The sequence below is a fragment of the Mycobacteroides sp. LB1 genome, from assembly GCF_013449725.1.
In the GTDB taxonomy this organism is placed as follows: domain Bacteria; phylum Actinomycetota; class Actinomycetes; order Mycobacteriales; family Mycobacteriaceae; genus Mycobacterium.
The window spans coordinates 227,206-338,432 of sequence record NZ_JACCFF010000001.1 but is presented as its reverse complement, the minus strand read 5'-3'; the positions used below and the strand labels follow the sequence as shown (position 1 = coordinate 338,432).

125 protein-coding genes (2 of these 125 only partly in view) are annotated in these 111,227 nt (G+C 63.6%); 79 read left to right on the top strand and 46 right to left on the bottom strand.

Annotation, left to right across the window (positions count from 1 at the left end; genetic code table 11):
• Window positions 1-169, top strand: the final stretch of a protein-coding gene (locus tag MLB1_RS01755) for a TspO/MBR family protein (protein ID WP_180748026.1). The gene continues 326 nt to the left of window position 1, outside the view; only the last 169 of its 495 coding nucleotides appear in the window; its start codon lies beyond the left edge, outside the window; the stop codon is at window positions 167-169.
• A 15-nt stretch (window positions 170-184) separates the two neighbouring features.
• Here the strand turns inward: MLB1_RS01755 and MLB1_RS01750 are convergent, their stop codons facing one another.
• The 6 genes from MLB1_RS01750 to MLB1_RS01725 are packed head-to-tail and all read right to left on the bottom strand — an operon-like array spanning window position 185 to window position 5,570.
• On the bottom strand, window positions 185-892 hold the full coding sequence (locus tag MLB1_RS01750; RefSeq protein WP_180748025.1) for an anti-sigma factor: 708 nt from the start codon (window positions 890-892) through the stop codon (window positions 185-187).
• Complete coding sequence (locus tag MLB1_RS01745) at window positions 889-1,470, bottom strand: sigma-70 family RNA polymerase sigma factor (RefSeq protein WP_180748024.1); 582 nt, start codon at window positions 1,468-1,470, stop codon at window positions 889-891. The genes MLB1_RS01750 and MLB1_RS01745 overlap by 4 nt, the downstream gene beginning before the upstream one ends.
• A 2-nt stretch (window positions 1,471-1,472) precedes the next feature.
• On the bottom strand, window positions 1,473-2,252 hold the full coding sequence (locus MLB1_RS01740) for a DUF1295 domain-containing protein (protein ID WP_180748023.1): 780 nt from the start codon (window positions 2,250-2,252) through the stop codon (window positions 1,473-1,475).
• On the bottom strand, window positions 2,249-3,523 hold the full coding sequence (locus tag MLB1_RS01735; protein WP_180748022.1) for a class I SAM-dependent methyltransferase: 1,275 nt from the start codon (window positions 3,521-3,523) through the stop codon (window positions 2,249-2,251). The genes MLB1_RS01740 and MLB1_RS01735 overlap by 4 nt, the downstream gene beginning before the upstream one ends.
• A complete protein-coding gene (locus tag MLB1_RS01730) occupies window positions 3,520-4,257 on the bottom strand; it encodes a DUF1365 family protein (RefSeq protein ID WP_255485564.1) in 738 nt (245 codons plus the stop codon). The genes MLB1_RS01735 and MLB1_RS01730 overlap by 4 nt, the downstream gene beginning before the upstream one ends.
• The gene (locus tag MLB1_RS01725) at window positions 4,257-5,570 is read right to left on the bottom strand and encodes an FAD-dependent oxidoreductase (protein WP_180748021.1); all 1,314 of its coding nucleotides are present in this window, start codon (window positions 5,568-5,570) and stop codon (window positions 4,257-4,259) included. Before MLB1_RS01725 ends, MLB1_RS01730 begins: the two co-directional genes overlap by 1 nt.
• Window positions 5,571-5,758: 188 nt before the next feature.
• On the opposite strand from MLB1_RS01725, the gene MLB1_RS01720 reads away from it, so the two are divergent.
• Complete coding sequence (locus tag MLB1_RS01720; RefSeq protein ID WP_180748020.1) at window positions 5,759-6,652, top strand: cyclopropane mycolic acid synthase family methyltransferase; 894 nt, start codon at window positions 5,759-5,761, stop codon at window positions 6,650-6,652.
• Between the two features lie 22 nt (window positions 6,653-6,674).
• Window positions 6,675-7,307 (top strand): heme-binding protein, encoded by a 633-nt coding sequence (locus tag MLB1_RS01715; RefSeq protein WP_180748019.1) that lies wholly within the window; start codon window positions 6,675-6,677, stop codon window positions 7,305-7,307.
• Window positions 7,308-7,400: 93 nt separating this feature from the next.
• Here MLB1_RS01715 and MLB1_RS01710 read toward each other — a convergent pair whose 3' ends face one another.
• Both MLB1_RS01710 and MLB1_RS01705 read right to left on the bottom strand, forming a co-directional pair.
• On the bottom strand, window positions 7,401-8,177 hold the full coding sequence (locus tag MLB1_RS01710) for an energy-coupling factor transporter transmembrane protein EcfT (protein ID WP_180748018.1): 777 nt from the start codon (window positions 8,175-8,177) through the stop codon (window positions 7,401-7,403).
• Window positions 8,174-10,138: an ATP-binding cassette domain-containing protein gene (locus MLB1_RS01705; protein WP_180748017.1), complete on the bottom strand. Its 1,965-nt coding sequence runs from the start codon at window positions 10,136-10,138 to the stop codon at window positions 8,174-8,176. The genes MLB1_RS01710 and MLB1_RS01705 overlap by 4 nt, the downstream gene beginning before the upstream one ends.
• 74 nt (window positions 10,139-10,212) lie before the next feature.
• Between MLB1_RS01705 and cobA the strand changes: the two genes are divergently transcribed.
• On the top strand, window positions 10,213-11,415 hold the full coding sequence (cobA, locus tag MLB1_RS01700) for a uroporphyrinogen-III C-methyltransferase (protein ID WP_180748016.1): 1,203 nt from the start codon (window positions 10,213-10,215) through the stop codon (window positions 11,413-11,415).
• Between the two features lie 37 nt (window positions 11,416-11,452).
• Window positions 11,453-12,970, top strand: coding sequence for an MFS transporter (locus tag MLB1_RS01695; protein WP_180748015.1), 1,518 nt, complete (start codon window positions 11,453-11,455; stop codon window positions 12,968-12,970).
• On the opposite strand, the gene MLB1_RS01690 is transcribed toward MLB1_RS01695, so the two are convergent.
• On the bottom strand, window positions 12,967-13,326 hold the full coding sequence (locus MLB1_RS01690) for a hypothetical protein (RefSeq protein ID WP_180748014.1): 360 nt from the start codon (window positions 13,324-13,326) through the stop codon (window positions 12,967-12,969). The two genes, MLB1_RS01695 and MLB1_RS01690, sit on opposite strands and share 4 nt — an antisense overlap.
• A gap of 52 nt (window positions 13,327-13,378) precedes the next feature.
• Here MLB1_RS01690 and MLB1_RS01685 point away from each other — a divergent pair, with 52 nt between their 5' ends.
• The gene (locus MLB1_RS01685; protein ID WP_180748013.1) at window positions 13,379-15,121 is read left to right on the top strand and encodes a proline--tRNA ligase; all 1,743 of its coding nucleotides are present in this window, start codon (window positions 13,379-13,381) and stop codon (window positions 15,119-15,121) included.
• Between the two features lie 12 nt (window positions 15,122-15,133).
• On the top strand, window positions 15,134-15,622 hold the full coding sequence (locus MLB1_RS01680) for an SRPBCC family protein (protein WP_180749627.1): 489 nt from the start codon (window positions 15,134-15,136) through the stop codon (window positions 15,620-15,622).
• Here MLB1_RS01680 and MLB1_RS01675 read toward each other — a convergent pair.
• Window positions 15,619-16,089 carry a ferritin-like domain-containing protein gene (locus MLB1_RS01675; protein WP_180748012.1) on the bottom strand — a complete coding sequence of 157 codons (471 nt, stop codon included), beginning with the start codon at window positions 16,087-16,089 and terminating at the stop codon, window positions 15,619-15,621. The genes MLB1_RS01680 and MLB1_RS01675 overlap by 4 nt on opposite strands.
• Window positions 16,086-16,556: a hypothetical protein gene (locus MLB1_RS01670; RefSeq protein ID WP_180748011.1), complete on the bottom strand. Its 471-nt coding sequence runs from the start codon at window positions 16,554-16,556 to the stop codon at window positions 16,086-16,088. The genes MLB1_RS01675 and MLB1_RS01670 overlap by 4 nt, the downstream gene beginning before the upstream one ends.
• A 140-nt stretch (window positions 16,557-16,696) precedes the next feature.
• Here MLB1_RS01670 and rimP point away from each other — a divergent pair, with 140 nt between their 5' ends.
• The 10 genes from rimP (at window position 16,697) to MLB1_RS01620 (ending at window position 26,369) form a co-directional block, all read left to right on the top strand.
• Entirely contained in the window at window positions 16,697-17,224 is a 528-nt protein-coding gene (rimP, locus tag MLB1_RS01665; protein ID WP_180748010.1) for a ribosome maturation factor RimP, read from the top strand.
• A complete protein-coding gene (gene nusA, locus MLB1_RS01660) occupies window positions 17,221-18,216 on the top strand; it encodes a transcription termination factor NusA (RefSeq protein WP_180748009.1) in 996 nt (331 codons plus the stop codon). Before rimP ends, nusA begins: the two co-directional genes overlap by 4 nt.
• An 80-nt stretch (window positions 18,217-18,296) precedes the next feature.
• Entirely contained in the window at window positions 18,297-18,725 is a 429-nt protein-coding gene (locus MLB1_RS01655) for an Rrf2 family transcriptional regulator (protein WP_180748008.1), read from the top strand.
• Window positions 18,726-19,916, top strand: a complete 1,191-nt coding sequence (locus MLB1_RS01650) for a globin domain-containing protein (protein ID WP_180748007.1) — start codon at window positions 18,726-18,728, stop codon at window positions 19,914-19,916.
• 44 nt (window positions 19,917-19,960) lie between these two features.
• Window positions 19,961-20,341: a hypothetical protein gene (locus MLB1_RS01645; RefSeq protein ID WP_180749626.1), complete on the top strand. Its 381-nt coding sequence runs from the start codon at window positions 19,961-19,963 to the stop codon at window positions 20,339-20,341.
• Between the two features lie 77 nt (window positions 20,342-20,418).
• A complete protein-coding gene (locus tag MLB1_RS24205) occupies window positions 20,419-20,745 on the top strand; it encodes a YlxR family protein (RefSeq protein ID WP_371750538.1) in 327 nt (108 codons plus the stop codon).
• 88 nt (window positions 20,746-20,833) lie between these two features.
• Entirely contained in the window at window positions 20,834-23,587 is a 2,754-nt protein-coding gene (infB, locus tag MLB1_RS01635) for a translation initiation factor IF-2 (RefSeq protein ID WP_180748006.1), read from the top strand.
• Between the two features lie 2 nt (window positions 23,588-23,589).
• Window positions 23,590-24,066 (top strand): 30S ribosome-binding factor RbfA, encoded by a 477-nt coding sequence (gene rbfA / locus MLB1_RS01630; RefSeq protein ID WP_180748005.1) that lies wholly within the window; start codon window positions 23,590-23,592, stop codon window positions 24,064-24,066.
• The gene (locus MLB1_RS01625) at window positions 24,047-25,042 is read left to right on the top strand and encodes a bifunctional oligoribonuclease/PAP phosphatase NrnA (RefSeq protein WP_180748004.1); all 996 of its coding nucleotides are present in this window, start codon (window positions 24,047-24,049) and stop codon (window positions 25,040-25,042) included. The genes rbfA and MLB1_RS01625 overlap by 20 nt, the downstream gene beginning before the upstream one ends.
• Window positions 25,035-26,369: an MATE family efflux transporter gene (locus tag MLB1_RS01620; RefSeq protein ID WP_180748003.1), complete on the top strand. Its 1,335-nt coding sequence runs from the start codon at window positions 25,035-25,037 to the stop codon at window positions 26,367-26,369. The genes MLB1_RS01625 and MLB1_RS01620 overlap by 8 nt, the downstream gene beginning before the upstream one ends.
• Here the strand turns inward: MLB1_RS01620 and MLB1_RS01615 are convergent, their stop codons facing one another.
• On the bottom strand, window positions 26,370-26,747 hold the full coding sequence (locus MLB1_RS01615; RefSeq protein ID WP_255485563.1) for a hypothetical protein: 378 nt from the start codon (window positions 26,745-26,747) through the stop codon (window positions 26,370-26,372).
• Between the two features lie 121 nt (window positions 26,748-26,868).
• Here MLB1_RS01615 and MLB1_RS01610 point away from each other — a divergent pair, with 121 nt between their 5' ends.
• Both MLB1_RS01610 and MLB1_RS01605 read left to right on the top strand, forming a co-directional pair.
• The gene (locus MLB1_RS01610; RefSeq protein ID WP_180748002.1) at window positions 26,869-27,090 is read left to right on the top strand and encodes a hypothetical protein; all 222 of its coding nucleotides are present in this window, start codon (window positions 26,869-26,871) and stop codon (window positions 27,088-27,090) included.
• Window positions 27,091-27,174: 84 nt separating this feature from the next.
• The gene (locus MLB1_RS01605) at window positions 27,175-27,783 is read left to right on the top strand and encodes a GNAT family N-acetyltransferase (RefSeq protein WP_180748001.1); all 609 of its coding nucleotides are present in this window, start codon (window positions 27,175-27,177) and stop codon (window positions 27,781-27,783) included.
• A gap of 12 nt (window positions 27,784-27,795) precedes the next feature.
• On the opposite strand, the gene MLB1_RS01600 is transcribed toward MLB1_RS01605, so the two are convergent.
• Genes MLB1_RS01600 through MLB1_RS01590 form a run of 3 tightly spaced genes read right to left on the bottom strand, consistent with a single transcriptional unit; the run spans window position 27,796 to window position 30,901 of the window.
• The gene (locus MLB1_RS01600) at window positions 27,796-28,554 is read right to left on the bottom strand and encodes an enoyl-CoA hydratase (protein WP_180748000.1); all 759 of its coding nucleotides are present in this window, start codon (window positions 28,552-28,554) and stop codon (window positions 27,796-27,798) included.
• Window positions 28,551-29,663, bottom strand: coding sequence for an acyl-CoA dehydrogenase family protein (locus MLB1_RS01595; protein WP_180747999.1), 1,113 nt, complete (start codon window positions 29,661-29,663; stop codon window positions 28,551-28,553). The genes MLB1_RS01600 and MLB1_RS01595 overlap by 4 nt, the downstream gene beginning before the upstream one ends.
• On the bottom strand, window positions 29,660-30,901 hold the full coding sequence (locus MLB1_RS01590) for an acyl-CoA dehydrogenase family protein (RefSeq protein ID WP_180747998.1): 1,242 nt from the start codon (window positions 30,899-30,901) through the stop codon (window positions 29,660-29,662). Before MLB1_RS01590 ends, MLB1_RS01595 begins: the two co-directional genes overlap by 4 nt.
• Before the next feature lie 81 nt (window positions 30,902-30,982).
• Between MLB1_RS01590 and MLB1_RS01585 the strand changes: the two genes are divergently transcribed.
• Window positions 30,983-31,258 carry a DUF2277 domain-containing protein gene (locus MLB1_RS01585; RefSeq protein WP_180747997.1) on the top strand — a complete coding sequence of 92 codons (276 nt, stop codon included), beginning with the start codon at window positions 30,983-30,985 and terminating at the stop codon, window positions 31,256-31,258.
• Here MLB1_RS01585 and MLB1_RS01580 read toward each other — a convergent pair.
• Entirely contained in the window at window positions 31,255-31,863 is a 609-nt protein-coding gene (locus tag MLB1_RS01580) for a DUF3558 family protein (RefSeq protein ID WP_180747996.1), read from the bottom strand. The two genes, MLB1_RS01585 and MLB1_RS01580, sit on opposite strands and share 4 nt — an antisense overlap.
• A 119-nt stretch (window positions 31,864-31,982) precedes the next feature.
• Between MLB1_RS01580 and MLB1_RS01575 the strand changes: the two genes are divergently transcribed.
• From MLB1_RS01575 to truB, 4 genes are read left to right on the top strand one after another with little or no spacing between them, the layout of a single operon-like run.
• Window positions 31,983-32,459 carry a carboxymuconolactone decarboxylase family protein gene (locus MLB1_RS01575; RefSeq protein ID WP_180747995.1) on the top strand — a complete coding sequence of 159 codons (477 nt, stop codon included), beginning with the start codon at window positions 31,983-31,985 and terminating at the stop codon, window positions 32,457-32,459.
• A gap of 13 nt (window positions 32,460-32,472) precedes the next feature.
• On the top strand, window positions 32,473-33,426 hold the full coding sequence (locus MLB1_RS01570; protein WP_180747994.1) for a metallophosphoesterase: 954 nt from the start codon (window positions 32,473-32,475) through the stop codon (window positions 33,424-33,426).
• Between the two features lie 37 nt (window positions 33,427-33,463).
• The gene (locus MLB1_RS01565; RefSeq protein ID WP_180749624.1) at window positions 33,464-34,105 is read left to right on the top strand and encodes a 4'-phosphopantetheinyl transferase; all 642 of its coding nucleotides are present in this window, start codon (window positions 33,464-33,466) and stop codon (window positions 34,103-34,105) included.
• Window positions 34,102-34,998: a tRNA pseudouridine(55) synthase TruB gene (gene truB, locus MLB1_RS01560; protein WP_180747993.1), complete on the top strand. Its 897-nt coding sequence runs from the start codon at window positions 34,102-34,104 to the stop codon at window positions 34,996-34,998. Before MLB1_RS01565 ends, truB begins: the two co-directional genes overlap by 4 nt.
• Before the next feature lie 2 nt (window positions 34,999-35,000).
• Here the strand turns inward: truB and MLB1_RS01555 are convergent, their stop codons facing one another.
• The 6 genes from MLB1_RS01555 to mntR form a co-directional block, all read right to left on the bottom strand.
• Window positions 35,001-35,720 carry a hypothetical protein gene (locus MLB1_RS01555; RefSeq protein WP_255485562.1) on the bottom strand — a complete coding sequence of 240 codons (720 nt, stop codon included), beginning with the start codon at window positions 35,718-35,720 and terminating at the stop codon, window positions 35,001-35,003.
• The gene (locus MLB1_RS01550; RefSeq protein WP_180747992.1) at window positions 35,717-37,027 is read right to left on the bottom strand and encodes a polymorphic toxin type 37 domain-containing protein; all 1,311 of its coding nucleotides are present in this window, start codon (window positions 37,025-37,027) and stop codon (window positions 35,717-35,719) included. The genes MLB1_RS01555 and MLB1_RS01550 overlap by 4 nt, the downstream gene beginning before the upstream one ends.
• 1 nt (window position 37,028) lies before the next feature.
• On the bottom strand, window positions 37,029-37,340 hold the full coding sequence (locus MLB1_RS01545) for a WXG100 family type VII secretion target (RefSeq protein WP_180747991.1): 312 nt from the start codon (window positions 37,338-37,340) through the stop codon (window positions 37,029-37,031).
• 3 nt (window positions 37,341-37,343) lie between these two features.
• Window positions 37,344-37,661: a WXG100 family type VII secretion target gene (locus tag MLB1_RS01540; protein ID WP_180747990.1), complete on the bottom strand. Its 318-nt coding sequence runs from the start codon at window positions 37,659-37,661 to the stop codon at window positions 37,344-37,346.
• 109 nt (window positions 37,662-37,770) lie between these two features.
• On the bottom strand, window positions 37,771-38,337 hold the full coding sequence (locus MLB1_RS01535; RefSeq protein ID WP_180747989.1) for a DUF4262 domain-containing protein: 567 nt from the start codon (window positions 38,335-38,337) through the stop codon (window positions 37,771-37,773).
• 1 nt (window position 38,338) lies between these two features.
• A complete protein-coding gene (mntR, locus tag MLB1_RS01530) occupies window positions 38,339-39,061 on the bottom strand; it encodes a manganese-binding transcriptional regulator MntR (RefSeq protein ID WP_180747988.1) in 723 nt (240 codons plus the stop codon).
• Between the two features lie 93 nt (window positions 39,062-39,154).
• Between mntR and MLB1_RS01525 the strand changes: the two genes are divergently transcribed.
• The 9 genes from MLB1_RS01525 (at window position 39,155) to MLB1_RS01485 (ending at window position 49,192) form a co-directional block, all read left to right on the top strand.
• A complete protein-coding gene (locus MLB1_RS01525) occupies window positions 39,155-40,117 on the top strand; it encodes a bifunctional riboflavin kinase/FAD synthetase (RefSeq protein WP_180747987.1) in 963 nt (320 codons plus the stop codon).
• 93 nt (window positions 40,118-40,210) lie between these two features.
• Window positions 40,211-40,480, top strand: coding sequence for a 30S ribosomal protein S15 (gene rpsO, locus MLB1_RS01520; protein ID WP_078287840.1), 270 nt, complete (start codon window positions 40,211-40,213; stop codon window positions 40,478-40,480).
• 68 nt (window positions 40,481-40,548) lie between these two features.
• Window positions 40,549-41,007, top strand: a complete 459-nt coding sequence (locus MLB1_RS01515) for a hypothetical protein (protein WP_180747986.1) — start codon at window positions 40,549-40,551, stop codon at window positions 41,005-41,007.
• Between the two features lie 296 nt (window positions 41,008-41,303).
• Window positions 41,304-43,571 carry a polyribonucleotide nucleotidyltransferase gene (locus MLB1_RS01510; protein WP_180747985.1) on the top strand — a complete coding sequence of 756 codons (2,268 nt, stop codon included), beginning with the start codon at window positions 41,304-41,306 and terminating at the stop codon, window positions 43,569-43,571.
• Entirely contained in the window at window positions 43,555-44,868 is a 1,314-nt protein-coding gene (locus MLB1_RS01505; protein WP_180747984.1) for a pitrilysin family protein, read from the top strand. Before MLB1_RS01510 ends, MLB1_RS01505 begins: the two co-directional genes overlap by 17 nt.
• A gap of 31 nt (window positions 44,869-44,899) precedes the next feature.
• On the top strand, window positions 44,900-45,685 hold the full coding sequence (locus MLB1_RS01500; protein ID WP_180747983.1) for a DUF2182 domain-containing protein: 786 nt from the start codon (window positions 44,900-44,902) through the stop codon (window positions 45,683-45,685).
• 21 nt (window positions 45,686-45,706) lie between these two features.
• On the top strand, window positions 45,707-46,519 hold the full coding sequence (locus MLB1_RS01495) for an SDR family oxidoreductase (RefSeq protein WP_180747982.1): 813 nt from the start codon (window positions 45,707-45,709) through the stop codon (window positions 46,517-46,519).
• Window positions 46,520-46,649: 130 nt separating this feature from the next.
• Entirely contained in the window at window positions 46,650-48,170 is a 1,521-nt protein-coding gene (locus tag MLB1_RS01490; protein WP_180747981.1) for an NAD(P)/FAD-dependent oxidoreductase, read from the top strand.
• Complete coding sequence (locus MLB1_RS01485) at window positions 48,167-49,192, top strand: hypothetical protein (protein WP_180747980.1); 1,026 nt, start codon at window positions 48,167-48,169, stop codon at window positions 49,190-49,192. The genes MLB1_RS01490 and MLB1_RS01485 overlap by 4 nt, the downstream gene beginning before the upstream one ends.
• Window positions 49,193-49,211: 19 nt before the next feature.
• On the opposite strand, the gene ald is transcribed toward MLB1_RS01485, so the two are convergent.
• Complete coding sequence (gene ald, locus MLB1_RS01480; RefSeq protein ID WP_180747979.1) at window positions 49,212-50,327, bottom strand: alanine dehydrogenase; 1,116 nt, start codon at window positions 50,325-50,327, stop codon at window positions 49,212-49,214.
• Between the two features lie 103 nt (window positions 50,328-50,430).
• Between ald and MLB1_RS01475 the strand changes: the two genes are divergently transcribed.
• Entirely contained in the window at window positions 50,431-50,946 is a 516-nt protein-coding gene (locus tag MLB1_RS01475) for an Lrp/AsnC family transcriptional regulator (RefSeq protein ID WP_180747978.1), read from the top strand.
• A gap of 10 nt (window positions 50,947-50,956) precedes the next feature.
• Here the strand turns inward: MLB1_RS01475 and MLB1_RS01470 are convergent, their stop codons facing one another.
• Complete coding sequence (locus MLB1_RS01470) at window positions 50,957-53,206, bottom strand: bifunctional SulP family inorganic anion transporter/carbonic anhydrase (RefSeq protein ID WP_180747977.1); 2,250 nt, start codon at window positions 53,204-53,206, stop codon at window positions 50,957-50,959.
• 122 nt (window positions 53,207-53,328) lie between these two features.
• On the bottom strand, window positions 53,329-53,610 hold the full coding sequence (locus MLB1_RS01465) for a hypothetical protein (protein ID WP_180749622.1): 282 nt from the start codon (window positions 53,608-53,610) through the stop codon (window positions 53,329-53,331).
• A 488-nt stretch (window positions 53,611-54,098) separates the two neighbouring features.
• Here MLB1_RS01465 and dapB point away from each other — a divergent pair, with 488 nt between their 5' ends.
• The 9 genes from dapB (at window position 54,099) to MLB1_RS01420 (ending at window position 61,061) form a co-directional block, all read left to right on the top strand.
• Window positions 54,099-54,827, top strand: coding sequence for a 4-hydroxy-tetrahydrodipicolinate reductase (dapB, locus tag MLB1_RS01460; protein ID WP_180749621.1), 729 nt, complete (start codon window positions 54,099-54,101; stop codon window positions 54,825-54,827).
• On the top strand, window positions 54,827-55,291 hold the full coding sequence (locus tag MLB1_RS01455) for a hypothetical protein (RefSeq protein WP_180747976.1): 465 nt from the start codon (window positions 54,827-54,829) through the stop codon (window positions 55,289-55,291). Before dapB ends, MLB1_RS01455 begins: the two co-directional genes overlap by 1 nt.
• Entirely contained in the window at window positions 55,288-55,740 is a 453-nt protein-coding gene (locus MLB1_RS01450) for a flavodoxin family protein (protein WP_180747975.1), read from the top strand. The genes MLB1_RS01455 and MLB1_RS01450 overlap by 4 nt, the downstream gene beginning before the upstream one ends.
• Window positions 55,741-55,750: 10 nt before the next feature.
• Window positions 55,751-56,212: a hypothetical protein gene (locus MLB1_RS01445; RefSeq protein ID WP_180747974.1), complete on the top strand. Its 462-nt coding sequence runs from the start codon at window positions 55,751-55,753 to the stop codon at window positions 56,210-56,212.
• A gap of 233 nt (window positions 56,213-56,445) precedes the next feature.
• Window positions 56,446-57,741: an acyltransferase gene (locus MLB1_RS01440; protein WP_255485561.1), complete on the top strand. Its 1,296-nt coding sequence runs from the start codon at window positions 56,446-56,448 to the stop codon at window positions 57,739-57,741.
• A 113-nt stretch (window positions 57,742-57,854) separates the two neighbouring features.
• Entirely contained in the window at window positions 57,855-58,655 is an 801-nt protein-coding gene (locus tag MLB1_RS01435) for a thymidylate synthase (RefSeq protein ID WP_180747973.1), read from the top strand.
• Window positions 58,652-59,143 carry a dihydrofolate reductase gene (locus tag MLB1_RS01430; protein WP_180747972.1) on the top strand — a complete coding sequence of 164 codons (492 nt, stop codon included), beginning with the start codon at window positions 58,652-58,654 and terminating at the stop codon, window positions 59,141-59,143. The genes MLB1_RS01435 and MLB1_RS01430 overlap by 4 nt, the downstream gene beginning before the upstream one ends.
• Before the next feature lie 53 nt (window positions 59,144-59,196).
• Window positions 59,197-59,841 (top strand): DsbA family protein, encoded by a 645-nt coding sequence (locus tag MLB1_RS01425; protein WP_180749619.1) that lies wholly within the window; start codon window positions 59,197-59,199, stop codon window positions 59,839-59,841.
• Window positions 59,838-61,061: a DNA glycosylase AlkZ-like family protein gene (locus MLB1_RS01420; RefSeq protein ID WP_358147206.1), complete on the top strand. Its 1,224-nt coding sequence runs from the start codon at window positions 59,838-59,840 to the stop codon at window positions 61,059-61,061. The genes MLB1_RS01425 and MLB1_RS01420 overlap by 4 nt, the downstream gene beginning before the upstream one ends.
• Here MLB1_RS01420 and MLB1_RS01415 read toward each other — a convergent pair.
• Complete coding sequence (locus MLB1_RS01415; protein ID WP_180747971.1) at window positions 61,024-61,566, bottom strand: YceI family protein; 543 nt, start codon at window positions 61,564-61,566, stop codon at window positions 61,024-61,026. The two genes, MLB1_RS01420 and MLB1_RS01415, sit on opposite strands and share 38 nt — an antisense overlap.
• A gap of 123 nt (window positions 61,567-61,689) precedes the next feature.
• Between MLB1_RS01415 and thyX the strand changes: the two genes are divergently transcribed.
• From thyX to MLB1_RS01400, 3 genes are all read left to right on the top strand, one after another.
• Window positions 61,690-62,442 carry an FAD-dependent thymidylate synthase gene (gene thyX, locus MLB1_RS01410; RefSeq protein ID WP_180747970.1) on the top strand — a complete coding sequence of 251 codons (753 nt, stop codon included), beginning with the start codon at window positions 61,690-61,692 and terminating at the stop codon, window positions 62,440-62,442.
• Window positions 62,443-62,511: 69 nt separating this feature from the next.
• Window positions 62,512-63,387, top strand: a complete 876-nt coding sequence (gene dapA / locus MLB1_RS01405; RefSeq protein WP_180749617.1) for a 4-hydroxy-tetrahydrodipicolinate synthase — start codon at window positions 62,512-62,514, stop codon at window positions 63,385-63,387.
• A complete protein-coding gene (locus tag MLB1_RS01400; protein WP_180747969.1) occupies window positions 63,388-65,079 on the top strand; it encodes a ribonuclease J in 1,692 nt (563 codons plus the stop codon). It abuts the gene before it with no gap.
• 10 nt (window positions 65,080-65,089) lie between these two features.
• On the opposite strand, the gene MLB1_RS01395 is transcribed toward MLB1_RS01400, so the two are convergent.
• From MLB1_RS01395 to MLB1_RS01385, 3 genes are read right to left on the bottom strand one after another with little or no spacing between them, the layout of a single operon-like run.
• Window positions 65,090-65,965, bottom strand: coding sequence for an SAM-dependent methyltransferase (locus tag MLB1_RS01395; RefSeq protein ID WP_180747968.1), 876 nt, complete (start codon window positions 65,963-65,965; stop codon window positions 65,090-65,092).
• A gap of 2 nt (window positions 65,966-65,967) precedes the next feature.
• A complete protein-coding gene (locus MLB1_RS01390; RefSeq protein ID WP_180747967.1) occupies window positions 65,968-66,786 on the bottom strand; it encodes a mycofactocin-coupled SDR family oxidoreductase in 819 nt (272 codons plus the stop codon).
• 1 nt (window position 66,787) lies between these two features.
• The gene (locus MLB1_RS01385; RefSeq protein WP_180747966.1) at window positions 66,788-67,099 is read right to left on the bottom strand and encodes a putative quinol monooxygenase; all 312 of its coding nucleotides are present in this window, start codon (window positions 67,097-67,099) and stop codon (window positions 66,788-66,790) included.
• A 115-nt stretch (window positions 67,100-67,214) separates the two neighbouring features.
• On the opposite strand from MLB1_RS01385, the gene MLB1_RS01380 reads away from it, so the two are divergent.
• A complete protein-coding gene (locus tag MLB1_RS01380; protein ID WP_180747965.1) occupies window positions 67,215-67,796 on the top strand; it encodes a hypothetical protein in 582 nt (193 codons plus the stop codon).
• Here MLB1_RS01380 and MLB1_RS01375 read toward each other — a convergent pair.
• Both MLB1_RS01375 and MLB1_RS01370 read right to left on the bottom strand, forming a co-directional pair.
• Window positions 67,756-68,322: a TetR/AcrR family transcriptional regulator gene (locus MLB1_RS01375; protein WP_180747964.1), complete on the bottom strand. Its 567-nt coding sequence runs from the start codon at window positions 68,320-68,322 to the stop codon at window positions 67,756-67,758. The two genes, MLB1_RS01380 and MLB1_RS01375, sit on opposite strands and share 41 nt — an antisense overlap.
• Window positions 68,323-68,374: 52 nt before the next feature.
• On the bottom strand, window positions 68,375-69,748 hold the full coding sequence (locus tag MLB1_RS01370; RefSeq protein WP_180747963.1) for an oxygenase MpaB family protein: 1,374 nt from the start codon (window positions 69,746-69,748) through the stop codon (window positions 68,375-68,377).
• A 147-nt stretch (window positions 69,749-69,895) separates the two neighbouring features.
• Between MLB1_RS01370 and MLB1_RS01365 the strand changes: the two genes are divergently transcribed.
• The 8 genes from MLB1_RS01365 (at window position 69,896) to folE (ending at window position 79,929) form a co-directional block, all read left to right on the top strand.
• Window positions 69,896-70,438 (top strand): hypothetical protein, encoded by a 543-nt coding sequence (locus tag MLB1_RS01365; RefSeq protein WP_180747962.1) that lies wholly within the window; start codon window positions 69,896-69,898, stop codon window positions 70,436-70,438.
• 128 nt (window positions 70,439-70,566) lie between these two features.
• The gene (locus MLB1_RS01360; RefSeq protein WP_180747961.1) at window positions 70,567-73,068 is read left to right on the top strand and encodes a DNA translocase FtsK; all 2,502 of its coding nucleotides are present in this window, start codon (window positions 70,567-70,569) and stop codon (window positions 73,066-73,068) included.
• A gap of 573 nt (window positions 73,069-73,641) precedes the next feature.
• Complete coding sequence (locus MLB1_RS01355; protein ID WP_180747960.1) at window positions 73,642-75,081, top strand: cytochrome P450; 1,440 nt, start codon at window positions 73,642-73,644, stop codon at window positions 75,079-75,081.
• Window positions 75,071-76,081, top strand: a complete 1,011-nt coding sequence (locus tag MLB1_RS01350) for a polyprenyl synthetase family protein (protein ID WP_371750537.1) — start codon at window positions 75,071-75,073, stop codon at window positions 76,079-76,081. The genes MLB1_RS01355 and MLB1_RS01350 overlap by 11 nt, the downstream gene beginning before the upstream one ends.
• A gap of 37 nt (window positions 76,082-76,118) precedes the next feature.
• A complete protein-coding gene (locus MLB1_RS01345; RefSeq protein WP_180747959.1) occupies window positions 76,119-77,072 on the top strand; it encodes a UbiA family prenyltransferase in 954 nt (317 codons plus the stop codon).
• A 17-nt stretch (window positions 77,073-77,089) separates the two neighbouring features.
• A complete protein-coding gene (locus MLB1_RS01340) occupies window positions 77,090-78,304 on the top strand; it encodes a cytochrome P450 (RefSeq protein ID WP_180747958.1) in 1,215 nt (404 codons plus the stop codon).
• A complete protein-coding gene (idi, locus tag MLB1_RS23920; RefSeq protein ID WP_219602518.1) occupies window positions 78,297-79,334 on the top strand; it encodes an isopentenyl-diphosphate Delta-isomerase in 1,038 nt (345 codons plus the stop codon). Before MLB1_RS01340 ends, idi begins: the two co-directional genes overlap by 8 nt.
• A 22-nt stretch (window positions 79,335-79,356) precedes the next feature.
• On the top strand, window positions 79,357-79,929 hold the full coding sequence (gene folE, locus MLB1_RS01330) for a GTP cyclohydrolase I (RefSeq protein ID WP_180747957.1): 573 nt from the start codon (window positions 79,357-79,359) through the stop codon (window positions 79,927-79,929).
• 4 nt (window positions 79,930-79,933) lie between these two features.
• Here the strand turns inward: folE and MLB1_RS01325 are convergent, their stop codons facing one another.
• Together MLB1_RS01325 and MLB1_RS01320 are read right to left on the bottom strand one after the other, a co-directional pair.
• Window positions 79,934-80,584, bottom strand: coding sequence for a carboxymuconolactone decarboxylase family protein (locus MLB1_RS01325; RefSeq protein ID WP_180747956.1), 651 nt, complete (start codon window positions 80,582-80,584; stop codon window positions 79,934-79,936).
• A 40-nt stretch (window positions 80,585-80,624) separates the two neighbouring features.
• On the bottom strand, window positions 80,625-81,170 hold the full coding sequence (locus tag MLB1_RS01320) for an amino-acid N-acetyltransferase (protein WP_219602517.1): 546 nt from the start codon (window positions 81,168-81,170) through the stop codon (window positions 80,625-80,627).
• 42 nt (window positions 81,171-81,212) lie between these two features.
• Here MLB1_RS01320 and pgsA point away from each other — a divergent pair, with 42 nt between their 5' ends.
• A complete protein-coding gene (gene pgsA, locus MLB1_RS01315; RefSeq protein WP_180747955.1) occupies window positions 81,213-81,812 on the top strand; it encodes a CDP-diacylglycerol--glycerol-3-phosphate 3-phosphatidyltransferase in 600 nt (199 codons plus the stop codon).
• Between the two features lie 2 nt (window positions 81,813-81,814).
• On the opposite strand, the gene MLB1_RS01310 is transcribed toward pgsA, so the two are convergent.
• A complete protein-coding gene (locus MLB1_RS01310; protein WP_219602516.1) occupies window positions 81,815-83,086 on the bottom strand; it encodes an FAD-dependent monooxygenase in 1,272 nt (423 codons plus the stop codon).
• A 314-nt stretch (window positions 83,087-83,400) separates the two neighbouring features.
• On the opposite strand from MLB1_RS01310, the gene pabB reads away from it, so the two are divergent.
• Genes pabB through MLB1_RS01295 form a run of 3 tightly spaced genes read left to right on the top strand, consistent with a single transcriptional unit; the run spans window position 83,401 to window position 86,744 of the window.
• Window positions 83,401-85,467, top strand: coding sequence for an aminodeoxychorismate synthase component I (gene pabB / locus MLB1_RS01305; protein ID WP_180747954.1), 2,067 nt, complete (start codon window positions 83,401-83,403; stop codon window positions 85,465-85,467).
• On the top strand, window positions 85,461-86,387 hold the full coding sequence (locus MLB1_RS01300) for a prephenate dehydrogenase dimerization domain-containing protein (protein ID WP_180747953.1): 927 nt from the start codon (window positions 85,461-85,463) through the stop codon (window positions 86,385-86,387). Before pabB ends, MLB1_RS01300 begins: the two co-directional genes overlap by 7 nt.
• A gap of 27 nt (window positions 86,388-86,414) precedes the next feature.
• Window positions 86,415-86,744 carry a chorismate mutase family protein gene (locus MLB1_RS01295; protein WP_180747952.1) on the top strand — a complete coding sequence of 110 codons (330 nt, stop codon included), beginning with the start codon at window positions 86,415-86,417 and terminating at the stop codon, window positions 86,742-86,744.
• A gap of 17 nt (window positions 86,745-86,761) precedes the next feature.
• Here MLB1_RS01295 and MLB1_RS01290 read toward each other — a convergent pair whose 3' ends face one another.
• Window positions 86,762-87,250: a nitroreductase family deazaflavin-dependent oxidoreductase gene (locus tag MLB1_RS01290; protein ID WP_180747951.1), complete on the bottom strand. Its 489-nt coding sequence runs from the start codon at window positions 87,248-87,250 to the stop codon at window positions 86,762-86,764.
• A 289-nt stretch (window positions 87,251-87,539) separates the two neighbouring features.
• On the opposite strand from MLB1_RS01290, the gene MLB1_RS01285 reads away from it, so the two are divergent.
• The 4 genes from MLB1_RS01285 to MLB1_RS01270 all read left to right on the top strand — a co-directional run bounded on the left by MLB1_RS01285 (window position 87,540) and on the right by MLB1_RS01270 (window position 90,026).
• Window positions 87,540-87,890: a helix-turn-helix transcriptional regulator gene (locus tag MLB1_RS01285; RefSeq protein WP_180747950.1), complete on the top strand. Its 351-nt coding sequence runs from the start codon at window positions 87,540-87,542 to the stop codon at window positions 87,888-87,890.
• A 123-nt stretch (window positions 87,891-88,013) separates the two neighbouring features.
• A complete protein-coding gene (pspA, locus tag MLB1_RS01280; RefSeq protein WP_180747949.1) occupies window positions 88,014-88,820 on the top strand; it encodes a phage shock protein PspA in 807 nt (268 codons plus the stop codon).
• Between the two features lie 108 nt (window positions 88,821-88,928).
• The gene (locus MLB1_RS01275; RefSeq protein ID WP_180747948.1) at window positions 88,929-89,756 is read left to right on the top strand and encodes a hypothetical protein; all 828 of its coding nucleotides are present in this window, start codon (window positions 88,929-88,931) and stop codon (window positions 89,754-89,756) included.
• A gap of 102 nt (window positions 89,757-89,858) precedes the next feature.
• Complete coding sequence (locus tag MLB1_RS01270; protein ID WP_180747718.1) at window positions 89,859-90,026, top strand: hypothetical protein; 168 nt, start codon at window positions 89,859-89,861, stop codon at window positions 90,024-90,026.
• A gap of 3 nt (window positions 90,027-90,029) precedes the next feature.
• On the opposite strand, the gene MLB1_RS01265 is transcribed toward MLB1_RS01270, so the two are convergent.
• Both MLB1_RS01265 and MLB1_RS01260 read right to left on the bottom strand, forming a co-directional pair.
• Window positions 90,030-90,464, bottom strand: coding sequence for a limonene-1,2-epoxide hydrolase family protein (locus MLB1_RS01265; protein WP_180747947.1), 435 nt, complete (start codon window positions 90,462-90,464; stop codon window positions 90,030-90,032).
• A gap of 1 nt (window position 90,465) precedes the next feature.
• Window positions 90,466-90,909 carry a limonene-1,2-epoxide hydrolase family protein gene (locus tag MLB1_RS01260; protein WP_180747946.1) on the bottom strand — a complete coding sequence of 148 codons (444 nt, stop codon included), beginning with the start codon at window positions 90,907-90,909 and terminating at the stop codon, window positions 90,466-90,468.
• A gap of 41 nt (window positions 90,910-90,950) precedes the next feature.
• Between MLB1_RS01260 and MLB1_RS01255 the strand changes: the two genes are divergently transcribed.
• Both MLB1_RS01255 and MLB1_RS01250 read left to right on the top strand, forming a co-directional pair.
• Window positions 90,951-92,108, top strand: a complete 1,158-nt coding sequence (locus tag MLB1_RS01255) for a nucleotide disphospho-sugar-binding domain-containing protein (RefSeq protein WP_180747945.1) — start codon at window positions 90,951-90,953, stop codon at window positions 92,106-92,108.
• A 4-nt stretch (window positions 92,109-92,112) separates the two neighbouring features.
• A complete protein-coding gene (locus MLB1_RS01250; protein ID WP_180747944.1) occupies window positions 92,113-92,307 on the top strand; it encodes a DUF3046 domain-containing protein in 195 nt (64 codons plus the stop codon).
• A 2-nt stretch (window positions 92,308-92,309) separates the two neighbouring features.
• On the opposite strand, the gene MLB1_RS01245 is transcribed toward MLB1_RS01250, so the two are convergent.
• Window positions 92,310-92,708 carry a hypothetical protein gene (locus MLB1_RS01245; RefSeq protein ID WP_180747943.1) on the bottom strand — a complete coding sequence of 133 codons (399 nt, stop codon included), beginning with the start codon at window positions 92,706-92,708 and terminating at the stop codon, window positions 92,310-92,312.
• A 316-nt stretch (window positions 92,709-93,024) separates the two neighbouring features.
• Here MLB1_RS01245 and recA point away from each other — a divergent pair, with 316 nt between their 5' ends.
• Window positions 93,025-94,065, top strand: coding sequence for a recombinase RecA (gene recA, locus MLB1_RS01240; protein ID WP_180747942.1), 1,041 nt, complete (start codon window positions 93,025-93,027; stop codon window positions 94,063-94,065).
• Window positions 94,031-94,645: a recombination regulator RecX gene (gene recX, locus MLB1_RS01235; protein WP_180747941.1), complete on the top strand. Its 615-nt coding sequence runs from the start codon at window positions 94,031-94,033 to the stop codon at window positions 94,643-94,645. The genes recA and recX overlap by 35 nt, the downstream gene beginning before the upstream one ends.
• A gap of 12 nt (window positions 94,646-94,657) precedes the next feature.
• On the opposite strand, the gene MLB1_RS01230 is transcribed toward recX, so the two are convergent.
• Both MLB1_RS01230 and MLB1_RS01225 read right to left on the bottom strand, forming a co-directional pair.
• A complete protein-coding gene (locus tag MLB1_RS01230) occupies window positions 94,658-95,041 on the bottom strand; it encodes a hypothetical protein (RefSeq protein WP_180747940.1) in 384 nt (127 codons plus the stop codon).
• 94 nt (window positions 95,042-95,135) lie between these two features.
• Entirely contained in the window at window positions 95,136-95,654 is a 519-nt protein-coding gene (locus MLB1_RS01225) for a CGNR zinc finger domain-containing protein (RefSeq protein ID WP_180747939.1), read from the bottom strand.
• 145 nt (window positions 95,655-95,799) lie between these two features.
• Here MLB1_RS01225 and MLB1_RS01220 point away from each other — a divergent pair, with 145 nt between their 5' ends.
• Genes MLB1_RS01220 through MLB1_RS01210 form a run of 3 tightly spaced genes read left to right on the top strand, consistent with a single transcriptional unit; the run spans window position 95,800 to window position 97,630 of the window.
• Window positions 95,800-96,261 carry a VOC family protein gene (locus MLB1_RS01220; protein ID WP_180747938.1) on the top strand — a complete coding sequence of 154 codons (462 nt, stop codon included), beginning with the start codon at window positions 95,800-95,802 and terminating at the stop codon, window positions 96,259-96,261.
• Window positions 96,262-96,265: 4 nt separating this feature from the next.
• Window positions 96,266-97,153, top strand: a complete 888-nt coding sequence (locus MLB1_RS01215) for a pyridoxamine 5'-phosphate oxidase family protein (RefSeq protein WP_180749613.1) — start codon at window positions 96,266-96,268, stop codon at window positions 97,151-97,153.
• Window positions 97,154-97,180: 27 nt separating this feature from the next.
• Window positions 97,181-97,630 carry a nuclear transport factor 2 family protein gene (locus tag MLB1_RS01210; RefSeq protein ID WP_180747937.1) on the top strand — a complete coding sequence of 150 codons (450 nt, stop codon included), beginning with the start codon at window positions 97,181-97,183 and terminating at the stop codon, window positions 97,628-97,630.
• Here the strand turns inward: MLB1_RS01210 and MLB1_RS01205 are convergent, their stop codons facing one another.
• From MLB1_RS01205 to MLB1_RS01190, 4 genes are read right to left on the bottom strand one after another with little or no spacing between them, the layout of a single operon-like run.
• Window positions 97,631-98,572 carry an amino acid ABC transporter permease gene (locus tag MLB1_RS01205; protein WP_255485558.1) on the bottom strand — a complete coding sequence of 314 codons (942 nt, stop codon included), beginning with the start codon at window positions 98,570-98,572 and terminating at the stop codon, window positions 97,631-97,633.
• The gene (locus MLB1_RS01200) at window positions 98,569-99,252 is read right to left on the bottom strand and encodes an amino acid ABC transporter permease (RefSeq protein ID WP_180747936.1); all 684 of its coding nucleotides are present in this window, start codon (window positions 99,250-99,252) and stop codon (window positions 98,569-98,571) included. The genes MLB1_RS01205 and MLB1_RS01200 overlap by 4 nt, the downstream gene beginning before the upstream one ends.
• A complete protein-coding gene (locus MLB1_RS01195) occupies window positions 99,249-100,235 on the bottom strand; it encodes a glutamate ABC transporter substrate-binding protein (RefSeq protein ID WP_180747935.1) in 987 nt (328 codons plus the stop codon). The genes MLB1_RS01200 and MLB1_RS01195 overlap by 4 nt, the downstream gene beginning before the upstream one ends.
• Window positions 100,235-100,963 (bottom strand): amino acid ABC transporter ATP-binding protein, encoded by a 729-nt coding sequence (locus MLB1_RS01190; RefSeq protein WP_180747934.1) that lies wholly within the window; start codon window positions 100,961-100,963, stop codon window positions 100,235-100,237. The genes MLB1_RS01195 and MLB1_RS01190 overlap by 1 nt, the downstream gene beginning before the upstream one ends.
• Window positions 100,964-101,145: 182 nt before the next feature.
• Between MLB1_RS01190 and MLB1_RS01185 the strand changes: the two genes are divergently transcribed.
• The 4 genes from MLB1_RS01185 to MLB1_RS01170 are packed head-to-tail and all read left to right on the top strand — an operon-like array spanning window position 101,146 to window position 104,181.
• Window positions 101,146-101,613 carry a hypothetical protein gene (locus tag MLB1_RS01185; protein ID WP_180747933.1) on the top strand — a complete coding sequence of 156 codons (468 nt, stop codon included), beginning with the start codon at window positions 101,146-101,148 and terminating at the stop codon, window positions 101,611-101,613.
• A complete protein-coding gene (locus MLB1_RS01180; RefSeq protein WP_180747932.1) occupies window positions 101,610-102,023 on the top strand; it encodes a hypothetical protein in 414 nt (137 codons plus the stop codon). The genes MLB1_RS01185 and MLB1_RS01180 overlap by 4 nt, the downstream gene beginning before the upstream one ends.
• A gap of 23 nt (window positions 102,024-102,046) precedes the next feature.
• A complete protein-coding gene (miaB, locus tag MLB1_RS01175; RefSeq protein WP_180747931.1) occupies window positions 102,047-103,573 on the top strand; it encodes a tRNA (N6-isopentenyl adenosine(37)-C2)-methylthiotransferase MiaB in 1,527 nt (508 codons plus the stop codon).
• Window positions 103,570-104,181: a hypothetical protein gene (locus tag MLB1_RS01170; protein ID WP_371750536.1), complete on the top strand. Its 612-nt coding sequence runs from the start codon at window positions 103,570-103,572 to the stop codon at window positions 104,179-104,181. The genes miaB and MLB1_RS01170 overlap by 4 nt, the downstream gene beginning before the upstream one ends.
• Here the strand turns inward: MLB1_RS01170 and MLB1_RS01165 are convergent.
• A complete protein-coding gene (locus MLB1_RS01165) occupies window positions 104,178-105,440 on the bottom strand; it encodes a DUF349 domain-containing protein (protein ID WP_180747929.1) in 1,263 nt (420 codons plus the stop codon). The genes MLB1_RS01170 and MLB1_RS01165 overlap by 4 nt on opposite strands.
• Before the next feature lie 242 nt (window positions 105,441-105,682).
• Here MLB1_RS01165 and MLB1_RS01160 point away from each other — a divergent pair, with 242 nt between their 5' ends.
• Genes MLB1_RS01160 through hflX form a run of 5 tightly spaced genes read left to right on the top strand, consistent with a single transcriptional unit; the run spans window position 105,683 to window position 109,792 of the window.
• Window positions 105,683-105,820, top strand: a complete 138-nt coding sequence (locus MLB1_RS01160; RefSeq protein ID WP_180747928.1) for a hypothetical protein — start codon at window positions 105,683-105,685, stop codon at window positions 105,818-105,820.
• A 4-nt stretch (window positions 105,821-105,824) separates the two neighbouring features.
• Window positions 105,825-106,511 carry a hypothetical protein gene (locus MLB1_RS23970; RefSeq protein WP_180747927.1) on the top strand — a complete coding sequence of 229 codons (687 nt, stop codon included), beginning with the start codon at window positions 105,825-105,827 and terminating at the stop codon, window positions 106,509-106,511.
• Window positions 106,508-107,440, top strand: coding sequence for a tRNA (adenosine(37)-N6)-dimethylallyltransferase MiaA (gene miaA, locus MLB1_RS01150; RefSeq protein WP_180747926.1), 933 nt, complete (start codon window positions 106,508-106,510; stop codon window positions 107,438-107,440). The genes MLB1_RS23970 and miaA overlap by 4 nt, the downstream gene beginning before the upstream one ends.
• Entirely contained in the window at window positions 107,437-108,333 is an 897-nt protein-coding gene (dapF, locus tag MLB1_RS01145) for a diaminopimelate epimerase (protein ID WP_180747925.1), read from the top strand. Before miaA ends, dapF begins: the two co-directional genes overlap by 4 nt.
• A gap of 46 nt (window positions 108,334-108,379) precedes the next feature.
• The gene (gene hflX / locus MLB1_RS01140; protein WP_180747924.1) at window positions 108,380-109,792 is read left to right on the top strand and encodes a GTPase HflX; all 1,413 of its coding nucleotides are present in this window, start codon (window positions 108,380-108,382) and stop codon (window positions 109,790-109,792) included.
• Here hflX and MLB1_RS01135 read toward each other — a convergent pair.
• On the bottom strand, window positions 109,789-111,227 hold the 3' portion of the coding sequence (locus MLB1_RS01135; protein WP_180747923.1) for a molybdopterin guanine dinucleotide-containing S/N-oxide reductase. The gene runs 919 nt beyond the window's last position; only the last 1,439 of its 2,358 coding nucleotides appear in the window; the start codon falls outside the window, past its right edge; it ends in the stop codon at window positions 109,789-109,791. The two genes, hflX and MLB1_RS01135, sit on opposite strands and share 4 nt — an antisense overlap.

The following is a 111,227-nucleotide window of genomic DNA, read 5'->3' as shown; positions in this document are numbered from 1 at the left end:
GCGGGGTCTGGCATTCATTGAGATCCTCGTGCTCTGGGGCTTCATCGCTGCGACTGTTCTGTTGTTTTGGCAGCGAAACCGTTGGGCCGCAGCCCTGCTGCTCCCATACGTGGCCTGGACCACATTCGCGGCAGTCCTGAACTTCTCGGTGTGGCAGCTGAACAACTAGCCGCGCAACGGTTCGCTATTGGATCAGCGGTAGTTGTGCGATGACGGGGCCAGTGGGTGCGGTTGAGCCCGTGCCCTTTTCGAGGGTGAATGCGAGCGCAGTGGAGTCATTGAGGTGAGGTATCACAGCGGTGGTCGACGGTGCGACGGCATGAGTGTCCATTGTTCCGGCTGACTGCGGGCCGCGGTCACTGATCAGCCACATTTGGTAGACGGTCCCCGGTTCCGGGGGCGCGACGTTATTCATAACCAGCACCGCCGTGTTCTTCTCCCGCGAGTAGACGACAGTCGCGGTACCGCCCGTGGGGATGTTGCCTGTTACGGTCCGGACGTCAGTTGCGGCAAAAATCTGCTGCGCATTTGGCGGCTGGGGCCGCAGGATGCCGCCGAGGCCGGCGGCGGCCAGCCCGATCGCAGTGGCCGCTGCGACCGCGACCAGAGGGGCTCTCCAGCGATTGACATTCATTGTCCCGGTTGATCTTCGGGCGTCTTTGGCCACGATCTTAAGCAGCCGAGGGCGGAGCCTGGCAGGCGGTTCGATCGCGGTACTCGCTGCTACAGCCGCCATTGTTTCGCGGGCGGCACGGACTTCCTGGATGAAGGGGAAGCTCTCTTCGGGTGCGGCAGCGGCCAGCCATTGATCGACCTGGTCTCGTTCATCATCGTGCAGCGCGTGCAGTGCATAGGGGGTCGCGACAGTGATGAGGTCGTCAGGTTCGGTCATGGCGTCCCCAGGCATCGGCGCAGCGCTTTGATTGCGTCGCGCATCCGAGATTTGATGGTTGCCAGGTTTGCGGTAAGCCGTTGTGAAACCTGGTTGTAGGTCAGGCCCTCGTAGTAGGCCAAGTGCAGACACTGCCTTTGGTTATCGGTAAGCGTTTGTAAGCATTCGGTGACTTGCCGCTGCTCGTCATCCAGGATCACCGATTCAGCCACCTGATCTGAGGCTCGTTCGATGTTGGCGGCACCGTAGCGTGACTCGCGCTCCGCCGCGGATTGCTCCGAACGCACGCGATCGACGGCACGACGATGGGCCAGGGTCATGATCCAAGCCAGGGGCGAACCGGCTGTGGGGTCGTAGCTTTGAGCCGAACGCCAGATCTGAAGATAGATCTCTTGTGTCGTCTCCTCGCTGTACCCGGGATCCCGCAATACGCGCACAACTAGTCCGAAAACTTGCGCGCGGGTGCGATCGTAGAGTGCACCAAATGCACCGGTATCGCCGTCGGCGACACTGCGCAACAAAGCATCCAGGTCGCCGGTCACGCCCGTGAGCCTAAACGGATCCTGAAGAATCCTCATAACTATCCCCGCTTCGGGGGGAGTGGAAGGAAAAAGGAAACCCGGCGCTGATAGTCATCGAATCCGGGCCGCCCAGCCATCACCCTCTCAGTGCGCCGGCCCCCGGTGGCGGAGACAAGAAAATATGTCATCAGCACCGGGTAAGGCACCGTCGCCAGGGATTGCCATCCTGTGATGGTGATCAGCCACAGTCCCCACCACAAGCAGGCATCGCCGAAGTAGTTCGGGTGACGGGTCCAGGCCCACAGACCTTGGTCCATGATCGTGTTCTTGTTGGCCGGGTCCTGTTTGAAACGGCGCAGCTGATAATCGCCTACACCCTCGAAAAGCAGCCCGACGAGCCAGAGAGTTACGCCGGCGGCCAGCACAGGGTGCAGCAGCTCGGGGGTGGGTCCTTCCACAGCCGACCGCTGCACGGGTATCGACACCAGCCACGTCGCGGCGGCTTGGATGCCGAAGATCTTGCGCAGCACATGCGGCACCGAGAAGTTCCCACCAAGCAGGTCCCGATAACGCGGGTCTTCACCTCTACCGGCCGATTTGACGGCCATGTGCCAGGACAACCGTGCTCCCCAGATCCCGATAAGAATCAGCAGCAGCACCCGCCGCCGCCAGTCGCCGGTGCCAAGTGCAGCGCACACCGCCGCGACGGCCACAAATCCCAGCCCCCACGCCACGTCGACCACGTTGTAGCGGCCGATGCGGTGGCCGATCGCAAAAGCCACGCAATGCACGGCAATGACGGCCCCGAGCGAGGACGCCATGATGATCAAGAAGTTCATTCTCGACCTCGCTGCAAAATCCACTGCTGGACATCGAGATAGCCGGAACGGAAACCAGCTTCCGAATAGGCCAAATACAACTGCCACATGCGGCAGAACACCTCGTCGAAACCCAACATCAAGACGGCGTCGCGTCGCGCGGTGAACTGCTGGCGCCACAGTCGCAGTGTTTCGGCGTAATGGGGACCCAGAGACACCGTATCGACGGTCCGCAGCTGCGTTGTCTGGGTGGTGATCTCGGCGATGGCTGGCATGGAGGGAAGCAACCCGCCGGGAAAAATGTACTTCTGTATCCAGGTGAGGGTGTTGCGGCTGGCCAGCATCCGGTCGTGGGGCATGGTGATCGTCTGCAGAGCCAACCGTCCACCCGGTATAAGCAAGCGGTCGATGGTTTGGAAATACGCTGTCCAGAAATCGAATCCGACGGCTTCGATCATCTCAACCGACACGATGGCGTCATATTGGCCGTCCAGGTCCCGATAGTCGCGAAGCTCAATCTGAACCCGATCGGCTAGCCCGGCAGCTTGCACCCGCTGCCGGGCCAGTTTCTGTTGTTCGATCGACAAGGTGACCGAGCGCACGTGAGCACCCCGGGCAGCCGCAGACACGCACAGTTGTCCCCAGCCGGTCCCGATTTCCAGCACTCGGGTGCCTGGGCCTACCTTCGCGCGGTCCAGGAGGCGGTCTATCTTGCGGCGCTGAGCATCAGCCAATGCCGTTGCGGAAGATGGGATGTGATCGAACAGGGCGCTCGAGTAACTCAGCGTCTCATCCAGGAAGAGGGCGAAAAAGTCATTCGACAGGTCGTAGTGGTATGCAACGTTGCGCTGGGCTTGCCGTGGCTCGTTGCGCTGCGCCCGCGGACTGCGTGGCACAGCCACACGCCGGAAGCGTTGCAGGGCAGGTGTAATGAGCTCACCCGCCGATGCAGCCCAGGGGGTCAGGAAGCCTGTCAGATCGTCGCAGTCCCAGTCGCCGGCCATGTATGCCTCACCGAAACCGATCAGGCCGAACCGGCCCAGGCGGCGTGCTAGCGCCGTGGGCCGCCGGATTCTCATCGTGGGCAGGGATCGATCGGCCGCCCCGACGACCGAGCCATCCGGATACTGCAATCGCACCGGCAGCCGTGCAGCGGCGCGGCGCAGCAGTTTGTCGGCGACGATCGCCCGCGCCGCCGTCAGTGGCCCGCAGGGCACCACCGCGATATCGGGCCAGCGGTGCGGATCGGTTGCCACCACATCAGTTGCGGTGCTATCGAGGTGCCCACTCACTTCACGCCGTCCGTTCCGGCTGAAAGCCTGCGTTGTGTTACCGGCAGGCCCCGCAGCCACAGCCTGATGCCTTCGACACGGATTGCCAGCGCACCCATCAGCGGTGCCAATGGCGTAATGGCCTGCAGCCGCAACAATTCACCGATCCAGGCGGGGCGCCGGGTGCCGCGCATCGAGGCGAAGAACGGCAACTGGCCATCGCGATACAGCCAGATACTGATGTTCAACGTGGCATCGGGACGGTCGGCGCGTACCCGGTATCGGCCGTCAACACCATTGAACGGGGACACGTACAACTGCTTGGTCAGTACGGCATCAGCAGTCGGCGGCAAAAGATACGCGTGACGGCCGCCGTAGGTGTTGTGAACCTCAGCGATCACATGCACAAGATTCCCCGCGCGATCGTGGCACCAGTACAGGCTCAACGGGTTGAAGACGTACCCGAGCACCCGTGCCTGAAGCAACGCCGTGATAGTCCCGCCGCTCCCGGCGATCTGGCGCGAGGCGAGGAACCGGTCAACGCGCTGACGCAGCGTGTCATCAGCATCCCCCCAGAGATGGTCCCGCACTTGGAAATTGGCCAGGCTCGCCAGGCCGCGAGGAAGCCTTGGCAGGTTGTCTATGTCGACGTACCAGCTGTATCCGCGGTAAGTGAAACGGTGCGATACCGGCGATCGCCGCACATGGGTGATACGAGTGCGGTACAGGCACGGAACCATCGGTACCGAAGTCATCACGCGGCCGCCCCTTGCCTGTCGGCAGTCCTGGGCAGCCAAGACCGGCCTAACGATTGGGCGGCCCGCAGACCCGCGATCGCGCCGTCCTCATGGAATCCCCAGCCGTGGTAGGCACCCGCGAACGCGATGCGGCCATCGTTGAGGCTTGGCAGCAGACGCTGAGCAGCAACAGATTCCGAAGTGTAGATCGGGTGTCTATAGGTCATTTCGGCGAGCACTGTCGAGGGATCGACTAGATGCGATCCCCCCAAGGTAACCAAAAATCTTTGCGGCCCAGTCAATCGCATCAGCCGGGTGATGTCATACGTGACCACCACACCCTGGTCGCTGGTCTGGCTCAGGTAGTTCCATGACGCTCGGACGCCTGCGTGGCGAGGCAACAGAGATTCATCGGTGTGCAGCTGCGCGGAATTAGCGACGTATCCAATAGATCCCAATACCTCGCGCTCTGCAGCGGTTGGCTGCGCCAGCAGGCGCAGCGCCTGATCGGAATGTGTCGCGATCACGGCAGCATCGAACAGCCTCGGCGGGTGCCCGTCGGCGGTCACAACAACACCATCCGATGTGCGTGCCGCATGAACGACGATGGTGTTGGTGAACACCTCGTGCAGGCGGCTCACAATAGCGTCGACGTAGGTAACCGAGCCGCCCCGCACGGTCCGCCACTGAGGAGATCCAAACACCGAGAGCATGCCGTGATGGTCAAGAAACCTGAACAAGTACGCCGCCGGGTAACCCATGGCCTGCCCGGGCGGGCACGACCACACAGCGGCGACTAGTGGCGTCAAGAAGCAGTCAATAAAGAACTGCGAAAAACCGTGCTGCTGAACAAACTCCCCGAGGATCGGGGTTTGATCACCTTCCCCGGAACCCGCGAGCAATCGGCGCGCACTATGGTGAAAACGCTTGATCTCCAACAGCATCCAGAGATAGCGAGGATGTGCTGCGGCGAGCGAGGCAAAGAGACCACGTGCACCGCGCGCACCGGCGTACTCCAGGCCAACCCTGTCATCACGCACCGACATCGACATGTCCGTTGGAGCCGTGTGGACGCCGAGCTCATCGAACAGCCGGCACAGGGTTGGGTAGGTCCGGTCGTTGTGCACCAAGAACGCCGTGTCCACCGCGACCGTGCCACCACGGCCATCGTCGACGAACTGCGTATGAGCGTGTCCTCCGAAACGGCCATCTGCCTCGTACAAAGTGACCTGGTCGTCAGCGCACAACACGTGGGCTGCGGTCAACCCGGCCACACCGCTTCCGATAACGGCAATAGTTCGGGATTCACTGCGGCCAGATGTTGCGGTCACATCCAGTATTCGGAGTGGGGCGGCGCCTGGATTGGTGTGGGGCCGAATTTTCCTCATATCGACGTGCCCAGCTTTTTTCGAGTCGGACCCATCCAGATAGCTCTCGGCGCCGAATAGAAGAGCAGAGTTCCAGCCGTGCACCCTCACGGCGGGCAGCGCAGCACCCTACGGAAGGTAGTCCCGCTCAGATGTCAGACTCACCGCGGCTGCGGCCGCACTTCGATGATGTGCAGGCGCATTACGACTTGTCGGATGATTTCTTTCGGCTGTTTCTCGATCCCACCCAAACCTATAGCTGCGCGTACTTTGAGCGCGACGATATGACCCTGCAGGAAGCCCAGCTGGCCAAGATCGACCTGGCGCTAGGCAAGCTGGGGCTAGAACCCGGCATGACACTGCTGGATGTGGGCTGCGGATGGGGCGCCACCATCAACCGCGCCCTGGAAAAATACGACGTCAACGTCATCGGCCTGACCCTGAGCAAAAACCAGAAAGCCCACGTCGAAGAACTGTTGGCCAAATCGCCGAGCACCCGCCACAAAAGCGTCCAACTGCACGGCTGGGAAGAATTCGACGGCACCGTCGACCGGATCGTCTCGATCGGCGCGTTCGAACACTTTGGTTTCGATCGCTACAACGACTTCTTCGCGTTCGCCTACAACGCCCTGCCCGACGACGGAGTGATGCTGCTGCACACCATTACCGGGCTGCTCCCCAACGAGGTAACCGCCAAGGGACTGCCGCTGACCTTCGAGCTGGCACGCTTCATCAAGTTCATGCTCACCGACATCTTTCCCGGCGGCCGATTGCCATCCATCCAAATGGTCCGCGAACACGCCGAACAAGCCCACTTCACCTGCACCCGAGTCCAACAACTGCAGCTCCACTACGCCAAAACCCTCGACATCTGGGCAGCCGCACTCGAGGAACACAAAGACCAAGCCATCGCCATCCAGGACAACGAGGTGTACGAGCGCTACATGAAATACCTCACCGGATGCGCAAACTACTTCCGCATCGGCTACATCGACGTCGCACAATTCACCCTCGAGAAGCTGCACCTTCCCTACTTCAAGAAGTAACGGACACCGGAATGAGGAGAAAATGAGTGTCTTCACGACGGTGCCCGCTCTGGGTGCCGAACTGCTCAAGGCGGCAGGAAACACTATCGGGATTCGCGCGGGCACTGAAGAGCCCCAGTACGAGACGCAGCCGCTGACCACTGCGGTGCAGATCAGAAAGTATGGCCGCCGAATCGCAGCAGAGACAGAGGTCCGGGCTGATAACAACCAAGCCCGCAGCGAAGGCTTTCGCCGCCTGGCCGGCTACATATTCGGTAAGAACCACCGGCAGGCCAAAATTGCCATGACCGCGCCAGTAGAGCAACAAAATCAGACCATCGCGATGACGGCCCCTGTTGCCCAATTATCAAGCGCTACAGGTAGTTCAGTGATCCGGTTCTACCTGCCGTCAAACTGGTCGATGGCGAGTCTGCCCACCCCCAGCGATAACCGCATCCGGCTCAGTGAGGTGCCCGCCGAAACACTCGCCGTACTGCGATTCAGTGGGGACCGATCAGCCACAACGATCGACAGACGTATCCATGAACTGCTGAATATATTGCGCAACAAAGAGATACAGACCGCGGGGGATCCTCAAGCCTGGTTCTATGACCCGCCGTGGACATTTCCATGTGCTCGACGCAACGAAGTCGCAGTCCCGATCCATACGACGTGAGCCATGGGCGCATTCACGGCGATCGGCACTACTGCGGAGGCGTCAGGCTGAGGAGGACTGCGTGGCGTGAAATAAGCTAATTCGAGTCCTATTTCAGCGCAGCACAAGCGTGAGCGTGAAGACCGCGGCGAGCACTGTCACCGCAAGGATGTCGCGCCATCCAGGCCGCGACGGGTGCGCGGAGATACGACCGGCGCCGCCGCGAGCGGTGATCGCATCACCCATCTCGGTGGCGCGGCGCAGTGAGACGACCATCGCTGCGGTGCACAGATCGACGACTTCGGCACGGCGCGAGAGCTTCTCGGGCTGCGGTGGCTGGAGACGGCGGGCGGCGGCCAGCAGGCGGAATTCCTCGGACAGCATCGGGAACATTCGGAACGCCAGGGATATGGTGACCGCCCAGTCGTCGACGGGTAGCCGCAGGATGCGCAGCGGTCTGCACAGGAGCGCCACCGCGGGCGCGATATCGGCGACTTGGGTGGTCCATGAGACCACCGCGCCGAGGCCGATCAGGACCAGTCCCAGCGAGGTGACGCGCAGAAAATCCAGGAAGCCGCCCACCCCAAGGGTGACTGGTCCGAGCGCAAGTTCCGGGGCGCCGCCGTTGACGATCGTGAACAGGCTGCCCGCTACGACGAGTGCCCAAACCCAGCGCGGCACGGAAGGAACACACCTGGGGGAGATCCTGGCGAGCGCCGCGGTGACCAGGATGAGCAGGGCGATGAGCCCGATCGCGGTCCACGACGGGGTGATGGTCAGCAGCACCGATATGGCCAGCACGGCAATGAGTTTCGTACCGGCCCAGAGCGCATGGATGGGTGACGGACCGGGGACGGGGCGCATCAGCATCAAAGGACGACGTTGACTCATTCGGTAACCACCAGCGTGCCCCGCTCCAGTCGTATGGTGCGCGGGCAGAGCGGGGACAGGCTGTCGGTGTCGTGAGATATCACGATGACGCTCTGGCCGCGGGTGCGGATGCCGGCCAGGAGCTCGATCAAATCGGACTGCGCATCGGCATCCAGGCCTGCGAGGGGTTCGTCGAGAATCAGCAGTCGCGGAGAGCGAGCGAGCAGCCCGGCCAGGGCAACTCGCCGCAGTTGTCCTCCGCTGAGCCGGTCGATCAGCACGCCGGAGATCTCAGGGTCCAGGCTGACCGAGGCCAGTGCCCGGTGGACGCTGGCGATATCGGTAACCGAGAATCCCGCCAACGCGGCCACCGCCGCACCGGCATGGCCACGCAGCAGCTGCAATCGCGCCGCCTGGAAGCACAATGCGACCGCACCTACCTGCGCAGCGGTGGGCTTTCCGTCGAGTAGGCATTGGCCGGCCGAGGGTTCCAGCAGGCCGGCCATGATCCAGGCGAGTGTGGACTTGCCGGAACCGTTGCCGCCGCAGAGCAGTACGCCGTCACCGGAGTTGATGCGTAATGAGACATCCCGCAGTACAGGTGTGGACCAGGGGGTGCCCGCGGCATAGTCAAAGGACACGTTCTGTACATCGAGAATCGTTCCGCCGCCAGATGATTCGGCAGGGGAGACATCCGGCCAGGGCCCGCGCAAGGCGGCGGCGCCCCCGCCAAGGGCCACCACGCGGTCGGCGGCGGCCGCTTCTTCCGGATAGTGCGTGATGTGCACGAGCCCCAGGCGGTGGTGTGCGGTAAGCCCGTCGAGGACGCTGATCAGGGTCTGGCGACCATCTTGGTCGACCATGGTGGTTACCTCATCGGCGACCAGCAGTGCGGGCTCGCGGGCGAGCGCCGAGGCCACCGCAAGCCGCTGCAGCTCCCCGCCCGAGAGCCCCGCTGTATCGCGATCGCCCATGCCGCCCAAACCAACTTCGTCGAGCAGGCTTTCGGTATCGATCTGCCGGTCATGCGGCAATCCCCAGACGATGTCGTCGGCGATGCGCAGTCCCAGCACCTGACTTTCTGGATGCTGCAGCACGAGGGCCGTACCACCCACCCGGCCCAGTCCGACTCCCGTCGCGCGCTCGACGGTGCCGGTGGTGGGCGCGACACCCGCCAGGATGCGCATCAGGGTCGACTTGCCGGAGCCGTTGGCGCCGGTCACCGCGATGTGCTCACCGACGTCGACCCGCATGGTCACCGGAGCCAGCGCGTCACGGTCGGCTCCCGGGTATCGATAGGCGGCCTGGGTCAGGACCACAGGCAACGGACCAGGGGGAGCGTCATCGTGCGCTGCGGGCAGTATCCCGACCGACGACAGATCGGTAACCTCCTCGAGCCGCCGCAGGACCGGAGTAAGCACTCGCCATCCGAATGAGGTGCCGAAGATCACGATGAGCCACACCGAGACGCCAAAGAACCACGGCCAGTGCACGAGCCAGCCCTGCACGGCGCGGTTCAGCCCCGCCGCGCCGTCGCCGAGCACCGGCACTCCTTGCAGCAGCGTCGCGAACCCGCCGACATTGGCTGCGACGGCGCCCAGAACCACCTCGCGCAGCGCGGCGAGGGCCGCGAAGATACCGACACAGAAGGTGGAGACCACCACGCCCCACACCGCCGCGACCGCGAACATCGTTGCCGCGCCACGACTCCGGCGTTTCACCTGGCCGGCAATCGCACCCATATACACGCAGGTCAAGGCCGATACCAGGCCGCCGAAGCCCGCGATCAGAAAGCTGATGAGGCCGGCGGCGACGGAGGCCGCCAATGCCACGCGTAGCCGGTGTCGGTAGCAGAGCACTCCCATCGGCACCGAGCCCAGCCAGGCGAAGACCACCGCGCCGGGCAGCACGATGGACACCACGGCGATCGCACCCATCAGGGCAGCGGTCATCGCGGCCTGGGCCAACTCCGCTGGTTGCATGCGATTCGGTTGCACTGGGCCGATTAGAGCACGGCTGCAGTGCCTGTCGATTGATCCCCACGTAAACTCGCGCGGTGACTCATGACGCCTACCTCGTCGGCCTCCGTCTTGCGGGACGCAAGGTCGTAGTTGTCGGCGCCGGATCCGTCGCGCAGCGGCGTCTCGGCTTGCTGGTGGCCAGCGGTGCCGATGTCCACGTGATCGCTCCCAGTGCGACCCCGGCGGTCGAAGGCATGGCCTCGATCACCCTCAATCTCAGGCCATACGAGGACGGCGACCTCGACGGGGCCTGGTACGCCATCGCTTGCACCGATGACCCGGCTGTCAATGCCGCGGTGGTGTCGGAATCCGAGCGACGCCGTATCTTCTGCGTCCGGGCCGATTCCGCCCGGGAGGGCACCGCCGTCACTCCTGCCTCCTTTAACCACGACGGCATCGCGGTCGGTGTCTTGACCGGTGGTCAGCACAAACGGTCGGCGGCGCTACGTTCGGCCATCCACGAGGCACTGCAACGCGGGCTTATCGCTGAGGATGTGACCACCGAGAAACCTGCCGGTGTGGCACTCGTCGGTGGAGGGCCGGGTGATCCTGACCTCATTACGGTGCGCGGGCGCCGGCTGCTCGCGCAGGCCGATGTGGTTGTCGCCGACCGGCTCGCCCCCGCCGAGTTGCTTGCTGATCTCGGCCCCCATGTCGAGGTCATCGACGCCGCGAAGATCCCGTACGGCCGCGCGATGGCCCAGCAGGAAATCAACCGGGTGCTGATTGAGCGGGCGCAGGCCGGAAAGTTTGTCGTTCGTCTCAAGGGCGGTGACCCCTTCGTCTTCGCGCGCGGTTACGAGGAGGTGCTGGCCTGCATCGACGCTGGCGTCGCAGTAACCGTTGTACCCGGTGTTACCAGTGCAATCGCCGTTCCTGCGGCGGCAGGGGTGCCCGTCACCCACCGCGCCGTGAACCACGAGTTCGTGGTCGTCAGCGGTCATGTCGCACCGGGGCATCCGGAATCGTTAGTCAATTGGGATGCGCTTGCTGCTCTCAAGGGAACCATCGTGTTGCTGATGGCCGTTGAGCGCATCGAGCAGTTCGCGAAGGTGCTCATTGAGGGTGGCCGACCTGCGGATACTCCGGTACTGGTGGTGCAACACGGCACCACCGACGAGCAACGCGTGTTACGCGCGGACCTTGCCAGTGCGCCAGAGCGTATTCGCTCTCAGGGCATTAGGCCGCCGGCAATCATCGTCATCGGCCCCGTTGCTGCTTACGGCGCCTCTTTGTGACCTAAGCGCACGTTAAGAGGACGGTAAGGTGTCCTCCATGCCTGCCCTCAGCGTCGAGCAGCTCACTCAAAAGGCGCGAGAACTCCTGCCTTCCCGGCACTATCTGTACGCCGTCATCGCGATCGCCGGTATGCAGTTTCTGGCCACCATGGACGGCACCATCGCGGTTGTCACGCTGCCGAAGATTCAGGCCGAGCTGCATCTCAATGACGCCACCCGAAGCTGGGTCATCACGGCGTACATGCTGTCTTTCGGTGGGTTGATGTTGCTCGGCGGACGCCTCGGTGACACCTTCGGCCGTAAGCGCGTGTTCATCGGCGGCATTGCGCTGTTCACCCTCGCCTCCATTGGGGTGGGTATCGCACAAGAGGACATCGGGTTGGCCGTCTTCCGTCTCATCCAGGGTGTGGGCGCCGCCATCGCATCTCCCACAGCGCTGGCATTGGTCGCGACCACCTTCCCCAAGGGGCCGCTGCGCACCGCCGCCGTCGCGGTGTTCGGCGCCATGACGGGGGTGGGCTCCATCGCCGGACTGATCGTCGGCGGCGCGCTGGCGGAGGTGTCCTGGCGTCTGGCCTTCCTTATCAATGTGCCCGCCGGTGCGCTGATGATCTACCTCGCCGTGCGATCGCTGACCGAGACCGAACGCGAGCCGATGAAGCTGGACGTCACGGGATCGGTGCTGGCCACCCTCGGCTGTACCGCCGCGGTGTTCGGCTTCACCCAGGGACCCGACCGCGGATGGGATTCGGCCTACACGATCGTGGCGCTGGTCGTCGCGGCTGTGCTCCTGATCGCATTCCTGGTCGTCGAACGCACCGCGGAGAACCCGGTGCTGCCGCTTAGCCTGTTCAAGGACCGCAATCGGGTTGCCACCTTCGCGGCGATCTTCCTGGCCGGCGGCGTGCTCTTCACCCTGACCATCACCATCGGCCTGTACATGCAGGATCTGATGAAATACAGCCCGCTGCGAACCGGAGTCTCCGCCATTCCGTTCGTCGTCGGCATGGGGATCGGCCTGGCCCTGTCTTCACAACTCGTCACGCGAGTGGCGCCTCGGGTGCTGATTTTGTGCGGCGGTGTCGTGGTGTTCGCGGCAATGCTGTACGGCTCGACGGTTGACCGGGCCATCGATTACTTCCCGGATTTTGCGACGCTTATCTTCGTCGGTGGACTCGGTATCGGCACCATCGTGGTGCCGGTGATCCTCTCGGCCATCACCGGAGTGGATGTCGACCGTATCGGGCCGCTGTCTGCCATCGCCCTCATGCTGCAAAATCTGGGTGGCCCAATAGTTCTGGTGATCATCCAGGCGATCATCACCTCGCGGACGCTGTACCTGGGCGGCGTCACGGGGCCGGTGCAGAACATGAACCAAGCGCAGTTGCACGCCCTCGATCACGGCTATACCTACGGCCTGTTGTGGATTGCCGGAACGGCCGTCCTGGTGGGAGTGGCAGCGTTGTTCATCAGCTACAGCGCCGGCGATGTCGCGCATGCACAGAAGGCGCAGACCGCGCACGATCAGGGTCTAGACGAAGAACAACCGGCCTAACAGTCTTGCGGGGTGTCGTCTCCGGCGCGGAACAGTAGTCCGTTGGTGATGGGTACGCCGTCATTCACCGTGATGTGGCACGACATTCGGAACACACTCGGAGCCCCGACCGCGGTCACGCGCAGCACGGGCGGCGTGCCATTCAGCGTGGCAGTGCGCTCCCAGTAGTACCCGGCGAAGGTGTGTCCGGACTCTTCCCGGAGCCGGCCACCATCCTGATATTGGACGGTGAAGTCAGAGTTGCCGATTCCGATTGCCGACAACGAGTACTTCACGGTGGCCGGGGAGGCGTCGGCAGGCGCCGCGATTCCCAGGCCGAACATCGCCACCGCCGGAATGATCGCCCACGCACGCATGCGTTCGATGCTAGCCGGAGGCCTCGACGGCGCGCCGATATGCTGTGCAACCGTGATTACCCGACTTTCCGAGCTATTCGTACGCACGCTGCGCGACGACCCGGCCGACGCAGAGGTTCCCAGCCATAAGCTGCTCATCCGCGCGGGCTATGTGCGCCCCATCGCGCCGGGTGTGTACAGCTGGCTACCGCTCGGCCTTCGGGTCCTCCGCAAGATCGAGAACATCGTCCGCGAAGAGATGAATGCCATTGGTGGCCAGGAGATCCTGCTGCCCGCTCTGCTTCCGCGCGCGCCGTATGAGACCACGAACCGATGGACCGAGTACGGCGATTCGCTGTTCCGGCTCAAGGATCGGCGCGGTAACGACATGATGCTTGGCCCCACGCACGAGGAGCTCTTCGCGCTCACCGTGAAGGGGGAGTACAGCTCCTACAAGGATTTCCCGGTCATCCTCTACCAGGTCCAGACGAAGTACCGGGACGAGGCGCGTCCGCGCGCGGGCATTCTGCGTGGCCGCGAATTCGTCATGAAGGACTCGTACTCGTTCGATACCTCCGATGACGGGCTCAAGGCGGCCTATCACGCGCACCGTGAGGCGTACCAACGGATCTTCGGCCGGCTGGGCCTGGACTATGTGATTGTGGCCGCCACCTCGGGAGCCATGGGCGGTAGTGCATCCGAGGAGTTCCTCGCCGAAAGCCCCACTGGCGAAGACACTTTCGTGCGGTGCGTGGAATCTGGATACGCCGCCAACGTCGAGGCGGTCGTCACACCGGCACCGCCGGCTCAGCCCATCGAGGGCCTTCCGGAAGCGGTCGTGCACGAGACCGGCGACACCCCGACCATTGCGACGCTGGTCGACTGGGCCAACTCGGTCGATCTCGGCAGGTCCGTCACCGCCGCCGACACTCTGAAGAACATTCTGCTGAAGGTGCGTCAGCCAGGTGGCGAGTGGGAGCTGCTCGCCGTTGGCGTACCCGGGGATCGTGAGGTTGACGACAAGCGCCTCGGCGCCGCGCTGGAGCCCGCCGAGTACGAGATGCTCGGTGACGCCGACTTCGCCAAGCATCCGTTCCTGGTGCGCGGCTACATCGGACCGAAGGGATTGATCGCCAACGGGGTTCGCTACCTCGTGGATCCGAGGATCGTGGAGGGCACCAGTTGGATCACCGGTGCCGATGAACCCGGCAAGCACGTGGTCAACCTCGTCGCCGGGCGCGACTTCACCCCCGACGGCACCATCGAGGCCGCCGAGGTGCGCGACGGCGACCCATCACCCGACGGCGTCGGCCGGCTGGTGTCGGCACGCGGGATCGAGATAGGCCACATTTTCAAGTTGGGCCGCAAGTACACCGATGCGTTCACCGTCGACGTGCTCGGCGAGAACGGCAAACCGGTGCGGCTCACCCAGGGCTCCTACGGTGTCGGCGTCTCGCGGCTAGTAGCCGTCGTCGCCGAGCAGCAGCACGACGAGCTCGGGCTGCGTTGGCCCGCCGCGGTATCGCCGTTCGATGTGCACGTCGTCATCGCCAACAAGGACGCCGCAGCACGTGCGGGTGCCGAGGAGCTGGCCGCGGACCTGGACCGGTTGGGTCACGAGGTACTCCTCGACGATCGGACCGCCTCACCGGGGGTCAAGTTCAAGGACGCCGAGCTGCTCGGAGTGCCCTGGATCGTGGTGATCGGCCGCGGTTGGGCCGACGGAACCGTCGAGCTGCGTAATCGGCTCACGGGGGAGGCGCAAGCCATCGCGGCGACCGATGCCGTGGCGTCCATCACACAGGCGATTCGGTAGGGCGATAGGGTAATCGACATGCCGTCTTTTAAGCTCGCCCCGCTAGTTGAAAGCGACTTCAACTCAAGCGATTTCGTGTATACCTTCTCTGCGCCGCTGGCTAAGGATGCGGCGACGGTGTGGGCTGAACTCAATGGTGAAAGTCCGCTGCACTGGTGCAAGGCCATCAAGAAGATCAGCTGGACCTCACCGGAGCCGCGCGGTGTCGGTTCGACCCGGACGGCGCAGCTGGTCGTCCCCGGGGCGACGTTGTACGAGCGGTTCATCCTCTGGGAGGAGAGCCCCGAGCGGTACCGCAACGCCTTCACCGTCGAGACGACGACGTTCCCCGGGACCAAGCGGTTCGGCGAGTACTACGAGGTGGTGGGCACCGCGACCGGATCGCTGTTCACCTGGAGCTTCTTCATCGACCCATCGCTCGGTCTCACTCAGTACCTCAGGCCGGTCATCCGGCGTGGGCTGGCCGGATTGATGACCGACACCCAGAAGCACTTCGCCTAGGTTTCTGACCCTCCCGGGAATGGGACACTCGCCGGCGTGATGTCGGCGGTAACCCGCCACCGTGCCGCGCGAATTGCGCTCTCGGTCAGCATCCGAGCCGCGAATCCGCGGTCATCGCCGTTGCTGGCCTGTTCAGCGACGGCCCGCCAGGAGGTCGCGGTGTCGGTCTCGACCTGCAAGGCCAACTTGGTGGCGCCGGCCGGGGTGTTCACCGGGAACGGGATTTTGTAGCCGGCGGCGGCCACGGGTGCAGCGACCGCACGACCGTGCAGCTTGGCGATGCACTCCTCGCGACACTGGCGGTGTTCGATGATGGATTCGGTTACCAGCCAATTGTTATCGGGCAGTGAATGCGCCGAGACCAGGCCGTAGGCGTAGATGGCCGCGTGCTCGTTGGCAAGGGCATTGGCCAGCGCGGTGTCCTCGGCCGACGTGGCCGGCTGCGGAGTGGGCTCGGTCGAAGTCATGGCAGATCAACCTCTGCGGCCGAGGCGCAGGCGGCACTGATCGACGCGAGCAGCCCGGCGCGGTACCCGCTGTATTTGGTTGCCAGGTCCAGCGCGGCGCGCGACGAGTCCTTGAGTTGGGCCTTGAGCTGATCGACCTGTGGCGGCGGGGCCGATGACGTGGTCGTGCTGCTGGAAGCCCTGGTGGTTGTGGTCGCGCCGGGGATGCGGTCGAGTTCCTTGGACAGCGCGGCGCCGTGTGCGCGGCGGATCGCCGCGACGGCCGTCAGTGCGGGCGCGAGCTCAGCGTTAACGGCGGCCGCTGAGGTTGCCGAGGCCGTGTCGCGCTGCGCGAGGTCGATCTGGGTCAGCAGGCCGTCCACCTCGGGTTTGGTATCCGGTGTCTGCTGGCACGCGGCGGCCAGCACGGTGACGCCCAGTGCGGCGCCTCCGATCAACACGTCGCGGCGCGACAGGCTTCTGGGCATCCGCCCATCCTGCCAGTGCACGCGGTTGCGGCATGACAGCCCTCGCCGGGCGTAAGGTGGAGTGCTGGTCAGGATGATCGTCCGACTAATGTGAGCAAGCCGAACGCCCGATAACTCAAGATGAGGAGCCGCAAAACGCCATGGGGCTGCCATCCGATGACCAGGTGATCGAGCTGCTTGCTGCCGAGTTCACCCGGTCCGGCGTCGAGATCGAAAGTGTCTCCGTCGATGAAGAAACCGTTCCCGCCCGCATCACGGTGGTGGTCGACTCGGATTCTCCGGTGGACTTGGACGCCGTCGCCGCACTGAGCCGCACCGCATCGGCATTGTTGGACGAGATGGACACCGGCTCGGAGGTTTACGAGCTGCAGGTCACCACGCCGGGTGTCGACCGACCGCTGACCACTCCTGCCCACTTCCGACGTGCACACACGAGGCTGGCGGAGATTCGCCTTACCGATGGTGAGGATCTGCTGGGGCGCATCGGCGTGACGAACGAGGACGGGGTGCAGGTGGTGCTGCGTAAACCCGTCAAGGGCACCGGCTGGACCGTGCGTGATCTTGCGTTCTCCGATATCGAGAGCGCGGTAGTGCAGGTGGAGTTCAAAACGCCCAACCCGCAAGAACTCAAACTGGCCGGGGCAGCCGAAACTGGAGGTGGCGCATGAACATCGATCCCGCAGCAGTAAGCCTGATGGCCGCCGATAAGGGCATCACGGTCGACGAGGCGATTGACATCATCAAGACGGCGCTGCTGACCGCCTACCGGCATACCGACGGTCATGAGCCCAACGCGCGTATCGAACTCGACCGCAAGACGGGTGTGGTTCGCGTGATGGCCCGTGAGACCGACGAAGACGGCAACCTCATCACCGAGTGGGACGCCACGCCTGAGGGATTCGGCCGTATCGCGGCCACCACCGCGCGGCAGGTGTTCCAGCAAGGTGTGCGCGACGCGGAGAACGAGCACAAGTTCGGCGAATTCTCCACGCGTGAGGGCGAGATCGTCAGTGGCGTGATCCAGCGCGACGCTCGAGCTAACGCCCGTGGGCTTGTCGTGGTTCGGATGGGCAGTGAGACGAAGGGATCCGAAGGGGTCATCCCGTCGGCCGAGCAGGTGCCGGGGGAGGAATATCACCACGGAGACCGGTTGCGCTGCTATGTCGTTGGCGTATCCCGGGGTGCGCGCGAGCCGTTGATCACCCTGTCGCGTACGCACCCGAATCTGGTGCGCAAGCTGTTTTCACTTGAAGTACCGGAGATCAACGACGGCTCGGTAGAGATCATCGCGGTCGCCCGTGAGGCGGGGCACCGATCCAAGATTGCGGTGGCGTCAAAGGTTCCCGGACTCAACGCCAAGGGCGCCTGTATCGGTCCCATGGGTCAGCGCGTGCGCAATGTGATGAGCGAGCTGGCCGCCGAAAAGATCGACATCATCGATTACGACCCAGACCCCTCGCGGTTCGTCGCCAATGCGCTCTCGCCGGCGAAGGTGGTATCGGTATCGGTCATCGATGAGGTGGGCAAGGCCGCCCGCGTCATCGTCCCCGACTTTCAATTGTCCCTGGCGATAGGCAAGGAAGGGCAGAACGCCCGGCTTGCCGCGCGACTCACCGGATGGCGTATCGACATCAGGAGTGACGCAGACCCCGAAAGCTAGCACCGATTAACGCCGGGTAAGCCACAGATACTGACCAAAGTCCCTATCGGCACATAACTTGTATCTCATATACAAGTTATGTGCAGCTGACGCGATTCACCGATCTGGGCTTGCGCATCGTCATGCGCCTGGCCGTCGAGGGGCCGGGCACTCAGGCACGCACTGATGACCTGGCCACACAGCTGTGTGTGTCGTATGCCCATTCCACCAAAGTCGTTGCCCGACTTGTGGCATTGGGGACCGTCGAATCCGCACGCGGACGGCACGGGGGAATCTGCATTACACCCGTCGGGCTGCAGCAGCGAGTAGGTGAGCTGGCGCGACAGCTGGAGGGTGGGGGCGAGGTCGTCGACTGCGACGGGGCCAACCCCTGTCCGCTGCGGCAGGGCTGTCGGCTGCGTGCCGCGCTGCGTACGGCGCAGGAATCGTTCTACATGAGCCTGGATCAGTGGACGGTCGCTGAAATCGCCCGTCCGGCAGTGCATCCGAAAATAGAAAGGAACAGTTAAGTGATATCAGCAGAGTCGCTGGCCGTGATTCGTCAAACCCTCCCCGCGGTGGCGGGTGCGATCAACGAGATCACACCCCTCTTCTACTCGAAGATGTTCGCCGCACACCCGGAGCTGCTCCGCGATCTGTTCAACCGTGGAAACCAGGCGGCGGGGGAGCAGCCGAAGGCGCTCGCCGCGTCGATTGCGTCATTCGCCGTTGCGGTGCTGGAAGGCAATGCCGGCCAATATGATTCAGTGCTCGATCGCATCGCCCATAAGCACGTCTCACTGGGGATCGTCGCTGCGCAGTATCCGATTGTGTATGAGCACCTGTTCGCCGCGATTGCGGAGGTGCTGGGGGATGCGGTGACCGAGGAGGTCGCCGTCGCATGGACCGAGTTTTACTGGGCGATGGCCGATCAGTTGATAGCCCGCGAGAAGGCGTTGTATGACGCCGCGGGGGTGGCGCCGGGTGACGTGTGGCTGCAGGCCGCCGTGGTGCGCCGTCGGCTGGAATCGGCAGATGTGGCCACATTCGAATTACGTGGGTTATCGGCCGGATTACCCAGTTTCCTACCCGGACAGTACATATCGATCCAGGTGGCGTTGCCGGATGGAGCGCGGCAGATCCGGCAGTACAGTTTGTCGCGTGGCGCCCACCCGGGTGACTGGCGTATTGCTGTCAAGCGGATCAACGCGGGCGACACCCCGGCCGGTGAGGTGTCGAACTTCATCTACGACAACGTTTTCGAGGGTCAGCAGCTGCGGGTCTCGGTACCGATGGGCGAGTTCACGCTCGACGATTCGACGGACCCGTTGGTTCTGGTGTCGGCGGGTATCGGATGTACGCCGATCATGGGGATGCTGCAAGAGCTGGTCGCTACGCAGTCGTCGCGGGAGGTGGTGGTTCTGCACGCGGATCAGTCGGCGGCGGCGCACGCCTACCGACACGAGCTGGCAGATCTCGTCGGCCGACTGCCCGCCGGGCGGCTGCACACGTGGTACGAACGGGCGCATGTGGATTATCCGGCGGACGGTGTTGGGCGTATGAACTTGGATCGGCTTCCCCTCGACCAGTCCTCCACGGTGTTCGTGTGCGGTCCGCGGCTGTTCATGTCGGCCATCAACGAGGATCTGGTGTCCCTGGGTATCCCGCAGGAGCGCATTAACCACGAGCTGTTCGGACCGTTGGCCGAAGCAGTGGCGTGACACACGCGGGGGCAGCGGTGGCCCTGGCCGCATTCTGGCTGGGCATGGTGGTGGCGATCTCCTTTATGGAGGCGCCGCTGAAGTTCCGTGCGCCGGGAATGACGATTCAGCTGGGGCTGGCGATAGGCCGCCCGGTGTTTCGGGCTTTGAACACGGTCGAGTGTCTGCTCGCGGCGGCGCTGATCGCGCTTCTGGTCATCGGGCGACCCTCGATCGTGTCGGAGGTGGCCGTTGCTGGTGCCTGTGCATGTCTGGCGGTTCAGCTTCTGGTGGTGCGGCCGGTGATCGTCAAGAGGTCTGATGCGATACGGGCGGGCGATGATTATCAGGGCCGCACCCGTGGACATCTGTGGTACGTGGGGCTGGAGTGCCTGAAGGTGTTGGCGTTGATTTGTGTGGTCACGACCATGTTGACCGTGGTCTGAGGGGCTTCTCTGGCCATCCCCGCTGATGTGGTGTGGGGCGATTCTTAAATCAGGTGCTGCGGACGGTAGACTAAACCGTGATCCAGCGCGAGACTTCGGTGTTCGCGCATTCCCGCACCGGTCAGCCGGTGCGGACATGCGTGGGATGCCGGAAGCGAGAGCTGGCCGTAGATCTGCTTCGTGTGGTTGCTGTGTGTGCTTCGGATGGTCGAGACGTTGTCGTCGACATCCAGCGCAGACTGCCCGGCCGCGGTGCGTGGTTGCACCCGTCGGCACAGTGTTATCACCTTGCGGTAAAGCGGCGAGCATTCGTGCGAGCGCTCCGGATCGCCGGAAACCCGGATACGAACGCGGTCTTCGAACATGTTGAGCAATACCAAGAGATTGGCAACGACAAACAATGAGCACACCGTGAAGCGTCGATGATGATCGTCCATCACAGCTAACACGAGGCACGGCGCCTGAAGCCGCTGCCTCGCAGACAGGAGAGCAGTGGCAGGCAAGGCCCGGGTACACGAGTTAGCTAAAGAACTCGGTGTGACCAGTAAAGAAGTTCTCGCCCGACTGAGTGATCAGGGCGAATTCGTTAAGTCCGCATCCTCGACGGTGGAAGCCCCCGTCGCGCGGCGTCTTCGTGAGGCATTCGGTGGTGGCGATAAGCCCGCCGCCGCCGGATCCAATGGTGCGGCCGCAGAGACTGCGGCACCCGCCAAGACGTCCACTCCCAAGCCCGCGGCCCCCAAGCCCGCGCCGAAGAAGGTTGCTGAGCCCGTTGTTGAGGCTCCCGCGCCGGAGACACCCCCGGCGCCTCCGGCTGCCCCAAGCCCCAAGCCGGAAGTCCCATCCCGGCCCGAAGCAGAAGCCGAAGCCCCCGCTCCGGCCGCCCCGCGGCCCGGCGGCGCGACGCCCGGGCCCAAGCCTGGCGCTCCGCGGGTGCCGCGCGTCGGCAACAACCCGTTCTCCTCGGTACAGCCGACCGAGCGGCCGATCCCACGTCCACAGGCACCCCGCCCGGGCGCCCCGCGTCCCGGTGGCGCGTCCCCGAGCAACATGCCGCCCCGTCCGTCTCCCGGATCGATGGGCCCGCGCCCGCCGCGTCCCGCTGGTCCGGGTGGCGGTCGTCCCGGTGGTCCCGGAGGTGGTCGTCCCGGTGGTCCGGGTGGCGGTCGTCCCGGTGGTCCCGGTGGTGGCGGCGGTAACTACCGCGGCGGTGGTGCCAGTACCGGCGCACCGGCCGGTGGTCCTCCGGGTGCCGCAGGTGCCGGTGGCTTCCGCGGTCGCCCCGGTGGCGGCGGTGGCGGCGGTGGCCGTCCCGGTCAGCGCGGTGGTGCGGCAGGTGCGTTCGGTCGTCCCGGCGGTGCCCCGAAGCGGGGTCGTAAGTCGAAGCGGGCGAAACGCGCCGAGTACGAGAACATGCAGGCGCCGGTTGTCGGTGGCGTTCGGTTGCCGCACGGCAACGGTGAGACCATCCGGCTTGCCCGCGGTGCCTCGCTGAGCGATTTCGCCGAGAAGATCGACGCCAACCCGGCATCGCTGGTGCAGGCCCTGTTCAACCTCGGCGAGATGGTGACCGCCACCCAGTCTGTGGGTGACGAGACCCTGGAGCTGCTGGGCGGCGAGATGAACTACGTCGTGCAGGTCGTTTCGCCTGAGGACGAGGATCGCGAGCTGCTGGAATCCTTCGACCTCACCTACGGCGAGGACGAAGGCGGCGAAGAGGATCTGCAGACCAGGCCGCCGGTGGTGACCGTCATGGGTCACGTCGACCACGGTAAGACCCGCCTGCTGGACACCATCCGTAAGGCCAACGTCCGCGAGGGCGAGGCAGGTGGCATCACCCAGCACATCGGTGCCTACCAGGTGACCGTCGAGCACGACGGCAATGAGCGTCCCATCACCTTCATCGACACCCCCGGCCACGAGGCGTTCACCGCCATGCGTGCCCGCGGTGCCAAGGCCACCGATATCGCGATCGTGGTGGTGGCTGCCGATGACGGTGTGATGCCGCAGACGGTCGAGGCCATCAACCATGCCCAGGCGGCCGATGTGCCGATTGTGGTGGCGGTCAACAAGATCGATAAGGAAGGCGCCGATCCGACGAAGGTCCGCAGCCAGCTCACCGAATACGGTCTGGTGGCAGAGGACTTCGGTGGCGAGACGATGTTCGTCGACATCTCGGCCCGAGCCGGCACCAATATCGAGCAGCTGCTCGAGGCCGTGCTGCTGACCGCCGATGCCGCCTTGGATCTGCGGGCCAACCCGAATATGGAAGCCCAGGGTGTGGCGATCGAAGCCCATCTGGACCGTGGTCGTGGCCCAGTGGCCACCGTCTTGATCACCCGCGGCACGCTGCGGGTTGGTGACTCGGTGGTTGCCGGCGATGCGTACGGTCGCGTGCGGCGCATGGTCGACGAGCATGGCGACGATGTCGAAGAGGCGCTGCCCTCGCGTCCTGTCCAGGTCATCGGTTTCACCTCGGTGCCCGGCGCAGGCGACAACCTGCTCGTTGTTGATGAGGACCGCATCGCCCGGCAGATCGCGGATCGGCGCAGCGCGCGCAAGCGCAACGCACTGGCCGCGCGCAGCCGCAAGCGGATCAGCCTGGACGATCTGGACGCCGCGCTGAAGGAAACCAGTCAGCTGAACCTGATCCTCAAGGGCGACAACGCCGGTACGGTCGAGGCTCTGGAAGAGGCACTGCTCGGTATTGCCATCGACGACGAGGTGCAGCTGCGCGTCATCGACCGCGGTGTCGGTGGTGTCACCGAGACCAACGTCAACCTGGCCTCGGCCTCGGATGCCATCATCATCGGCTTCAATGTGCGGGCCGAGGGCAAGGCGACCGAGCTGGCCAACCGCGAGGGTGTGGACATCCGCTACTACTCGGTGATCTACCAGGCCATCGACGAGATCGAGAGCGCGCTCAAGGGCATGCTCAAGCCGGTCTACGAAGAGGTGGAGCTCGGCCGTGCCGAGATCCGTGCCATCTTCCGCTCGTCGAAGGTCGGCAATATCGCCGGTTGCCTCGTGCAGTCGGGCATCCTCCGGCGTAACGCCAAGGCTCGGCTGTTGCGTGACAACGTCGTGGTGGCCGAGACAGTCACCATCTCTTCGCTCAAGCGTGAGAAGGATGACGTCACCGAGGTTCGTGACGGTTACGAGTGCGGTCTCACCTTGACGTACAACGACATCAAGGAAGGCGACGTCATCGAGGCGTACGAGCTCCGTGAAAAGGAACGCGTCTAGATATGGCTGATCCCGCCCGCGCACGCAGGCTGGCCAAGCGGATTGGGGCCATCGTCGCCTCGGCGATCGAGTACGAGATCAAAGACCCGAGGCTGACGATGGTCACGGTCACCGATACCCGGGTGACCAACGATCTGCACGATGCGACCGTGTACTACACCGTGATCGGGCAGACTCTCTCCGACGAGCCGGATTATCCCGGCGCGGCGGCGGCGCTAGAGAAAGCGAAGGGTGTGCTCCGAACGAAGGTTGGTGCCGGTACGGGGGTGCGCTTCACGCCCACCCTGGCATTCGTCCTCGACACGTTGACGGATTCGGCCCGGCATATGGAGGAGCTGTTGGAGCGCGCGCGTGTGGCTGACGCCGCACTCGCCGAGGTCCGGCAGGGAGCTCTACATGCCGGTGATGCCGATCCTTACAAGGCATCCTCGGACGAGGACCCCGCATCTGACGAGGACGATGAGCGCCGTCCCGATTGAGACGGGTGCGGTGGGGGCACGCGTAGACGCAGAGGGCGCGGTGGCGCTCCTGATTAAGGCCAAGACGGTCGTGATCATCTGCCATGTGCACCCCGACGCCGACACGGTGGGCAGCGGGCTGGCACTCGGACAGGTGCTGGTGGCCAAGGGGGTTGACGTCCAGGTGAGTTTCGGGGCACCGGCGGCCCCTCCGGAGTCACTCGGCACCCTGCCGGGCGCAGAACTTTTGGTGCCCCCGCATGAGTTGTGCACGGATCCGGATCTGGTGGTCACGGTCGACTGCCCGAGCGTGCGGCGGCTGGGACGACTGGGCGAGCTGGTCGACGGGACCGCACCGGTGCTGGTTATCGACCACCACGCGTCCAATGAGCTCTTCGGTACGGCGAATTACCTTGATATCAAGGCCGATTCGACGACGATGATGGTGGCCCGGCTGCTCGACGCCTGGGGGGTGGGCATCACCCCCGAGATTGCGCATTGCCTGTACGCCGGTCTGGTCACCGACAGCGGGTCTTTCCGCTGGGCCACCGCGGAAGGCCACCGGCTGGCGGCCCGGCTGCTGGACTTGGGTGCCGACGGCGTGAACATCACCCGCACGCTCATGGATTCGCATCCGTTCGTGTGGCTGCCTATCTTGTCGCGTGTGCTGGGCACCGCCCAGCTGATTCCTGAGGCTGTTCGGGGTGCGGGACTGGTGTATGCCGTTGTCACCCATGACGTCTGGTCCTCCGCGCGGGCCGAGGAGGTCGAGTCGATCGTCGACATCGTGCGCGCCACCACCGAGGCCGAGGTGGCGGTGGTGTTCAAGGAGATCGAGCCCGAGCATTGGTCGGTGTCGATGCGTGCCAAGTCCGCGGTGGATCTGTCGGCAGTAGCGGCAACCTTCGGCGGCGGCGGACACCGGCTGGCCGCCGGGTTCTCGGCCACCGGTCCCATCGACGAGTTAGTGGCGGCGCTGGTTCGCGCTCTTGACTGATGTGGGCGATGCTGCCGCGCCGTCTGGGCTAAGGCGCCGAATCGTTGCTCTGGCGTTGCCCGCGCTGGGAGTTTTGGCGGCCGAACCGCTGTACTTACTTTTCGATATCGCCATGGTGGGCCGCCTGGGTGCGGTGCCCTTGGCGGGTTTGGTCGTTGGGGGACTGGTGCTTTCGCTGGTCGGCACGCAGCTGACCTTCCTTTCGTACGGCACCACGGCCCGTGCGGCACGACTGTTCGGCTCCGGTGATCGTGCCGGGGCGGTGCATGAGGGCGTGCAGGCAACCTGGCTGGCGCTGCTGATCGGAGCCGCCCTGACGCTCATCGTGAACGCGGTGGCCGCACCGGTGGTGCGGGCCATCGCCGCGGCACCCGATGTGGCTGCTCAAGGACTGACGTGGTTGCGTATCGCCATCTTCGCGGCACCGGCCATCCTGGTGTCACTGGCCGGGAACGGCTGGATGCGCGGTGTGCAGAACACGGTCCGGCCGTTGCGGTACGTGATTGTCGGCTTTGCGGTTTCGGCCATGTTGTGTCCGGTGCTGGTTTATGGGTTACTCGGGATGCCTCGCATGGAATTGGCGGGGTCGGCGGTGGCCAACCTGGTGGGGCAGTGGCTGGCCGCGATCCTCTTCCTACGTGCCCTGTACTCCGAACGCGTTCGGCTGCGCATGGACCCGCCGGTGCTGCGCGCGCAGCTGGTGCTGGCCCGCGATCTGTTGGTGCGCAGTCTGGCCTTTCAGGCCTGCTTCATCAGTGCCGCGGCGGTGGCCGCACGATTTGGTGCGGCGGCGCTGGCGGCGCATCAGGTGGTCCTGCAGGTGTGGAGTCTCCTTGCGCTGGTACTCGATTCACTCGCCATCGCGGCGCAGACTCTCGTCGGCTCCGCGCTGGGAGCGGGTCGGGTAGCGGAGGCCAAGTCGGTGGCTTGGCGGGTGACGGCCTTCTCGCTGGGGTTCGCGGTGGTGTTGGCAGCACTTTTTGCTGTCGGTGCGCCTGTACTTCCGGGTCTGTTCACTTCCGATGCGGCGGTGCTGCACGAGATGTACGTGCCGTGGTGGTTCCTGGTGTGCCAGTTGCCGATTTCCGGTCTCGTTTTCGCTCTCGACGGTGTGCTGTTGGGGGCCGCAGACGCCCGGTTCATGCGCAACGCCACCATGGTCAGCGCCTTGTGCGGATTCCTGCCACTGGTGTGGTTGTCGCTCGTCTTCGGGTGGGGTCTTACCGGAATTTGGTCCGGGCTCACCCTTTTCCTGATACTGCGGCTGGTGTTGGTCGGCTGGCGCGCGCTGTCGGGCCGCTGGGCCGTTCTGGGGCCCGGCCACTGATCAGTGCGCCGCCGGCGGGTACTGGGGATGCTGCGGCTGCGGGTAGGGATATCCAGCGGGTGACGGCGGGTATCCCGCTGGCGGGTAGCCCTGGTAGGCCGGGGGTTGCGCGGCCAAGCGACGAATCTGCTTGATCTGCCCCATGTTTCCGAATATCGCGATCCAGTTCATGACGAGGATGGACAGAAAGCTCCACCACCCGGCCGCCAGATTGTGGATCTGCGCGTCGCTGTATGCGGTCTCGCATTGCTCCAGCGTCCCGGTGATCGTGTAGGACCGGGTACTGAACATGATGAGCATCCCGGTGTGCTTGGTCAGCCGGACCTGAAAGTACCTGGGTGGCGGCGCCGCGGCAGGGTACTGCTGTGGATAAGACATGATTCCTCCCCTGATCGTGTGACGCCATCCGATGATATCGGGGTTTGCTCAACAGTCGGCTATGTGATCCAGGTCACGTGCGGAGTACTCTGGGAAAGGCTGGATGAGGAGGTGTTTCGAAATGAACCTTGATCGATTTGCCGTGTGGACCGGCTACTTCCTTGGGCTGATGTCGGTCACGATCACCGCGTTGGGGCTGGCGGCATTGGCGGCCGGACATCACGGATGGGGAATGGCCGCGGCGATCGCCTTACTGGTCACCGCGGGCCTCGGATTCGCAGTGGTAGGCGGCACAGTGCATCACGACCACAAGATCCATAAGGAGACGCCGCACTTGATGTAGGGGTAGGGCTGCTGTCTCAGAAACGCTTCGTAGAATACGGCTTGCCTAAGTTGGGCCTATTGATCGAACGGAGCCTCTTGGCAGATGAACACCCCTACCGGTTACCGCATCGCTAGAGAGAACACCGATGTGGCAGTCGAGGTCATCGAGGCCGGGGCGCCACCGCTGCCGTCGTTCGACGGCACCCGGTATGCGATGCGTGTGGTCGACCCCGCAGGATCAGACCCGGACATGCTCAGCGAGTGGTTCGCGCGCCCGCATCTGTTGGAAACCTGGGAGCAACGATGGTCGGCTGCACGCTGGCATGAGGACGCTTCTTATCGACTGGCCGGCCATTACTCCTTGCCCTGCATCCTGTCGGTTGACGGGGCCGAGATCGGCTACGTCGAGATGTACCGCGCCGCGCGCGACGAGATCTCCCGGATCTACCCGTCGCATCCGCACGACACCGGCTTCCACATAGCCACAGCGGCCGCCGAGTATCTGGGCCGCGGCGTCATCTCCGAGTGGATCCGATTGCTGCCGTTCGCCGTGTTCGCCGCCGATCCCGATTGCCGACGGATGATGGCCGAACCGGCGGCCGGTAATCCGCCGATCCACAAGGTGCTCGCGCGCCTTGAGTGGACTGCTTTGGGCGAGTTCGATATCCGGCCGGACCGTCGGATCGCGTTGTACCGCTTCGACCGTCCTTAGGCCTGCCAGGGTCTAAGCGTTTTGGCTGCGCCCGCGTTCCATGATGGCGGCGCGTCGCGCCTCCACACCCTCGGCGATGGAGTTCTGGGCGATCCACCGGTGGGCGTCATCGAGGGCCACCTGCAGGCCGTTGCCGATGACCTCGGACTCGATGCGCCGGTAAGAGGCCAGGAGCTCGCGTACCGCGGACTGGTTGTTCCCGGCGATCGTCGCGGCGAGCCTCTTAGCGGCAGGCAGCAGCTCCTCGTGCGCAACCACCTCGGTGACCAGACCGGCGCGCAGCGCATCCTCGGCCGACAGGTAGTCGCCGGTAAGGCTCATGCGCCGTGCCAGCCCACGCCCCACCGAGAGCGGCAGCAGTGTGGTCAGCCCCCAGGTGGGCAGGATACCCACGCGCGCATGGGTATCGGCGAAACGTGCCTTCTCCGAGGCGATCAGGATATCGCAGGCCAACGCCAGCTCCAGGCCACCGGTGACGGCGGCGCCGTTGATGGCGCCAATGACGGGCTTGGACAGCTCGGGCCACCACGGGTCCAAGGTGTCGGCACGGTCACCGCTGCCCAGCTCCTTGAGGTCGACGCCCGCGCAGAACACCGGGTCGGCGGCAGTCAGGATCATCACGTCGACATCGTCGTCGACATCGGCGGCGGTGACGGCTTTTACGATCTCCTCGCCTAGTGCCTTGCTGAGCGCGTTGCGGGCCTGTGGGCGGTTCAGCGTGATGGTGCAGATCCGGTCTTCGGTCTGCGTCAACAGAATTTGTTCGGTCATGCGTCGATAACCTCCTTGGCGATACGTTCGGCGTGGACGGCACGGCCCCCGAAGAGTGCCGAATTGCTGACGGCCCGTTTGTAATACAGGTGGGCTGGATGCTCCCAGGTGAATCCGATGCCACCGTGGCTCTGGATGGCCTTCGCGGTCACCTCGACTGTACCCGCGGACGCTACCTGCTGAGCGATGCTGGTGGCCAGCGCGGGATCGTCAAGGCTCGGGTCGTCATGTGACCAGGCCGCGTGGTAGGCGGCGCCGCGCACGTTCCCGGCCGCCGCGGCCATGTCGGCAAGGCGGTGCTTGACGGCTTGGAACGACCCGATGGTTCTCCCGAACTGGATACGAGACTTGGCGTATTCGGTTGTCACATCCAGCATGTAGGCGGCGATACCGGCCTGTTCGGCCGCCAGTACGGTGGCTGCGACGTCGAGTGCCTTACCGACTGTGTCAGCGCCCAGGCCCTGTTCGCCGATCAAGCGCGCGGGAGCGGAGTCGAAGTGGATATTGGCCTGACGACGGGTCAGGTCCAGGGTGGCCAGTGCATGCCGGTCGACACCCAATGCGTTCCCGTCGACCGCGAAAAGGCTTGGACCGGAGTCGGTATCGGCCAGCACCAGGATCACGTCGGCAGTGGCGCCATCCGGCACATGCTCGGTGTCGCCCGTGAGCTTCCACCCGTCCGCATCGGATTCCGCGGATACCGTGATCGCGTCGGCCAACCGCGTGCGGCCACCCGCGAGAGTGATCGTCTTGTCGCCGGAAGCCAGCGCGGGCACCAACTCGACGAGGGCGTTGTCGTCGCCGCTGGCCGCCAACGCGGTGGCGCCCAGGGCTGCGCTGGATATCCACGGCAAGCAGGCCAGTGCGCGTCCCAGTTCCTCTGCCACGATGGATAATTCGATAACGCCCAGACCGCCCCCGCCGTATTCTTCGGGCAGGCTCAGGCCGACCACACCCAGCTCGGAGCCCAGCGCACGCCAGGCGTCCAGGTCGACGGTGCCGGCATCGACGATCTCGCGTACGTGCTCGGGTGTCCAGACACGTTCGCACCAGCTGCGAACCAGTCCGCGTAGATCGCCATGTTCTTCGGTGAACTCGAATTCATTCATCCTCGAGGCACGTCCTTCCAGGCCTTGTCGGTATCGACCCGGATATCGCCGGGCAATCCGAGGACGCGCTCTCCGATGATGTTGCGCATCACGTCGGAGGTGCCGCCCTCGATGGTGTTGGCCTTGGACCGCAGGAAGGCCCACATGGTGTCGGCACGGCGGTCGTCTTCGACGACGCGTCGCATGTCGTACGAGGCGTAGAGAGTCGCCTCAATGCCCAGCAGTTCGACGCAGAAGTCGTAGATCTGCTGATTGAGCTCTGCGCCCATCAGCTTGCCGATCGATCCTTCCGGACCCATGGGCCGGTCGCCCTGGGCGGCGATGCGCATCTGGGTGCCGTAGCGGTTTCCCTCCGAGCGCACGAACAGATTCGTCAGCTTGGCCCGCAGCTCGGGGGTGTGCAGGTCGGGGCGCTGCTTCCACAGATTCAGGGCGTTGCCGATCGATCCGCCGCCGCGGCCGTGGTCGAATGCGCCGCCCAGCGCGCTGCGCTCGTTCATGAGGGTCGTCATCGATACCCGCCAGCCGTCGCCCTCATTGCCCAGGCGGTGTGCGTCCGGGATCCGGACATCGGTGAGGTACACCTCGTTGAACTCGGCGTCACCGGTCATCTGGCGCAGCGGACGGACCTCGACGCCGGGATCGGTCATATCGACCACGAAATAGGTCAGGCCGCGGTGCTTGGGCACCTCGGGATTACTTCGGGCCACCAGGAGTGCCCAGCGTGCCTGGTGGGCACCCGAGGTCCATACCTTCTGGCCGTTGATGACCCAGTCGTCGCCGTCGCGCACCGCGCGGGTGGCCAGGCCCGCCAGATCGGAACCGGCGCCCGGCTCGCTGAACAGCTGACACCACAGCTCTTCACCGGTGAACAGCGGGCGCAGAATCCGTTGGGTCAGTTCGGGCTGTCCGTGTGCGAGCACCGTGGGTGCCGCCATGCCGTAACCAATTACGTTGATGAACAGGGGGTCTGGCATGCCTGCCGCGCGCAGGATGGTGTCGGAGACGGCCTGGAGGGAGGGTGGGGCGTCGAGTCCGCCCAGGCCGACCGGGAACTGGACCCAGGCCAGGCCCGCGTCATAGACGGCGCCCAGCAGTTCGGTGACCGATGTGGAGGCAGGGGGATGTTTGGCGAGAACCTCGTGCGCGGCGGCGGCGATCCGGTCGCGTTGCGATGAACTGCTTGCGTGAAGAGCGTTGGATCCCGCGCTAGACGGCTCCGATGACGTCACTGGCATGAATTACGTATACACGCGTAGGTGAACTAACCGGTGGGTGGGGCACGGTCGGATCGGCATCGTCAGGCCTATCGTCGAAGCATGTGCAGGAACATCACCGAACTACGCGGGCTGGAACCTGCGGCGACCGACCAGGAGATCGAGGCGGCGGCGCGGCAATACATCCGCAAGATCAGCGGTATTCAGAAGACCTCCGATGTCAACCGGGAAGCGTTCGAGCATGCGGTGGCGGAGGTGACGGCCACGACGATGCGACTGTTGGGCCTATTGCCTGCGCGCCGTCAGCCACCTAGGACGGTGCCCCCGCTGCGGCGTCCCGAGGTGCTGGCGCGGTTGGCGGAGCGCGGCCAGAGCTAGAACTTGTAAGAGGGCGCGAGAATGTTGGCGACCCGGCGGTTTTCCACGAGGCAGCCGGGGCCGTCGGGGGAGTACTTCGCTGATGCGTAGTACAGAGACTGCTGGACCACGCCATAACTCGTCTTGAAGGTGATCATGCAAGACACCCACCACTGGTTGTTCCAGTCGGTCGGCTTCATGATGTTGTACTCCGCCGCGCGGTGACCCTGAATCGTCGTCTCCACGGCGTCCGCGGGCAGCGAGTCGTCATACGTGCGCCACACGATCGCCTCGACGGCAATTTGGTAGTTGTTGCGCGAGTCATACCGGCAACGCAGCCCCTCTTCGGGGGAGGGCGGTGTCTGGTCCAGCGCGGCCGCAGCGATGACCGAGCCGGGGATCTCGTAGCAGGGGTCAAAGGGGCGTGGATCGGTGGTGGCGACAACTGGCCATTTGATCGTCGTCGTGGCGCCGTTCGTCATGGGCGCGGTGGAGAACCGCAGCTGAACCGGCGCGCTGGTGGCGTGTTCCGCCGGTTCGGTGTGCCACACGACGAGGCCGCTCAGTAGCAGCGCCATGATGGCGGTGCTCAATCCAACTCGGGTCAGGCCTACCCGTAGGGCCATGCGAAGTCACCTCAATCTGGTCGGCCGCGGTGGCCGAAGTCTAGCCGTGCCCGTCGTCACCTCATTACGGAACTTTCAAAACACTAGAACACGTTCTAGTCCGGGAGTATCGTGACGCTATGGCACGAATTGGGAATTATGCGGACGATGATGTCGCCGGCTGGCTGATGGCTTCACCCGAAATGACGCCCGGCTTCGCAGGGTTTTCGGATGCCGTCTACAACCGCAGCCGGCTTCCCATCGGGGTCCGAGAGCTCGCACGCATGGCGGTGGCCTTCGCGAACGAATGCACGGTTTGTCAGAACACTCGCTTCGTCCAGAGCGGGGAGCTGGACGCCGACTTCTACGCGGACGCCGACCAGTGGCGCACCTCGCCGCGGTATAGCGAGGCCGAACGGCTGGCCGCCGAGTTCGCACATCGCTTCGCCACCGATCACACCGGGCTGCGCGAGGACGACGAGTTCTGGGAGCGGGCACGTCAACACTTCGATGACGGGCTGCTGACCGACCTTGCGCTGTCCTGTGCGTTCTGGGTTGGAAGCGGGCGCGCGCTGCGGGTTCTCGATGTTGGTCAGAGTTGCACGCTAACCCTGTAGGTACATTGGCCGGATGACGCAGGAACGGGAGCCCACTTTGTGGGCGATCAGCGACCTGCATGTCGGGCAGTCGGCCAACAAGTCCGTTCTCGAAGAACTGCATCCGGCCTCACCGGAGGACTGGTTGATCGTCGCCGGGGATGTGGCAGAGAAGACTGACGACATCCGCGCGGCGTTGGATCTGTTGCGCCGCCGGTTCGCCAAGGTCATCTGGGTGCCGGGGAACCACGAGCTGTGGACCACGGCGCGCGACCCGATGCAGATCTTCGGGCAATCCCGCTACGACTATCTGGTCAACATGTGCGACGAGATGGGCATCGTCACACCCGAGCATCCGTATCCGGTGTGGGTAGAGCAGGGTGGACCGGCGACTATCGTGCCGATGTTCGTGTTGTACGACTACACATTTCTGCCGGAGGGGGCCAATTCCAAGGCCGAGGGTCTGAAGATAGCCCGGGACCGCAATGTGGTGGCCACCGACGAGTTCCTGCTCTCCAGTGAGCCTTTCGCGACGCGTGATGCCTGGTGCCGGGATCGGTTGCGGTACACAAGGAAGCGGCTGGAAGATCTGGACTGGATGACTCCGACCGTCCTGGTGAATCACTTTCCGCTGGTGCGTGAACCCTGCGACGCATTGTTCTATCCGGAGTTCTCGCTGTGGTGCGGGTCCACCGCGACCGCCGACTGGCACACCCGCTACAACGCGGTGTGTTCGGTGTACGGACATCTACACATTCCGCGGACCACCTGGTACGACGAGGTGCGGTTCGAGGAGGTGTCGGTTGGTTACCCACGGGAATGGGCGCAGCGCAAACCGTATTCGTGGTTACGGCAGATCCTGCCCGATCCGCACTATCCGCCCGGCTACCTCAACGAATTCGGGGGCCATTTCGAGATCACCGAGCAGATGAGAGTGACGGCCAAGCGATTCCGTGAACGGCTTGCCAAGGAGCGTGCCAGTGACTGATGAGCGTCTTGCGCGACGAGGCAGCAGTACTGATCAGTTGATTGCGTCAGTGGTTCCCGATGTGCTGTCCTCGGCGGAGCTGTACGACGACCCACCCGGTTTGGTGCCGCTGCCCGAAGAGGAGCCGCTGATCGCCAAATCGGTGGCCAAGCGTCGCAACGAGTTCATCACCGTGCGGTACTGCGCGCGGCAGGCCCTGGCCGTCCTGGGGGTCCCCGAAGCTCCGATTCTCAAGGGCGACAAGGGGCAACCGCTCTGGCCCAGTGGGGTCGTGGGCAGCATGACGCACACCGAGGGATTCCGCGGTGCCGTGGTGGGACGCGTGGGGGAGGTGCGGTCGGTGGGTATCGACGCCGAACCGCACGATGTGCTTCCGAAAGGGGTGCTCAAGTCAATCGCCCTGCCGGTCGAGCGTGACGAGCTCGCCGCGTTGCCCGATGGCACGCACTGGGACCGGTTGTTGTTCTGCGCCAAGGAAACCACGTACAAGGCCTGGTTCCCGCTGACCGCACGCTGGCTTGGCTTCGAAGACGCGCACATTACGCTGGACCCGGATGGGACCTTCACATCGCGAATCCTGGTGGACGGCAAGGCTGACGACGGCAGCGTGCTGTCGACGTTCGATGGGCGATGGATCATCGACAAGGGTTTGATTTTGACCGCGATCGTGGTGCCGTGACGGATCCGTTGAGCCGCGCGGGGCTGGTGATCGTGGATAAGCCCGCCGGGATGACGAGCCATGACGTGGTATCGCGCTGCCGCAGGCTGTTTTCCACTCGCAAGGTGGGGCATGCAGGCACCCTCGATCCGATGGCGACGGGGGTGCTGGTGATCGGCATCGAACGCGCCACCAAGATCATGGGACTGCTGACGTTGACCACCAAGTCGTATGCGGCAACGATTCGGTTCGGGCAGAACACCAGCACCGATGATGCCGAAGGTGAGGTGTTGCAGACTATTTCGGCCTCACAGGTGACCGATGCGGATATCGAGACGGCAGTGGCGGCGTTGCGTGGGGACATCGAGCAGGTGCCATCCTCGGTGAGTGCAATCAAGGTCGACGGACAGCGCGCGTACAAGTTGGCGCGGGAAGGGCAGACCGTCGAGTTGGCGGCGCGGCCCGTGCGTGTCTCGCGGTTCGACGTGTTGGCGGCGCGGAGACCGGGGGATGGGTTTGTCGATGTGGACGTGGCGGTGGACTGCTCCTCCGGGACGTACATTCGAGCGTTGGCTCGCGATGCGGGGGCCACGCTGGGCGTGGGTGGGCATCTGACGGCGTTGCGGCGCACTAGAGTTGGTGATTTCAGGCTGGATCGGGCGCGCACACTCGACGAGTTGGCCGAGGGTGCGACGTTGACGCTGGATCTCGATAGCGCCTGTCTTGAGGGGTTCCCCCGACGCGATCTGGATGCGGCAGAGGTCGATTCGGTGCGCAATGGGCGGCCGTTGTCGGCCGCCGGTATCGGGGGCACCTACGCGGCGGTGGATTCGGACAATCGGGTCATTGCGTTATTGGCGGACAACGGTTCTCGCACCACATCGGTTGTGGTGCTGCGCCCGGCGAATCTGTAGGGCTACCCGAAAACAGCTTTGTGCCACCACTGTTCGGGGTCACTGAACCAGGGGCCGAACGTGCCGGTGTTAAGGACTCGTAGTTCCTTCATGTCGATGTTGTATCGCGCGTAGAGCGCGGCAAGTTCCCAAAGGTCCCATTTCTCGCCGCCGTTGATATCTACGTTGATATACAGAGTCTGTTGTCGTCCCTGATAGGACTTGACTTGAGGATTTTTGTCAAGCCAGTCAAAGAACGCCCCCTCGTCGAGGGTGGAGTAGAAGCGAACCCCGGTTGCTTCGAGAGTCGCATGATCAGGTGTGTGGGCGACGTGAAGGTCTAGCGGCCATTCCTTCGTATGGACCCCGACGGTGGGGGCAACGCTCCATGGATAGTCACCTGAGAACAGTTCGCCGTTTCGGCGATCCTCGGCTGGTGGTGGGCGATCGAATATCTCCCTATGCCAGAAGCGGTCCGGTGAGCTGAACCAGGAACCCAGACGGTGGGTTGCGAAGATTTGCAGTTCTGCTGGATCGATGTGGTAGCGGCGGTAAAGAGCGACGAATTCGTTCAGGACGTCTTCATCGATTGCTTCCGCTCTCAGGAATATCTCCACGGTTCTGTATTCGCCGCCCAGCGATTGAACCGCAGCGATCTTGTCAAACCACTCAAAGAACACCGTTTCATCGAATTCAGACTGGTAAAGAACGCCGGTTGCCTCAACCGCTATTTCATAGCTCACTTGCCAGCTCCTTCAGGTTGTGGTGGCAAGACGTTTTCGTGCTTCTTGGTTCTTGGATCCTGAACGTCCCAGTGTGGGCCGCGGTGTGCATCTCCAGGGCGCTCGGCCGACCCGGGTCCAGTTGGAACCCAGACCTTTCCGTCGGCTGCCTCCCAGCCGAAACCTCTGCCATTCGGATTCGGTACCCACTTGGGGCCATCTTTCGGTGGTACGAAATCCCGTGGCAATGATCCCGCCGGATAGTCACCCGGATAGCCCGGCGCCTTGGCTCCGTTCTTGTCAAATGCGTCGTTGGGCGGCTTGCGGTTCGAGTAGACCGTCGTTTCGCCCGTAATCGTTGCGATCGATAATCCTATGATCGCGCCGAGACCCGCAGCGGTGATTGATCCCGCGCCAAAGGTGATGCCGCCCAATGTCGTAAGGAATGGGCGGATGCATGCCGCGAGCGCTGATGCACAGGCGTCTACCGCTGTGGCCGCGATCTCCGCGCCTCCTGCGGTAGCACGCCCGCGAGTGATGACGGCGATGGCGGCGATGGCGGCTATTCCAACACCGAGAGTGCTGGCGATTGCGAACTGCATATCTGATCGCAGCTGATTGAGCGCCGCGTAGTGGGCGGTCGTCGAGGTCGCGAGATCGCTTGCGGCCAGCTTGATTCTGCCCGCACTTGTGGAGAGCGTCGTGAGATGCTCGCTGAGGTTCGGGATATCTGGGGCATGAAAATTGCTCAATGCGTTAGCCGAGAGCCTGAGGTCGGATTCGCCCCTTGAAATCGCGTCATTGTCGGCAAACGTCTTCCACGCCTTGGCCGCACGATCGAGCTTGTCTGTATCACCGTCCGGGATCTCGCCGCCCGCTACCTGAGCAACGACCTTCTTATACAGGTCGGGCACATCCGACTCAAGACCTGGGCCATTGTGTTTTGACGATGCCACACCGACGACAACATCTGCCCCATAAGGTAATTCCGACGGGATTGTCCGAGGGCAGGCCGGGCCCGTTCCCTTGTTGGGATCGCGATTCGCTCGCCAGTCGGCGATTGCCCAGTTGTAGCCAGCCGCAATGAGAATGTCTCCCAAGCGTTGTAGCGCCCTGGCGTAATCAGTAGTCACCATCACGAGAGCGCCCGCACGTTCGTCGTAGCCGCTCGACCAAGCCTTGACGGCCTGATAGCCGCCCGCCATTCCGCTGGTTTCCAGAGTCAGGACACGGGAAAGCGGCTTGAACGCGGCCTGGACGTCGGTCGAGAGCCTGTAGCAGGTTTCCGCGGCGGCGTAGTACGCGGCTGATTCAACAACGACGGCCACGTCATCCCCTCGTCATCCGAAGATTGGCTTCCTGGGCCTCCGAGTAGGCGCCGTGTGCTGTTCTAGCGGCCTCTTCCATCTGGTTCAGTCCTTCGACGAGCTCGCGTGCCGCATCTATCCACTGCTGATGCGCTTCCGTGTACGCAGCGGCGGCGGCGCCTGTCCACTGCCCGCTCTGCACCAGCTTCTGGACACGTGCTTCTAGCTGATCGAGATTCTCGGTGACGAACTCCTTGAATCCGCGAGCGCGCACGGTGACCTGATCAATGTGATCCAGATCGAACGAGAACTCTGACTCGATGTGAGCGGGCACAGCTCAGCCCCTCTGTGTTGAGTCGATCGACGATGCCGTCGAGACTTCCTGGGCCTGGAATGCCGCCGCGTTAGAGTCCAACGTAGAGGCGATATCAGCGAGTGCGTCCCACACTTTCGTTGCACCGTCTTGCATTTCGTCCCATCCGGACCGGTAGGAGTCGGCTGCGGTGCCCTTCCAGACACCGAACAACGCCTGAACCTCGCGATCCAGCGAAGTTGAACCCGATCTCATTTGGTCTGCAAGGCCGGCGGCGAACTTGCTGAGTGCACTGACTTCGTCGATTACCACCTGCAGCGGCGCGTCACCGGCTGATGTCATTACCTCGCCCCTCCCGGGATTCGACGTGATCTTTTGTAGATCTGACGCGGCTAGTCGTGATTCGGTTCCATCTTTTTGAAGATTGTTCAAACCCGCCCGAAACCGCAGCTCAGTCGCGGACCCACCGGCTCGGAGGATGAAGCTCTCTGGGCATCCACATCAGCGGCTGTCGGTCCGCAAAGTGCGGATCGAGTTCGGGATTCCCGGGGAAGCGCCCATCACCGTCGGGCCACAGAATCTGCAGATATCGCACATGGTTGGTCCGGTTGAACCACAGCCCGAACCCGAATTCGTTGTGATACCAACTCGGATCGACGGGGGACAGCTTCACCTGGTAGTCGTCGACGGCCGGCAGCGCGAGCACGTCACCAAACGTTTCGCCCACCTGCAGCCGGCGTCCGTCCTGTACCTGTTCGGCAACCGCATTCAAAGCGCGCTGCATCATCGCAACGTCGTTGACTCCGTAGATCGCCAGCTCGGGCGATCGCATGGTGTGCCACATCCCGACGGTGTATGCGAACGGTGGGCTCTCCTCCGACGAGGTCGGACCGATTCCCAGCGCGCTCCAGCCGTATTCGGTGACGCTGCCGATGATGCCGCGGTCGCTCTCGTTGTAATCACCGCGATCGCCGTAGTCGACGCACAGCAGGCACTCACACGTCGCGTTGCCGGCCATTTCAGTCGAGTACAACCCAAATTGATTGCGCTGCAGGGTTTCCCAACTCAAGCTTCTTTTCCCCGCCGCCGCTGCCGTCGCCCTTGATCGATACCGAGATGGTTCCGGCGAAGTCGCGCCGCTCGTCCACCGTCACCCGAGCGTCCAGTGCCACGCCTACAGTGTCGAAGTAGCGCAGCATCTCCGGATCGGCATCAGAGATTCGGGCCACCACACCGGCATCGCCGTTAGCGCAGTCAGACAGCTGGCGCGCCGGGGGAGTGGGCACCTGCCCGTCCGGCCCGGGAATGGGGTCGCCGTGCGGATCGCGTTGCGGATGACCAAGCTTCGCGTCAATCTTGGCCAGCAGAAGGTCGGAGACCGCATGCTCAAGCACCTCGGCCTCGTCGTGCACCTCGTCCCACCCGTATCCGAGTTCGTTGACCAGATACGTCTCCAGCAGTCGGTGCCGACGCACCATGAGCACGGCCGCCTTGCGGCCCTGGTTCGTCAACGTCACCGCGCCGTACTTTTCGTGATCAACCAGACCTTGATCGGCCAGCTTGCGGATCGACTCGGAGGCGGTGCTCGCCGACACGCCCATCGCCTCGGCCAGCATTTTGGTGCTCACCTTTTCGCGTGACCACTCCTGCGCGGTCCAGATCACCTTGAGGTAGTCCTGGGCAACCGTCGTCAGGTCGGCATCGGAGGATCCGGCGGGCCGGTCGGATCGAGAGGGGCTCACGAAGCTCAGCCTAGTCAGCCTTGGATGAGCCGCCGGCGCGAAGACCGAAAGCCTGATCGGCCCTCTCATATCTTCCGAAGTAGGCTTCATGTCGTGCAACGCTGGCGCGGGCAAGACGAAATCCCGTCCGACTGGGGTCGGTGCGTGTTGACGATCGGCGTATTCGACGGTGTGCACCGAGGTCACGCCGAACTCATCGGGCGCGCGGTGAAGGCCGCACGCGAGCTCAACCTCAAGAGCGTCCTCATGACGTTCGACCCCCACCCCATGGAAGTGGTGCTTCCCGGCACCCATCCGGCACAGCTCACGACCCTTACCCGGCGCGCGGAGCTGGCCGAGGAATTGGGCGTTGACGTCTTCCTCGTGGTGCCCTTCACCCCCGAATTCATGAAGCTCTCACCCGATCGCTACGTGCATGAACTGCTGGTCGAGCGACTGCACGTTGCCGAGGTCGTGGTCGGGGACAACTTCACCTTCGGCAAGAAGGCGACCGGGAACGTCGCCATGCTCAAAAAGGCGGGGGATCGGTTCGGCTTCGCTGTCGACGCTGTGAAACTGCTCAGTGAACACGCCGTCACCTTCTCCTCGACGTACATCAGGTCCTGCGTCGACGCCGGTGACATGGTCGCTGCCACCGAGGCACTCGGACGTCCACACAGGGTCGAGGGTGTCGTGGTCCGTGGTGACGGCCGCGGCCGGGAACTGGGCTTTCCGACCGCCAACGTGGCGCCGCCGATGTTCGCCGCCATCCCGGCGGATGGGGTGTACGCGGCCTGGTTCACGCTGCTCGGACACGGTCCCACCATGGGCACCGTCGTTCCCGGTGAGCGCTATCAGGCAGCCGTCTCGGTGGGCAGCAACCCGACGTTCTCCGGCAAGGCACGTACCGTCGAGGCGTTCATCATGGACACCGCCGCGGACCTGTACGGCCAGCACGTGGCGGTCGATTTCGTGGCGCGGGTTCGCAGCATGGAGAAGTTCAACTCGGTGGATGAACTCGTGGACGAAATGGGCCGCGATGCCGAGAAGGCACGCACGATTTTGGCCCGGGGCTAGCCCGCCGGTACACTTCAACATCGGTGTGAGCTGCAGTTCGCGGTGGCCCGCCAGAAACATTCGACGCGAACCCCAGTGATGGAGAAGCTTGCCGTGGCATTGACTACCGAGCAGAAGAAAGAAATTCTCACCCAGTACGGGGTGCACGAGACCGATACCGGTTCTCCCGAGGCCCAGGTTGCGATGCTGACCAAGCGCATCGTCGATCTGACTGAACACCTCAAGACTCACAAGCACGACCACCACAGCCGTCGTGGTCTGCTGCTGCTGGTCGGCCGTCGTCGCCGCCTGCTCAAGTACATCGCGAAGGTCGATGTCGCGCGCTACCGCTCGCTGATCGAGCGCCTGGGTCTGCGCCGCTGACTTTGGTTTCTCCTCGACGATGCGGCAGCCCCGGATTCACGGCTGCCGCATCCATCGTTCTGGTTGTCGTGGGTGTTGGGCTGGTGTCGGCGTGTTCGGCAGCAGCCGCCACCGACGACCTGGTTGTCGGTGACTGTGTCAACCTCAGTGGTACTGACCAGCAGGCCAAGATCGTCAAAAAACCGTGCGGCAGTCCCCAGTCCAATTTCAAGGTCTTCGCCAAGACCGCAACGGATACGGACTGTCCCCGGGACGCCGACTCGTCCTATTACGCCAAGCGCGGATTCGGTCGTAAGAGTCAAGCCCTATGCCTGGACATCGACTGGGTGGTCGGCAGTTGTATGAACGTCCCCGACAAATGGGACGGCGATCCCGTACGCGTCGACTGCAACGACCGCAATGCGCAGAACAAGAAGCGTGCCACCCAGGTCCTGCAGGGAGTCTCGACGGCGGATGATTGCATGACCGCGCTCGGCTACCCGTACATCGACCGCAATTTCACCGTGTGTGTGGAGGAACTGCCCTGATCACGCTGCATGGCCGCAAACGCCGCAGGTGATAGGGTGTCGGGGTTGTCATGCTGGTCCCACCGGGTAACGGGCGGTCTTCGGTAGTGGCAGCCGGAACTCTGCGTTTCGCGGCTCGCGCTCCTCGCGCAAGCGGCTCCTCGCCAGCCCCGGCCGCTTCGATCGAATGGCCGTGGCCGATCACCTTCCGGGTCCACCTCGCGCTGGTACGTCCGCGCGCTGACCGCGTGATGGCACATATGCCCAATGCAGCACTTGCTGCTAACTGAGAACGTATGAGAGGTATTCCAGAACCCATGTCTGTTACAGAAATTGATGAAGGCGTCTTCGAGTCCACCGCGACCATCGACAACGGGAGCTTCGGCACCCGCACCATCCGGTTCGAGACCGGACGCCTAGCCCAGCAGGCCGCCGGCGCCGTAGTCGCCTACCTGGACGACGAGACCATGCTCCTGTCGGCGACGACTGCCAGCAAGAGCCCCAAGGACCACTTCGACTTCTTCCCACTGACGATTGACGTCGAGGAGCGGATGTACGCCGCGGGCCGCATCCCCGGCTCGTTCTTCCGCCGTGAGGGACGTCCCTCCACCGACGCCATCCTGACCTGTCGTCTGATCGACCGGCCGCTGCGTCCGACCTTCATCAGCGGGCTGCGCAACGAGATCCAGGTGGTGGTGACGGTGCTGAGCCTGAACCCCGCCGACCTGTATGACGTGCTGGCCATCAACGCCGCATCGGCATCCACCCAGATCTCCGGGCTGCCGTTCTCCGGCCCCGTCGGTGGCGTCCGGGTCGCCCTCATCGACGGCCAGTGGGTCGCGTTCCCCACCGTCGAGCAGCTGGAGACGGCCGTGTTCGACATGGTGGTCGCGGGCCGGAAGGCGGGCGACGATGTCGCCATCATGATGGTCGAGGCCGAGGCCGCCGATAACGTCATCGCTCTTATCGAGGGTGGCGCCGGTGCACCGACCGAAAGCGTTGTCGCCGAGGGCCTTGAGGCCGCCAAGCCGTTCATCGCCGCGCTGTGCACCGCACAGCAGGAGCTGGCCGAGAAGGCCGCCAAGCCCGTCGCCGAGTACCCCCTGTTCCCGGACTACCAGGACGACGTTTTCGCTGCCGTCGCCGCGGTGGCCACCGAGCCACTGTCACAGGCACTGTCCATCGCGGGCAAGGCTGAGCGCGACGAGAAGACCGACGAGATCAAGGTCGAGGTTCTCGGCCGTCTGCAGGAGGGCTTCGACGGCCGCGAGAAGGAGATCGGCGCGGCGTTCCGTTCGCTGACCAAGAAGCTGGTCCGCCAGCGCATCCTGACCGACCACTTCCGCATCGACGGCCGCGGTCTCACCGATATCCGCGCCCTGTCAGCCGAGGTCGCCGTGATCCCGCGGGCCCACGGCAGCGCACTGTTCGAGCGCGGCGAGACCCAGATCATGGGCGTCACCACCCTCGATATGGTCAAGATGGCTCAGCAGATCGACTCGCTGGGGCCGGAGAAGTCCAAGCGCTACATGCACCACTACAACTTCCCGCCGTTCTCCACCGGTGAGACCGGGCGCGTCGGCTCGCCGAAGCGCCGCGAGATCGGGCACGGTGCGCTCGCCGAGCGTGCGTTGATGCCGGTGCTGCCTAGCGTCGAGGAGTTCCCGTACGCCATCCGCCAGGTATCGGAGGCGCTGAGCTCCAACGGATCGACCTCGATGGGGTCTGTCTGCGCATCGACGCTGTCGCTGCTGAACGCCGGTGTGCCGCTGAAGGCCCCGGTCGCCGGCATCGCGATGGGTCTGGTGTCCGATGACATCGAGCTCGCCGACGGCACCACCGAGCGTCGCTTCGTCGCGCTCACCGACATCCTGGGCGCCGAGGATGCCTTCGGCGATATGGACTTCAAGGTCGCCGGTACCAAGGACTTCGTCACCGCGCTGCAGCTCGACACCAAGCTTGACGGCATCCCGTCGAAGGTGCTGGCGGCCGCACTGGCGCAGGCCAAGGACGCGCGAAGCACGATCCTCGAGGTGATGGCCGAGGCCATCGACGCGCCCGACGAGATGAGCCCGTACGCACCGCGTGTCACCGCCATCAAGGTGCCGGTCGACAAGATCGGTGAGGTGATCGGGCCCAAGGGCAAGATGATCAACTCGATCACCGAGCAGACCGGTGCCAGCATCTCCATCGAGGATGACGGCACGGTGTTCGTCGGCGCCACCGACGGCCCGTCGGCGCAGGCCGCGATCGACATGATCAACGCGATCGCCAACCCGCAGCTGCCCAAGATCGGCGAGCGGTTCCTCGGAACCGTCGTCAAGACAACCGATTTCGGCGCGTTCGTGTCGCTGTTGCCGGGCCGCGACGGACTGGTGCACATCAGCAAGCTCGGCAGGGGCAAGCGGATCGCCAAGGTCGAGGACGTGGTCAAGGTCGGCGACAAGATCCAGGTCGAGATCGCCGATATCGACAACCGCGGCAAGATCTCGCTGGTCCCGGTCGGCGAAGACGAAGCTCCTGCAGCCGAGGCTTCCGCGCCCGCTCCGGCGGAGGCCGTTCCGGCTGATGCCGTCACCCAGTAAGTTCCCCAGCGCGGTACGCCGCACGGTTCTTCCCGGCGGTCTCCGAGTCGTCACCGAGGCAATGCCTTCGGTGCGCTCGGCGTCCGTGGGGGTGTGGGTCGATGTCGGGTCCCGTGACGAGGGGCGCAGCGTTGCCGGTGCGGCACACTTTCTCGAACACCTGCTGTTCAAGTCGACGCCGACCCGGTCCGCGGTCGATATCGCGCAGTCGATCGATGCCGTAGGGGGCGAGCTCAACGCGTTCACCGCGCGTGAACAGACCTGCTACTACGCACATGTGCTGGACTCCGATCTGGAGCTGGCCATCGATCTGGTGGCCGATGTGGTGCTGCGTGGACGCTGTGCGAGCGAAGATGTCGAGGTCGAGCGCGATGTCGTGCTCGAGGAAATCGCGATGCGCGACGATGACCCCGAGGACCTGCTGGGGGAGGCGTTCCTCGGAGCGCTGTTCGGCGATCATCCGGTCGGCCGCAGCGTGCTGGGGAGTTCGGACTCGATATCGGCGATGACGCGGGCACAGTTGCGTTCGTTCCATGTGCGGCGGTATCGGCCCGAACGCATGGTGCTGGCCGTGGCCGGGAACATCGACCACGATCGCGTGGTGCGGTTGGCGCGCAAGTACTTCAAGTCGCATCTGAACCCATCGGTCGCGACGGTGGCGCCACGAACGGGGAACGGTCGGGTCGTGGCCAAGCCGGGGCTCGTCTTGGTGCCCCGCGACGGTGAGCAGGTGCATCTGTCGCTAGGCGTGCGCACGCCGGGACGTGGCTGGAAGCACCGCTGGGCGCTGTCTGTGCTCAACAGTGCACTTGGTGGCGGTCTCAGTTCCCGTCTGTTCCAAGAGATTCGCGAGCAACGCGGGCTGGTTTACGCGGTCTACTCGTCGGTGGATACCTTCTCCGATACCGGTGCATTGTCGGTGTATGCCGGCTGCTCGCCGGAGCGTCTCGACGAGGTGGCCAAGGTGACCTCACAGGTGTTGAAGTCGGTGGTCGAGGGTGGATTCACCGCAGCGGAGATCGACCGGGCCAAGGGCGCGCTATCCGGTGGACTTGTTCTGGGGCTTGAGGATTCGGCATCGCGCATGAATCGGATGGGCCGCAGTGAGCTCAACAACGGCAAGCACCGCACGATTTCGGCGACCCTCGACAAGATCGACGCGGTGACCGCCGACGAGGTCAATGTCATCGCACGTCAGCTGCTCGGCAGTCCTGCCGGGGCGGCCGTCGTCGGACCGTATCGATCCAAGCGGACGCTGCCGCGGGCGCTACGGGCGATGATTGAATCCGCACGCTAGGCGTGCCGGGTGTCGGTATCATCTCCAGCTGATGGTTGCCAACGCGATCCAGCGGGTTAGGGCACTAACAGCTGGCCGATACGCACAGCTTGCAACTGCGGTAATTCTGTTGTCGTGGTTGGGTTTTACCTTCCTGCCTCAGCACGGTTCCCAAGCTCATACCGCACCGCCCGTTGCAGGCCACATGCACGGTATGAACCACGAGACCATGGATCCTATGGCTCCTATGCCCGCCGCCCACCATCCCGCGCTGTGGGCAGCCTTCGCCGCCTGGATAGTCATGACGATCGCGATGATGGGGCCGGCCACCCTGCCTGCCGTGCAGTTCGTGGAGCAGCATGCCCCGCGCGGCCGTCGCGGTGGGGCAGTAGCGCTTTATGCGGCGGTCTGGCTTGCCGTGTGGGCTGCGGTCGGCATCGTCATCACCCTCGCTCAATCCGCGGCGACCGGCGCCGCGCCCTGGTGGCTGTTTGCAGGCGCACTGTTGGCGACTGCGCTCTGGCAGCTCACCCCGCTGAAGTGTCAGGCTCTCGGCGACTGCCATAGGTCAAGCCCGCTGCCGCCCTCCGGTTGGCCAGCGGCCAAGGGGGTCATGAGGTTCGGAGGGGTGAGTGGCTGGGCCTGCGCCAGGTCGTGCTGGGCCGTGATGCTGGCGATGGCCGTGGCCCCCGCAGCACATGTTTTGTTGATGGTGCCGCTGACGGCCGCCGTCACCTGGGAGCGGTTCACCGGTCATCCCCGCCGGACCACACGCATTCTCGCGGTCCTCTTCGCCGCGGCGGCCGCTGCTGCTGCCGCGTTCGCAGCGCTCCAATAACGCCGCGCTAGGGTCCCGGGTATGGATATCAACGGCAGCGTCGCCATCGTCACCGGAGCCGGCTCGGGTATTGGGCAAGCACTGGCCTGGGCGCTCGCCGATGCCGGGGCACGGGTTGTCGCCTCCGATATCGACGCGGACGCCGCCGCGGGCACCGCGTCGGCGCGGGCGGGCCAGATCATCGGCCGGCGCGCTGATGCCAGCTCCATCGCCGATATCGAAAACCTCATCGCCGTGGCGGAGAAGGAATTCGGCCCGGTCGATCTCTACATCGCCAATGCCGGCATCGGCGGTGGCCTCGGGCTGGAAATTGGCGAAGCGGCATGGGATCTCACGATCGATGTGAACCTGCGGGCACATATCCGGGCGGCCACTCTGCTGGTGCCGAAGTGGGTGGAACGGGGCCGTGGATACTTCCTCGCGGTCGCATCGGCGGCCGGGTTGCTCACCCAGATCGGCTCGCCGGCCTATTCGGTGACCAAACACGCGGCTGTCGGGTTCGCCGAATGGCTCGCGATTACCTATGGCGACAAGGGAATCGGCGTGAGTTGTCTGTGCCCGATGGGAGTTAGGACCGCTCTGCTGGACGGCCTCACCGAATCCGAGGACCCCGCCACGAAGGTCGCCGGTAGCTCGATCACCGCCGCCGGCGAGGTACTGGAGCCGGCTGCCGTCGCGGCGATAACCCTGGACGCGATCCGGGAAGGGAATTTCCTGGTTCTGCCGCACCCGCAAGTGCTCGATATGTACCGGCAGAAGGGCGCCGACTACGACCGGTGGATCGCCGGTATGCGTAGGTATCAGGGAATTCTGGAAGCTCAGATTCTGAGCTGAGAATATGATGTAAATCACATATTCATAACCCATGTGACTAAAGCTCCTCTTGTCGTATCACCGCTCCTTCCTGCTAGCGTTGACGTAACCGAGTAATTCGTCAACAAGCACAAAGGGTGGTACCGCGCAGATGGCAGTTGATGGTCCTGTTGACGTCGTGGTCGTGGGAGCAGGCACGGCCGGTCTGGGTATGGCCGCCAAACTGCGCCAGACCGGGGTGGAGAATCTGCTGATTCTTGAGCAGGCCCAGGAGATCGGCGGCTACTGGCAGGCCGGCAGCTACGCGGCCACCATCGGCGATGAGTTAGCTGTGCAGCAGTCCTACTCGTTCTCGCCAAGTTCCTCTTCGCGCGCGGTCTGGGCGACACGTAAGGGCGTTCTCCAGTACCACCGGGATCTGGTCGCACGGCATGATTTAGAACCCGTGCTGAGGTTGCGGCACCGGGTGACTGGTCTTACCTTCGAGCCGGCCAGCGCCACGTGGCGGATCACCGTGGCGGGGAAAAAGTCCGTTGTCGCACGAAAGGTGGTCCTGGCGGTTGGCGCCGGAAAGACGCCGTTGCCACCAGAACTCGATGGAATCGATCAGTTCGACGGGCCGGTGCTGAGCACCGCGGACTGGGATGCGGGCTTCGACTTCTCGGGCCGCAACGTGGCGGTGATTGCGGCAGGTGCCAGCACCGTGCACGTGGTACCGGAACTTGTCAAGCAGGCCGCGCGGGTGCGGGTTTTCCAGCGCACGCCCGACTGGGTGTTACCGCGCTGGGGCGGTGAATCCCCGAGCCTCGCCGGGCGGCTGTTGTCCCACGCCTCGGGAACCATCGCGGGCCGGGTGACGGCCCGCTACCAGGAGATCTTGAGCCGGGGTCTGGTGCGGCGCGGTGTGGGTACTCGCCTCGTCGAGGCGGTGGCGGAGGGTCATCTCAACCGCAACGTGAAAGATGCCTGGTTGCGCCGCAACCTCCTTCCGGCCTACCGCGCGGGCAGTCGCCGCATCCTGTTCTCGGACGAGTTCTATCCGGCAGTGCAACAGGACAATTGCAAGCTCGTGCCATGGCCTGTCACCGGGGTGAGCGCCATCGGCGTTCGATCGGCGGATGCCATGACGCACAGGGCGGACTGTCTGGTTTTCGCCCTCGATGCTCCCGAGGTGATGCTTGAGCCGCCGTTCCCCATCCGCGGTGCGGGTGGCCGCACGCTAGACGCGCACTGGGGTGCTGAACCGTCCGCATATCACGGGGTGAATGTTCCTGGCTTCCCCAACCTTTTTCTACTCGCCGGTCCTGGTTCGGGCTCCAACGCACTTGCGGGGCTATCGCATACCGAGGCTCAAATCGACTATGTAGCAGCATTGTTGGCGCTGGTTGATTCACTGGCCTTCGTCTCGGTGGAGGTGCGTCCGGAGGCTCTGGAACGCGAGCGGGCGTGGTCGGCCCAGCGATTCGGCAAGAGCCCCTGGCGCGACGGTGCATTCCGCTGGTACCGCCAGATCGAGACGACGGCCAGTGAGCTGTTCCCTGGCACGGCAGGCGAATTCCGGCGGCGGCTCGAAGACTTCGACACCGCCGATTACCGGATTCTCACCCAGCAGGAACTCAGTGGCATCTCTAGTTCGACTGCTCACTCAACGAAGATAGGGGTAGCTCAATGACGACCGTACTGGCGGACGACCCGACCCGGGAGAACACCAAGAACATCACAAAGAACGACGAGTTCTTCGTGAACGTTCTCGGCAAGGTCAAGGCCAGGCAATGGACCCTGGCCGATTTCGACTGGGACAAGCCAGGTGCGGACACGATCAACCCCGAGCAGTTCGACGATCTGAAGCGGTTTATGTCCGATCTGGTGTGGATAGAGCATATCGGCGGCCGGATGATGGGCACGTTGGGTGTGACGGCGCCGAACGACACCTTGCGTGAGATCTATAGCTACTTTCATGCCGAGGAGCAGCGGCATGCCAATGCCGAAATAGCGTTGATGCACCGGTGGGGCATGCTGGAAGAGGGCGAGATCCCTCCGCAGTCAGCAGATATCAAGGCCCTGCTGCAAGCAATGCACGGGTTCGACGCTATCGGTGACCGGCGTCTGCCCTTCATGTACATGGCGACGGCCATCCCGTTCTTCGAGGTGGGGCTGGACGGTGCGGTGCTCAAGTTCCTCTCCGGCGAGATCGAGGACCCGCTGTTTCACGAGGTTTTCGCCAAGATCAACTCCGACGAATCACGCCATTTGGCAGTGGGTTTCGCGGTCATGGACATGTTGGGCACCCGCAAATTCTCCAAAATGCTGGTCGAGGATGTGGCGCCGCTACTCAAGCCGGTCACCATCGTCCGCGCTATCGGGCTGGCCAACCCTCACATCATCCGGTTCGCGGGCTTTCTGACCCGGGTGGGTGACGCCATGCGGAACATGGGCATCGACACGATACTTATCCAGCGTGCGTTCGACCGCTATGCGGAATCCGGCGGCAGGAACAGCAGTAGCGCCCGCCGGTTGCCGGCCTTCCGGTTACTGCGTTCACCCATCGTGAACAGCACCTACTTCAGCGATTTCGACCATCCGCTGCACAAGGTCGGCCGGGCGGTGAACAAGTTCAACGACAAAGTGCCTTATCGGAAGAACGTCAAGATGCCCACGTGGACACAAGATCTCACACCCGATACCGAGGTGTAGCCGGTACAGGACTGCCGCGTTACGTGAGCAGGCCCGCGGGATCGGTGAAGGGCAGCTCGAGATCCTCGGCGACGTGCGCGTTCAGCAACGCACCTTCATGTGTCGAGAGCCCCTTGGCCAGTGCGGTGTCTTCGCGGCAAGCCCGGCGCCAGCCCTTGTCCGCCAGTGCCAACACATACGGCATGGTGGCGTTGGTCAAGGCGAAGGTGGACGTGCGCGGCACCGCACCCGGCATATTGGCCACGCAGTAGAAGACGCTGTCATGCACGGTATAGGTCGGCTCGTCGTGCGTGGTCGGGCGGGAGTCGGCGAAGCAGCCACCCTGGTCGATCGCGATATCCACCAGCACTGAACCCGGCTTCATCTGGGCTACAAGCGAATTCGATATCAACTTGGGGGCCTTGGCCCCGGGGATGAGTACCGCGCCGATCACCAGGTCGGCCCGCTTGACGGCCCCCTCCAGCTCCAGGGAGGAGGAGTAGCGGGTCCGGACGCGTCCGCCGAATTCCGCGTCAAGCTCGCGCAGCTTGTTGAGATTTACGTCGAAAACCGTGACATGAGCGCCCATTCCGGCGGCGACACGGGCGGCGTTGTATCCGGCAACCCCACCGCCGATCACCACGACGTCGGCCGGGCCGACGCCGGGAACGCCGCCCATCACCAGACCGCGCCCGCCTGCTGGAGTCATCAGGTGGTAGGCGCCAACCTGTGCGGAAAGCCGCCCGGCCACCTCGCTCATCGGTGCGAGCAAGGGGAGTGCGCCGTCGGATGTCTGCACCGTCTCGTAGGCGATCGACGTGGTTCCCGACTTCAGCAGCGCCTCCGTGCAGGGCAGCGAGGCAGCCAGGTGCAGGTACGTGAAGAGGGTCTGCCCGCGGCGCATGTGGGCATACTCGGGCTCGATGGGTTCCTTGACCTTGAGCAGGAGATCTGCCTCGGCCCACACCTTTTCGGCGCCGTTGATGACCTGGGCGCCGGCCGCCTTGAAGTCGATATCGGATATCGAGGAGCCTTCGCCGGCCCCCGACTGGATGATCACCTCATGTCCGCGGCGGGTCAGCTCGGCAACTCCGGCCGGGGTGGTGGCCACGCGGTACTCGTTGTTCTTGATCTCGGTAGGGATGCCTACGCGCATGATGATGTCTCCTGTTCGGGGATCGCCCCATTTCTCACCTCAAGTGTGAAGAAGCGTCGAGAAACATGCAATATTCCTGACGAAGATTCGGTATATTGCAAATATGGTCGCAAAATCACCGGAATCGCAGCTTGACACGGTCCCCACGCCGAATGATGTTCGGCGCGTGGAGCTTGATGACGTCGACCGCCGCATCCTGCTGGAACTGCATGACGACGCACGTATACCCAACAGCGCGTTAGCCGAGGCGGTGGGGATTGCGGCGTCCACGTGTCATGGACGGGTTCGACGTCTCCAGGAAACCGGGGTGATCCGTGGATTCTTCACCGACGTCGATCCGGCGGCCATTGGTCGGCCGCTGCAGGCGATGATCTCGGTCAGCCTGCAAGCCAACGCCCGGGGCAGGATCCGTACGTTCATCCGGGACATCCGTCAGCTGCCGCAGGTCATCGACGTGTACTTCCTGGCCGGCGCCGACGACTACATCTTGCACGTGGCGGCCCGCGACACCGAGGACCTGAGGTCCTTCGTCGTTGAGAAACTCAACGCACAGCCCGATGTCGCGGGCACGCAGACGTCGTTGATCTTCGAGCATCTACGTGGGGGAGCGCCCCTGTAGATGCCGGGGATCAGCTCGTGGCCGGCGCTGGGTCCTCCACAACGTCGTTCGTGGCGCCGTCCTGGCCCACGATCCCGTTCTCGTCCACCTCGTACACGTGTGCTTCGGCGATGTTGAAGAACGTGCCGACTACGCGTACCCGGCCCGCCACGACGGCTCCGGCCAGAATCGGGTGGTGGACAAGCCTTTCCACCTGAATTGCCACGTTCACGATGCCGAGCTGGTCGACCTCGTTGAACCCGCATGCCTCAGCGCTGGCCCGGGCCGGATGGTGTTCCTGGTAGGCGATGAGGCTGTCCCGGCCGTAATCGAGCCACCGGCCCACCGGGGTGGTGGGCGCGTCCGTGGACTCCGACAGCAGCGCCTTCATGGCCCCGCATGACGAATGTCCGCACACCACAATTGAGCTCACGCCCAGCTGGTTGATCGCGAAATCGAGCGAGGCATCTACCGAACCGTCGGCGGGATCGGTGGGCACCAGGTTTCCGACATTGCGCACCGTGAACAGGTCGCCCGGACCGCTGGCGGTGATGACATTCGGCAGGATGCGCGAGTCTGCGCAGGTGAGGAACAGCGCGTCCGGATTCTGGCTGTCGACGAGCTCGGCGACGTGCGGACGCAACGCGTTCGAGCCTCGCGCGTTGTACTCGTTGATGCCATCGATGATCGACGCACCCGCTCCGTCATTATCGCTGCGGCGCCATGACCGCCACGGCACCAAACCGACAGCGCGAGAAACGAAATGGCGCTGCGGCCGAGTGGTATGCGCGTGGTGCAGCTTGGCGTGTGAGGACTCGACGATCATCACGGTGCCGCCACCCGCCTCGTGGGCGCGCTTCCAATCGGAGATGGCCTCCGAGATGGCGTGATCGACATAATCGGCGTTGATGGCCAGCGTGACATGGGCACCCGGCGGGACGGTGCTGAGTGTCTTGGTTAGTCGCGGCATCGACAGGAAGCTCAGGGTTCCGTCCAGCTCGACGTGCCACTGGCGTGAGCCCTCGGTGCCGAACGGCCTGGCCTCCATATGCGCCCGCATGACCCGGGCCACCAGGATGCCGATGGCCACCAGCAGGCCGATGCCCACGCCCTCCAACAGGTTGAGGAAGACGACACAGACCATGGTGATGGCGTACACCGCTAAATCGCCTGTGCGCCAGGCGAGCTTCATGTGTGCCAACTTGACCAGCTGGATACCGATGACGATCAGCAGACCCGCCAAAGCGGCCTTGGGGATGAGCTGTACCAGATTGCTGAACAGTGAGGCGAACAGCAAGACCCAGACGCCGTGCATGATCGCCGATGTCCGAGTCTTTGCACCCGCGGCCACGTTGGTGGAGCTGCGGACGATCACACCGGTGATGGGCAGACCGCCGAGAAAGCCGGACGCCACGTTCGCACTGCCCTGACCGATCATCTCGCGATCGAAGTTGGTGCGGGGACCGGTGTGCAGTTTGTCGACGGCGACCGCGGACAGCAGCGACTCGACGCTCGCGATCAGGGCGATGGTCACCACGCCCAGGATCACCGCACCCCATTCTCCGTTGGCCGGTCCGACCAGCGTCGGCAGGCTCAGCGCGTCAAAGAAGTTACCTGACAAGCTGATTCGCTCGGCTGGCGAGTTGGTGACATATGCGAGCGCGGTGGCACCGACGATCGCGACCAGCGCACCGGGGATCATCCGGATCTTGGGCGGCAGTTTGGGCCACAGCAGCAAGATGGCGATAACCATCACGCCAATGATCACGTCGGGCAGGTGATGGTTGAGGACGCCCTGTGGCAGCGCCTTGAGGTTCAGCCACGCGGAGCTCTGCGATGTGCCGCCCATCAGAACGTGGATCTGCTGCAGTGCGATCGTGACGCCGATACCGGCGAGCATCGCGTGCACCACCACCGGCGCGATGGCAAGGGCGGCCCGGGCCATCTTGCTCAACCCGAACAGGATCTGGAGAACTCCCGCAGCCATGGTGATGAGGCAGGTCATCTGCCAGCCGAATTCATTGATGAGCTCGGCCACCACCACGGTGAGGCCGGCGGCGGGGCCGCTGACCTGAAGGGGTGATCCGCCGATGGCGCCGGCGACGATGCCACCGACCACGGCCGCGATGAGGCCCGCCATGAGCGGGGCACCGGAGGCGATCGCGATACCGAGGGAAAGCGGTAGCGCGACGAGGAATACGACGAGGGAGGCCGGGAGGTCGTGCCGCAGGTTCTGCAGGAACGACGCTTTCGAGGCCTGCTCGGTGGCAGGAGTCGCCATGTTAGTAAGCCCTATCGGGATTAAGGGTCGCAGCAGCCGCAGCTCTATGCGCGTGCGCGACTAGTGGATAGATATGGATGATGAGACGCGTATGACGGCGTCTTTGCCGTCACGGTGACGGCTCAGCGTCGATCTATCCCGAGGGTGATAAGGCGTTGTCGTCCTAAGTTGTCGGGCGCACGAGAAAACAGTGAGCCTCGCGCGGCCAGTAGTGCCAGCAGAGCGGCACCCAAAAGGGCAGACATGTAAAGGGCCACGGGCAATCGCAGCGACAACGCGCTGGGCTGCTGCCGGATTCGTGTGGCGGCCGCGCTCACCGAGCTCTTGGCGTGCTCGTGAATCTCCTCGGGCGACAGGCTCGACGCTGGCGAAGCACCAACAACGGCCGCTCGCCACCCGAACATCTGCCCGTGCGTGGCCGGTCCGAGGAAGCACAGGGCCGCTAGGAGGACGATTGCAACGCCCCCCATACGCGTCAATCGCTTGCGGCCCGACATGGGTTTTAGAGTACCAGTGGATGCGTGATCTTGATCGTATCGCAGCTAGGGATACGTTTCTGAGAGGAACCTGAGAGCATCGCGTAATGCCGGCAAATGGTTGCCAGAATCGTGAGAGCGGTCACAGCCGATTGCTCGACGGGGCGTTGTCACACGCGCCGGTGTACTCAGAAATAGCCTCAACCAGGAGTTGATGCAATCTACTGGCAAATTGAGCGTATGACAGGAATTTCGTAGCTCACGTGATCGCCGGGGGATCTGTCCGGTGAACATCCTGTGTGCCCGGCGGCGAGCGACGCGCACGATTGCGTCTGCGAGGTGTCGCTCGTAGTCGGGCACCACGCAGGGCGTCTGCTGAGTGTGTCCGCCGACGATAAGGTGACCGCGTGACCACCATCGCGACCGGAGTGCTCGGAGCCCAGGGAAAGGTCGGCCAGGCCATGTGTCAGGCCGTCGATGCCGCCGTCGATCTTGACCTGGTGGCCGCTGTTGACAAGGACGACTCGCTGGAAGCGCTCACGGCGGCCGGCGTCGTCATCGACTTCACCCATCCCGATGTCGTCATGAACAATCTGAAGTTCTTGATAGGCAACGGTATCCACGCTGTCGTCGGCACCACCGGCTTTACCGACGAGCGTCTGGACCAGGTGCGGGCCTGGCTTGCCGAAAGCCCGGGAACGGGTGTGTTGATCGCCCCGAACTTCGCGATCGGTGCCGTGCTGTCGATGAAGTTCGCCCAGCAGGCCGCCCGATTCTTCGAATCGGTCGAGGTCATCGAGCTGCACCACCCCAACAAGGCGGACGCCCCATCGGGAACAGCGACCCGCACCGCGCGTTTGATCGCCGAGGCGCGTAAGGGATTGCCGCCGAGCCCCGACGCCACCAGCACCGGGATCGAGGGAGCGCGCGGTGCCGATGTCGACGGAGTGCGGGTGCACGCGGTCCGTGTCGCAGGACTTGTCGCGCATCAGGAAGTGCTGTTCGGGACGACCGGCGAGACGTTGACCATCCGGCACGACAGCATCGACCGGTCGTCCTTCGCGCCGGGTGTGCTGCTGGCCGTGCGCAACATCGCGGCACGGCCGGGCCTGACGATTGGCATCGAGCCCCTGCTGGAGCTGTAATGTCCGCCGCCGCCCGGGTCAAGATCCTCATCGCGTTCATGTGCGCGGCGATGGTGGCGTACTTCCTGATCCTGGGCCGGATGGGTGTTGCCCTCGTCGAAACCGGGAAGCCTGCGGCGATCGGCATGGGGATCGGGGTGCTGATCCTTCCGTTCATCGGGTTGTGGGCCATGGTCGCCACTTTGCGTGCGGGCTTCGCCCATCAGAGACTCGCGGGGCTGGCGGCAGAGCGGGGCCGCGAACTGGATGTCAGCGCATTGCGCAGGACACCGTCCGGACGCGTCAACCGGGAGGACGCCGACGCACTCTTCGCGATCGTGAAGGCCGAGGTCGAGGCCGAACCCGACGACTGGGTGGGGTGGTATCGGCTGGCCCGTGCCTATGACTATGCCGGGGATCGTGGTCGCGCCCGCGAGACGATGCACACCGCCGTGCTGATGCAGCAGGAGGCGGCAACCCCATGAGCCGCCTGCTGGTGGTGCACCACACCCCGTCACCGGCCACCCGTGAACTGCTGGAAGCGGTGCTGGCAGGTGCCAAGGATCCCGATATCTCGGGGGTCGAGGTGGTGGCCCGTCCCGCTCTGGCCGCGACGATCCCCGACATGCTCGAGGCCGACGGGTACCTATTCGGAACTACCGCGAATTTCGGATACATGTCCGGCGCGCTCAAACACTTCTTCGACACCGTCTACTACCCGAGCCTGGATCACGTCGCCGCACGTCCCTATGGCCTGTGGGTGCACGGCAACAATGACACGGTGGGCGCGGCGTCCGCGGTGGACAAGATCGTGACCGGGCTGGCGCTGGAGAAGGCGGCAGACGTGCTTGAGGTTGTCGGGCCGATCGATGCATCCGTGCGCGAGCAGGCCTATAACCTTGGCGGCACGCTCGCCGCGATCTTGATGCAATAAGGAGACTGGCATGCCCGGACTTGCCGAACTTGCCCTGGGGGCAGCACCTATCGCCGGTGGCGCACTGCTGGGAGCTGTAGCAGGCAATCTCAAACCCCCGGACTTCCGCGCGATGATCGCCAAGGACTTCGACTTGTTGGACCGCATCCCCGCGGAACAGACCGAACGTCGCGCAGCATTCCAGCGCAGCATCGACCAACGCATCGATGATCTGATCGCCACTAGCGACCGAAGCCGCTCGCTACGGGAGGCGGCGCTGTCGTATGGCGGGGGCTGGCGGGACATCCTGGTGTTCGTCGGAGCCGTTCTGTTCACCGTGATCTGGTGGAACGTCGAGCACACGCGGACGAACTGGCTGGTCATGTTCCTGGTGATGCTGGCCTTGGCGCTGGTCGCCGGGTTCTACGCGACGCGCACGATGCTGCGCAGTATGCAAAGCCTTGCGGGCCGGGCGCGGCGCCATACCGAATAGCGGTGGGGTGCCGAAATGGCGGAGTTCATATGACTCGCTCCGCCATTCTGCAGGTAATTAGGAACTTCGCAATAAATAAAATTCGAATCGGTCATGTGCGCCATAGTCTGTCAAATTCGACTTACGTTATTACGTATTTTTAATCATGGGTCGACCCGGGGCGACTCGTCACCTATCTATATTGTAGAAAAGGTGATGAGTTAGCTATTCAGCTCTGGGAGGGGAATTCCGATATGGCGGAATCTGCAGGTAACGCCACGCTAGGCGCGACCGAAACAGTCGGTATTCAGCGGATGCTCTCGGCGGCCGAATCGGAATTGAACCATCTGCGGAGGTACACCACCATTTGGTATGTCGCGTGGCTGCACGGTGACCTGGACATCGCAGCATTGAGCGCGGCCGCGACGCTCTTGCAGCAGAAGCACCCCTACCTTGCGGCACGGGTCGAACCCGTCGGCCGCCGTTTCCGGGTCACCACCGAACCGGCGCGCGACACCGTCGTGTCGCTGCGGACGGAGCCCCTCGAAGATATCGCGACGCTGCCGGTGCTCTCGCTCGACGACGGGACCTTTGCGATCCTGGTCCACCCGCAGGAAGCCGGCAGTGCTGTCGCGGTCGGTGTGGACCACTCGGTCGCGGATGCGCGCCTCAGTTATGTCTACTTCTACGAACTGTGGGAGCTCTACACCTGGATCGTGAGCACAGGAGAGATTCCTCAGCCGCAGTCTCAGCGTTTTCCCGTGGCTCCGGAGACCGCGATGGCGAGCCGGGGTCTTCAGCAGACTCCTCTCCCCGAGAAGCCGTGGTTCGCGCCGACCTACTGGGGTGGCAAGCAGCAGCACGAGATATCCACCTCCCCAGGAACGGTCTTGGGGTGGAAGCAACGCTTTGACCCCGAAGTGTCCGCCAGATTGCGGGCGGCGGCCCGGCAACGGCACGCCACCGTGAATAGCCTGGTCACGGGTGTTATCGCGCTGGCAGAACGTGCTTTGATCCCCGTCGACTCCGGCGAGCCGGTGAACCTGGGATTCGAGTCGCTGGTGGACTATCGCCAGCACCTGACACCGCCTGCCGAACTCGGAGAGATCGCCAACGGAATCATGATCGCCCGGAGCCAGGTAATGGTCCGTGCACACGATGACCCCGTGCAGGTCGGCTCCGAGGTGACACGTCAGATCATCGAGGACATCAGCAGCGGGTTTCTCCTGCAATGCGTTCACCACATCGCTGACACGTTCCTGACCGGTCGTTTCGGACCGTTTATCCGGATCACCAACCCTGGAATTCTGCCCACCCCGCCCCTGCCTGCAGGCCTGATCATGGAGGACTTCGACGTCCAACTGGCAACACCCCCGGTCGCGATCGCGGCAGGCTCGCCCTTGCCGCACGCCACCCGATACGAGGTCTATTCCATCGGCGACGAATTCACCATCGTCTGCAAATTCCCCGCCGCATCCCTGACCGCCGAACAGGCTGGTGCATTGCGCGCGGACATTGTCGCCGGGATCGAAGCGCTCGCGAATCCGTAGAACGGCACGGCGTCATCCCACGGTGAATATCGCGGCAAGGGATGGCGTAAGAGAGCGGCACGCGCCGGATTGCTATCGACGTGATCGTCGTAGGGGCCACGTAAGCTGACCGAGTGTCCATACCCACCCCTTACGAGGATCTGCTGCGCCTCGTGCTCGATCAGGGCACACCGAAGTCGGATCGCACCGGCACCGGCACCCGCAGCATCTTCGGCCACCAGCTGCGTTACCGCCTGGACGACGGCTTCCCGTTGATCACCACCAAGAAGGTGCACCTGAAGTCGGTGATCTATGAGCTGTTGTGGTTCCTGCGTGGCGACTCCAATGTCCGTTGGCTGCAAGAGCACGGAGTCACCATCTGGGACGAGTGGGCATCGGAGACCGGGGAGCTGGGTCCGGTGTACGGGGTGCAGTGGCGCTCCTGGCCCACCCCGTCGGGTGAGCACATCGACCAGATCGGCTCCGCGCTGGAAGTGTTGCGCACCAACCCCGATTCGCGACGCAACATCGTCTCGGCCTGGAACGTCGGCGAGATCCCGCAGATGGCGCTGCCGCCGTGCCACGCCTTCTTCCAGTTCTACGTCGCCGACGGCAAGCTGAGCTGCCAGCTGTATCAACGCAGCGCCGACCTGTTCCTCGGAGTTCCGTTCAATATCGCCAGCTACGCGCTGCTCACGCACATGATGGCCGCGCAGGCCGGGCTCGGAGTGGGCGACTTCGTGTGGACGGGTGGTGACTGTCATATCTATGACAACCATGTCGAGCAGGTCACCGAACAGCTCCGCCGCGATCCCTATCCGTACCCCAGATTGGTTTTGGCGCAGCGTAATTCGATATTCGATTACGAGTACGACGACATTTCCGTCGAGGACTACCAGCATCACCCGGCCATCAAGGCGCCTGTCGCGGTATGACCGGAACCATCGGACTGATCTGGGCGCAGTCGCGCGACGGCATCATCGGTGCGGACGGTGCTATACCGTGGCGGCTACCGGAAGATCAGGCGCATTTCAAGCGAATCACCATGGGGCACACCGTCATCATGGGGCGCAAGACGTGGGAGTCGTTGCCGGCGAGCGTTCGGCCATTGCCGGGTAGGCCCAATATCGTGCTGACCAGAGATGCGTTGTTCGAACCGGACGATGCTTTGGCAGTGGGATGTGTGGACGCCGCGATGGCCGCTTCCGATGAGGCGCCTTGGGTCATCGGTGGCGGGGAGATCTATCGGCTGTTCCTGCCTCTCGCGCAGCGATGCGAGGTGACGGTGGTGGACGTCGACGTATCGGGCGATGCTCTCGCGCCGGAGCTCGATGAGAGCTGGGTTGTTGAGGAAAACGACTGGAAAACAAGCGAATCCGGGGTCCGGTATCAGTTCCTGAGCTACCGGAAGGTCGACGTGTGAGTCCCCCGCGAGCGGGAGGAGCCCCCAGTGTGCTGCTCCCGCTGGCCATCCTGATGGCCACCGCGGTGCTGGCTCTCGCCGGTTGCACCCGCACTGTTGATGGAGCCGCGTCGGCGCCCGCCGAAGCCGCAGGCTGGGGGAGCAGCCAGGGTGCCGCCGTGACGGTGGGTGGCGCCGGTGATGTCGCCGCCGGTATCACCGTGTTCGTCGATTTCCAATGTCCGTTCTGCCAGCGATTCGAGGCCGAATACGGCGAGGACATCACGAAATACGTGACCGAAGGTCGGTTGCGGGTGACCTACCGGCCGGTGAGCTTCCTGGATCCGATCTCGGCCAGCGGCGACTACTCGTCACGCGCTGCGGCATCGCTTTTCCTGATCGACAAGTCGGGTGCCTCCGATGCGGTGATCCTGGGCTTCATCGGTGAGATGTTTCGTAGGCAGCCGGCCGAAGGCATTGGGAACCTCACTAATCTGCAGATCAGTGAGATAGCCGCCGGGGCCGGGGTGACGGGTGATGTGCTGCGCGAGATTTCGTCTCTTCAGATCGCCGATGCCGATCACCGACGGACTGCCGGCAACGAGCAGCAGCTGACCGACCAGGGGCTGGGAGGTGTCCCCAGCGTCGTCGACGGCTCGGGGGAGATCGTCGACCCGTCCGATCCAGACTGGTTGGCGCGTCTTGTGGGAGCCCGGTGAGCCGGTCGACGTTGAACGTCGGGCAGGCGCGGCGCATTGCAATTGCGGCCCAGGGCTTCACCGACACACCAGCGACATCGATCACGCGCGCGCATCTACGCAGGCTCATCGCCAGAATTCAGGTTCTGCAACTGGATTCGGTATCGGTTGCGGTGCGCGCACACTATGCGCCGGTGTTCAGCAGACTCGGACCCTACGACCGCGCGCTTCTGGACGACGCCGCCTGGAGTCACAGCGCCCGAACGCCGCGGCTGCTCATCGAGTACTGGGCGCACGAGGCAGCACTGATGTCCATCCAGGACTGGCCGCTGATGCGGTGGCGGATGCGCGAATACCGGCACGGGCGGTGGGCGCGAAAGTTCGTCGAGGAAAATCCACAGCTCGTCGACGATGTGCTCGCAGCCGTCGCCGAACTCGGGCCATGTACCGCCGGACAGATCGAGGCATACCTGGAGAGGGAAGCGCCGGGCCGCAAAGGCCCGTGGTGGGATCGCAGCGAGACCAAGTGGATCGCCGAAGCCCTGTTTTCCTCCGGCGAGCTGACCACCGACAAGCGGGTCGGCTTCTCGCGGCATTACCAGCTGGCGCACAAGGTGATTCCCGCCGAGATCTACCAACGTGAGGTCTCCGATGAGGAGGCGGTGCTGGAGTTGGCGCGCCGCGCGGCGCGCGCGCTGGGCATCGCTACCGAGGCCGATATCCGCGACTACTTCCGGCTGTCGGCCGGGCAGATCAAACCAGCGCTGGCCGCGCTCGCCGACGCGGGGGAAGTCGAGAAGGTGGCGGTCGACGGGTGGAGTGCCCCGGCGTATCTGGCTGCTGGGCAGACGATTCCGCGTGTCGACCGTGGTACCGCGTTGCTGTGCCCCTTCGATCCGCTGATCTTCTTTCGTCCCAGGGTCGAGCGGCTCTTCGACTTCCACTATCGCATCGAGATCTATACGCCGGCGCCCAAGCGGCAGTACGGGTACTACGTCTGGCCGTTTCTGCTCGACGGGCATCTCGTCGGCAGGGTCGACCTCAAGGCCGATCGCACAACCGGGACGCTCAATGTAGTGGGAGCGTTCGCCGAGGCGGGGCAGGATCCGTCACGCATCGCCGCGCCCCTGGCCGAGCAGCTGGGCGCGATGGCCTCCTGGCTGGACCTCGACGCTGTCGCGGTGGGGAAGCGCGGCGATCTGATCAAGCCCCTTGGTGGCGTCCTTCGAACGACACGGTGACCAGGTCGGCGACCTTCAGCGATCCCATCGCCATCGAAAACGGCTTGACCTGATACGCCCGCTGAGACACTTCCGTCGTGAGGCTCAGGTGCTGGTTGTCACCGCTATCGACGACAACAAGATCGAGATCGACAATCTGTGTCACTCCGTGAATTGTCAGGGGACCATGCAGTCGGTAGCCCGCGTCGCTCTGCGTGATCCTCTTGGCATGGAACTCGATGGTGGGAAATCGCTTGGCGTTCAGCGTCTTCAACGCATTGGATCGCACGATGATTTTCTCGGGTGCAGTGAGCGGTGTCAGTCCGCCCTCGCCGCTTGCGACCCGCAGCGAGTCCACATCGACCACGAGACTGGCGGATGAGGGCAGGTCGTCGGACTCGTCGATCGAGACGGTCCAGGACTCCATGACGATCGTCAGCCGGTGGCCCATGCGGGCGGCCCGCCCGGTGACACCGGTCTGCAGGGTTAGCGTGCCGTTCTGGGGTCCAAGCGTCCAGGAGCTCACGGGTCGATCGTATGTGTGACCGCTTGAGCCGCCGACACGCCGCGTGGCGGTTGGTTCGTATCGCACGTTGCCGCCGCAAGACGGCGTGTCGGCGAGGACTCACGCGGAAAGTAGGGTGTGCGCGTGGCTGAGATCGTGCCGCTGCGTGTGCAGCTGATAGCGAAGACCGACTTCATCGCACCTCCAGACATCGACTGGAGCACCGATGCCGACGGTGGATCCGCGCTGGTCGAATTCGCCGGCCGGGCCTGCTACCAGAGCTGGGCCAAGCCCAACCCACGCACGGCCACCAACGAGAGCTACCTGCGTCACGTCATCGAAGTGGGACACCTGTCGGTGCTCGAACACGCCTCGGTCACCTTCTACATCACGGGCATTTCACGCTCCTGCACACACGAGCTGATTCGACACCGCCACTTCTCGTACTCGCAGCTCTCGCAGCGGTTCGTCCCCGAGGCGGACTCCAACGTGGTGCTGCCGCCTGCCGTCGAAGAGGACCCGGAGCTGGTGGAGCTGCTGCGCAAGGCCACCGATGCCAGCCGCGCGGCCTACGTCGAGCTGCTGGAGAAGCTGGAATCCAAGCTCGCCGACGTCCCCAATGCCGTCCTGCGGCGCAAGCAGGCGCGGCAGGCGGCCCGATCGGTACTGCCCAATGCCACCGAGACCCGGATTGTCGTCACCGGGAACTACCGGGCCTGGCGGCATTTCATCGCGATGCGGGCGAGCGAGCATGCCGACGTGGAGATTCGGCGCCTGGCGATCGCCTGTCTGCGGCAGCTCGCCGACCTGGCGCCGTCCATATTCGGCGACTTCGATATCGCAACACTGGCCGACGGCACAGAGGTCGCGATCTCCCCGCTGGTCTACGAGGGATAAGACACAGAGGGCACGGCATATTCGCTTGGTCGGGGCGGGTATTCTCATGCCGTGACAGCAGGTGAAACAGTGGCGCGGCTCGGCACCGTGCTCACCGCGATGGTGACCCCGTTCGATGCCGATGGCGCCCTAGACGTCGATACCGCGGTCCGGTTGGCCGCGCACCTAGTCGACGCCGGATGCGATGGCCTCGTGCTCTCCGGCACCACCGGGGAGTCGCCCGTTACCTCCGATGCCGAGAAGCTGACCCTGTTGCGCGAGGTAGTGGCCGCTGTCGGCGACCGTGCCCGCGTCATTGCCGGGTCGGGGACGTACGACACCGCGCACACCATCAAGCTGTCCCGGGAGTGCGAGGCTGCCGGAGCGGACGGCCTGCTGGTTGTCACCCCGTATTACTCGCGGCCCTCACAGGTAGGGCTGCTGGCGCATTTCACCGCCGTTGCCGATGCGGTGAACGTGCCCGTCATCCTGTACGACATCCCGCCGCGTTCGGTCATCCCGATCGATTTCGGCACCATCCGCGAACTGGCGGCCCACCCGAACATCGTGGCCGTCAAGGATGCCAAGGGTGACCTGCACGGTGGCGCCCAGATCATCGCCGGCACCGATGTTGTCTACTACTCGGGCGACGACCCGCTGAACTTGCCGTGGCTGTCGGTGGGGGCGGTCGGATTCGTCAGCGTTATCTCGCACTTTGTGGCCGGGCCGCTGCGGGAGATGCTGGCGGCGTACAACGCCGGGGATGTGGAGACTGCCCGCAAGCTCAATGCCCAGGTGGCGCCCCTGACCGAGGCATGTAGACGACTGGGTGCCGTGGGGGCCGTGAAGGCCGGACTTCGGTTGCAGGGCATCGAGGTTGGCGATCCCCGCCTACCGAACGTGCCACCGAGCGCGGAACAGATCGAAGGATTGGCAGCGGATATGCGCGCTGCCGGGGTGCTGTAAGTGCCGTTAACCCCACCCGAGGATCTGCGCGCGCCCAAACCGCTCGCCGATGGCGCGTTGCGTGTGACGGCACTCGGCGGTATCAGCGAAATCGGCCGCAACATGACGGTTTTCGAGCTGCGCGGACGTCTACTCATCATCGACTGCGGAGTGCTTTTTCCGGGCCATGACGAGCCCGGCGTCGACCTCATCCTGCCCGATATTCGCCTTATCGAAGATCGACTCGACGATGTCGAGGCGCTGGTCCTGACGCACGCGCACGAGGATCACATCGGTGCGATCCCGTTCCTGCTCAAGATGCGCCCCGATATCCCAGTGGTGGGTTCGGCGTTCACGTTGGCGCTGGTGGAGGCCAAGTGCCGGGAGCACCGCATCACCCCACGGTTCGTGAAGGTCGCCGAGGGGGAAAGGTCCACCCACGGAGCTTTTGAATGCGAGTACTTCGCGGTCAACCACTCCATTCCGGACGCCCTCGCCATCGCCGTGCACACGGAAGCCGGGACGATCCTGCACACCGGTGACATCAAGCTCGATCCGCTGCCGCCGGACCGCCGTCCGACCGACTTGCCCGGACTGTCCGGGCTGGGGGATCGGGGCGTCGATCTGTTCCTCGTCGACTCCACCAACTCCGAGATTCCGGGGGTGGGCCCGTCGGAGAGCGAGATCGCCCCGACGCTCAACCGGCTCATCGAGACCGCCCGTGGCCGAGTGATCATTGCGTGTTTTGCCAGCAATGTGGCGCGGGTGCAACAGATCGTCGATGCCTCGGTGGCGCACGGCCGCCGTGTCGCACTTGTGGGCCGATCGATGGTGCGCAATATGGGCATCGCACGCGATCTGGGCTTCCTCGATATCGACGATCGCAATCTCATCAACGTAGAGGTTGCGAACGAGCTTGCACCGCAACGAGTCGTGATGGTCACCACCGGTACGCAGGGCGAACCGATGGCAGCGCTGTCGCGCATGGCGCGTGGCGACCACCGTCAGATCACACTGACCACCGACGATTTGGTCATCCTGTCCTCCTCGTTGGTGCCTGGCAACGAGGAGGCGGTTTACGGCGTCATCGACTCCCTCGCGAAGGTGGGCACTCGGGTGGTGACGAATACCCATGCACGGGTCCATGTTTCGGGCCACGCCTACGCGGGTGAGCTGCTCTACCTATACAACGCGGTGCGGCCGCGCAATGTCATGCCGGTGCACGGCACCTGGCGGCACCTGCGCGCCAATGCGGCGCTCGCAGTCAAGACCGGTGTCGACGATGACCGGATCGTTTTGGCGGAGAACGGCGTGAGCGTGGACCTGCACAACGAGCGCGCTCGTATTTCGGGGCGGGTTCCGGTGGGCAAGATGTTTGTCCAGGGCCTCGTCGACGGCGATGTCTCCGATGTGACCGTGGGTGAGCGTCTGGTCCTGGGTGGAGGAGGTTTCATCGCGGTCACCGTCGCGGTGCGCAGCGACGGACGCACCGTTGGTCGGCCACAGCTGTTCTCGCGCGGCTTCTCCGATGACGCCAAGGCGCTTGACCCGGTGACTGAACTGGTCATCGCGGAATTGAATTCTCTTGCTGGGCAAGCTGTCACCGATACTAGCCGCATCGCGCAGGCCGTGCGGCGAGTGGTGGGCAAGTGGGTTGGTGAGGTCTATCGGCGTCAGCCGATGATCGTGCCGACCGTGCTCACCGTGGACTGATCCCGGCGAGCTAGTTCTTTTCGGCGAGCACGGTCCGTTCGAGTTCGGTGGTCGACAGCCGCCGTCCGGCGGGCGTCAGATAGCGGTCCCGGTATTCGGGGCCGCTGACATCCTCGACCACTCGCCAGCCGTACTCGGCAAGCAGCGGTGCCACCGAAGTGGGTGATAGACCGAACATCCATACCTGGCTGCGTACCCGAAACCGTTTGTACAGCATCGTGTTTCCATACAAATTCGAACCGTCGATGAAGTCGCGCTGAACGTAGGTAAGCGCGAGGCGGCTCCCGGGCGCTACCGTGCTCAAGAAGGCGAACGTCGCGCGGACCGCGGGCTCGGAGAGGTACTGCGTCACGCCCTCCCAGATGAAGAAGGTGCGCGCAGTGATGTCATGCCCGGCCCGTCGCAGCGCGTCGGCCAGATCGTCCTGCTGAAAATCGACAGGGATCAGGTGAACCGACGGTGGTACCGCGCCCACCGCCTTCTCGATGGCGCGCCGCTTGACCGCCGTGTTCACCGGCTGGTCAACCTCGAACACCGGGACCGGAGAGGTTCGGGCCAGCCGGCACCCGCGGGTGTCCAACCCAGCACCTAAATTGACCACCGAATCGAATGTGCCTGCGGAAGAAGCGAGTTGGTCATCGATATAGCGCTTACGGCACACGAAGATCGACCAGGCGCCCTGGCCGCTGCGCTCGGCCAGACGCACCAGAAGATTCCGCAGCGGTGTCCATGCCATGGCACGGACGAACCGCCGGAGCCCGCCGGGCAGGATCGGGGCCGCCAGGTCGTCGTCGAGAATCCGGCCGCCCCGTGGTTCATGCTGCTCGATCGCCGCGATGGCCATCGGACCGAAGGCGGTCTGCGCGGCGGGATTTGATCGTGTCACGCCTAACGCCTGTTGGTGAAGCCGGCGTCGATGGGGAGCGCGACGCCGGTGACGTACCGGGCGTCCTCGGAGACCAGCCATGCCACCGCGTTGGCCATATCCTCGGCCTCCATAAGCACCACGGGTAGTGCGTGTCCGGTATCGGACATTCCTTCGGGTGCGCCGTTGGTGAACAGCGCCTCCGTCACCGGGTTCACCAGCATTGGTGTCGCGACACCCCCGGGGTGAATCGTGTTAACCCGAATATTATGTGGCGCAAGCATATTGGCGTAGGACCGCATCAGGCCCACCAGTGCGTGCTTGGCGGCCGTATAGGCGAGTCCGCCGGGGGAGTTCATCACCATCCCGGTGAGTCCCGCGACCGAGCTTGTCAACACAATCGAGCCCCCGACGCCGCGCGCCACCAGCGATGGCCGGGCCACCTCGATGGTGTGATACACCCCGGTGAGGTTGACGTCGAGAACATCGGTCCAGCCGGCCTCGCCGCTCTCGGGAGTCAGCGTGGCAATGCCGGCATTGGCGACCACAATGTCGACCGGGCCAAGCGCCTCGACGCCGGCGTCATAGGCCGCTTGTAGGGCATCCCTATCGCGGACGTCTGCCCGATGTGCCGTGATGCTACGGCCCAGCGCGTCAACCTCTTTGACCGTCAGATCAAGGTCCTCGGGTGTAGCCATCGCGTACTCCACCGACGCGATCTGCGAGCAGATGTCGACCGCGATGATGCTGGCTCCCTCGGAGGCCAGCTTGATCGCGTGTGCGCGGCCCTGGCCACGTGCCGCGCCGGTGATGAACGCGACCTTGCCGTCGAGTTTTCCCATATCAGTGCGTCAGATCTCCCTTGGCGGGATCGCCCGCTGGAAGAGGTTCGGCGATAACAATTTCCGGTGGCTGGGCCAATAGTGGGCCCACTTTGCCGAACATCGCGGTGACCGCGGGTGCCTTGCCGTGCGCTGCCAGTGCCTCGTTGCTCGCCCAGGATTCGACGAAGACGAACCGATCATGGGCCTCGTGCAGGGTGTACAGATCGCAGCCCGGCTCGTCGTGGACCAAGGGGATCGTTTCGAGGAGCGCGGCGCGAACCTCGTCGCGCTTGTCTGGCTGGGGATACAGGAACGCCACCACAGTGGGCATGGAACACCTCTCGTCGTTGGGAGTGGATCGATTTCCACCGTACCGAAGCTGGCTGGCAGCCACCGCTCGATAGGCTTTCCAATAATCAGGAGTCGCCGGGAGACGCGAGGGAACATTGACCGATCCAGAGCCGTCGCCGGGATTGCCGATCCGGACCGAGGTCGTCGTCACCGAGGAGCGACTGCAGACCCTTGCCAAGGGTGCATTCCGGACGGTCTTGCGGTCTAGGGGCGTATGGATTCTCCTCGTTCTGAGCGTTGTGTACGTCGCCTATTTCTTCGCCTTCGTGGGCACGACCGCAGGTGTCGTCATCTTGGTCGTAGTGGCGGCGGCAGTGGTGCTTGTCGCCGCGGTGCTTCGCTCACGTACCCGGCGGTCGATGCAGGCGATACCGGCCGGTACGGTGCAGCGCGCGGAGTTCAGATCGGCCGATTTCACCTACTGGACGCTGCGTGCGACGACGAATGCGCTGCTTGGGCAATCGTTTCTGACGGCTCGGTTCATGAGCGTGCGCGACTATGCCGAGATTCAGAATGTCGTGGCGAACGACGCTGTCGTGGGGATCATCTTTTCCGCGCGACCGGCAACGCGCGAGATCTTCCCCCGTGCGTTGTTTCCCGATGAGGCCCTCGCCTTGATATCCCGATACGCCAAGGTCACCGGGAAGTGGCAGTCTCCGTCGGCACCGACGAATTGAGCCAGACGGAGTACTCGTCGAGAGCGGCGTTGAGCCGCGTGCGGTCAACCTGGGTGCCGATCTCTTGGGCGCCGACCAGGATGCTGAAACCGATGCGCGCCAGGGTGTCGGCACGGTTCGGGTCAAACCCCGCCTTGATGTAGTGCCTCGTGAGGTGCTTGTGCCGAACCTGGTCGACACGATGCTGTGCCGCCGCGACATACCGGTCGGCCGTGGCCCACACCCGAATGGCCTTCTCAACCTCGTGGTCGGCATCGCGAGCCGCTTGTTCCAGGACTTCCAGGCGTTCCTGTGGATCGGCGACTTCATCCACGCGCTTGCGTTGCGCGGCGGTGACCTCGTTCTCCCAATGGTCGATGACGGCCTTATAGAACTCTGCCCCGCTGCCGAAGTGGTGATACAGCGAGCCGGTTGTCACACCGATCCTTCGGCACACGGCGGTGGTGGTGAGCGCCGGTTTACCGCCCAAGGCCAGCAGTTCGAAGGCGGCCCGGAAATAGTCGTCACGCGAGACCTTCTCGGTCATACACTAACCATAGATGAATCTATGGAAGGGATGAAGACCCAGATTGGCGCGCCTAGCCGCTGACATGCGGCGCGTGCGGCACCGGGCATCCTGCCGGTGTCGCCGCTGTCGCGTCATGGTGGGTATAGGACGCGTCGTGCATCCCGCCGAACTTGGCCAGTGCCTGGTTCAGCACGGTGGCAGACCACCAGAGCAGCTCGCCATTGCGTTGCCGGGCACGCTGTTTGGCGCCGGGCAGCTTGTCTAGGACGCGCCGGAACTGCACGTTGGCGTGCACAGCGATACCCGTTAACGCAGTCCACGGCTGTAGTCGGGCGTCACGCAGGGGAGTGGCGCGCACCAGCGCTCGCACCAGCTCCTCGCCGCCGTAGTACGCGGCGATACCGAGAACGGGAGTGAAGACCAGTCGACCGACGCGTCCGGTAAATCCCTTGTCCACGAAGCCGAATGCTGCGTTCATCATGATGTCGGTCCACTCCGAGGGTCCACCGGCGTAGGCGACCATGTAGTCCATGGTTTCCATGCCCTCGGCCACCGACTTCGGAATGAGCTCGTCGGCCACGCCGAAGACATAGGCGATGTAGGCCCAATACATCACGGCTGCCTCGAGATCAGCCGTCGTGCGCGTGCGCCCATGCTGGTGGTCGATGAGCGGCGGAATGAGCCCGAAGGTCATCGCCGCACCCATCATCATCGAATTGGAGATCGGGTTGCCGTGATGAGCGAACTGCTCGTTACCCCAGGACCGCCGCAGTCCGGCGCGCACCTGTGAGTGCATCAAACGCACCCGCACGGTGTCCTTGAAGGGCTCCGAAAAGCGTTCCAGAGCACCGCGATAGGTCATCTTCCGGAACCATGCGGTGGTTTCCAGGTTGCGCCGCAGTGTGTCGTTGACGAATCTTCCTGTCGCACCGGTGGCGTAGGCGACCTCATCGCCCACGAAGGTGCCGAAGGTGTCCCCGAATCCCATGCCGAACTTCGCGGCGAGCGACGAGTCGTTCCACAGTTGGCGCCCCCGCTCCCAGAGATTCGGGTCGTACCAGTCGGGCGGGTTGTCGAGCTGCTCGAACAGCGCCACGAACTCCGCCGGCGGATTCTCGACCGATTCGATGCCATGGTCGAGGGCTTGGTTGAGCATCGCGCGCCCCTGGCGCGCGGGCATCTTGCGGATGCGGTCCACCACGGCGTCCATGAGCTCATCGCCCTGCCACAGGTGATCGACGAGCAGCCGGGTCCGCGGTGTCTCCGGTGGGATCTCGTGGAACTCCATCCACGGTTTCAGGATGTCCTCGCGTGATTGCGTCCACATGGCGTCGTAGCGCAACCGTGGCGGCGCCGGCCGCAGCTTGTTGCCGGGCCGCCAGTAGCAGTCGTAGGGGTGCGTTTCGACAGGTGATGCGGTTGATAGGGCGCCGTTGCCACTCATGGGAGAAGGCTAGCGAGCATCCGGCCATGTTGGCAACAGTCATTGTCAAGTGTCTCGTCGGATTTCCTTCGGCGAGCCAAAAGGTCTGGTTACAATCAGCCTCGCTATTTTGCTGACTCGGTAACCACAAATATGGGGAGGGTTGGAGTGCGGTTTCTAACTCGATTGGCCGGCGTCGCCACGCTGACACTGGGAATGGTCCTGGGGTCGCTGGCCTCCGCGGCTGCGGATCCAGATATCTCCGGGGATCCGAATCCGTATCCCGACGTCAACAACATCACCAAGTTCAAACAGGCCGACTTCGAGCCATTTCTGCGCGATGACACCGATGGCGCCTGGTTCTCGACGCCACGAGGGTTGACCTGTGCGATCTGGATCGACGGCAGCTTTGGCTGCAATGGTTCGTTCCCCGGGGCACCTCCCGGTGCGAACCAGGTGGCCTGGTTTCCTGGCGATTGGCGCGCGCATTTCGACACCACCAACGAACCACTGTTCGCCCCAGGGACGCGTCCGCCGGTGCTTACGCCGGGCAACTACCTCAACTATCGTGCCGTGAAATGCGCGGTGACCAAGGACGCCGGCGTCTACTGCTTCCGGGGCCATTCGGCCAGCAGTTACAACGGCGACCAGTTCTACATCGCGGCGAATCAGTCCTGGCTGGGTGAGACGAAGCCGCGTCCCGACCGCTAAGCCGCGTTTCGAAGGTCACGAGACCGTCTCAGGGCGGCCTCGCGTAGGTGACAAAACATTTGCCTACATGCGCTTTTATCCGTGTTGTAGATGGTGCAGATGTGGCTATTGCGACTAGGCTGTCGGCCATGGCGAGTAAGACTGTCAGCCGTTCACGTGGCCGGAACACCAAATCGGGAACCCGGTCGCGTAACACTGCGCCCACCCGTCGTCCGGCCCCGCGCCGCCGTAACCAGCGTCGTAACCAGCACTGGTCGGCGCCGCTGGTGGCAGTGGGTCGTGGCGCCCGCGCAGGCTGGCACGCCTGCGCGCAAGGAGTGGGAACCCTTTTTCGGTCGGTAGGCCGGGCTCGCGACATCGAGCACGGCCATCGGCGCGACGGTGTTGCGTTGGCATTGCTGGGTCTGGCGTTCGTGGTGGGTGCCAGCTCGTGGTTCCACGCGGCCAAACCAGTTGGCGGCTGGATCGACAGTGTCTTCCGTGCCGTCGTCGGTTCCGGTGTGGTGTTGGTTCCGGTGATCACTCTCGTCATCGCCGTGTTCTTGATGCGCACCGAGCCGAATCCCGAGGAGCGTCCGCGTCTGCTCCTGGGCTTCGCGATGGTCGCCTTGCCGATCCTCGGCCTGTGGCATCTGTTCGCCGGTTCACCCGATGGCCCCGAGGGACGTTCGATCGCGGGCGGCTTCGTCGGCTTTGTGATCGGTGGACCGCTTGCACAAGGCCTCACCGCATGGATCGCCGCACCGCTACTCCTGATGGCGATCGTCTTCGGGGTGCTGCTCCTGACCGGCACCACCATTCGCGATATCCCCGACACGCTGCGGAACATGTTCTCGCCCCGGGAGTATGACGAATGGGACGAGGACTGGGACGAGGACGACGAGAACGCGGACGACGCCGTGGAGCCGGAAGACGATTACGAGGCGACACGTGAATTCACGCGCGGGGCAACGCCGATGGAGAACTACCCCCTCCAGGAAGACAGCGTGGACGTTGCCGCGGCGCCCGCATCCGTTCCGTCCGCACCCAAGCCCGTGCCGGTGGTCAAATCGACCAAGAAGACCAAGCCGAAACCGCAGATGCCCGTTGTTGATCGGGTGATCGAGGGTCCCTACATGCTGCCCTCGCTGGATCTGCTCATCGCAGGAGACCCGCCGAAGGAGAGCAGCGCGGCCAATGACGACATGATCGCCGCGATCACCGGGGTGCTGGAGCAGTTCAAGGTCGACGCCGCGGTCACCGGTTTCAACCGCGGTCCTACCGTCACCCGTTACGAGGTCGAGCTCGGCCCCGGCGTCAAGGTGGAGAAAATCACCGCGCTGCAACGCAATATCGCCTACGCGGTGGCCACCGACAGCGTGCGCCTGCTGGCCCCGATCCCTGGTAAATCCGCGGTGGGTATCGAGGTGCCGAATACCGACCGCGAGATGGTGCGCCTGGCCGACGTGCTGACCGCGCCCGAGACCCGCCGGGATCACCATCCGCTGTTGATCGGTCTGGGCAAGGACATTGAGGGCGACTTCATTTCGGCCAACCTGGCCAAGATGCCGCACTTGCTGGTCGCCGGTTCCACCGGTTCGGGTAAATCGAGTTTCGTCAACTCGATGCTCGTCTCTCTGCTGGCACGCGCCACCCCGGAGGAGGTCAGGATGATCCTGATCGACCCGAAGATGGTGGAATTGACGCCCTACGAAGGCATTCCGCACCTGATCACGCCGATCATCACCTCGCCTAAGAAGGCGGCGGCCGCCCTGACGTGGCTGGTGGAGGAGATGGAACAGCGCTACCAGGATATGCAGGCCAGCAAGGTCCGGCACATCAACGACTTCAACGCGAAGGTGCGCTCCGGCGAGATCACCACACCGTTGGGCAGCCAGCGTGAGTACCGTCCGTACCCCTTCATTCTCGCCGTCGTAGACGAGCTCGCCGACCTGATGATGACCGCCCCCCGCGATGTCGAGGAAGCCATCGTGCGCATCACGCAGAAGGCGCGCGCGGCCGGTATCCACCTGGTGCTGGCCACTCAGCGTCCGTCGGTGGATGTCGTCACGGGCCTCATCAAGACGAATGTGCCGTCACGCCTTGCCTTTGCGACGTCATCGCTCACCGACAGCCGCGTCATCCTGGACCAGCCCGGCGCCGAAAAGCTCATCGGTATGGGCGACGCGCTGTTCCTGCCGATGGGGGCGGGGCGGCCCATCCGCATGCAGGGTGCGTTCATCACCGACGAAGAGATCAGCGCGGTGGTGTCCGCCGCCAAGGAGCAGGCCGAACCCGACTACAACGAGGGCGTCACCAAGGCCAAGGTCGGTGGCGGACCAGGCAAAGAGGACGTCGACCCCGATATCGGTGACGATATGGATGCCTTGCTGCAGGCCGTCGAGCTGGTTGTATCGAGCCAGTTTGGCTCCACCTCGATGCTGCAGCGCAAGCTGCGCGTGGGCTTCGCCAAGGCCGGCCGTCTCATCGATCTAATGGAAAACCGCGGAATCGTGGGCCCCAGCGAGGGATCCAAGGCCCGCGAGGTGCTCGCGAAACCCGACGAACTCGCGGCGGTGCTCGCCTCCATTCGAGGCGGCGGGGGATCCGACGAGGACGAAGACGATGGCGGCGTCCCCGAAGACTTCTGAGCCACTGGGTGTATTTCCTGGTGTCGATTATGCGAGCCGGGGTCCGTCGACGATGATCTCCTTCGTTGCTGTAGCAACGAAGGAGATATTGGTGAGTACTTCCCTGAGCGTGCGCAGTGGGCTCCTGTAGAACGGGAAGCCCGTTGGGGTTTCATTACTCAGAACTGGATACGGACGTTAGCCAGATTTACTTCGGTCGACTCGCTCGCAGTAACTATTTCGCTGGGCTGTCGACAATTTCTGGCCAATGAGCCACCCCGGTCACTCGAAGGGAAACGGAACTAATCGGCCGGCGACTCCGTGATGGGAAGTCTGTCATTTGTGCAGGTAAATAGGCATGAGTAAAGATTTGTACTATTGCGCTGCCGAGTTAATGAGACGATCACTGCGCTTGTAGTCTTGATGAATACTCTTGTCAAGACTAAGGCGAAGTGACGATTGACACAGCGTTCAGCAAATAACCTTCCCTTGGATATCCGCCGGTGTTGTGACAGTGTTCCTCCCCAAGCGGCGTGTGACTTAGGTCGCACGGATGTACAGATGTGGTTCTCGCCATAGCGGAAGGCTGCTTGCATGAGGCTCTCGAGATCGCGTACGGATAAACCTTCAGCTAATGCTGCCGATGGCGGATCGTCGGGTAGTTCTCTCGCGCCGCTGGCTCCCGGAACCCCATTGTTGGGGAGCATCCTTGCGTTCCGTCGGGACATTCTCGAAGCGACCCGGATCGGTTGGGAACGCCATGGAGGAGTGGTCCGCTACCGTCTGGGCCCCTTGCAGGTCTATTGCGTCTCGGACTACCAACTTGCCGCCGAAGTGCTTGCAAACACGGCCGTGTACGGCAAGCTCGGCAACACCAGCCCATTGCGTCTGGTGCTCGGGCAGGGGTTGCTGACGACCGCCGACCATGATCACTGGAAACGCAATCGACGGATGATGCAGCCCCTTTACTCGCGGCCCAGTATCGCGGGGATGTACTCGACGATGGTTGAGTGCGCGGAGGCCATGCTTGCCGATCTGGCGGAGGTCTCCCGGAGCGGCGCTGTCGTGGACATCCATCCGGTCATCATCCGGGCGACCCTGGATATTGTGTCGCGCTGCATGTTTGGCATGAAGGCGGCCGATGCGGAAATCATCGTCACACCGGAATCGGTCGAGGAGATCCTGACGTACGCATTCAACCGGCAGCAGAATCCTTTCAGTCCCCCATTGGTTGTGCCCACTCCGGCCAACCGGCGGTTTCGGGCGCTTATGGGTTCTTTCGACGATTTCGTGTACGGGCTGATTCGGTCGCGGCGGGAATGCCCTGGCACTGGAGGGGACCTACTTGACATGCTCCTCAGTGCGCAGGATGCGGAAACCGGTGAGGGGCTCAGCGACACCGAAATCCGGGACGAGGTGATCACGACCTTCGCCGCGGGCCACGAAACGATGGCACAAACCCTCACCTGGGCGCTATACCTGCTCTCGCAGAACGACAGTGCGCGCGAAGTGCTGGAGGCGGAAGTGGATAGCGTGCTGGGTGGCCGTCTACCCACGCTGGATGACCTGGCGCACCTGCCCTACGCACAGCAGGTAGTGAGCGAGGCGTTGCGGCTGTATCCTTCTGCGCCAATCCTGCCGAGGTTGGTCAGTGAAGACACCGTGCTCGGGGGCTATCGGATACCTAAGGGTGCGCGGCTGCTTATCAGCGTCTTCAACATCGGGCGTGATCCCGAGCAGTGGCGCGACCCTGGGCAGTTCGACCCTGCTCGTTTCATTGGAGACAAACCGGCTGGGGTTCATCACCGTGCGTACGCGCCGTTTGGCGGTGGCCCGCATGTCTGTATTGGCAAGCATTTCGCATTGATGGAAGGCCAGCTGGTGCTGGCTGCGCTGATTCAGAACTACCGATTCGAGCATGACCCCGGGCACCGAGTGGAGATGTTATCGAAGATAACGCTCCGCCCCAAACATGGTATGCGCCTGGCGATATCCCCGAGAAGGTCGTTGAAGGGAGTCATCCGTGTCGGTTAGCGGCGGCGTCTTGGTGGGCGGGATTGATCTGGGTGATCCGGTGCTTACGCAGATTGCGCGGCAAGGGCTCCAGGATGTTGAGCAGCGGTTCGCCATTGAGCTAGCCGACTACGACGAGCGTGTCCTGGACGCGGTGTCGCATCTCTCGCGGGCCGGCGGGAAGCGTTTCCGCTCGCTGTTCACGCTATTGGCGGCGCAGTTCGGGCCCCGTGCCGACGATCCTCAGGTGGTGCTCGCGGCGGCGATGATCGAGATCGCTCATTTGGCAACGCTCTATCACGATGATGTGATGGATGGTGCGCTGGTGCGCCGCGGGGTGCGTTCCGCGAATGTGATGTGGGACAACAAAATCGCCGTTCTCGCGGGCGACTATCTGATTGGCCGTGTACTGCGGATCGCGGCCGCATTGGGGGAGCAGGCGATGGACATCATCGGTGTGACGTTCACGGAGCTGGTGGCCGGGCAGATGCAGGAGACGATGGGGGCTTCTGCGGAGACCGATCCAGAGGCTCATTACTGGATCACCATTCGGCGCAAGACAAGCGTGCTCATTGCGGCGGCAGGTCAGTTGGGGGCGCAGCTTGCAGGTGCTCGTAAGGAACATGTCGACTGTCTGTACCGATTTGGCGATCTGCTCGGAACGATGTTTCAGATCTCCGACGACATCATCGACGTCTCTTCTGATTTCGAGCAGTCAGGGAAAGCCATCGGTACTGACTTACGGGAGGGGATTGTCACCCTGCCCATGCTCTATGCCATGCGTGATGACGGCCCTGCCGGCCGCCGGCTGCGTGAGTTACTCCACGGGCCGATCGACGACCCGCGTCTCGTCGACGAGGCACTGTCTCTTATCAACGAGGCGCAAGGAGTGAAACTCGCTGCACAAAAGCTTGTTGAACTGGGCGGCCAGGCGCAGAGCGACCTGTTGCAGCTTCCGGAAAATCCTGCACGCCAGGCATTTTCGAATCTCATTCAGTATATGGCGACTCGTGTTGCATAGCCGTACCGGATGCCCACCCCAGGAAAGTGATCGCATAATGGTTCAACTCGTCCACGAAGAGACGCCAACATCATGGCGGATACGTATGCGGTACTCCGTGCACATCCGTCGTACAGAGTTCCTCTCCAGCACCGTGGCAACCATTCTGGTTGCCGGGTTTCTCAGCGCACATTCGTGGACGGACCTAGTGTCCCTGCCATTCTTGGCCGCTGCGGTGCTGGTCATTCAGGGCGAACAGATATGCAATATGGTGAACTGCCTGGCCGACCGTGAGCAAGACCTCGCGCACAAGTCGCGGCAGGCCACTGCGGTGTTCGGTTTAGGTGAAACGCGTGTACGGCGTGAGATCAACGCCACCATTGTGCTCTGCGTAGTGCTCGGGATGTACCTGATGTTCACCACCCGGCACTGGGATCTGGTTGGTATTGGCTTGGTGGCATTGTTCTTTGGAACCCAGTACTCGTTGCCGCCACTACGGCTGAAAGGCCGGGGGATCTGGCAGATTCCCGTGCTGAACATCACTCTCACGATCGTGCCTGGGCTGATCGTCATTCGCTCATTGCCGTATCCGATCGAATGGTTCACGCTCGTGGCGATTTTCGGAATGGGTCTGACTCTCAACGGCGTGATGGTGGCCAAAACAGCCGAGGACATCCCCGAGGACGAGCAGTTTGGTGTGCTCACTTCGGTTCGCGCTCTTGGTCTTACACGTGCGTTCGTGCTGGGAACCGTTCTGGTGGGGCTTGGCGCCGGACTGGTCACGTGGGCAGTGCTCGAGCTTGGCGGATTCTCGTGGGCGCTGCTGCCGTATGGACTCGGTGTTGGTATCGCATTGGCGGTCAACGCCAGCATCTTGCGCCGCGTGATCGGCAAGCCCGTCGCCGACGGTGTCGACGTGGTGCGCTCATACACGAAGTATCTGCCTTACTACGCGCCAATCCTGGCCTGGTCGACCGTGGTACCCGCCGTCTACGTCCTCATCAGCAGATAGTTACGCAGGAGAACGCCATGCTTTCAGCACCTTCGGTGCCTTTTCTCGATCTCTTGAGTCGGGACTTCGATCTCGCCTCGGATGAGGTTGATCGGGCCCGCGAGCAGTATTGGTTCGCGCAGAGTCCACAGGGCCCGGTCGTTCTGCGCTATGAAGAGTGCGCGGAGCTTCTCAAAGATCCCCGCCTCGGTCTAGACGGTCGCCGGTTCCTGCGTATGAACGGGGTCACGTCAGGTCCGATGTACGACTGGTGGATCACTACGGTGCGCAACACCCCACAGGAAGACCACCTGCGCCTACGGTCCGTGGCCGCTCCGGGCCTGAGCCCCAAGCGAGTTGAGGCGCTGCGCCCAGCGTTGCGGACATTGGCACAGAACCTGGCTCAAGATATGCCGGCCGACGAAATCGTCGACTTCGCGGAGCGATTCGGATCCCCCTATGCCAGCGGGGCAATCGCGCGCTTGCTGGGTGTTCCGGATGGCGATCATGAGATGTTCCGATTGGTGTCGAAGGACGCCGGTCTGGTGTTCGTATGGAGTGACCTGCCTGCGGTGTTGCCGATCATTGATCAGGGTATCGAGCAGCTCAAGAAGTACGTCCATGGTCTCTTTGAGTTTCGGCTGCGAGAGCCTGGCGAGGATTTCGTATCTTTCCTTGCCGCAGAGGTTTCCGGAACGGCCCTGCTGAGCAGGGCAGAAGCAGAGGGGCTTGTCCTGGATATCGCCTGGGCCAGTCAGGAATCGGTGGCTCGTCAGCTGGGCCGGGCGCTGATCGCATTTCACCGCCACCCGCGGCAGTGGGAGTTGGTTCATCGAAACCCGGAGCTGATAGGCCAGGCGGTCGACGAGGTGTTGCGTTTCGCGCCGCAGATCCGTGCGATCTTCCGCTTCGCCACCGAGCGGATCGACTACCGTGACCTCACCCTCGAGCCGGGCCAGTTCGTGATGTTCTGCCCGCCGAGCGCAACCCGAGATCCGAGAGCGTATGACGGTGCGGGCACTTTCGACATTCTCGCCAAACACCAGAAGCGCCAACTGATTTTCGGCGGGGGGATCTTCCGCTGCCTCGGTTCTGGCTTGGCCCGAATCGAATTGGAAGAAGCATTGCTGGCATTGATACAACGATTCACCTGCCCAGTTCTGCCCGACCCGGCCACGTGGCGTGCGGCTCTGCCGATGGTCAACGTGCGCGACGCATTGCCGATTCGATGGGAACGGCGCAGCCATGACTGACGACGTGGTCCTCCTGGATGAGACCGGGCGCGCGTGCGGCATCGCACCCAAGGCCACCGTGCATGACGACAACACTCCACTGCACCTTGCCTTTTCCTGCTACCTGTTCGATCCGTCATATCGGTTCGTGCTCCTTACTCAGCGTGCCTGGAGTAAGCCGACCTGGCCGGGTATCTGGTCGAATAGCTGCTGCGGACATCCACCTCCGGGCGCGGATGTTTCCGAAGCGATCATCGAACGCGTGCATTACGAGCTCGGTGTCCAGATGTCACCACCGCAACTGGTGCTGCCAGACTTTCGCTATCGGGCGGCCATGGAGAACGGTGTCGTTGAGAACGAAGTCTGTCCGGTCTATGTGGGCACGATTGCTGAGGTCCCGATTCCGAACCCGGACGAGGTGGCGGGTTACCGGTGGCTACCGTGGACGCAGTTGTGCGATGAAGTGCTCACCGATGCCCGTTCGGTGTCGCCATGGTGCAAGTTGCAGGTAGCGAAGCTTGTGCAGATGCGCGAATTGCATTCGAGTTCAAGGGAGTTCGGGTTGTTCCCGACCAGTGGCCGGACAGCGACACGGACAGTGACGGTGAGGCACAATTTCGAGACCGCGCATCGGCTGCCCATCCTTGGTGGAAAGTGCGTGAACCTGCACGGGCATTCATGGTGGGCCGAGATCACGGTGGCCGGGGCATTGAACGAGCAAGGGATCCTCGTCGACTTCGGGATACTCAAGGCACGGCTGAGAGACTGGATCGACGCCAATCTCGATCACGGCGCGATGCTCGGACACGCGGATTCGCTTGTGCCGGCTCTAGAGGCAGAGCGATCGAAGCTTTTCCGATTCGGCCTCGATGCACCTTCCCACGGTTTGGAGTGGCCCACGGTGGAGAACGTTTCCGAACTGCTGGCCCGGGTCACCGCCGGATTCATTGCCGAGGCCGGTTGGCCCAATGTCACAGTGCACCGCGTCAAGGTGACCGAAACACATGTCAATGCAGCGGAATTGACCGAATGGCCGTCGTTGAGCGCATGAATAGAGGAAGGAGCACACTTCGATGATCGATGTGGAGAAGGTGAAATCCGCTGTTACCGATCTACTGCTGGCAACCGGAGTCGGTGACGACGAGCACACGGAGGACACTCCGGGGCGCGTGGCCAGGGCGTGGGCGGAATCGCTTGCCGGATACGACGAGGACCCCGCCGTCCACCTGCGCCGGCGCTTCCCGGCGCCGAGCGATCCCGGTCTGGTGATCGTGGCTGGGATACGGCTCGTGTCCACGTGCGCACATCATCTGCTGCCCATCACCGGGGTTGCGACGGTTGCCTACCGGCCCGGTACAGGTAGCGAGGTTGTCGGCCTCTCGAAGCTGGCCCGGGTGGTGCACGGTTATGCGCGGCGCCTACAGGTGCAGGAGCGTATCGGATACCAGGTGACAACCGCGGTGCAAGAAGAACTTTCACCGGTGGGTGCCGCCTGTTTCATCACCGCAGCCCATGGCTGCATGGAGGTTCGAGGAGTCAAGGAGGCAGGCAGCGTGACAACAACGCACGCGATGGCGGGCCAGTGGGTGCCCGGCCATCCAGACGTTGCGGCAGTGCTCGCGGAGCACGCACAGATAAGGCGCTGAGCTACTACTCGTCCCGTCGTAGCGCGATGGCGTCGCCGACGTCGAACGACGTGAATCCCTCGGGCGCGGCGATCTCCACTATCGGTTCGTCGCGGTCATCCCACTCCAAACGCAACGCGGTGCTCATCACCGCATGCATCTCGTACATGGCGGTGATGTAGGTGAGCTCCAGGATCTCCTCATCAGAGAGATGGGCCTGCAGCGCGGCGAACACCCCGTCGGGTACGCGGCCGCCGTCCAACACCAGACAGTCGGTGTAGGCAAGGACGGCCCGCTGTACCGGTGTGAAACAGTCGGCCGTGCCCCAGGAGGGGATGGCGGCGATCATCTCCTCGGTCATGCCAACGATGCGGCACGACTTGCAGTGCTGGGAGAAGACGAACTGGCTGCGGCGAGCCCAACCGGCCCGAGTCTGGCCGAGTTCACGCAGTACCGGGTCCAGTGTGCGATCGGCACTGCGGTAGAACGCGAAACCCTGGACCGCGTGTTTCAGAGCATCGGGCACGAGAGCGAAAACCGACCACCAGTCACCCGGTGTGCCCGTGGTTGTTCCCGGTTCGGTGACGGGGTCGCGGTCGCCGAAGATCTGGTCATACATGCGATGTACGAGTTGATCGTTGGTGTCGGCACGGGAAACTTGGCGCAGTCTTGGCATGCCTCGATCATGGACGACACCTGCCCTCTTGTGAGGGGAATCAAAGGTGGACGAGCATCCGGGTGTTACCCAGGGTGTTCGGCTTCACGTAGCTCAGGTCGAGGAACTCGGCCACGCCGGTGTCGTAGGAGCGGCACATTTCCTCGTACACCTCGGCTGTCACCGGGGTGCCGTCGATCTCGCTGAACCCGTGCTTGGTGAAGAAGTCGACCTCGAATGTCAGCACGAACACCCTTTGGAGTTCGAGCTCCCTGGCCACCTCGAGCAGGCGGCTGACAAGCACATGCCCGACACCGGCCCCCTTGAGCCGGGGGTGCACCGCGATGGTGCGTACCTCGCCGAGGTCGGACCACAGCACGTGCAAGGCGCCACAGCCCACGATCTCCCCGTCGACCTCGGCAACCCAGAACTCCTGGACGGCCTCGTAGAGCGTCACCAGGTTCTTCTCCAGCAGGATGCGCCCGGCGTAGACGTCGACGAGCGCCTTGACGGCGGGTACATCGGAGGTACGGGCACGACGAACGGTCACCGCAGGGGCGGTGTGCCCCGGATTCCCTGAGATGCCGGATGTACCTTCAGCGCTCATGCGTGAACAGTAGCCAGCTCTAGAACAGATAGGGTGATTGACGTGCCGATGCCACCGGAAACCCAGCCTGATTCCGAGGCATCTGCTGCGCCCGTGCCGCTGCTGAACATTGCCAACATCCTGACGATGCTGCGCATCGTGCTGGTGCCGGTGTTCATCGTTGTCCTCTTCACCGAGGGAGGGCACCAAACTTCCTGGCGCATTGCCGCTTTCGGGGTGTTCGCGGTGGCCATCGCCACGGACCGATATGACGGAGTGCTGGCCCGCCGCTACGGCCTGGTCACCCCATTCGGCCAGCTTGCAGACCCGATCGCCGATAAGGCGCTCATCGGTGCGGCGCTGGTGGGCCTGAGCGTGCTCGGAGATCTCGCGTGGTGGGTTACCGCGGTCATCCTGGTGCGAGAGGTCGGGATCACGGTGCTGCGCTTCTCGGTGCTGCGCCACGGCGTAATCCCCGCAAACCGCGGCGGCAAGCTCAAGACGATGGTGCAGTCGTTGGCGATTGCCGGCTATCTGTTGCCGTTGACCGGGTACTGGCATACCGCCGCCGTGGTGCTGATGGGTCTGGCGGTGGCGCTCACCCTCATCACCGGCATCGACTATTTGGTGCAAGCGCTGCGTCCGCGGGTGAAACCCGCCTGAGCTCAGCGGTATGCGCCGATGTCTTGATCCTTGAGGCGTGCGGTCTTGCTGCGACGGGTCAGGAGCGTGAGCAGCGTTCGGGTCAAAGGCGTCTGGGTGAGCCGCGCCAGTACGCGACGCATGACCAATTCCGTGCGGTTCTCGGGTGTGAAGAAGAAACGTTGCTTGAGTCCAAAGCGTTGGTAGGCGTCGATGAATGGCCGCAGGGTGCGTTCCCACTCGACAAACGCCGTGTTCAGGTCGGTGGGGTAGCGGTCAAGCATGGTTCCCAGCAGGTCCGGTCCGGCCAGCGCCGATGACACCCCGAGCCCGGAATACATCGTTTCGCACCAAGCCGCGTCACCGACAAGCACCACGCGATCGTGGTGCCAGCGGTCCATGTGGACCTGCTGCACGGAGTCGAAGAGGTACTGATCGGCGGCGTCAAATGCATCAAGCACTTCCGTGAGTAACCGGCCGTAGGGACGCGATCCGAACACCTTGCGCAGCCGTACTGCCGGAGGTTCGGTGAACTCCGCATCGACGTCATCGGTCAGATACGAGAGCTGCGCTGTCGGCATGCGGTCGCGCATGGGATAGACGATGAGCGAGCGCCCCGATTCGACCAACCACGCGCCATCATCGGTCGCCAAATCGGTGAGCTTCTGCGGCATCTCGAATGTCGCGACAATATGGTTGAGGGGCCGCAGGTATTTCTCATCAGGCCCGAATGCGAGTTCTCGTACCGTGGATCGCAATCCGTCGGCGCCCACAACCAGGTCGAAATCCTCCGTATAGACGGCGGCATCGGCTGAATCAGCACAGTTGGACAGCGTGACCGACACACCACCCGCGTGCTGGTCGATTTTCATGGGAATGGTGGAGTAGCGGATCTCCACGTCCTCGGGAAGCGCCTGAAACGCCGCGGCTTCCACGTCGCCACGTAGCACCATCCAGGCTTTACCGGGGAGGTCGGCGAAGTTACCGCCGACACGACGGCTGCCCTTCCGACCGTATTCGTAGGAGATTCCCGTTGGGCGCCGGTCATGCAAGTACGGACTGATCCCGAGTCTTTTTGCGGCCCACTGGCCCGAGCCGAAGACGATGACGAAATTGCCCCCGGTGCGACGTACCGGTGCGCGTTCCACGATGACCGGCGTCCACCCGATCTGATGCAGGCGAATCGCCGCGGCCATACCGCTGATTCCCAGCCCGACGATGAGCACGCGTCGACTGTTTCCCCGGGTTTCAATCATCGGACCCTCGCCAGAATGCGCGTTGGGTCTGGCTGCCATGGTTAATTCCTACCGGGGTGATGTTCGAATGCGGGAGCGAAGGCGCAGTATGGCGTGGTTTCCACCGCATGGTGCATCATGCCTCACCTTTGCCCATCCGGTCCAGCGATTAGGCAGCCGGATTCGCGCAATTTAGTGCGCCGTGGCTGATGCGAATGTCTACCGGTCCGGATTGCTGTGCGGTAGCGTGCATGAACCGATTCGACAGCGTTAATAAAATTGACATACGGGAGTGGCCAAATTACGGGTCAAGTAAAAACTGTCTCCAATCCCTGGAGCGGATCCGGCCGTTGCCAACCTTTGGGGTTCGGCACATGAAAATGCTGCTCATCGATAACTATGACTCATTCACCTACAACCTGTATCAACTCATCGGCGAAGTATGTGGTCGGCCGCCGACGGTGGTGCGCAATGACGTGCAGTGGTCGCAACTAATGCTCGACGAGTACGACGCCGTTGTGATATCGCCGGGGCCCGGGCGGCCCGACCGCGCACGTGACTTCGGCATCAGCGCCCGTGTGATTGTCGAAAGCGGGCTTCCCGCTTTGGGGGTGTGTCTTGGGCATCAAGGTATCGCGCACATGTTCGGCGGGTCGGTTCGTCATGCCCCGGAGCCGATGCACGGACGCGCTTCAAAATTGCGGCACAATGGAGTTGACCTGTTTAAGGGTGTTCCGTCGCCGATGTCGGTGATTCGGTATCACTCGTTGATCGTCGAGGAGACGCCCAGGGATCTCGAGGAGATCGCATGGACCGATGACGGCTTGGTGATGGCCGTCCGGCACCGCACTGCGCCGATCTGGGGAGTGCAGTTTCACCCCGAATCCATCGGGACCGAGTTCGGCGCCGAGCTTATGAGTAACTTCCGAGATCTGGCCCTGACGTCGACACGGCGGCGCCGGTTTCAGCTACCCATGCAGAGTTCCGCCGTGGTGAAATCGCGGGTTCTCGCGAATTTCCCCGCGGCGGCCGCCATATATCAAGAATGCTTTGCGGAATCGTCGATGTCATTCTGGTTGGACAGTAGCGCGGTTATCGACGGTGTGTCCCGCTATTCGATCCTGGGAAGCGGTGGCGGGCCGCTGGCCGAGTTTGTTTCCTACCGTGTGTCCGAACAAAAGGTTCGGGTGGTGTTACCCGACGGCCGAGAGGAAATGGTCGACGGATCTATTTTCGACTACCTCGACCGTGAGTTGCGGGCTCGATTCGTCGAAAAGCCTGACGATCTGCCTTTCAACTTCAATCTGGGGTACGTCGGCTTTCTCGGCTACGAGCTGAAGGCCGACCTCTTCGGGGCGAACGCGCACACATCCCCGACGGTAGATGCGGCAATGCTCTTCGTCGACCGAGCGGTGGTCATGGATCACGAGCAGCGCAACTGCCATCTGCTTGCCCTGGTCGCTTCCGATGAGGATCCCACCGCCGACCTCTGGATGGACTCGGTCACCCGACAGATCGAGTCACTGACGGAGTGCGAGTCTGCGTCGAGGGAGCCGAGCACATTGGCACCCGTGCCCGTTGTGTTCGAGCGGCATGGTCTGCTGCATCCCCGGCACAGCAAGAGTGCGTATCTGGAGAGAATCGAGAAATCCCTGCACGAGATACGCGACGGGGAGGCCTATCAGATCTGCTTGACCAACGAGGTCGAGGTCGATGCGGAAATCGACGTGCCGGCCACCTATCTGCAACTTCGCGAGGTCAGCCCGGTGCCCTACGGGGCGCTGCTGCAGTTCCCCGGGGTGTCTGTGCTCAGCGGATCCCCCGAGCGATTCCTGACGATCGGTTCAGATCGCGTCGTCGAGTCCAAGCCGATAAAGGGAACCCGGCCGCGGGGACTGACCGAAGTAGAGGACGAGCACCTGAGGTTGGAGCTCATGCACAGCGAGAAGGACCGTGCTGAGAACCTCATGATCGTCGACCTACTGCGCAATGATCTCAACGCGGTCTGTGACGTGGGCTCTGTGCACGTGCCGGACATGATGTACGTCGAATCCTATTCCTCTGTCCATCAACTGATCTCGACCATCAGGGGGACGTTGCGCGACGAGGTGAGTGCCGTCGATTGCGTGCGGGCTGCCTTTCCGGGCGGATCCATGACAGGTGCTCCCAAAGTTCGTGCCATGGAGTTGATCGACAAACTCGAAGACGGACCGCGGGGTGTGTATTCGGGAGCCCTCGGCTGGTTTTCACTCTGCGGCGCAGCAGATCTCAGCATTGTCATCAGGGCGCTGGTTGTCACGGACCGCGCGGCGACGTTCGGAGTGGGCGGGGCCATTGTGGCGTTATCGGATCCGCAGCGTGAGTACGAAGAAACCGTGGTGAAGTCCCGTCCCATTCTCACCGCGCTTGCCGGTGCCGAGACGGGCGAGCCGCGGTGCTGAATCCCCTTGACAACGTGATCGTCGTCGGGGGTGCCGGTGCCGTCGGGGCACTGTTCGCCAACCTGTTCGCGGTGGGCGGACTGGAGACGACGGTGGTTGACCTGCCGGGCACAGCGATTGGCGAATCAGGGAGCTCACATCGTGTGGTCGAAGGAGACATTTTGCAGTCCGGGCAGCGGCTGCGCGCGGCCCTCACCGATGCGGATCTGGTGCTGCTGGCCGTGCCGGAGAACGTTGTATGCGCGGCCCTTCCCGTCATCGCGTCGCTGGTGAAGCCCGGTGCGCTGCTTGCCGACACGCTCTCGGTGAAGGCCACCATCACCACGACCTGGGCATCGGTAGACGCCGATGTCGAGGCGATGAGCCTGAACCCGATGTTCGCGCCGTCACTGGGGGCACAGGGGCGCCCGGTGGCCGCGGTAGTGCTGCGCGACGGGCCGAAAGGGAAGGCGCTCGTGGAGGTCATCGAGGACGGCGGATTCCCCGTTGTTCTCATGGGGCCGGACGAACATGACGCGATCACCGCGAGCGTGCAAGCCTTGACGCACTCGGCCATCCTTAGTTTTGGAACAGCGCTGCTGCAAAGCGGTGTCGATATCCAACAATTGGTGCGGGTGGCGCCGCCTCCCTTTCAGGCGCTGCTTGCATTGTTGGCACGTGTCTCCGGCGGAACCCCCGAGGTCTATTGGGATATCCAGCATGCGAATCCTCATGCGCCGGGGGCTCGCGAGGCGTTGTCGACGGGGTTGCACAGGCTGAATGGGGCTCTCGCGCAGGGCGAGTCGAATTTCGGTGCGCTGTTCGCCGAGATCAACGATTTTCTGGGGCCCACCGCGTGTGGACTCCGCAACCAAGGTCAGGACATGCTCGAGGCGCTGCCCGCGTCCTGGCCAAATCCATTGGGCCAGAAGTCTTCGTAAGCGCAAAGTTCGACAGAAAGGAATGGCATGACAGCACAGCTGACTCCACACAGTGGTGGTGATGCACCTGTTGCGCTGCAAGCGCTACGCAATGAGCTCGACACGATCGATGAGCAATTCCTGGATGCGCTCCGTCGGAGAATCGAAACGTGCGTACGGATCGGTCAGTACAAAGCGGAGACTGGAGTGGCAGTGATGCAGCCGCAACGGATCGCGTTCGTCAAAGAGCGCGCAGCCCGGTACGGAGAGCAGCACGGTATCGATCAGAATTTTCTCGACAGGCTCTACGACCTGATCATCGGGGAGACGTGCCGGGTGGAGTCCGTGGTGGTGGGGCTGCCGAGACGGGTTCCATAGATTTGGCGGGTGGCGCGTCATTCTCTGGTTGGTTGAACCTGTGTTTCGGCAGTGAGTTCGAAGAGGCTGATGCGCCGTTCTGTCTTGAGCTGGTATTCGGCGAAGACAGGCGCCAGCTGGACCAGATGTGCCCAGACCCGGATGTGTTCGTCGGGGGTGAGCTCGCGGGCGATTACGTTGACGGTGCGGGTCTTGATCTCGACCGTTGCCTTCGGGTTCGCGCGCAGGTTGTAGACCCATGCGGGATGACTGCGGTTGCCCCAAAACGAGCCGACAAGGTACCAGTGGCCCTCCCAGTCCAGGTAAAACAACGGGCTGACTCTTGGTTCACCGCTCTTGGCACCCACCGTATGCAGCAACAGGAAGCGGTCCGCTCCGGCGTATAGGCCGTCGGTGACTTTTCCGTCGTTGGCTCGCAGCTGCGCCACGATGTCGGCATTGAATGCTTCCAGCTCCGACCGTCCTGCGAACTGGATCTTGCCATGCCCGAGTGTCCTGTCACTCATAAAGAACTCCTTCATATCCAGCTGGTGACTGGCTGTGCCCGGATCGGTAGTCATCCTTGATGACAGCGTATTCAGCATGCGTGGTGCGGATGTGTTCATTGTTGGTTACCAGGGATCCTTCACGTGACCGCTGGCTTCGATTCCGTCAGCTCCTGACGTGCAGGTGCGTAACTACCAATCAGCCCAAACCTCCGGGAACCTCCGGCTGCGGGACAGCGTTGAGTAGGTCAGACTCAACTACTACGCAGTACGGACGCGGACGGTCCCGCTGCCGGAAAAGGAGATAGACATGGCGCTGTTGCTTCGAGACGCCATCGGCGACACCCTGCGGCGTGCTCGCTCCGGGCAGGGCAAGACGTTGCGTGAAGTGTCCGACACGGCACGCGTCAGCTTGGGATACCTGTCCGAGGTGGAACGCGGCCGCAAGGAAGCCTCCAGCGAGCTGCTGGCCGCGATCTGCGGTGCGCTCGAGCTCCCGCTTTCGGAGGTGTTATCCGAGGTCAGCGTCAGACTGGCGCGTCGTGAGGCCCCCGATGCAGCTCCGCAGGCCGCGTCGGCGTCAACGGCCGGCTCACTCAGCGGGATCGATGTCGTAACCAAGGTCGTCATCCCGCAGGTTCGCGCAATGGCGGCCGCCTAACTACTGTGGCGATCGCGTTGTTTTGCGCCCGGTAGGGGGTGTGGGGATCGACGTGCAACAGATAAGTTGGACCCCACGCACCACCTAGACATCGACGATTGCGACAGAAGGCGGATCGATCCCATGGCTAACCCGTTCGTCAAGGCGTGGAAGTACCTGATGGCGCTGTTCAACGCGAAGATCGACGAGAACGCAGACCCGAAGGTGCAGATTCAGCAGGCCATCGAGGAGGCCCAGCGGAATCATCAAGCGCTCTCACAGCAGGCCGCCTCGGTCATCGGGAATCAGCGTCAGCTGGAGATGCGACTCAACCGTCAGCTCGCCGATGTTGAGAAGCTCCAGGTCAACGTTCGTCAGGCCCTCAACCTCGCCGATCAAGCCACCGGTGGGGGTGATGGCACGAAGGCCACCGAATACAACAACGCCGCCGAGGCTTTCGCCGCCCAGCTGGTCACCGCCGAGCAGAGCGTCGAGGACCTCAAGTCGCTGCACGACCAGGCGCTCGCCGCCGCAGCCCAGGCCAAGAAGGCTGTCGAGCAGAACGCGATGATGCTGCAGCAGCGCATCGCCGAGCGCACCAAGCTGCTGAGCCAGCTGGAGCAGGCGAAGATGCAGGAGCAGGTGTCCGCCTCGCTGCGCTCGATGAGCGAGCTGGCCGCCCCCGGTAACACCCCGAGCCTGGACGAGGTACGCGAGAAAATCGAGCGCCGTTATGCCAATGCTCTGGGCTCGGCGGAGCTGGCGCAGGGCTCGGTACAGGGCCGCATGATCGAGGTGCAGCAGGCCAGTGTGCAGATGGCCGGGCATTCGCGTCTGGAGCAGATCCGCGCTTCCATGAAGGGTGAGGCGCTGCCCACCGGCGACTCGGCCATCTCGGCGCCCGCGGCGGCCGAGACGGCCAAACCGGCCAATCCGCTGGGCCAGCAGTAACTTCCTGTCTTCCCAAATCCGCCGAGTGAGCGCCCGCGCCCACTCGGCGGATTTGTTGTGCTGACATGCACACTCGGCGGCGGCGAAATTTTCGGGCACAATGTGAACATGACGCCCCAGCCACCCCTCCGCGCCGCGGTGCAAGGAAGCTGGGAGCAGCTGATGCGCCGGGTGTTGAACAATGTCAACGATCTCGGTGAGGAGCTTGCCGCCCGCTTGCGGGCGATGTCCGATAAGCGCGAGAAGCTGTTGCGAAAGCGGCTGCGAGCCAAGCGCTGGAGTATCCGCTGGGCACTGGCCTGCGCGGCCCTGGTACTCGTCACCACAGTGCTTGCGACCACTGGCGCGCCGTTCTGGATGCTGATCATTCCGGGTCTGCTTGCCGCCGGCTGCGCGATTCCGGCGACCTATTTGTTTGTGCGGTACCGCTTCCTCAAGGCCGAGCCGCTGCCACCGCCCCGTCCCGGTGTGGAGCGGCGACTGCCGCCGCCCGGATCGGCGGCGCGTCCGCCCATGGCCGCGTTGGATGCTGCTGAACGCGGGCTGTTCTCCCTCCTCGGAGTAGTGGAGCGCGGCAACATGATTCCGGACAGTGAAGGACGTCAGGTTCTTTCGGCCGCCAATGAGGCAGCCTTCGTGATGGCGGCGACCGCCAAGGAAGTCGTGTCCATGGAGCGAGCCGCCGTCGAGGCCCCGCATACCCGGGAGTTCCTGCAGCCCACCATCAACGCGTTCACCGCGCAGCTCGATACCGGTGTGCGGCAATACAACGAGTTGGTTACCGCGGCAGCGCAGTTGGTATCGGCCGGCAACGGTGGTGCGGTGGTGGCATCGCCGATGTCACGTGGCCCGCTCTTCGATGACCTGGTATCGGCCACCGACCGTCTCACCGGCTGGGCGGGTGCACTCGACGAGCTCGGCCAGCTGTCAGGGTAATCCCCGATCTTTCCCTGATCTTCGGGTTCCGGGGTTCCTCAGGCGCTGATCCCCCTGCCAGGCTTGCTCTATCGCAGCAAGTCGAGAGAACGGTGGGTACCTGTGTTGTGGAAGATCATTGGCGTGCTGCTGGTCGTGTGGCTGGCATTCCTCGTGGTGGGCGCCATCTTCAAACTCTTGGTCCCGATGCTGGTGGTCGGCGTGCTGATCCTTGGCGGTGTGATGCTGTACCGCGCGGTGATGGATACCGACAAAACCCCGCTGCCGTGATAGTCAGAGCTTCGGGCGCAGCGCAGGGATCGCGATCCCGAGGATGCCCCGCACCAGACCCTTGGTGATGTTCAGGACGTCGCCGTAGTCACGCCACAGGACGATCCTGCCGTCGTCGGAGACCTCGAAGACCCCGCAGACCCAGAACCCGATATGCAGCGGGCCCGCGATGATCACATCGGTCCGTTCCGTCATCACGGTGTTGCCCTCGGCAGCGATTCGATGGATCTTCACGTCGAACCCGGCCCACGGGCTGTTCATCAGCCCCATGAACCGCATGACCGCACGTCGTCCACGCACCGCGGGCAGCCCGACGTTCTCCCAGCTCACGTTCTCGTCGAGGGATTCGTCGATGGCAGCCAGATCACCCAACCGCAGGGCATCCCATAAGCCTTCGACGACGGTGGTGGCGTCGCGTATCGCGAGTGTTTCCGTCATCTCAGAACCTCGGTCGCAGTGCGGGGAACGGGATGGCGATCAGACCTCGCACCGTCGCCTTAAACATGTCGAACATGTCGAAGTAGTCGCGCCACAGCGTGATGGTGCCCTCATCGGAGACCTCGAAGACCCCACACACCCAGAACTGCAGGCGCAGCGGGCCGATGACGATGGCGTCATGGCGCTCGTTCATCACGGTGTTCCCGTTGGTGGTGGTGCGGTGTATCTGCACCTCGAACCCGAACCCCGGGCGTTTGAGCGGCTCGAAGATCTTCAGCGCTGCGCGGCTACCGTGGATTGTCGGCAGGCCAACATTCTGGTAGACGAGGCGTTCGTCCAGGACTTTCTCGGCGAACTCGGTGTCGCCGTTCTGGGCGGCCTCCAGGAAGCGGGTGACGGTTTCGGCCGGGGTCAGGGTGAGGCGCTCCAGCGTGGTGTCGGTCATGCGTTTCAACGTAGCCCGAATCGCTGTGGCAGGGTAGGGCCGTGCGTGTCGCCGTGGTCGCCGGTCCCGATCCCGGGCATGCCTTTCCTGCTATCGCGTTATGCCTGAAATTCGCCGCCGCCGGGGACGATCCGGTGCTGTTGACGGGGACGCGCTGGCTCGATCAAGCCCGTGCCGTTGGGCTGGAGTCGGTGGAACTTCTGGGGCTGCAGCCTCGGGTTGCCGATGACGACGGAGACGCGGGCGCCAAGATTCATCAGCGTGCAGCCCATATGGCGCAGGCCAATCTCGATCAGTTGAGGGAACTGGCGCCGGATCTGATTGTTTCCGATGTCATCACCGCCTGTGGCGGCATGGCCGCCGAGTTGCTCGGTGTGCCGTGGGTGGAGCTGAATCCGCACCCGCTGTATTTGCCGTCAAAAGGATTGCCGCCATTGGGAAGTGGACTGGCTCCCGGTGTTGGGCTACGCGGCAGGCTGCGCGATGGGCTGATGCGCCGGCTGACACAGAGGTCTATCGACCAGGGACTGCGACAGCGCTCGCAGGTTCGGGTGGAGATCGGATTGCCGGCCCATGACCCCGGGCCCGTTCGACGGTTGATCGCGACTGTGCCCGCACTTGAGGTGTCGCGTCCCGACTGGCCGGGTGAGGCGGTGCTAGTGGGGCCGCTGCACTGGGAGCCCACGGACGTTGTGCTGCAACCGCCTGCGGGTTCGGGTCCGGTGGTTGTGATCGCGCCGTCGACGGCCTTCACCGGCGCCGAGGGGATGACCGAGCTGGCATTGCGGGCCTTGGAATCGGCAGGTGCACGAGTGGTCGTCTCTGCGCTGGATCCATCTTCATCGGGGTTGCCGTCGTGGGCGGTTGCGGGGCTGGCACGTCAGGACCTGCTGCTGTCCGGGGCCGATCTGGCCATTTGCGGTGGGGGACATGGTTTTCTGAGCAAGGCGCTGCTGGCTGGGGTGCCGGTGGTGGTGGTTCCCGGTGGTGGCGACCAGTGGGAATTGGCGAATCGTGTTGTGCGGCAAGGAAGCGCCGAGCTGGTGCGGCCGCTGAACCGGGATTCTTTGGCTGCGGCCGTCGGTCGCGTATTGGGGGAGCGGCGGTACACCGAAGCTGCCCGCCGGGCTGCCGCAGGCGCCGTCGATGTCGAAGATCCGGTACGGGTGTGCCAGGACGTAGTGGCGGCCCTAAGGTGACGGTGTGCGTCTGACGGAGTTTCATGAGCTGGTCACTGGGCGTTTCGGTGCGATCTACGGCTCATCCGTGCTGGTTGACCATGTGTTGACCGCGATGGGCGGGCGCACCGCGGCACAGGCTGTCGAAGCCGGGATGGAGCCGCGGGATATATGGCGGGCTTTGTGCGCAGATTTCGACGTCCCTCGAGATCAATGGTGAAGCTACGCGCAAGCAGCACGCGCAGCTTGTAGCGACTGGCGCGCTCCAGAGAGCGTGCCGGAGATCCACGTACCTGATCGTTGCTCGTCGGGGTCCTGTGCGTCATTCTTGCCAAGTTCGGACGCAAGCCGGAACGCCCAGTTGCGCATGTCGAATGCCGCAGGGCTGGCCAACGACATCAACGGCATTGCGGCGGTTTGGATCTGGTTCTCTATACCGAACGGTGTGTATCCGTACGGCTGGACTTGGTTATAGGCCACTTCGAGCTGATTGGCTGCCGTGACGATCGTGCCGCAGTCCGGGTTTGGTGCGGCAGCGGCAAGTGCAATGGTCAGACAGGCCAGGCAGGTAACGATGGCCGTGATCGCGAGCGGAAGACTCCACGAAATTCGTTGCCGCATGATTCTCACTGTATTGAGCTGGGGCAGCTGGGTTGCTGAAACCAAGAATTAACCACTACAAGTGCCGTGAAAGAAGTAGCGAGCCAGCTGCTATTCGGGTCGCTGCGACCTCCGTGTTTCCGTGTTAAGGCGCGACACGCCGGTCCGGCGCGCCTCCTTGAATCGAACAGGTGTTCGGCTTACGGTAGTCATGTTCGAGCACGACGGTTACGGGTCTCCCGAGCAGGTCAGGTGACTTGTCAGACCTGTGTCCTAGCGTCTGCCTCAACTGATCGGAACGCCGATCTTCGAACACCGATACGAAACGGAGAACACCATGGCGCAGGCACCGGATCGCGAGAAGGCTCTCGAGCTCGCGCTCGCACAGATCGAGAAGAGTCACGGCAAGGGTTCGGTGATGCGCCTCGGCGACGAGGTACGCGTCCCCATCTCCGTCATCCCGACCGGGTCCATCGCCCTAGACGTGGCGCTGGGTATCGGCGGCCTGCCGCGCGGTCGTGTCATCGAGATCTACGGACCGGAATCTTCGGGTAAGACCACCGTGGCGCTGCATGCGGTGGCCAACGCGCAAGCCGCCGGCGGTGTTGCGGCGTTTATCGATGCCGAGCATGCGCTCGACCCGGATTACGCCAAGAAGCTGGGTGTCGATACCGACTCGCTGCTGGTATCCCAGCCCGATACCGGTGAGCAGGCACTGGAGATCGCCGACATGCTGATCCGCTCGGGTGCCATCGACATCATCGTCATCGACTCGGTGGCCGCCCTGGTGCCACGCGCCGAGATCGAGGGCGAGATGGGTGACAGCCACGTCGGTCTGCAGGCCCGCCTGATGAGCCAGGCGCTGCGCAAGATCACCGGTGCGCTGAGCAACTCGGGCACCACCGCCATCTTCATCAACCAGCTGCGTGAGAAGATCGGCGTAATGTTCGGCTCACCCGAAACCACTACGGGTGGTAAGGCTTTGAAGTTCTATTCCTCGATCCGTCTGGACGTACGCCGGATCGAGACGCTCAAGGACGGTACTGATGCAGTGGGTAACCGGACTCGCTGCAAGGTTGTCAAGAACAAGATGGCGCCGCCGTTCAAGCAGGCTGAGTTCGACATCCTCTACGGCAAGGGCATCTCCAAGGAGGGGTCGATCATCGATATGGGCGTGGAGCATGGCTTCGTCCGTAAGTCCGGCTCCTGGTTCACCTATGAGGGTGAGCAGTTGGGACAGGGCAAGGAAAACGCCCGCAACTTCCTGTTGGAGAACGCCGATGTCGCCAACGAGATCGAGAAGAAGGTCAAGGAGAAGCTCGGTATCGGAGCGGTGCTGACCGATGACGAAGTCGTCCCGGCCCCAGTCGATTTCTGATTCGGCTTCCGCATCGGGTTCTCAGGAATCCCTAGACGAACTGCGAGCCCGGGTCGCGTCGGTACCCGAAGCCCCGACGCATGAACCGGTTGACTCGCGGGACGAGCAGGCGTGGTCATATTGTCTTCGCCTGTTGACAAGTCGGGCGCGTGCCCGCGCCGAGCTGACCGAAAGGCTGGCCCGGCGCGGGTACCCCGATGACATATCCGAGCGGGTCATGGATCGGCTGGCCACCGCCGGGCTCATCAACGACGCCGATTTTGCAACACAGTGGGTGCAGTCTCGGCATACCTACGCCGGAAAAGGCAAGCGCGCCTTAGCGGCAGAGCTTCGTACCAAGGGCGTATCGGCCGAGAATGCGGCCGCCGCGCTCGCGCACATCGACGGAGACGCCGAACGCTCGCGCGCAGCGCAGCTTGTCGCCAAGAAACTCCGATCCGAGAGTCTCGACGACGGTGGGATCAAGGCTGCGCGGCGATTGGTTGCCATGCTTGCGCGTCGCGGATACGGCCAGTCCATGGCCTATGACGTCGTGAAGAACGCCCTTGCCACCGAGCAGGACCGTCGCGACGTCGGGTGACCGCCGCTCGCCCTAGAGACCGAACGGGCGTGCCGGGGGGTTGGGCGGCGGCGCGTCCTCGTCCGTGGCATTGGACCGCATCATCATCGAGGCTTCGGCAGATGGTGACTGAACGCCCGGCAGGCACGGCACCTGACGCGAGATCGTTTTGAACGGCCCGATCTCGGTGTCCTCATTGAGCATGGGGAGCGGACCGCAATTACCCTTGAAGTGTGCGTCCATGGTGAAGGGCGTCGGATTCACGCAGGTCAGGTTCATTCCCACGGGTGTCGCAACCTGCAGACAATCGAAGCTCAACGGCGCTCCGTAGGCCACCGGTGCACCCGTGAGTGCTGCCCCCGCGCACGCCGCTCCGAAAACGGCCGACACGCCGATGGTCAATACGATGTTTCGCATGGGAACAATGGTAACGGAGTGGTACCTGTTACATAATACTTCGATTGTGATAGTTGAGTAAGAATCTAACGTGTGATGCAGCTGTGAAGGATGATCATGCGTTCTTGGCGTAGTGCCGGGCGGCCTTTGCCCTGTTTCCGCAAGTCGCCATGGAATGCCAGCGTCGAGCCCCGTTCTTGGATGTGTCATAGAAGAACAGCACGCATTGCGGGTGGGCGCACTGTTTGATCCGATCGGGAGACTCGGCGAGCAGGATCAGCAGGTTATCGACGGCCAGCCAAGCGGGTAGCCAGTGTGGCTCGGGAACCTCGGCCGTGTCGACCGGCCCGCCGACGGTCAGCGAGCGACGGATCGCGCCCCGGGACAGCACGGCATTGATGTCGTCGATCTGGGAATCCTTCACCGCCCGGTAGATGGCGTCACGCGCAGTGAGCAGGGCTTCTCGGGTCGTCTCGTTGGCGGTGCAGCGATCGTGAAGATTATTGGTATGCAACCAGATTCGTAAGCCGTCGAGATCGGTGAGCAGATCCTGCGCTCCATCGCCGCTCATCCACCGGGTGTTCAGTAGATCCAGTGCGAGCGGTTCGCCGAGATGGGGACGTGGATCGGACATGGCCTGAGGTTAGCCGCCTCCTCTTGGGGAGAGTGTGTGCCACAAAGTCTAACTGATAAAACCAGATAGACGGTTGACAATGCTTCCGGCTGACGATTACCTTCTAACTGGTAATCATAATTTGTCGGTTAGGAAGGGTTTGTTCATGAGCACTGCCATCGCACCCCGGGTGGTCACCGGTCACATCGGGTTGAACGTCAGCGACCTGGAGAGGTCCGTCGCGTTCTATCGTCAGGCATTCGGATTCGACCAGCTCGTTCTGCGTGCAGACGGCACGCAGCGATTCGCGTTCCTCGGATCCGACGGCATCCCGGTGCTGACGCTTTGGGAACAGAGCCGTGGGGAATTCTCGGCGGCCACGCCAGGCTTGCACCATTTGTCGTTCCAGGTGGATTCGGTGCAGCAGGTGCAGGAGGTAGAGGCGGTGCTGAAGGAACTATCGACGGTATTCGTCCACGACGGTGTCGTCGCCCATCAGGAAGGTGCATCCTCTGGGGGGATCTTCTTCACCGACCCCGATGGGATTCGCCTTGAGGTGTTCGCGGCCGCGGGTATCGAGCAGCATGCGGCGCCGTCCGGCGAAGCACCGACATGTGGCTTCTTCTGAGATGATGACCTATCACGTCGGCGAGCTCGCCGTTCAACGGCGAATGGGGCAGTCCGGCAGTGCTATTCGAGTCGGCCGGATCATCTCGACGGAAATACCGGAGGTTGCGGCGGCCTTTCTGGCCGCCCAACCGATGGTGTTCGTGTCGGCACGGGATGGCGACGACCGGATGTGGGCGAGTCAGATCGTCGGGCCACCCGGCTTCGCGCACGCCACCGATACCCGGACCATCGCAATCGACAGCGTGCCGGTTTTCGGTGATCCACTGGCCGAGGCGCTGCGGTCGGAGCGAAAGATCGGCATGATCGCGTTGCAGCCGCAGCGTCGGCGCCGGATGCGCGTCAACGGTACGGCGCGGCCAGCGGGCGCGGGGCTCATCGTCACCACCGATCAGGTGTATTCGAACTGCCCCAAGTACATCGCGCGTCGTGACATCTCAGGCATCGGCCCCGGACTGCCCGGGGAACCGCGCCGCGCAACCTCCCTGAATGATGAACAACAGCGCACCATCTCGAGAGCGGACACCTTCATCATCGGCACCGCCGATGGAGAAGGCAACGCCGACGCATCCCACCGCGGCGGCAACCCCGGTTTCCTGCAGGTGCTCTCGCCGAACGAGTTACGTTGGCCCGATTACCTGGGGAACTCGATGTTCATGACGCTCGGGAACCTGCACGTCGATCCGCAGTGTGGGCTGCTGATCCCGAACTGGCACACCGGATCGGCAGTGCAGCTCACCGGAACTGCGCGCTTGAACTGGGACGAGGGCACCTTCGCTCCCGGCGCGCAATGCTCCGTCGACTTCACCATCGACGAGGTTGTCGAGACGATCAATGCCAGCCCCCTACGGTGGGGGGAGGCTGAACCATCGCCCGCCAATCCGCCGCTCTGACAACGAAATATGACAAGGAGATATGGCATGCGCCCACCACTTCCGCCCTTCGATATCGATTCCGCCCGCGAGAAGGTCCGCGCCGCCGAGAATGCCTGGAACACACGCGACGCCGAGCATGTCGCCGCCGCCTACACCGAGGATTCGTTGTGGCGCAACCGCGATGAGTTCATCACCGGGCGCGTCGAGATCGTCGCCTTCCTGACCCGCAAATGGTCCAAGGAGAACGGGTACGCGTTACGTAAGGAACTCTGGGGATTCCGAGAGAATCGGATGGCCGTCCGCTTCCAGTACGAGTGGCACGACGAGGCCGGGCAGTGGTGGCGCAGTTATGGCAATGAGTTGTGGGAGTTCACCCCCGAAGGGTTGATGTCACGCCGTGAGGCCAGCATCAACGACACTCCGATCGCCGAAGCAGAACGTCGCATCTTCGGTCCGCGTCCGGCAGGTGACGAATCACCGTTGCCGATCCAGTGACTACTCGCCGTAGTCCTGACGTAGATCTTTGTGCGCGAGATCCACGCCGCGGGTCTCCAGTAGATCCTTGGTGACCAACCCCGGTTCGGGCTGTGCGTGCGGAACCTCCAAGAGGCTCTTCTTCTTTCGCCCCTCGCGCAGCTGACGCTCGATATTGGTGGCCAGCGAGGACAATGCGAAGTTGATGACGATCATGATGACCGCGACCACCACCAGCGCGGGCAGATAGTTCCCGTAGTAGGACGCCGAGCGGATACCCGAACGCACCACCTCGATGTAGCCGAAGGCATATCCCAGCGCGGAGTCCTTCAACGCGATGACCATCTGCGAGATGAGCGCGGGCAGCATGGCGGCGATGGACTGGGGGAGCAGGATGAGCCGCATCATCTGTGACTTGCGCAGGCCCAGAGCGACCGCAGCCTCGGACTGCCCACTCGGTAGTGACTGGATGCCCGAGCGCAGGATTTCGGCGATGACCGAGCCGTTGTACAACGTCAGGCCCGTCACCACCGCCGTAAACGCCAGGTACTCGGAGGGGAAGACGGCCTGCTGCCCGTACAGGTAGTAGGAGAAAATCATCAGGATCAGCACCGGGATAGCGCGGAAGAACTCCACCAACGCACCCGAAACCCAGCGCACCACACGGTGATCAGATAGGCGTCCGATACCGAGCACCGCACCGAGCACCAAGGCGAAGACAATGGACAGCGCGGCGGCGGAGACCGTCCCGAGCAGCCCCGGCAGGATGTACGTCGTCCACGTATCCAGATGCAGGAAGGGCGACCACTTTTCGGCGGTCAACTGCTCGTTGGCGTTAAGGGTCCAGATCACCCATGCCGCAATCACTATCACCAGCGCGGTGAAGACCACGGTGATGACACGGTTGAGAGCCCGGGCCTTGGGGCCGGGCGCGTCGTACATGACGGTGGCGCTGTTGCTCATCGCTTCACCGCCAGTCGCTGTGCGAAGTATCCGAAGGTCAGCCCGATCGTCAGCGTGATCACCATGTACCCGGCGGCGATGATGAGAAAGATCCAGACGATCTGATCGGCGAATAGCTCGATCTCCGATCGCATCAGCAGGGCCGCCTCGGCGACACCGATCGCGGAGGCGATCGAGGTGTTCTTCACCAACGCGATCAGCACGCTACCCATGGGCGCCAGCACCGACCGTATTGCTTGCGGTAGCACGATCAGCCCGAGCACCTTGATGAACGACAGTCCCAGCGACCGGGCGGCCTCGGCTTGACCCAGCGGGACGGTGTTGAAACCAGAGCGCAGCGTTTCGCAGACGAAAGTCGCTGTGTACAGGACGAACCCGAGGACCGACAGCCAGAAATTGTTGTTCTTGATGAAGGTCGAATTCTCTGGAGCCAATGCGATGCCGAGATTCTGGTAGAGGCCCACCGAGCAGAAGATGATGATGAGCGTCAGCGGGGTATTGCGGATGATGTTGACGTACCAGGTTCCGAAGCTTCGCATGATCGGCACCGGCGATACCCGGAGCCCCGCCAGGACGGTGCCCCAGATTAGCGCGCCGACGGCGGAGAAGAACGACAATTTTATGGTGGTCCAGAACGCAGGCCACAGCTGCGACCCCATGTTGGCCCACAGCGCGTTCATGCGGCCTCACAAGCCTTGTCGGCGGCGGGCTTGACACCGGTGATCTTCTCGATCGCGGCCGGGGAGGGATCGGGCCGCAGACCGTAAGTGCCGCTCTCGGCGCGCTTCTCCCAATCATCGATCGTGCTGTCGCCGAGTGCGTCCCGTAGATCGGCGTCCCAGGCTCCGCTAGCGATCATCTTGTCGAGCGCCCGGTCGATGGCCTCGATGGCGGCAGTATCGCCCTTGGCGAGACCGATCCCGTAGACCTCCCTGGAGAACGGGTCGCCGTTCTTCTTCTGCTTCTTGGGTTTCCCGATACATAACGGCTGGCTCAGCTCGTAGTTCATCTGAATCAGCTTGAACTCGCCCTCGTAGCGTTTGGCGTAGCCGGCCAGAATGGTCTCGTCGGTGGTGAGGGCGTCGACCTTGCCTCGTCGCAGTGCCTCCACGCAGGAGGAGTACGAGTCGAACTCCTGCAGCTGGGTGCCCGCCAGCAGGTTCTTGACGTTCTGCGCGGGCGTTGAGCCGGATACCGAACAGAGCTTCTTGCCCCGGTTCAGATCATCCAGTTTGGTCAGCGAGTCATCCTCCTTGCGTACCAGGAGCCCTTGGTAGGTAATGAGATACGGGCCGGCGAACGACACCTTCTGGGCTCGGCTGTAGTTGACCGAGTAGCTCCCGGCGATCATGTCTACAGTGCCGTTGTCGATGAGCTGTTCGCGCTGTGCCGAGGGCGTCTCGTACCAGCGGATGGTTGGGTGTTTGACACCGAACTCGTCGGCGATGGCGTTGACGACGTACTCGGAAACCTTGACGTCGAATCCGCTCATCTTCTTGTCGGGGTGTTGCAGGCCCACCCCGGGCTGATCGAATTTGGTGCCGAGGATGACGGTGCCGCCGCGGATCGATTCGAGCAGCTGCCGGGGCTCATTGCTGCCGCAGGAGCTGATCAGGGTGGCAACCAAGGCCACAGCCGCCACCAGTGCGGTGTGCCGCCGCATCAGTGTCCGAGGATCTTGCTGAGGAAGTCCTTGGCGCGGTCGGACTGCGGATTGGTGAAGAAGCTCTCCGGGTCCGAGTCCTCGACGATGGCGCCGTCGGCCATGAAGATGATGCGATCCGCGGCCTTGCGGGCGAAGCCCATCTCATGGGTGACCACCAGCATCGTCATACCCTCTTTGGCCAGCGCCACCATGACATCGAGAACCTCGTTGACCATCTCAGGGTCCAGCGCCGAGGTGGGCTCGTCGAAGAGCATGACCTTCGGGCCCATCGCCAGGGACCGGGCGATGGCCACGCGCTGCTGCTGCCCACCGGACAGTTGCGCCGGGTACTTATCCTTCTGGCTCGCGATGCCGACGCGCTCAAGTAGTTCCATCGCGTGCTTGCGGGCGGATTCCTTGTTCTTTTTGCGCACTTTCAGCGGCGCAAGCGTCACGTTGTCGAGAATTGTCTTGTGCGAGAAAAGGTTGAACGACTGGAACACCATGCCGACCTCTGCTCGCAGGTTGGCGAGCGCACGTCCCTCCTCGGGAAGCACATCGCCGTCGATCCGGATGGTGCCGGTGTCGATGGGTTCGAGACGGTTGATAGTCCGGCACAGCGTCGACTTACCCGAACCGGATGGCCCGAGGATGACGACGACCTGACCGCGTGGGATTTCGAGGGTGATGTCCTTGAGGACGTGCAACTCGCCGAAATGCTTGTCGACATGCTCAAGAGAGATCATTGGGGCACTTGTTGCGGAGGCGTTTTCCCCGCTCGTTGATGTGTCGGTGCTCACCGGCATGGTCAGACCATACGGGTTCCTCACAGTTTTGCAGGGTGGAACGAATGGGTAGGCGAATTCGACGGCGGGCGACCCGGTGCACCGTGTGATCGGCCTCAGCAAACATCTGCGATACTGAGTCCATGTGGACGCGACGACGGCCTTCCTTTGAAGGCCCGCGAATCAGGGCGTTCGCAACGGTCCTGGCATCCGTTCTGTTCATCGCTTCTTTTCCAGTCGCAGTGGTAGATGGGGCAACTTCCTGGGGCTGGATTATGGCGAGTCTTGGGCTGGTTTTCGGGTTGTGCTTGCTGCCCAGCTCGCTAATGCGCTTAGTCACGCCATCGGGGCAGGTGACTGTCGATGGGGGGCGGCATCTCAGAGGCAGCGAGATCCTCGATCGGCCGCGGCCCAGGCGAGATATCTCGTTCGCGATCGTTATCGGGCTGATCGGGGTCATCGTCGTCGTGACTGTTCGCGGAGCATTCGCGGAGCCCGAGCTCCCAGAGTCGTGGGTGTTGGCCGGCTGGTGGATATGGATGGGTGTGAACGCCGTCTGCAGCATCGACGATTGGTGGCAGGGCTGGCGTGTGCCAGAGCGTCAAACATGAGGCTGTTCGGACTCGCTGTGGTTGTCACCGTTGCAATGTCTTCATTCATTGCCGGGGCGTATGTCGCCGCTCATAACGCGACTGATGTTTTCGGCTGGCTTGCCGTTGCAGGCAATGTCCTTGGTGGACTGGTCGTGGCGGTGGTGTGCATTGCGGAAATCGGGATGGCTCTCTTAGGGCCAGAAGGTTCGTGCCATCGCAGCTGGACGCGCACGCTGGCGGCTTGGGTTGGCTTCGCCATCATGGCGATCGCGGCCGCTGTCATGTTTCTGCGTGACGTCATCGTGGAGCCGAACAAGGCGCAGAACTGGTTTTTCCTTGGCTGCGCAGTTGTGGCCATGCTGACTTATGCCTGTGAGCTGGACAAATGGGCCCGAACTCCGCGTGAGCTCGGCCGGGAATCTGTCTGAGCCAGGGCACGTACCATAAGTCGGTGACCAGTTCCGTGACTTCCGATTCGGAGGTCCGCACGTACCAGGTCCGCACCTACGGCTGCCAGATGAATGTGCACGACTCCGAGCGGGTGTCGGGTCTGCTGGATGCGGCCGGATACGCGAAAGCCCCCGAGGGCACCGACGCCGATATCGTCATCTTCAACACCTGCGCCGTGCGCGAGAACGCGGACAACAAGCTGTACGGAAACATCAGTCACCTCGCGCCGCGCAAGGCAGCCAACCCGAACATGCAGATCGCCGTTGGCGGATGCCTCGCGCAAAAGGACCGCGAGGGCATGCTGAAAAAGGCGCCGTGGGTCGACGTCGTCTTCGGCACCCACAACATCGGGTCGTTGCCGACCCTGCTGGAGCGTGCGCGCCACAACAAAGAGGCCCAGGTCGAGATCGTCGAGGCCCTCGAACATTTTCCGTCGGCACTGCCCGCGACCCGCGAGTCGGCCTATGCCGCCTGGGTGTCGATATCGGTGGGCTGCAACAACACCTGCACCTTCTGCATCGTTCCCTCTTTGCGCGGCAAGGAGATCGACCGCCGTCCCGGCGATATCCTCGCCGAGGTGCAGACGCTGGTGGACCAGGGTGTGCTGGAAGTGACGCTGCTCGGCCAAAACGTCAACGCATATGGCATCAATTTCGCCGATCCTGAAATTCCCCGCGACCGTGGAGCTTTCGCCGACCTGCTGCGCGCCTGCGGTCGCATCGAGGGTCTCGAGCGGGTGCGGTTCACCTCGCCACACCCGGCCGAATTCACCAACGACGTCATCGAGGCGATGGCGCAGACCCCGAACGTGTGCCCACAGCTGCACATGCCGCTGCAATCGGGTTCGGACCGCATCCTCAAGGCGATGCGCCGTTCCTATCGGTCGGAGCGCTTCCTGTCGATCATCGACACCGTGCGGGCGGCGATGCCGGACGCCGCCATCACCACCGACATCATCGTCGGCTTCCCCGGCGAAACCGAAGAGGATTTCGAGCAGACACTTGAGGTCGTGCGTCGCGCCCGGTTCTCCAGCGCCTTCACATTTCAGTACTCGATCCGCCCGGGCACCCCGGCGGCCGAATTCCCCGATCAGCTGCCGAAAGCCGTTGTGCAGGAACGGTACGAGCGGCTCATCGAGCTGCAAGAGTCCATCACCCTGGAAGAGAATCAACGGCAGATCGGCCGCGAGGTCGAACTGCTGATCGCCACCGGTGAGGGCCGCAAGAATGGTGCGACCGCCCGGATGAGTGGTCGCGCCCGCGACGGTCGTCTGGTGCACTTCCGGCCGCAGGGGCAGCTCAACGGCGACCTGCGTCCCGGAGATATCGTCACCGTCGAGGTCACCGGGGCAGCGCCGCATCACCTGATCGCCGATGGGGGACTGCTGAGCCACCGGCGCACCCAGGCGGGCGATGCGCACGAATCCGGAAAGAAGCCGGGCACACCAGGAACCGGCGGAGAGACGAGCTTGGGGATGCCGGCAATCGGTGCGCCACCAAAGATTGAGGTTGCAGGGTGCGGGCTGTGAATGATGGTGCTGAACGTAATGAGTCCGGACCCGATAAAGACGACGCCGAATTCGAGGAGTTCCGCCAGGAGATCGACGCGGCGGAGCGGAAAGTCGCGGGCGAGATCGATCCGGGTGCTCGCGCGCTGGTGGTGGCCGTCCTGGTCTTTGTGCTGCTGCTGACCTTCGTGCTGCCGCATACCGGTCACGCCAGGGGATTCGACGTCCTCGTCAACGGTGCGATCGCCGATCAGGAATCCGTGCGGGTGCCATCCCGGATCTTCGTGTGGCTCGCGATGGTCTTCGGCGTCGGCTTTTCGATGCTGGCGTTGTTGACCCGCCGATGGGTGCTGTCCTGGATTGCACTGGCGGGCTCATTCGTCGCCAGCGTGATTGGCATGCTGGCGATTTGGACGCGTCAGACCGCCGGGGCCGGACATCCGGGTCCGGGTATCGGTTTGGTGGTCGCGTGGATTTCGGTCATCCTGTTGACCTTCCACTGGGCGCGTGTGGTGTGGTCACGCACCGCGGTGCAGCTGGCAGCCGAGCAGCAGCGGCGCGAGGCCGCGCAGCGCGATAAGCGCACCTTCCTCGACGACGCCTTCGGGGACGACGAGGAACCGAACTAGCGCGACCGGCTCTTGACGGCGGCAACGGCCGCGTCGGCCCATTCCTGCCACTGCTTGGCGCTGGCCCGAGCCTTTTCGGCATCCTTGGTCTTACCGGCGGCCTCCGCCTTGGTGGCCTGCTCCTCGAACTGCCGTGCGCGGTCCCGGAACTGCTCGGCGCGCGCCTCCGCCTCGGGATCGCCCCAGCCGGTTTCGCCGGCCTCGCGCACCTTCTTCTCCACCGCGCGCATCCGTCTTTCCAGATCGGTCTGCTGCTCGCGCGGCACCTTTCCGATGGCATCCCACTTATCGCCGATGGTGCGCAACGCCGTCCGAGCGGCGTCCACATCGGCGTCCACATCGATCTTCTCCGCCGCCACCAGCAGTGCACGCTTGGCGTCCGCGTTGGCCACGAATTCGGCATCGCGGGAAGCGGATTCGGCGTTGCGGGCCGAGAAGAATTTGTCCTGGGCGGCTTTGAAGCGGTGCCACAGGGTGTCGTCGGTCTCCCTAGGCGCCCGTCCGGCGGCCTTCCAGTCATTGAGCAGACTCCGGAATGTCGCCGCGGTGGCACCCCAGTCGGTGGAGTCCGAGAGTGCTTCGGCTCGCTTGCAGAGCTCTTCCTTCTTCTCCCGAGCCCCGGCACGGTCGCGGTCCATTTCGGCGAAGTGCCCGCCGCGCCTGCGGTTGAACGTCTCGCGTGCCGCCGAGTACCGCTTCCACAGTGCATCGTCGGTCTTGCGGTCGACGCCGTGGATGGATTTCCACTCGTCGAGAATGGCTCGAATCCGATCGCCAGCCGTCTTCCACTGCGTGGAGTTGTTGGCGAGCTCCTCGGCTTCGGCGGCGAGCTCCTCCTTGCGGGAAACGCTCGCCGAGCGGGCCTCATCGCGTTGCGCGCGCATCGCTGCGGCCTGCGTGTTCGCGGACTCGAGGAGTGCTGACAGCCGCGCCGAGAGCGCGTCGACATCGCCTAGGACGGCGGCGGTCGGCAGCGTCGCCGCGAGGTGCTCGGCAGCGGTCTTGATCTTGCGTGCATCGCCCGAACCGGAGCCGAGCCGCAGCTCCAGCAGCTGGATCTCCGTCTCCAGGTCTTCGAATCGACGGCCGAAATGCGTATATGCGGCGTCGGCGTCTCCGGCCTGCCACGATCCGATCTGACGCTCGCCGGCGCTCGTGATCAGCCAGACGGAGCCGTCGTCATCCACGCGGCCGAACTTGTGCGGATCAACATGGTGGGCTGCTGGAGCGGGCGCCGTCGCCGCGGGACGCCGCGGCATCGGATGAGGTTTCGGCCCGGGCCGGGGGACGGGTGCAGCTCCGGGCTGGGGGCCAGGAGCAACTCCGGGCTGGGGGGCGGGAGCAACACTGTCGTGCTGTGATGACTGATCCGGCATCGAAACCTCTTCCTACAATTGTTGCCGCGCAACACGGCGCCCGTAAGCTCACTACACCGTTCATTCAAACAGGTGTCATCGCCACACGGCGAACATATGCCAGATGATTCCGCGAGGAGGTCGCGATGTCCGAGGCGGATATCGCGTCGGCCCTCGCCGTTGGAGCCGCGGCCTGTGTCGCATTCGGCGATGTCGTTCACCAGCGCACCGCGCATGCCGTCCCCACGGGAAATGGCGTAGCCCCGACCCCGAAGGCCACGTAGCGTCGTGAATCTGTCGATAGCGATCTGCCCGTCAACCCCGCTGCTCGTGCCCGAGCTCGGCGGGGAGGCCGCCGAGGAAACAGCCGACCTGCGCGCGGCGGCAATCGCGGCAGCACGAAGCTTGCCCACCCAATGGATCGCCATCGGGGTGGGGGACGGCCGGTACGGCGGCGATATGTCGGGCACATTCGCCGGATACGGGGTTGACGTGCGCGTTTCACTGACGGCCCCGGTCATTGGGCTGGCCGCGAGGCCCGCCGAACTGCCGCTACCGGTGCTGGTCGCGGGATGGCTGCGCGAACGCGTCGCGGCTGTCGAGGTCGAGGTGCGACTTGTCGGTGTCTCTGACGGGGACGGCATCGCTTTCGGTCGGGCATTGCGTACCGAGATCGAGACTTTCGAGGCCAAGGCGCTCGGCGTTCTGATCATCGCCGACGGTGCCAACACCCTCACAGACAAGGCGCCCGGGGGCTACCGGCCCGAGGCCGAAGGCGCGCAGCGGGCCCTTGCCGATGCACTCGCGCACGGGGACGCGGCCGCGTTGACCTGCCTGCCGGACGTCATCACCGGGGGCGCCGCATACCAGGTGCTTGCCGGGTTGGTGGGCTCAGATCTCGTCCAGGCCCAGTGCCTGTACCGAGGTTCTCCGTACGGGGTCGGGTACTTCGCGGGCACGTGGCGGGTGTCGTGACGCGACCCATCGCCGTCATCGGTCCCACCGCCACCGGCAAGTCGGCGCTCGCATTGGATCTTGCCGAGCGCCTGGGCGGGGAGATAGTCAACGCCGACGCGATGCAGCTGTATCGGGGTATGGATATCGGTACGGCCAAGGTGCCGACCGCGGAACGCGGGGGCATTCCACACCACATGCTCGATGTGCTCGAGGTGACCGAGACCGCCACGGTCGCGACCTACCAGCAGCAGGCTTCCGCCGTCGTCGAGGACATCCAGGCGCGAGGTCATGTGCCGGTGATAGTCGGTGGATCGATGATGTACATCCAAGCACTGCTTGATGATTGGACGTTCCCCGCGACGGATCTGCAGGTGCGGATGCGCTGGGAGCAGCGGCTGGCGGAGATTGGAGTGGCCGCGCTGCACGCCGAACTCGCCGTGCGTGACCCGGCGGCCGCCGCCATCATCTTGCCGACCGACGGACGTCGCACGGTGCGTGCGCTGGAGGTCATCGAGCTCACCGGCCAGCCGTTCGCGGCGTCTGCGCCGACCATCGGCACCCCGCGGTGGGACACCGTGATCGTCGGATTGGATTGGAAGACCGAGGAACTCGACGAACGGATTGCGCTACGGACGGATCTGATGTTCGAGCAAGGGTTTGTCGCGGAGGTCGAGCATCTGCTGGGTGTCGGGCTGCGTGACGGCGTGACCGCATCACGGGCCATCGGGTATGCCCAGGTGATTGCCGCGCTGGATGCCGGGGGAGCGCCCGATGACCTGGCGCAGGCGCGTGAGCTGACGTTCATCGGCACCCGACGCTATGTACGCCGGCAGCGATCATGGTTTGGTCGCGATCATCGCATCATGTGGCTGACCGGTGGCTTGGCAGACGCGGCAGGACTCTGCGGCGAAATCGAGTCGCGCTGGCGCCTATCCTCGAATACGTGAAGTTCACCAAGGGGCACGGCACCCAGAACGACTTCGTGGTGTTGCCGGACGTGCACATCAAGCGGGATCTGTCGGTGCCCGCGGTCCAGGCGTTGTGCGATCGGCAACGAGGTCTCGGGGCCGATGGCGTGCTGCGGGTGACCACGGTGGGCGCTGCCATCGAGGGTGCGGTTCTTACGGAGAAACCCCCAGGTGTGAGCAGCGAAGACTGGTTCATGGACTACCGCAACGCGGACGGTTCGATCGCCGAGATGTGCGGTAACGGCGTCCGGGTGTTCGCGCATTACCTGCGGTCGATGGGACTGGAACACCGCGACGAGTTCGTGGTCGCATCGCTGGCCGGACCGCGGCCGGTGCGGATCAATTCCTGGAGCCAGCTCGCGGCCGACATCACCGTCGATATGGGGCCGGTGAAGGAGTTTGGCGCGGGCGAGGCGACCGTCGGCGGCCGGCGGTTCTCCGGTCTGGCCATCGATGTGGGTAACCCGCACCTGGCCTGCGTAGACGCGGATCTGACCGCCGAAGCGCTACGCATGCTCGATGTGGGTGCTCCGGTCACGTTTGACGAAGCGCTGTTCCCCGACGGGGTCAATGTCGAAGTGCTGACGGCCCCCGTGAACGGCCCAGGCGCCCCCGCAGGCGCGGTGCAGATGCGGGTTCATGAACGCGGTGTCGGCGAGACGCGTTCCTGCGGAACGGGAACTGTGGCGGCCGCATATGCGGCGCTGCGCAATCTGGGGCACGAGACCGGCGAGATCGTCGTCAACATCCCCGGTGGACAGGTTCAGGTGACGATCACGGGGGAGTCGAGCTTTCTGCGCGGGCCCTCGATGTTGCTCGCCGATGGTGAGATTTCCGACGAGTGGTGGGGTGGCATTGGTTCCTGCGGATAATTCGGATGCGATAGCGGGCCGGCGAGTGGAATCATCGGGACCTGCTATGTCATCGAGAACATTTCAGACGCCCACCGACGGTGAACTCGCTCTTGAAGAACGAGCCGCGCTCAAACGTGTGGCGGGGCTCTCGACTGAACTCGTCGACGTCACCGAGGTCGAGTATCGGCAGCTGCGGCTGGAACGGGTTGTGCTCGTTGGCGTCTGGACCGACGGGACCTCCCACGAGGCCGAGGTCAGCATGGCCGAACTCGCCGCGCTCGCCGAAACGGCCGGATCCGAGGTGCTCGAAGGGTTGATTCAGCGTCGTCAAAAACCCGATCCGGCAACGTATATCGGTTCCGGCAAGGCGATCGAATTGCGTGAGATCGTGCTCGCCACCGGCGCTGACACCGTGATCTGTGACGGCGAGCTGAGCCCGGCGCAGCTGGTGGCGCTGGAAAAGGCGGTGAAGGTCAAGGTCATCGACCGCACCGCCTTGATCCTGGACATCTTCGCCCAGCACGCCACCAGCCGCGAGGGCAAGGCACAGGTGGCCCTGGCTCAGATGGAGTACATGATGCCGCGGCTGCGCGGCTGGGGTGAATCCATGTCTCGCCAGGCCGGTGGGCGCGCCGGCGGTGCCGGAGGCGGTGTGGGTACCCGTGGCCCCGGTGAGACGAAGATCGAAACCGATCGACGCCGTATCCGCGAACGCATGTCCAAACTGCGTCGCGAGATCCGCGAGATGAAGACCGTCCGCGACACCAAACGCAGCCGCCGGCTCGAAAGCGATGCCCCGTCGGTCGCGATCGTCGGATACACCAACGCCGGTAAGTCGAGTCTGTTGAACGTGATCACCGGGGCCGGAGTGCTGGTCCAGGACGCGCTGTTCGCGACGCTGGAGCCAACGACGCGACGCGGGACCTTCGATGACGGACGCGAATTCGTCATCACCGACACCGTGGGTTTCGTCCGGCACCTGCCTACCCAATTGGTAGAGGCGTTCCGGTCCACCCTGGAAGAGGTGGCCGACGCGGACCTGCTGGTGCATGTGGTGGATGGCTCCGACCTGGCGCCGCTGGCGCAGGTCGAGGCGGTACGCGCGGTGATTAGCGAAGTGGTCGCCGGTCACTTGGGTGATACCGGATCGGCGTCCCCGGAACTCATGGTGATCAACAAGATCGACGCGGCGGGTGATCTGGCCTTGGCGCAGCTGCGCCGGGCGTTACCCAACGCGTTGTTCGTATCGGCGCATACGGGCGACGGCATCGCGAAGCTGCGTGCGGCTATCGCCGAAGCGGTGCCACGCGGAGATGTGCCCGTCGACGTGGTCATCCCTTACGACCGTGGCGATCTGGTGTCCCGGATCCATGCCGACGGTCAGGTGCAATCCACCGAACATCTGGCCGATGGCACGCGTGTGATCGCCCGGGTGCCGCACGCCCTGGCCGCTGTCCTTGCCGAACTGGGAGGCTAGTCGCTCACCGGTGCGATAGTCGGGCCGGTTGAGTCGCGTGAGACGAACGTCGGCGGCTGGTGGGCCCGGACCGGAGGCGGCGTTCCCTCGAATCGCTCGATCTGCACCAGCACATGCTGACCGGTACATCCCTGCGCCAAGGACGAGGTTCCCGAGTCGTCGGTGAGGACATTCGGATTGCCGTGCGCGCAGGGCGAATCCGGGTCGGACGGATCCACGGGGTCGAACCATGCCCCGGTCGACAACTGAACCACCTGACGTCGCAGCCCCTCGTCGAGAACCGCTCCGGCCAGGCAGGCGCCACGGTCGTTGAACACCCGCACCACCTCGCCGCTGGCGATACCGCGTTCGGCGGCGTCATCGGGGTGAATGCGGATGGGTTCGCGACCCTGGACCTTCGACCCCTGGCTGGTGCCGCCGAAGTCGAGCTGGCTGTGTAGCCGGGTACGTGGCTGGTTGGCGATCAGGTGCAGCGGAAAGCGTTCGGCGCGTTTCCCGTTCAGCCACTCGGTGGGTTCGTACCACTGGGGGTATCCGCCGCAGTCGGCGTACCCGAACCCATCGATGGTTTCCGAGAAGATTTCGATGCGTCCACTCGGTGTGTGTAGTGGGTGTACGTCGGGGCTCTCCCGGAAGTCCGATAGCAGCGTCAGCCCCTCATCGGTGGGTAACTGCAGGTATCCCTGCGCCCAGAAGTCATCGAAGGACGGCACCGAGAAGTTCAGGGTGCCGGCCCATTCGGCGTAGAGGTGGCGCAGCCATTCGTCGGCTGTCCGGCCCTCGGTGAACTCCTCGGCAAACCCAAGGCGGTCGGCGAGCTCCGAAAAGGTGGTGTAGTCGTCGCGCGAGTTTGCATACGGCGGCGCAACGGCTTTCATCGCCACTAGCAGCGGGTCATTGCGGCTTCCCGAGAAGTCATTACGTTCCAGGGCCGTCGTGGACGGCACCACGATATCGGCATGCTTGGCCATCGCCGTCCACACCGGATCGTGCACCACGACGGTGTCGACACGGGCCAGCGCGCGGCGCAGCCGCGGCAGGTTCTGGTGATGGTGGAACGGGTTTCCGCCCGCCCAGTAGACGCATTTGATATCCGGCAGGGTGAGCGTCTGGCCGTTGTAGGCCAGCGTCTGGCCGGGGCGCAGCAGCAGCTCGCTGATCGCCGCGACGGGGATGAACGTCGAGACGGGGTTGGGCCCCTGTGGGAGGGTCGGCAGGCCGCAGCTGAGCGGAGCCAGGCCAGACTCGTTCATCGAGCCGTAGCCGTGGCCGAAACCGCCGCCGGGAATCCCGATCTGGCCGAGCATCGCGGCCAGGGTGACACCCATCCACGGAGCCTGCTCGCCGTGCCGTACCCGTTGCAGCGACCAGCTGACCGTCACCAGGGTGCGCCCCGCCGCCATCCGGCGCGCCAGGATCCGCAGCTCGTCGGCAT

Bases quoted from the DNA above. Each gene is read 5' to 3' on its own strand.
- MLB1_RS01595 (WP_180747999.1), bottom strand. From the start codon at position 29,663: ATGAATGAATTCGAGTTCACCGAAGAACATGGCGATCTACGCGGACTG.
- rimP (WP_180748010.1), top strand. From the start codon at position 16,697: ATGGGGCTGCCATCCGATGACCAGGTGATCGAGCTGCTTGCTGCCGAG.
- idi (WP_219602518.1), top strand. From the start codon at position 78,297: ATGACTGACGACGTGGTCCTCCTGGATGAGACCGGGCGCGCGTGCGGC.
- MLB1_RS01585 (WP_180747997.1), top strand. From the start codon at position 30,983: ATGTGCAGGAACATCACCGAACTACGCGGGCTGGAACCTGCGGCGACC.
- MLB1_RS01290 (WP_180747951.1), bottom strand. From the start codon at position 87,250: ATGAGTGACAGGACACTCGGGCATGGCAAGATCCAGTTCGCAGGACGG.
- MLB1_RS01195 (WP_180747935.1), bottom strand. From the start codon at position 100,235: ATGCGGCGGCACACCGCACTGGTGGCGGCTGTGGCCTTGGTTGCCACC.
- MLB1_RS01265 (WP_180747947.1), bottom strand. From the start codon at position 90,464: ATGACGGAAACACTCGCGATACGCGACGCCACCACCGTCGTCGAAGGC.
- MLB1_RS01485 (WP_180747980.1), top strand. From the start codon at position 48,167: ATGACGACCGTACTGGCGGACGACCCGACCCGGGAGAACACCAAGAAC.
- MLB1_RS01320 (WP_219602517.1), bottom strand. From the start codon at position 81,170: ATGAGCGCTGAAGGTACATCCGGCATCTCAGGGAATCCGGGGCACACC.
- MLB1_RS01165 (WP_180747929.1), bottom strand. From the start codon at position 105,440: ATGCCGCGGCGTCCCGCGGCGACGGCGCCCGCTCCAGCAGCCCACCAT.
- MLB1_RS01385 (WP_180747966.1), bottom strand. From the start codon at position 67,099: ATGCCCACTGTGGTGGCGTTCCTGTATCCCCAGCCAGACAAGCGCGAC.
- MLB1_RS01745 (WP_180748024.1), bottom strand. From the start codon at position 1,470: ATGAGGATTCTTCAGGATCCGTTTAGGCTCACGGGCGTGACCGGCGAC.
- pspA (WP_180747949.1), top strand. From the start codon at position 88,014: ATGGCTAACCCGTTCGTCAAGGCGTGGAAGTACCTGATGGCGCTGTTC.
- MLB1_RS01470 (WP_180747977.1), bottom strand. From the start codon at position 53,206: ATGGCGACTCCTGCCACCGAGCAGGCCTCGAAAGCGTCGTTCCTGCAG.
- MLB1_RS01740 (WP_180748023.1), bottom strand. From the start codon at position 2,252: ATGAACTTCTTGATCATCATGGCGTCCTCGCTCGGGGCCGTCATTGCC.
- MLB1_RS01645 (WP_180749626.1), top strand. From the start codon at position 19,961: ATGGTGGTGGCGATCTCCTTTATGGAGGCGCCGCTGAAGTTCCGTGCG.
- MLB1_RS01275 (WP_180747948.1), top strand. From the start codon at position 88,929: ATGACGCCCCAGCCACCCCTCCGCGCCGCGGTGCAAGGAAGCTGGGAG.
- MLB1_RS01715 (WP_180748019.1), top strand. From the start codon at position 6,675: ATGAGTGTCTTCACGACGGTGCCCGCTCTGGGTGCCGAACTGCTCAAG.
- MLB1_RS01225 (WP_180747939.1), bottom strand. From the start codon at position 95,654: ATGTCCGATCCACGTCCCCATCTCGGCGAACCGCTCGCACTGGATCTA.
- MLB1_RS01345 (WP_180747959.1), top strand. From the start codon at position 76,119: ATGGTTCAACTCGTCCACGAAGAGACGCCAACATCATGGCGGATACGT.
- MLB1_RS01445 (WP_180747974.1), top strand. From the start codon at position 55,751: ATGCCCGGACTTGCCGAACTTGCCCTGGGGGCAGCACCTATCGCCGGT.
- nusA (WP_180748009.1), top strand. From the start codon at position 17,221: ATGAACATCGATCCCGCAGCAGTAAGCCTGATGGCCGCCGATAAGGGC.
- MLB1_RS01510 (WP_180747985.1), top strand. From the start codon at position 41,304: ATGTCTGTTACAGAAATTGATGAAGGCGTCTTCGAGTCCACCGCGACC.
- MLB1_RS01360 (WP_180747961.1), top strand. From the start codon at position 70,567: ATGGCGAGTAAGACTGTCAGCCGTTCACGTGGCCGGAACACCAAATCG.
- MLB1_RS01430 (WP_180747972.1), top strand. From the start codon at position 58,652: ATGACCGGAACCATCGGACTGATCTGGGCGCAGTCGCGCGACGGCATC.
- MLB1_RS01720 (WP_180748020.1), top strand. From the start codon at position 5,759: ATGTCAGACTCACCGCGGCTGCGGCCGCACTTCGATGATGTGCAGGCG.
- MLB1_RS01705 (WP_180748017.1), bottom strand. From the start codon at position 10,138: ATGCAACCAGCGGAGTTGGCCCAGGCCGCGATGACCGCTGCCCTGATG.
- MLB1_RS01375 (WP_180747964.1), bottom strand. From the start codon at position 68,322: ATGACCGAGAAGGTCTCGCGTGACGACTATTTCCGGGCCGCCTTCGAA.
- MLB1_RS01370 (WP_180747963.1), bottom strand. From the start codon at position 69,748: ATGAGTGGCAACGGCGCCCTATCAACCGCATCACCTGTCGAAACGCAC.
- MLB1_RS01570 (WP_180747994.1), top strand. From the start codon at position 32,473: ATGACGCAGGAACGGGAGCCCACTTTGTGGGCGATCAGCGACCTGCAT.
- recX (WP_180747941.1), top strand. From the start codon at position 94,031: ATGACGAAGTCGTCCCGGCCCCAGTCGATTTCTGATTCGGCTTCCGCA.
- ald (WP_180747979.1), bottom strand. From the start codon at position 50,327: ATGCGCGTAGGCATCCCTACCGAGATCAAGAACAACGAGTACCGCGTG.
- MLB1_RS01220 (WP_180747938.1), top strand. From the start codon at position 95,800: ATGAGCACTGCCATCGCACCCCGGGTGGTCACCGGTCACATCGGGTTG.
- MLB1_RS01340 (WP_180747958.1), top strand. From the start codon at position 77,090: ATGCTTTCAGCACCTTCGGTGCCTTTTCTCGATCTCTTGAGTCGGGAC.
- folE (WP_180747957.1), top strand. From the start codon at position 79,357: ATGATCGATGTGGAGAAGGTGAAATCCGCTGTTACCGATCTACTGCTG.
- MLB1_RS01390 (WP_180747967.1), bottom strand. From the start codon at position 66,786: ATGGGAAAACTCGACGGCAAGGTCGCGTTCATCACCGGCGCGGCACGT.
- MLB1_RS01215 (WP_180749613.1), top strand. From the start codon at position 96,266: ATGACCTATCACGTCGGCGAGCTCGCCGTTCAACGGCGAATGGGGCAG.
- MLB1_RS01690 (WP_180748014.1), bottom strand. From the start codon at position 13,326: ATGCGTGCGTGGGCGATCATTCCGGCGGTGGCGATGTTCGGCCTGGGA.
- MLB1_RS01575 (WP_180747995.1), top strand. From the start codon at position 31,983: ATGGCACGAATTGGGAATTATGCGGACGATGATGTCGCCGGCTGGCTG.
- MLB1_RS01260 (WP_180747946.1), bottom strand. From the start codon at position 90,909: ATGACCGACACCACGCTGGAGCGCCTCACCCTGACCCCGGCCGAAACC.
- MLB1_RS01710 (WP_180748018.1), bottom strand. From the start codon at position 8,177: ATGAGTCAACGTCGTCCTTTGATGCTGATGCGCCCCGTCCCCGGTCCG.
- MLB1_RS01730 (WP_255485564.1), bottom strand. From the start codon at position 4,257: ATGACTTCGGTACCGATGGTTCCGTGCCTGTACCGCACTCGTATCACC.
- MLB1_RS01180 (WP_180747932.1), top strand. From the start codon at position 101,610: ATGAGGCTGTTCGGACTCGCTGTGGTTGTCACCGTTGCAATGTCTTCA.
- MLB1_RS01285 (WP_180747950.1), top strand. From the start codon at position 87,540: ATGGCGCTGTTGCTTCGAGACGCCATCGGCGACACCCTGCGGCGTGCT.
- MLB1_RS01355 (WP_180747960.1), top strand. From the start codon at position 73,642: ATGAGGCTCTCGAGATCGCGTACGGATAAACCTTCAGCTAATGCTGCC.
- MLB1_RS01465 (WP_180749622.1), bottom strand. From the start codon at position 53,610: ATGTTCGGGTGGCGAGCGGCCGTTGTTGGTGCTTCGCCAGCGTCGAGC.
- MLB1_RS01495 (WP_180747982.1), top strand. From the start codon at position 45,707: ATGGATATCAACGGCAGCGTCGCCATCGTCACCGGAGCCGGCTCGGGT.
- MLB1_RS01190 (WP_180747934.1), bottom strand. From the start codon at position 100,963: ATGATCTCTCTTGAGCATGTCGACAAGCATTTCGGCGAGTTGCACGTC.
- MLB1_RS01425 (WP_180749619.1), top strand. From the start codon at position 59,197: ATGGCCACCGCGGTGCTGGCTCTCGCCGGTTGCACCCGCACTGTTGAT.
- MLB1_RS01325 (WP_180747956.1), bottom strand. From the start codon at position 80,584: ATGCCAAGACTGCGCCAAGTTTCCCGTGCCGACACCAACGATCAACTC.
- recA (WP_180747942.1), top strand. From the start codon at position 93,025: ATGGCGCAGGCACCGGATCGCGAGAAGGCTCTCGAGCTCGCGCTCGCA.
- MLB1_RS01590 (WP_180747998.1), bottom strand. From the start codon at position 30,901: ATGCCAGTGACGTCATCGGAGCCGTCTAGCGCGGGATCCAACGCTCTT.
- MLB1_RS01500 (WP_180747983.1), top strand. From the start codon at position 44,900: ATGGTTGCCAACGCGATCCAGCGGGTTAGGGCACTAACAGCTGGCCGA.
- MLB1_RS01695 (WP_180748015.1), top strand. From the start codon at position 11,453: ATGCCTGCCCTCAGCGTCGAGCAGCTCACTCAAAAGGCGCGAGAACTC.
- MLB1_RS01670 (WP_180748011.1), bottom strand. From the start codon at position 16,556: ATGCCCAGAAGCCTGTCGCGCCGCGACGTGTTGATCGGAGGCGCCGCA.
- pabB (WP_180747954.1), top strand. From the start codon at position 83,401: ATGAAAATGCTGCTCATCGATAACTATGACTCATTCACCTACAACCTG.
- MLB1_RS01675 (WP_180748012.1), bottom strand. From the start codon at position 16,089: ATGACTTCGACCGAGCCCACTCCGCAGCCGGCCACGTCGGCCGAGGAC.
- MLB1_RS01475 (WP_180747978.1), top strand. From the start codon at position 50,431: ATGGTCGCAAAATCACCGGAATCGCAGCTTGACACGGTCCCCACGCCG.
- MLB1_RS01540 (WP_180747990.1), bottom strand. From the start codon at position 37,661: ATGACATCAGCCGGTGACGCGCCGCTGCAGGTGGTAATCGACGAAGTC.
- MLB1_RS01505 (WP_180747984.1), top strand. From the start codon at position 43,555: ATGCCGTCACCCAGTAAGTTCCCCAGCGCGGTACGCCGCACGGTTCTT.
- MLB1_RS01230 (WP_180747940.1), bottom strand. From the start codon at position 95,041: ATGCGAAACATCGTATTGACCATCGGCGTGTCGGCCGTTTTCGGAGCG.
- MLB1_RS01625 (WP_180748004.1), top strand. From the start codon at position 24,047: ATGAGCGCCGTCCCGATTGAGACGGGTGCGGTGGGGGCACGCGTAGAC.
- MLB1_RS01610 (WP_180748002.1), top strand. From the start codon at position 26,869: ATGAACCTTGATCGATTTGCCGTGTGGACCGGCTACTTCCTTGGGCTG.
- MLB1_RS01295 (WP_180747952.1), top strand. From the start codon at position 86,415: ATGACAGCACAGCTGACTCCACACAGTGGTGGTGATGCACCTGTTGCG.
- MLB1_RS01205 (WP_255485558.1), bottom strand. From the start codon at position 98,572: ATGAGCAACAGCGCCACCGTCATGTACGACGCGCCCGGCCCCAAGGCC.
- MLB1_RS01440 (WP_255485561.1), top strand. From the start codon at position 56,446: ATGGCGGAATCTGCAGGTAACGCCACGCTAGGCGCGACCGAAACAGTC.
- MLB1_RS01600 (WP_180748000.1), bottom strand. From the start codon at position 28,554: ATGACCGAACAAATTCTGTTGACGCAGACCGAAGACCGGATCTGCACC.
- MLB1_RS01450 (WP_180747975.1), top strand. From the start codon at position 55,288: ATGAGCCGCCTGCTGGTGGTGCACCACACCCCGTCACCGGCCACCCGT.
- MLB1_RS01750 (WP_180748025.1), bottom strand. From the start codon at position 892: ATGACCGAACCTGACGACCTCATCACTGTCGCGACCCCCTATGCACTG.
- rbfA (WP_180748005.1), top strand. From the start codon at position 23,590: ATGGCTGATCCCGCCCGCGCACGCAGGCTGGCCAAGCGGATTGGGGCC.
- MLB1_RS01160 (WP_180747928.1), top strand. From the start codon at position 105,683: ATGTCCGAGGCGGATATCGCGTCGGCCCTCGCCGTTGGAGCCGCGGCC.
- MLB1_RS01210 (WP_180747937.1), top strand. From the start codon at position 97,181: ATGCGCCCACCACTTCCGCCCTTCGATATCGATTCCGCCCGCGAGAAG.
- MLB1_RS01615 (WP_255485563.1), bottom strand. From the start codon at position 26,747: ATGTCTTATCCACAGCAGTACCCTGCCGCGGCGCCGCCACCCAGGTAC.
- MLB1_RS01605 (WP_180748001.1), top strand. From the start codon at position 27,175: ATGAACACCCCTACCGGTTACCGCATCGCTAGAGAGAACACCGATGTG.
- MLB1_RS01245 (WP_180747943.1), bottom strand. From the start codon at position 92,708: ATGCGGCAACGAATTTCGTGGAGTCTTCCGCTCGCGATCACGGCCATC.
- MLB1_RS01580 (WP_180747996.1), bottom strand. From the start codon at position 31,863: ATGGCCCTACGGGTAGGCCTGACCCGAGTTGGATTGAGCACCGCCATC.
- MLB1_RS01200 (WP_180747936.1), bottom strand. From the start codon at position 99,252: ATGAACGCGCTGTGGGCCAACATGGGGTCGCAGCTGTGGCCTGCGTTC.
- MLB1_RS01535 (WP_180747989.1), bottom strand. From the start codon at position 38,337: ATGGCCGGCAACGCGACGTGTGAGTGCCTGCTGTGCGTCGACTACGGC.
- MLB1_RS01185 (WP_180747933.1), top strand. From the start codon at position 101,146: ATGTGGACGCGACGACGGCCTTCCTTTGAAGGCCCGCGAATCAGGGCG.
- MLB1_RS01310 (WP_219602516.1), bottom strand. From the start codon at position 83,086: ATGGCAGCCAGACCCAACGCGCATTCTGGCGAGGGTCCGATGATTGAA.
- hflX (WP_180747924.1), top strand. From the start codon at position 108,380: ATGTCATCGAGAACATTTCAGACGCCCACCGACGGTGAACTCGCTCTT.
- MLB1_RS01455 (WP_180747976.1), top strand. From the start codon at position 54,827: ATGTCCGCCGCCGCCCGGGTCAAGATCCTCATCGCGTTCATGTGCGCG.
- MLB1_RS01490 (WP_180747981.1), top strand. From the start codon at position 46,650: ATGGCAGTTGATGGTCCTGTTGACGTCGTGGTCGTGGGAGCAGGCACG.